General features: G+C 41.7%; 90 protein-coding genes. 52 read left to right on the top strand and 38 right to left on the bottom strand.

From position 1 onward, the window contains the following. Positions 1-233: 233 nt before the first annotated feature. The 7 genes from BFP75_RS18070 to BFP75_RS18040 form a co-directional block, all read right to left on the bottom strand. The gene (locus BFP75_RS18070; RefSeq protein WP_099546743.1) at positions 234-842 is read right to left on the bottom strand and encodes a low molecular weight phosphatase family protein; all 609 of its coding nucleotides are present in this window, start codon (positions 840-842) and stop codon (positions 234-236) included. Positions 843-918: 76 nt separating this feature from the next. Continuing rightward, the gene (locus BFP75_RS18065; protein ID WP_165776633.1) at positions 919-1,725 is read right to left on the bottom strand and encodes a DUF4198 domain-containing protein; all 807 of its coding nucleotides are present in this window, start codon (positions 1,723-1,725) and stop codon (positions 919-921) included. A gap of 68 nt (positions 1,726-1,793) precedes the next feature. Next, positions 1,794-2,180, bottom strand: a complete 387-nt coding sequence (locus BFP75_RS18060; RefSeq protein WP_099546741.1) for a DUF4345 domain-containing protein — start codon at positions 2,178-2,180, stop codon at positions 1,794-1,796. Further along, the gene (locus BFP75_RS18055) at positions 2,161-3,435 is read right to left on the bottom strand and encodes an MFS transporter (RefSeq protein WP_099546740.1); all 1,275 of its coding nucleotides are present in this window, start codon (positions 3,433-3,435) and stop codon (positions 2,161-2,163) included. The genes BFP75_RS18060 and BFP75_RS18055 overlap by 20 nt, the downstream gene beginning before the upstream one ends. After that, positions 3,435-3,917, bottom strand: coding sequence for a GyrI-like domain-containing protein (locus BFP75_RS18050; protein WP_206073572.1), 483 nt, complete (start codon positions 3,915-3,917; stop codon positions 3,435-3,437). Before BFP75_RS18050 ends, BFP75_RS18055 begins: the two co-directional genes overlap by 1 nt. A 16-nt stretch (positions 3,918-3,933) precedes the next feature. Next, positions 3,934-4,470 carry a DinB family protein gene (locus tag BFP75_RS18045; RefSeq protein ID WP_099546739.1) on the bottom strand — a complete coding sequence of 179 codons (537 nt, stop codon included), beginning with the start codon at positions 4,468-4,470 and terminating at the stop codon, positions 3,934-3,936. Positions 4,471-4,473: 3 nt separating this feature from the next. Next, entirely contained in the window at positions 4,474-5,217 is a 744-nt protein-coding gene (locus tag BFP75_RS18040) for a CDP-alcohol phosphatidyltransferase family protein (protein ID WP_099546738.1), read from the bottom strand. A gap of 104 nt (positions 5,218-5,321) precedes the next feature. Between BFP75_RS18040 and BFP75_RS18035 the strand changes: the two genes are divergently transcribed. The 11 genes from BFP75_RS18035 (at position 5,322) to BFP75_RS17990 (ending at position 18,821) form a co-directional block, all read left to right on the top strand. Further along, positions 5,322-6,494 (top strand): DUF4105 domain-containing protein, encoded by a 1,173-nt coding sequence (locus BFP75_RS18035; protein WP_099546737.1) that lies wholly within the window; start codon positions 5,322-5,324, stop codon positions 6,492-6,494. 45 nt (positions 6,495-6,539) lie between these two features. Continuing rightward, a complete protein-coding gene (locus tag BFP75_RS18030) occupies positions 6,540-8,405 on the top strand; it encodes an ABC-F family ATP-binding cassette domain-containing protein (protein ID WP_099546736.1) in 1,866 nt (621 codons plus the stop codon). Between the two features lie 212 nt (positions 8,406-8,617). Then, a complete protein-coding gene (locus BFP75_RS18025) occupies positions 8,618-8,854 on the top strand; it encodes a hypothetical protein (protein ID WP_099546735.1) in 237 nt (78 codons plus the stop codon). Between the two features lie 164 nt (positions 8,855-9,018). Beyond that, the gene (locus BFP75_RS18020; RefSeq protein ID WP_099546734.1) at positions 9,019-9,513 is read left to right on the top strand and encodes a hypothetical protein; all 495 of its coding nucleotides are present in this window, start codon (positions 9,019-9,021) and stop codon (positions 9,511-9,513) included. Positions 9,514-9,531: 18 nt separating this feature from the next. Further along, the gene (locus BFP75_RS21960; protein ID WP_165776632.1) at positions 9,532-9,672 is read left to right on the top strand and encodes a hypothetical protein; all 141 of its coding nucleotides are present in this window, start codon (positions 9,532-9,534) and stop codon (positions 9,670-9,672) included. Positions 9,673-9,729: 57 nt separating this feature from the next. Beyond that, on the top strand, positions 9,730-10,305 hold the full coding sequence (locus BFP75_RS18015) for a cob(I)yrinic acid a,c-diamide adenosyltransferase (RefSeq protein ID WP_099546733.1): 576 nt from the start codon (positions 9,730-9,732) through the stop codon (positions 10,303-10,305). Positions 10,306-10,442: 137 nt separating this feature from the next. Beyond that, positions 10,443-10,667 (top strand): DUF2795 domain-containing protein, encoded by a 225-nt coding sequence (locus tag BFP75_RS18010; protein WP_027064442.1) that lies wholly within the window; start codon positions 10,443-10,445, stop codon positions 10,665-10,667. Positions 10,668-10,883: 216 nt separating this feature from the next. After that, positions 10,884-14,246, top strand: a complete 3,363-nt coding sequence (gene secA / locus BFP75_RS18005) for a preprotein translocase subunit SecA (RefSeq protein WP_099546732.1) — start codon at positions 10,884-10,886, stop codon at positions 14,244-14,246. 143 nt (positions 14,247-14,389) lie between these two features. Further along, a complete protein-coding gene (locus BFP75_RS18000; RefSeq protein WP_099546731.1) occupies positions 14,390-15,784 on the top strand; it encodes a Gfo/Idh/MocA family oxidoreductase in 1,395 nt (464 codons plus the stop codon). Positions 15,785-15,890: 106 nt separating this feature from the next. After that, positions 15,891-17,105, top strand: coding sequence for a sensor histidine kinase (locus BFP75_RS17995; RefSeq protein ID WP_099546730.1), 1,215 nt, complete (start codon positions 15,891-15,893; stop codon positions 17,103-17,105). Positions 17,106-17,234: 129 nt separating this feature from the next. After that, complete coding sequence (locus BFP75_RS17990; protein ID WP_099546729.1) at positions 17,235-18,821, top strand: amidohydrolase family protein; 1,587 nt, start codon at positions 17,235-17,237, stop codon at positions 18,819-18,821. Between the two features lie 213 nt (positions 18,822-19,034). Here BFP75_RS17990 and BFP75_RS17985 read toward each other — a convergent pair whose 3' ends face one another. The 3 genes from BFP75_RS17985 to BFP75_RS17975 form a co-directional block, all read right to left on the bottom strand. After that, entirely contained in the window at positions 19,035-19,292 is a 258-nt protein-coding gene (locus BFP75_RS17985) for a hypothetical protein (protein ID WP_099546728.1), read from the bottom strand. A 225-nt stretch (positions 19,293-19,517) separates the two neighbouring features. Then, complete coding sequence (locus tag BFP75_RS17980) at positions 19,518-22,016, bottom strand: ABC transporter permease (RefSeq protein ID WP_099546748.1); 2,499 nt, start codon at positions 22,014-22,016, stop codon at positions 19,518-19,520. A 47-nt stretch (positions 22,017-22,063) separates the two neighbouring features. Beyond that, positions 22,064-22,753: an ABC transporter ATP-binding protein gene (locus tag BFP75_RS17975; protein ID WP_099546747.1), complete on the bottom strand. Its 690-nt coding sequence runs from the start codon at positions 22,751-22,753 to the stop codon at positions 22,064-22,066. 61 nt (positions 22,754-22,814) lie between these two features. Here BFP75_RS17975 and BFP75_RS17970 point away from each other — a divergent pair, with 61 nt between their 5' ends. Continuing rightward, positions 22,815-23,537 carry an arylesterase gene (locus BFP75_RS17970; RefSeq protein ID WP_099546727.1) on the top strand — a complete coding sequence of 241 codons (723 nt, stop codon included), beginning with the start codon at positions 22,815-22,817 and terminating at the stop codon, positions 23,535-23,537. Here BFP75_RS17970 and BFP75_RS17965 read toward each other — a convergent pair. The 3 genes from BFP75_RS17965 to BFP75_RS17955 all read right to left on the bottom strand — a co-directional run bounded on the left by BFP75_RS17965 (position 23,534) and on the right by BFP75_RS17955 (position 25,206). Beyond that, positions 23,534-23,770 carry a hypothetical protein gene (locus BFP75_RS17965; RefSeq protein WP_099546726.1) on the bottom strand — a complete coding sequence of 79 codons (237 nt, stop codon included), beginning with the start codon at positions 23,768-23,770 and terminating at the stop codon, positions 23,534-23,536. The genes BFP75_RS17970 and BFP75_RS17965 overlap by 4 nt on opposite strands. A gap of 336 nt (positions 23,771-24,106) precedes the next feature. After that, complete coding sequence (locus BFP75_RS17960; RefSeq protein ID WP_099546725.1) at positions 24,107-24,343, bottom strand: hypothetical protein; 237 nt, start codon at positions 24,341-24,343, stop codon at positions 24,107-24,109. A gap of 182 nt (positions 24,344-24,525) precedes the next feature. Then, the gene (locus BFP75_RS17955) at positions 24,526-25,206 is read right to left on the bottom strand and encodes a peptidoglycan DD-metalloendopeptidase family protein (RefSeq protein WP_099546724.1); all 681 of its coding nucleotides are present in this window, start codon (positions 25,204-25,206) and stop codon (positions 24,526-24,528) included. Between the two features lie 101 nt (positions 25,207-25,307). Here BFP75_RS17955 and msrA point away from each other — a divergent pair, with 101 nt between their 5' ends. From msrA to BFP75_RS17940, 3 genes are all read left to right on the top strand, one after another. Next, positions 25,308-26,006 carry a peptide-methionine (S)-S-oxide reductase MsrA gene (gene msrA, locus BFP75_RS17950; protein WP_099546723.1) on the top strand — a complete coding sequence of 233 codons (699 nt, stop codon included), beginning with the start codon at positions 25,308-25,310 and terminating at the stop codon, positions 26,004-26,006. Positions 26,007-26,079: 73 nt separating this feature from the next. After that, positions 26,080-27,459: a DUF1080 domain-containing protein gene (locus BFP75_RS17945; protein WP_099546722.1), complete on the top strand. Its 1,380-nt coding sequence runs from the start codon at positions 26,080-26,082 to the stop codon at positions 27,457-27,459. A gap of 3 nt (positions 27,460-27,462) precedes the next feature. Next, positions 27,463-28,791 (top strand): Gfo/Idh/MocA family oxidoreductase, encoded by a 1,329-nt coding sequence (locus BFP75_RS17940; protein ID WP_099546721.1) that lies wholly within the window; start codon positions 27,463-27,465, stop codon positions 28,789-28,791. Positions 28,792-28,814: 23 nt separating this feature from the next. On the opposite strand, the gene BFP75_RS17935 is transcribed toward BFP75_RS17940, so the two are convergent. Genes BFP75_RS17935 through BFP75_RS17925 form a run of 3 tightly spaced genes read right to left on the bottom strand, consistent with a single transcriptional unit; the run spans position 28,815 to position 31,333 of the window. Then, positions 28,815-30,245: a hypothetical protein gene (locus tag BFP75_RS17935; RefSeq protein WP_099546720.1), complete on the bottom strand. Its 1,431-nt coding sequence runs from the start codon at positions 30,243-30,245 to the stop codon at positions 28,815-28,817. After that, the gene (locus BFP75_RS17930; RefSeq protein WP_099546719.1) at positions 30,217-30,804 is read right to left on the bottom strand and encodes a hypothetical protein; all 588 of its coding nucleotides are present in this window, start codon (positions 30,802-30,804) and stop codon (positions 30,217-30,219) included. The genes BFP75_RS17935 and BFP75_RS17930 overlap by 29 nt, the downstream gene beginning before the upstream one ends. Beyond that, positions 30,788-31,333, bottom strand: coding sequence for an RNA polymerase sigma factor (locus BFP75_RS17925; RefSeq protein ID WP_099546718.1), 546 nt, complete (start codon positions 31,331-31,333; stop codon positions 30,788-30,790). The genes BFP75_RS17930 and BFP75_RS17925 overlap by 17 nt, the downstream gene beginning before the upstream one ends. A 106-nt stretch (positions 31,334-31,439) precedes the next feature. Between BFP75_RS17925 and BFP75_RS17920 the strand changes: the two genes are divergently transcribed. The 5 genes from BFP75_RS17920 (at position 31,440) to BFP75_RS17900 (ending at position 35,861) form a co-directional block, all read left to right on the top strand. Continuing rightward, positions 31,440-32,348, top strand: coding sequence for an aldose epimerase family protein (locus BFP75_RS17920; protein WP_099546717.1), 909 nt, complete (start codon positions 31,440-31,442; stop codon positions 32,346-32,348). 24 nt (positions 32,349-32,372) lie between these two features. Beyond that, positions 32,373-32,933, top strand: coding sequence for a DUF2911 domain-containing protein (locus tag BFP75_RS17915; RefSeq protein WP_099546746.1), 561 nt, complete (start codon positions 32,373-32,375; stop codon positions 32,931-32,933). Between the two features lie 30 nt (positions 32,934-32,963). After that, positions 32,964-33,974 (top strand): methylmalonyl Co-A mutase-associated GTPase MeaB, encoded by a 1,011-nt coding sequence (gene meaB / locus BFP75_RS17910; RefSeq protein ID WP_240531825.1) that lies wholly within the window; start codon positions 32,964-32,966, stop codon positions 33,972-33,974. Between the two features lie 65 nt (positions 33,975-34,039). Then, positions 34,040-34,999, top strand: coding sequence for a glycosyltransferase family 2 protein (locus BFP75_RS17905; protein ID WP_099546715.1), 960 nt, complete (start codon positions 34,040-34,042; stop codon positions 34,997-34,999). Beyond that, the gene (locus BFP75_RS17900) at positions 34,983-35,861 is read left to right on the top strand and encodes a lysylphosphatidylglycerol synthase transmembrane domain-containing protein (protein ID WP_099546714.1); all 879 of its coding nucleotides are present in this window, start codon (positions 34,983-34,985) and stop codon (positions 35,859-35,861) included. Before BFP75_RS17905 ends, BFP75_RS17900 begins: the two co-directional genes overlap by 17 nt. A 114-nt stretch (positions 35,862-35,975) precedes the next feature. Here BFP75_RS17900 and BFP75_RS17895 read toward each other — a convergent pair whose 3' ends face one another. From BFP75_RS17895 to mazG, 10 genes are all read right to left on the bottom strand, one after another. Then, positions 35,976-37,298: a M20 family metallopeptidase gene (locus tag BFP75_RS17895; protein WP_099546713.1), complete on the bottom strand. Its 1,323-nt coding sequence runs from the start codon at positions 37,296-37,298 to the stop codon at positions 35,976-35,978. A gap of 110 nt (positions 37,299-37,408) precedes the next feature. Further along, positions 37,409-38,161 (bottom strand): LytR/AlgR family response regulator transcription factor, encoded by a 753-nt coding sequence (locus BFP75_RS17890; RefSeq protein ID WP_099546712.1) that lies wholly within the window; start codon positions 38,159-38,161, stop codon positions 37,409-37,411. Further along, on the bottom strand, positions 38,158-39,228 hold the full coding sequence (locus BFP75_RS17885) for a sensor histidine kinase (RefSeq protein ID WP_099546711.1): 1,071 nt from the start codon (positions 39,226-39,228) through the stop codon (positions 38,158-38,160). The genes BFP75_RS17890 and BFP75_RS17885 overlap by 4 nt, the downstream gene beginning before the upstream one ends. Before the next feature lie 10 nt (positions 39,229-39,238). After that, the gene (locus BFP75_RS17880; RefSeq protein WP_099546710.1) at positions 39,239-40,168 is read right to left on the bottom strand and encodes a hypothetical protein; all 930 of its coding nucleotides are present in this window, start codon (positions 40,166-40,168) and stop codon (positions 39,239-39,241) included. Then, on the bottom strand, positions 40,165-40,587 hold the full coding sequence (locus BFP75_RS17875) for an ABA4-like family protein (RefSeq protein WP_099546709.1): 423 nt from the start codon (positions 40,585-40,587) through the stop codon (positions 40,165-40,167). The genes BFP75_RS17880 and BFP75_RS17875 overlap by 4 nt, the downstream gene beginning before the upstream one ends. A gap of 169 nt (positions 40,588-40,756) precedes the next feature. Then, positions 40,757-42,421: an ArnT family glycosyltransferase gene (locus BFP75_RS17870; RefSeq protein ID WP_099546708.1), complete on the bottom strand. Its 1,665-nt coding sequence runs from the start codon at positions 42,419-42,421 to the stop codon at positions 40,757-40,759. Beyond that, on the bottom strand, positions 42,418-42,987 hold the full coding sequence (locus BFP75_RS17865; protein WP_099546707.1) for a phosphatase PAP2 family protein: 570 nt from the start codon (positions 42,985-42,987) through the stop codon (positions 42,418-42,420). Before BFP75_RS17865 ends, BFP75_RS17870 begins: the two co-directional genes overlap by 4 nt. A gap of 1 nt (position 42,988) precedes the next feature. After that, positions 42,989-43,216, bottom strand: coding sequence for a hypothetical protein (locus tag BFP75_RS17860; RefSeq protein WP_099546706.1), 228 nt, complete (start codon positions 43,214-43,216; stop codon positions 42,989-42,991). 43 nt (positions 43,217-43,259) lie between these two features. Next, the gene (locus BFP75_RS17855; protein WP_099546705.1) at positions 43,260-44,630 is read right to left on the bottom strand and encodes an MATE family efflux transporter; all 1,371 of its coding nucleotides are present in this window, start codon (positions 44,628-44,630) and stop codon (positions 43,260-43,262) included. A gap of 58 nt (positions 44,631-44,688) precedes the next feature. Then, a complete protein-coding gene (gene mazG, locus BFP75_RS17850; RefSeq protein ID WP_099546704.1) occupies positions 44,689-45,465 on the bottom strand; it encodes a nucleoside triphosphate pyrophosphohydrolase in 777 nt (258 codons plus the stop codon). Positions 45,466-45,581: 116 nt separating this feature from the next. Here mazG and BFP75_RS17845 point away from each other — a divergent pair, with 116 nt between their 5' ends. The 11 genes from BFP75_RS17845 to BFP75_RS21955 all read left to right on the top strand — a co-directional run bounded on the left by BFP75_RS17845 (position 45,582) and on the right by BFP75_RS21955 (position 56,322). After that, complete coding sequence (locus BFP75_RS17845) at positions 45,582-46,412, top strand: sugar phosphate isomerase/epimerase family protein (protein WP_099546703.1); 831 nt, start codon at positions 45,582-45,584, stop codon at positions 46,410-46,412. After that, entirely contained in the window at positions 46,413-48,065 is a 1,653-nt protein-coding gene (locus BFP75_RS17840; protein WP_099546702.1) for an N-acyl-D-amino-acid deacylase family protein, read from the top strand. 34 nt (positions 48,066-48,099) lie between these two features. Next, positions 48,100-48,984 carry an SMP-30/gluconolactonase/LRE family protein gene (locus BFP75_RS17835; RefSeq protein WP_099546701.1) on the top strand — a complete coding sequence of 295 codons (885 nt, stop codon included), beginning with the start codon at positions 48,100-48,102 and terminating at the stop codon, positions 48,982-48,984. A 12-nt stretch (positions 48,985-48,996) separates the two neighbouring features. Further along, entirely contained in the window at positions 48,997-49,605 is a 609-nt protein-coding gene (locus tag BFP75_RS17830) for a hypothetical protein (protein ID WP_317044544.1), read from the top strand. Between the two features lie 157 nt (positions 49,606-49,762). Next, the gene (locus tag BFP75_RS17825) at positions 49,763-50,485 is read left to right on the top strand and encodes an MIP/aquaporin family protein (protein WP_099546700.1); all 723 of its coding nucleotides are present in this window, start codon (positions 49,763-49,765) and stop codon (positions 50,483-50,485) included. 10 nt (positions 50,486-50,495) lie between these two features. Next, positions 50,496-51,356, top strand: a complete 861-nt coding sequence (locus tag BFP75_RS17820; RefSeq protein WP_099546699.1) for an alpha/beta hydrolase — start codon at positions 50,496-50,498, stop codon at positions 51,354-51,356. Positions 51,357-51,481: 125 nt separating this feature from the next. Further along, positions 51,482-52,462, top strand: a complete 981-nt coding sequence (locus BFP75_RS17815) for a DNA cytosine methyltransferase (protein WP_099546698.1) — start codon at positions 51,482-51,484, stop codon at positions 52,460-52,462. Then, a complete protein-coding gene (locus tag BFP75_RS17810) occupies positions 52,462-53,214 on the top strand; it encodes a hypothetical protein (protein WP_099546697.1) in 753 nt (250 codons plus the stop codon). The genes BFP75_RS17815 and BFP75_RS17810 overlap by 1 nt, the downstream gene beginning before the upstream one ends. A gap of 98 nt (positions 53,215-53,312) precedes the next feature. Then, entirely contained in the window at positions 53,313-53,981 is a 669-nt protein-coding gene (locus BFP75_RS17805; RefSeq protein WP_099546696.1) for a GDSL-type esterase/lipase family protein, read from the top strand. A gap of 9 nt (positions 53,982-53,990) precedes the next feature. Beyond that, entirely contained in the window at positions 53,991-55,607 is a 1,617-nt protein-coding gene (locus BFP75_RS17800) for a family 20 glycosylhydrolase (RefSeq protein ID WP_099546695.1), read from the top strand. A 550-nt stretch (positions 55,608-56,157) separates the two neighbouring features. Further along, positions 56,158-56,322 carry a hypothetical protein gene (locus BFP75_RS21955; RefSeq protein ID WP_165776631.1) on the top strand — a complete coding sequence of 55 codons (165 nt, stop codon included), beginning with the start codon at positions 56,158-56,160 and terminating at the stop codon, positions 56,320-56,322. Between the two features lie 130 nt (positions 56,323-56,452). Here the strand turns inward: BFP75_RS21955 and BFP75_RS17790 are convergent, their stop codons facing one another. The 3 genes from BFP75_RS17790 to ruvX all read right to left on the bottom strand — a co-directional run bounded on the left by BFP75_RS17790 (position 56,453) and on the right by ruvX (position 57,968). Continuing rightward, positions 56,453-56,902, bottom strand: a complete 450-nt coding sequence (locus tag BFP75_RS17790) for a DUF5606 domain-containing protein (protein WP_099546693.1) — start codon at positions 56,900-56,902, stop codon at positions 56,453-56,455. A 64-nt stretch (positions 56,903-56,966) separates the two neighbouring features. Continuing rightward, entirely contained in the window at positions 56,967-57,557 is a 591-nt protein-coding gene (def, locus tag BFP75_RS17785; protein ID WP_099546692.1) for a peptide deformylase, read from the bottom strand. Then, complete coding sequence (gene ruvX, locus BFP75_RS17780; RefSeq protein WP_099546691.1) at positions 57,558-57,968, bottom strand: Holliday junction resolvase RuvX; 411 nt, start codon at positions 57,966-57,968, stop codon at positions 57,558-57,560. 100 nt (positions 57,969-58,068) lie between these two features. Between ruvX and BFP75_RS17775 the strand changes: the two genes are divergently transcribed. Next, positions 58,069-58,884 (top strand): 2,3,4,5-tetrahydropyridine-2,6-dicarboxylate N-succinyltransferase, encoded by an 816-nt coding sequence (locus BFP75_RS17775; protein WP_099546690.1) that lies wholly within the window; start codon positions 58,069-58,071, stop codon positions 58,882-58,884. 280 nt (positions 58,885-59,164) lie between these two features. Further along, complete coding sequence (locus tag BFP75_RS17770; protein ID WP_099546689.1) at positions 59,165-59,959, top strand: glycosyltransferase family 2 protein; 795 nt, start codon at positions 59,165-59,167, stop codon at positions 59,957-59,959. Here the strand turns inward: BFP75_RS17770 and BFP75_RS17765 are convergent. Further along, complete coding sequence (locus BFP75_RS17765; RefSeq protein WP_099546688.1) at positions 59,941-60,771, bottom strand: glycosyltransferase family 2 protein; 831 nt, start codon at positions 60,769-60,771, stop codon at positions 59,941-59,943. The genes BFP75_RS17770 and BFP75_RS17765 overlap by 19 nt on opposite strands. 57 nt (positions 60,772-60,828) lie before the next feature. Between BFP75_RS17765 and BFP75_RS17760 the strand changes: the two genes are divergently transcribed. From BFP75_RS17760 to BFP75_RS17735, 6 genes are all read left to right on the top strand, one after another. Next, entirely contained in the window at positions 60,829-61,911 is a 1,083-nt protein-coding gene (locus BFP75_RS17760) for a hypothetical protein (RefSeq protein WP_099546687.1), read from the top strand. A gap of 3 nt (positions 61,912-61,914) precedes the next feature. Then, on the top strand, positions 61,915-62,478 hold the full coding sequence (locus tag BFP75_RS17755; protein WP_099546686.1) for an L-threonylcarbamoyladenylate synthase: 564 nt from the start codon (positions 61,915-61,917) through the stop codon (positions 62,476-62,478). Positions 62,479-62,494: 16 nt separating this feature from the next. Further along, the gene (locus BFP75_RS17750) at positions 62,495-63,913 is read left to right on the top strand and encodes a CCA tRNA nucleotidyltransferase (protein WP_099546685.1); all 1,419 of its coding nucleotides are present in this window, start codon (positions 62,495-62,497) and stop codon (positions 63,911-63,913) included. A gap of 100 nt (positions 63,914-64,013) precedes the next feature. Then, positions 64,014-65,048 (top strand): COX15/CtaA family protein, encoded by a 1,035-nt coding sequence (locus BFP75_RS17745; RefSeq protein ID WP_099546684.1) that lies wholly within the window; start codon positions 64,014-64,016, stop codon positions 65,046-65,048. Between the two features lie 26 nt (positions 65,049-65,074). Beyond that, a complete protein-coding gene (locus BFP75_RS17740) occupies positions 65,075-65,572 on the top strand; it encodes an IS1096 element passenger TnpR family protein (protein WP_099546683.1) in 498 nt (165 codons plus the stop codon). Positions 65,573-65,636: 64 nt separating this feature from the next. Further along, a complete protein-coding gene (locus BFP75_RS17735; protein ID WP_099546682.1) occupies positions 65,637-66,695 on the top strand; it encodes a nucleoid-associated protein in 1,059 nt (352 codons plus the stop codon). A gap of 120 nt (positions 66,696-66,815) precedes the next feature. Here the strand turns inward: BFP75_RS17735 and BFP75_RS17730 are convergent, their stop codons facing one another. Next, a complete protein-coding gene (locus tag BFP75_RS17730) occupies positions 66,816-67,895 on the bottom strand; it encodes a hypothetical protein (protein ID WP_099546681.1) in 1,080 nt (359 codons plus the stop codon). Positions 67,896-68,109: 214 nt separating this feature from the next. Here BFP75_RS17730 and BFP75_RS17725 point away from each other — a divergent pair, with 214 nt between their 5' ends. The 8 genes from BFP75_RS17725 to BFP75_RS17690 all read left to right on the top strand — a co-directional run bounded on the left by BFP75_RS17725 (position 68,110) and on the right by BFP75_RS17690 (position 92,807). Then, positions 68,110-80,550: a T9SS type B sorting domain-containing protein gene (locus BFP75_RS17725; RefSeq protein WP_099546680.1), complete on the top strand. Its 12,441-nt coding sequence runs from the start codon at positions 68,110-68,112 to the stop codon at positions 80,548-80,550. Between the two features lie 184 nt (positions 80,551-80,734). Further along, positions 80,735-83,851, top strand: a complete 3,117-nt coding sequence (locus BFP75_RS17720; RefSeq protein ID WP_123803503.1) for a PA14 domain-containing protein — start codon at positions 80,735-80,737, stop codon at positions 83,849-83,851. A gap of 69 nt (positions 83,852-83,920) precedes the next feature. Continuing rightward, a complete protein-coding gene (locus BFP75_RS17715; RefSeq protein WP_099546678.1) occupies positions 83,921-84,823 on the top strand; it encodes an ABC transporter ATP-binding protein in 903 nt (300 codons plus the stop codon). Positions 84,824-84,832: 9 nt separating this feature from the next. Further along, complete coding sequence (locus BFP75_RS17710; RefSeq protein ID WP_099546677.1) at positions 84,833-85,666, top strand: ABC transporter permease; 834 nt, start codon at positions 84,833-84,835, stop codon at positions 85,664-85,666. A 136-nt stretch (positions 85,667-85,802) separates the two neighbouring features. Beyond that, on the top strand, positions 85,803-87,530 hold the full coding sequence (locus BFP75_RS17705) for a T9SS type B sorting domain-containing protein (protein WP_165776630.1): 1,728 nt from the start codon (positions 85,803-85,805) through the stop codon (positions 87,528-87,530). Between the two features lie 5 nt (positions 87,531-87,535). Next, the gene (locus BFP75_RS17700) at positions 87,536-88,966 is read left to right on the top strand and encodes a T9SS type B sorting domain-containing protein (RefSeq protein WP_099546675.1); all 1,431 of its coding nucleotides are present in this window, start codon (positions 87,536-87,538) and stop codon (positions 88,964-88,966) included. Positions 88,967-89,157: 191 nt separating this feature from the next. Next, positions 89,158-91,149 (top strand): excinuclease ABC subunit UvrB, encoded by a 1,992-nt coding sequence (uvrB, locus tag BFP75_RS17695; protein WP_099546674.1) that lies wholly within the window; start codon positions 89,158-89,160, stop codon positions 91,147-91,149. A gap of 227 nt (positions 91,150-91,376) precedes the next feature. Beyond that, positions 91,377-92,807, top strand: a complete 1,431-nt coding sequence (locus BFP75_RS17690) for a M20/M25/M40 family metallo-hydrolase (protein ID WP_165776629.1) — start codon at positions 91,377-91,379, stop codon at positions 92,805-92,807. A 176-nt stretch (positions 92,808-92,983) separates the two neighbouring features. Here BFP75_RS17690 and BFP75_RS17685 read toward each other — a convergent pair whose 3' ends face one another. Next, on the bottom strand, positions 92,984-93,409 hold the full coding sequence (locus tag BFP75_RS17685; RefSeq protein WP_099546745.1) for an Hsp20/alpha crystallin family protein: 426 nt from the start codon (positions 93,407-93,409) through the stop codon (positions 92,984-92,986). Between the two features lie 162 nt (positions 93,410-93,571). On the opposite strand from BFP75_RS17685, the gene BFP75_RS17680 reads away from it, so the two are divergent. Further along, a complete protein-coding gene (locus BFP75_RS17680) occupies positions 93,572-94,879 on the top strand; it encodes a DUF2254 domain-containing protein (RefSeq protein WP_206073571.1) in 1,308 nt (435 codons plus the stop codon). On the opposite strand, the gene BFP75_RS17675 is transcribed toward BFP75_RS17680, so the two are convergent. Continuing rightward, positions 94,876-95,277 carry a hypothetical protein gene (locus BFP75_RS17675; protein WP_099546671.1) on the bottom strand — a complete coding sequence of 134 codons (402 nt, stop codon included), beginning with the start codon at positions 95,275-95,277 and terminating at the stop codon, positions 94,876-94,878. The two genes, BFP75_RS17680 and BFP75_RS17675, sit on opposite strands and share 4 nt — an antisense overlap. A 183-nt stretch (positions 95,278-95,460) precedes the next feature. On the opposite strand from BFP75_RS17675, the gene BFP75_RS17670 reads away from it, so the two are divergent. Continuing rightward, positions 95,461-95,823, top strand: a complete 363-nt coding sequence (locus BFP75_RS17670) for a DUF1456 family protein (RefSeq protein ID WP_099546670.1) — start codon at positions 95,461-95,463, stop codon at positions 95,821-95,823. 40 nt (positions 95,824-95,863) lie between these two features. Here BFP75_RS17670 and BFP75_RS17665 read toward each other — a convergent pair whose 3' ends face one another. From BFP75_RS17665 to BFP75_RS17655, 3 genes are all read right to left on the bottom strand, one after another. Continuing rightward, a complete protein-coding gene (locus BFP75_RS17665) occupies positions 95,864-96,199 on the bottom strand; it encodes a hypothetical protein (protein WP_099546669.1) in 336 nt (111 codons plus the stop codon). Between the two features lie 414 nt (positions 96,200-96,613). Then, a complete protein-coding gene (gene sucC / locus BFP75_RS17660) occupies positions 96,614-97,807 on the bottom strand; it encodes an ADP-forming succinate--CoA ligase subunit beta (protein WP_099546668.1) in 1,194 nt (397 codons plus the stop codon). Positions 97,808-97,917: 110 nt separating this feature from the next. Continuing rightward, positions 97,918-98,556 (bottom strand): LON peptidase substrate-binding domain-containing protein, encoded by a 639-nt coding sequence (locus tag BFP75_RS17655; RefSeq protein WP_099546667.1) that lies wholly within the window; start codon positions 98,554-98,556, stop codon positions 97,918-97,920. Between the two features lie 124 nt (positions 98,557-98,680). Here BFP75_RS17655 and lysA point away from each other — a divergent pair, with 124 nt between their 5' ends. Together lysA and BFP75_RS17645 are read left to right on the top strand one after the other, a co-directional pair. Then, positions 98,681-100,018, top strand: coding sequence for a diaminopimelate decarboxylase (gene lysA, locus BFP75_RS17650; RefSeq protein WP_262497622.1), 1,338 nt, complete (start codon positions 98,681-98,683; stop codon positions 100,016-100,018). A gap of 56 nt (positions 100,019-100,074) precedes the next feature. Beyond that, a complete protein-coding gene (locus tag BFP75_RS17645) occupies positions 100,075-100,605 on the top strand; it encodes a thioredoxin family protein (RefSeq protein WP_099546666.1) in 531 nt (176 codons plus the stop codon). A 4-nt stretch (positions 100,606-100,609) separates the two neighbouring features. Here BFP75_RS17645 and BFP75_RS17640 read toward each other — a convergent pair whose 3' ends face one another. After that, entirely contained in the window at positions 100,610-101,695 is a 1,086-nt protein-coding gene (locus tag BFP75_RS17640; protein WP_099546665.1) for a DUF819 domain-containing protein, read from the bottom strand. Between the two features lie 159 nt (positions 101,696-101,854). Here BFP75_RS17640 and BFP75_RS17635 point away from each other — a divergent pair, with 159 nt between their 5' ends. After that, positions 101,855-104,419: a M1 family metallopeptidase gene (locus BFP75_RS17635; RefSeq protein ID WP_099546664.1), complete on the top strand. Its 2,565-nt coding sequence runs from the start codon at positions 101,855-101,857 to the stop codon at positions 104,417-104,419. A gap of 39 nt (positions 104,420-104,458) precedes the next feature. On the opposite strand, the gene BFP75_RS17630 is transcribed toward BFP75_RS17635, so the two are convergent. Continuing rightward, positions 104,459-105,643 carry a hypothetical protein gene (locus tag BFP75_RS17630; RefSeq protein WP_099546663.1) on the bottom strand — a complete coding sequence of 395 codons (1,185 nt, stop codon included), beginning with the start codon at positions 105,641-105,643 and terminating at the stop codon, positions 104,459-104,461. Between the last annotated feature and the right edge of the window lie 250 nt (positions 105,644-105,893).

The following is a 105,893-nucleotide window of genomic DNA, read 5'->3' as shown; positions in this document are numbered from 1 at the left end:
GCCATGGGTACCGTAACGTTAAAGCCACGACTAGGTGAAGGAAGGTATGCGACTATTGATTCTTCTATCATATCTTTGTCAAGAATAAAGTACATAAAGGGTTGTTTTGGTTTGACTTATGTTTCACAACACAAATCTCTGCAACCCTGTCTTTCGATCCAAAAAAAGTTTAAACCACTTCAATTCTTATTTCTGTTATTCAATAATAAAAAAAGAAAAACTTGGTAAAACATTTAAACAATCTTCGAAAAAACATAGTACAATTGGGATGCTATTTCCAAACTCCGCTCTCTATATTTTTGAGTTTGTAGCTCGGTACCATCATAATCCTTTGGGTCGTCAAAGGTCATGGGTATGCGCTTTTCGGCACCGGGAATAAAGGGACAATTTTCATCTGCATGCCCACAGGTCATAACGGCCGCGAAATTGGATTCAGGATTAAAGGCCGCATCATAAGTCTTTGAAAATCCAACAATGGGCGAGCTATTGGCTCCATATTTGATGGCATACACCGGGTTTTCACCCTCTAATATTTTGTTTATTCTAAATCCAGAACCTTCCAAAGTATCGACAACCTTTGGAAACAAAGCAGTTGCCTCCGTACCTCCTGAATAGCTATATACCTTGGGGATATCAAAATAAGCCGCCATGGCTTGGGCCCAAATTTGGGACAAATGACTTCTCCTTGAATTATGGGTGCACACAAAGTTCAAGTTGATAGGTTCGCCCTCATCCCTTTTTTCCTGAATATATTCAATTAACGACTGTAAAATGGCCAAACGCCCTGCATCGGGCATGTATCCCCTAAGTTCCTTTATGTGACTTTTTAATTCCTTGAACATAACCACTGCTTAAAATTTAAGGACAATAGTACGAAGCCGTCGTCAAGAAAATAACATCGGAATAAAAACCTAACAATTATTTAATCTCAAAGGTCAAGGTAGCCCAATTGGATTCATAATCCACGACATCACCTTCCTTCTTTTCCATATGAATTGTGGCCACGTACCACTTTCCTTTTGATGTGGGCAGAATACTAACCATTCCATTCGCATTTGACTTTACGGAATTTTCGTTGGCATGGGCATCCTGGCCAGGCATGGAAGTACTGAAATGAACCGTATGGTTGGCCAAAGGTTTACCGTTTCGCAGCAATTTAAAGGCGACCCTATCCCCTAAAGTAATTTCAAAAGGATTGTTCAATGGAACGAACTCAATAGGATAGCCCAAAGGCTTCATAAAGTCGATGGAGGTATTCTCACCTACCTGTAGCAGAGCCTTTACGTGTTTTGAATACCGTTCCTTTGCGCCATTATTTGAAATTCCTGCTTGTTTTCTGTCGGCTATGGTACTTTCCAGGCCTTCATGTTCCAAATATTCATTGAAATCCTTGGCGTTCATTTCCAATATCCTGGGCAAAGTGGAGATCCCGGCTACATAGGTGCCTGATTCGCCCGTAGTATATTTAAGATAGGTGCTATTGTTTTCACCGTAATAATCACTGTCCGATGGTGCAAATTGGTATCCTGGACCAATGATTTTGGCGTTTACGATACGATCTCTGGTAATTTCATTTTCGCTTTTGTCAAAAGTACCGTTGAACAGATACAACAAACCCGATGTATTGGGCTTCAAAAAATGGGAATCGGTCTTTAAAAAAAGTTCATGGGAAGAACAAAGTAGCACAACAGCGAGTAGGGAAAATATTCGGAATGCGATTTTCATAATATAATATTTTGGACGTTTCATGATTTACGAAGTTATGACATTAAGGGTTTTATTTTAAAGCCGATTTATGATTTATATGCTTTTAAATTGTACAGACCCCAAACCATAAAAAGCAGTTCTAAGACCATGGCAATGAAAAAAGCCAAGGAAAACCCATCAATACATAGGCCTAAAAACCTTCCAAAAGCGATTCCACCCATAAAAAATACATTGTTGAGCGTTGCGGGCTTCCACAAAGTTGGCCGGAAGGCTCCCAACAGCCAATAGGTGCCCAGTCCCAGATAAATTCCCAAAATAGCCCTGAAGATATTCCTCAAGGCCAATGCTTCTACCTCAAAACCCAATGCCAGAGGCATGACATACGACGGGTGCAGACCGTACGCGAATCCTGCCACTATGACGATTGTTCCGGATAGCAACAATTGTAGGTTCCTAGGAAATTTTCTTTCCATCCCTTCTATATAATTTATAGTACCTGTAGGCCGCCAGAGCCCCTATAAAAGAAAAGCCGGCAATCATATAAAATACATGTTGATGCCCTTTCAACCCTGGACTCCAATCCAGCAATACCCCCATAACAGCTCCGGCAAAAATATCAGGGGTATAGCCAATGACCGATATAAGTCCCACTGCGGTCCCCGTCAATACCAAGGGTATCCTGCCACTTTCCATAACCGCAAAGTACAGGGCCCGAGCCGCATAAATCCCGGAGGTGACGATTAAAATGGAAAAAAGAAACAAGAAGACCGATGTGTCCACCACAAACCCCAAGGCGAATAGCATGGCGCCAAGAAAGGACACAACAAAACTCACAAATAGCCAAAAACTTGGTAGCGAACGGTCTGCGATTATTCCGATGCAGACCCCTACCACGGGTCTCACATAAAACAAAAAGGCTCCGGTTTTGGCTGCATCCACTTCATCGTACAACATGATCTTACTGGCATACAAGGAAAAGATATCCGTAAGTTTATAGCCAACATAGGCACAGAGTATGATGACCATCAATAGCAAAACCGATGGTAGTTTAAGCACCTGACCAATTTGTGCTATTGATATTTTCTCCAGAACGATTTCCTTTTCCAAGCTCTTTGGCAATTTCATAAAAAACCAGACCAAAAAACCCACTATTGCGACTATAGCGGACGAAACCAAGATTACCTTTCGAAACGCGAACCGACTTTCGCCAAGGTCGGCCACCTCCAAATTATCGGCCATAAACCAAGAAAAAACCACGACTCCCAAAGTGCCAAAGAACGCTCCTACAAGTCCTCTTCCCCCGTCCAGGAACCCATATGCCTTTCCTTGGGAATTTCTTCCTCCCCAAACCCTCGTGGCCTTTATCATGGGGGACCAAAAAAGGAAAATAGTAGTAAAGCCCCAATATCCATATAGTATCTGTAAATAATGAAACTCAGGAAAGGTGGCAAAGTAAAATCCCCCAATGGCTGTCGTCCAAAGACCCATGGCAATCAATTTTTGTGGCGGGTATTTATCTGCCAAGGGCCCGCCAAAAAAATAGGAGACCAAGGCAACCACCCCATAGACCGAAAAGCAGAGACCCAATTCCGTATTGTTAAGTTCAAACACCTTTAATATCGTAGGCCGGAAAACTCGCTGTAGGACAAAGGGCAAAATAAAGACACTTTCTCCGGCTAAAATAAGTAAGGCCAAGTAATACCAAGGTGCTCTTTTTTCGGTATCCATTACTTTTCTTGAATTGGAATCCAAATCTCCTCTTCGGAATTGGGATCGTTATTTTTATACTTTTCACCAAGTACCTCAAGATGGGGTCGACGGTCCAGCCGATATGTAGAAGTTGGCAACCACTCGCTAAAGATGTATTGGAATATGCCGGGGTCATTGCTTGCCCCTTTGTATTCAAAAACCGCATATTTTCCCGCGGGCAAATCAAAAGAATGCATTCCCTGGGGGATATGAGATACCTCCGATACTTCCACGGCAGCCCATTTTTCAAATGGCATGGTTGGATCAAATTGCCTGAAAAAGTCTTTGGGATAGTTTTGAAGTGAGATAAAATCAGTTGAAATCCTATGGGAAATCGTGGGAACACCGGCCCGGAATCCTTCCCAAAGTTTCCTAGTCTTGTTGTTGGAAATACTCATGTAGCAGTACACACCAATCAATTTTCTCGCCTTTATTACTTCAATTATTGGTGTGATCTTCAAAATTTTTGAATTGGATTTAGTTTATCTTACCCCTTTGGGATTTTAATACGCTTGCGGTCACGAGCAATTGTCCCATATGACGCTGGCTATGCTCCGCCGCATGAAAAAGGAGCCCCAAAACCGTTGAGGGTAGTTTCTTTCTTCCAACGAATCTTGGCTCCATTAGAATATCTTCAGAAAGGCCCTTAAAATAAGCCAACGCCCCTTCCACCTGATCTTTAAAACCTAACTTCAATCCCTCTAGTGTCAATCCTTCCTTGGGCACACCTTCGTTTCTTAGATATTCGAACTGGGCGTTTGTAAGTGAATCTCCTTTGGCATACGTAATCATTCTATCTAGTACACCTGTCATGTGTTGTGTATGAAACCCAACCGATGCCCTACCCTCCAAATGTTCCCAAACCAATTTTTCAGGAAAATCCCTCAAATAATCATGGATCTCCTTATTGGATTGCAACAAAGCGTGTGCGGCCGGTTGCAGAAGTGAAGGAATTCCTTCCACGGACCCTCGCAACCAATACTCGATAGTATCGCATTTTTCTGTTTTCCCCATGTATTACCCAGAGAATTTTTCCTGCACTAAGGAGCTGAGAATATAAAACAGGATGATGAATGGAATGGCCAGAAATTTCATGGTGATAATCATGACCAAGCTTATAATCAAGAAAATATAACGCAATGCATTGTCCTTAAAACTCCAATTTTTAAACTTCAGCGCAAACAATGTGAGGTTACAATTGAGCAAATAGGCACTTAACAGGGTAAGCAGGACCAAAAACCAAGGGTTCAAAATAATGGCGTTGACCGTGTCGCTCCCATTGTAAAAAAGAATAAGGGGCAAGGAAATGATGAGTAATGCGTTTGCTGGTGTTGGCAGGCCGATGAAGGATGATACCTGGTTTTCATCCAAATTGAAATTGGCCAAACGATAGGCGGACGCCATGGTAATGACAAATCCGAAAAAGGGAAAAAAGGAAATCACATCAACCCCTGATTCCCCAAAAAATGGCGCTCCGTTTATATTCCATCCACCACTCTGCGACATTGCCAACAACTGAAACATGACGACGCCGGGCACCAGTCCACTGGTAATTACATCGGCCAGGGAATCCAATTGAAGTCCAAAGTCACTTTTTACATTCAACAACCGGGCGGCAAGGCCATCAAAAAAATCAAAGAAAATGCCCAATGCCACAAATAGGGCTGCCATTTCCAACTTGTTCAATACGGCAAAAACTGTGGCCACACAGCCACAAAAGACATTCAATAAGGTAATAAAATTGGGAAGGTGTTTTTGCATGAATGAAAGGAATCAATATTTAGTTCTATACCTCGATTTCGAGTAAAAATAAGATAAATTGGTTATTATTCGCATCTTTGTGCAAGCATCTACTCTTTTCAACTATGTTTCAAAGAAGCGTACCAATATTTCTGGTTTTGTTTTTTGGTTTTGTGGGATTCTCCCAAAAAAACCAGATTTCACCGGTATCCAAAATCAGTCTGTTGACCGTGGGAACAGGGGAAGAACTTGCCGCCAAATTTGGTCATAGCGCCATCCGTTTTCAGGATGCTACTTTGGGAATCGATGAAGTTTACGGCTATGGGACCTATGATTTTGAGGACCCCAACTTTTATTTGAACTTCATACGGGGAAAATTGGCCTATACTATTTCTAGAATGCCGTTCAACTACTTTAAGAGAAGCTATGAAATTGAAAAACGTTGGGTTAGGGAACAGGAACTGGATTTGAACCTAGATCAAAGAACGGCCATTGTGGTCTTTCTGGAAAACAATCTCCTACCGGAAAACAGAAAGTACCAGTATGATTTTCTATTCGATAACTGTGCGACCAAAATACCGTTGGTCTTTGAAAAAACACTGGGCCCTTCCTTGAAGTTCGACTATTCCCAACTAAAGGAGTCGTATACCTTTAGGGAATTGATTCACCAGAATTTAGAGCTCAACTCATGGTCGAATTTTGGCATCGACTTGGCACTTGGCGCGGTCATAGATAGAAATGCCACCCCTTATGAACTTATGTTCCTACCACTGTATGTATATGAACAAATGAAACATACCACGCTGGAAGGAACGCCCATAGTGAAGAAGGAGTCGGTTTTGGTCGATATCCCCCCACAGTCCTATTCCACCCCATTCTTAGTTTCTCCCATTTTCTGGCTCTCTACGCTGTTATTGCTTGTTGGCTATGTAACTATTAAAGACTATCGAAATAGAAAAAGAACCAAGTGGCTCGATTTATTTTTATTTTTAAGTACCGGTTTGGCCGGTACTCTTATCGTATTCCTTTGGTTTTTTACGGACCATGACGCCACCAAAACGAATTTTAATCTGTTATGGGCCTTTGCACCGAACCTTTTCGTGGCCTTTCTTTTGATTAAAAACTCGGTACCCAACTGGATTCGGCCCTATATCTATGTATTGTTGGGATTGCTGGTCCTTACTTTTATATTGTGGTTGATAAAATTTCAGGTTTTTTCCATACTCGTAATATTTATTCTGCTGAGTTTGGCGCTTAGATATCTATTTTTGTTAGATCATTTGAAGAAAACGGAATAATTCCTGCCCCCTAACTACTAACCCCTAACTCATAGATATTATAGAATGAACCTACTTACCGTTGAAAATATTTCTAAATCCTATGGGGAGCTGGTGCTCTTCCAAGATTTGTCCTTTGGTATCAACAAAGACCAAAAAATAGCACTTATCGCCAAAAACGGTACGGGAAAAACATCGATACTTAATATTCTATCCGGGGATGACCAACCTGATTCCGGACAGGTGAACTACCGTAAAAGTATACGGGCTTCTTTTTTGGACCAGGAACCCAATTTAAATCCCAATTTAACGGTTGAGGAGACCATATTCGCTTCGGACAATGAAATTCTAAAGGTAATCGCCAGTTATGAAAAAGCACTGAACAATCCAGAGGACACGGACGCCTATCAAAAGGCATTTGAAGCCATGGACCGTTTTGAGGCTTGGGACTTTGAAACCCAATACAAACAGATTCTTTTTAAGTTAAAATTGGAAGACCTTAACGCAAAGGTGGGCAAATTATCCGGAGGACAAAAAAAACGATTGGCCTTGGCCAATGCCATGATAAACAAACCGGATCTCCTCATACTGGATGAACCTACCAACCATTTGGACCTGGAAATGATTGAATGGTTGGAGGCCTATTTTGCTAAAGAAAATTTCACCTTGTTCATGGTTACGCACGACCGCTATTTTTTGGAAAGGGTCTGTAATGAGATTCTGGAACTGGAAAATGGCAAACTCTACTCGTATAAAGGCAATTACTCCTATTATTTAGAAAAAAAAGAAGCGCGAATAGAACAAGAATCGGTTGAACAGCATAAAACGGAAATCCTCTACAAAAAAGAACTTTCCTGGATGCGCAGACAACCCAAGGCCAGAACGACCAAATCAAAGTCCAGAATAGATGACTTCCATACTATTAAGGAAAAAGCGAGCCAATGCAGAAAGGACCATGAGGTTCAATTGGAACTTAATATGGAAAGGATGGGCAATAAGATCATCGAAATCCATAAAGTCTCCAAGTCCTTTCCTGGCAAGATGATACTTGACAAGTTCGACTATTCCTTTACGAAAGGGGAACGTGTGGGCATTATTGGGAAGAACGGCACGGGCAAATCTACCTTTTTAAATATTCTGACCGGAAAGGACGTACCCGATAGCGGCAAGGTAATTATAGGCGACACTATTAAATTCGGTTATTACACCCAAAAAGGGATTCAAATCAAGGACGGCCAAAAGGTCATTGACGTAATAAGGGAATTTGGGGATTATATTCCGCTGATGAAAGGAAGACAAATCTCGGCCCAGCAATTATTGGAGCGATTTCTTTTTGATAGAAAAAAACAATACGACTTTGTTGAAAAATTAAGCGGTGGGGAACGCAAACGGCTTTATCTATGTACGGTTTTGATTCAGAACCCAAACTTTCTCATACTGGACGAACCTACAAACGATTTAGACATCGTGACCCTAAATGTACTGGAAAGCTTCTTGTTGGATTTCCCCGGATGTCTTATCGTGGTGTCCCATGACCGTTATTTTATGGATAAAATCGTAGACCACCTTTTTGTGTTCAAGGGCGAAGGCGTCGTTGAGGATTTCCCCGGAAATTATTCGGATTACAGGGCCTATGAAGACAGCAAGGTGATTGAGCAGCGCGAACAAAAGGAAAAATTGGAACCTGAGAAAAACACGTGGAAAGAACCCGAAAAAAACAAACTTTCCTACTTGGAACAAAAGGAGTACAAAAACTTGGAAAATGAAATAAAACAATTGGAATCCAAAAAAGTGGCACTACAGGAAAAGTTTACGGATACTTCCTTAACGGGAGAGGAAATAGAAGCACTTTCCATTGAACTTGGAGAAATTTCGAATACCATAGAAAAAAAAACGGAACGTTGGTTTGAACTTGCGGACCAAATGGGATGATAAACCCCAAAAAAATTATATTCCATAAAGGAACCTCTCGACGAACAACACCTTTTTTCGATAACCTGTTTTTTGTGTAAGGTACGTTTGTCGAGCGAATTTTACACTTAATCCGGATCATTACCGGATAACGAGAAACCACTGTTTTTCAACGAATGGGAACCCCCTGAAATACGCTTGCGATAGTTATAATAGTGTAACGAAAGCAAGTCATGAAAACAATAGCGACCATCATCTTCATCTTCTTCATAGGGACCGCGGCCAGCGCACAAGACAGGAACGAGACCGTTAAGGTCGAGACGATAGAGATGGGCATCGTTACCGAAACGGCTTACTCAAAAAAAATCGAAAATAAGCGGGAAGTGGCCCGTTTGTACAGGTTCAAGAATTCAAGGATCAAAAAGGAACTTTCCTTCGCGACCAAAAGGAACAGCCCCAAAATGGCATAAAACACTCATATTATCCCCTCGGTGACCCTACCTGCCGAAAGGCAGGTTTGGGGCTACCCCATTCCCAAAAATAAATCACGATATAGTCAAAACCCCAACCTGGTTGGTCGTTATCGGAAAAATAAAAGGTATTAGTACATTTGGGGAATTTTGAAAGCCCTTAAGTGTTTCAGTTTCTTTCGTATTTAAAATTTCTCATTGGCTCCACCAATCAACACGGGGTACATTCGCCATTTGTATACAATTTGTTGACCAAGGGTCTATATAGCGAAAAGAAACAGGGTGTGAGTGTTAAGGAGCATGTGCTAACTACGGCAATTTCTTATTTTAATTATAAAAGTATTGCATTTGTCTGTGCAGACGACTATATTATAAATCGGATAGTTGCTATTTTTGGCCATTTGGAATTTGACACGCTGCCACTGGATGTAATTTTTGTTGAAGAAAATGGTAAGGTATTTACCTCCATTTCCAAAGAAAGTTACCATAACGATACGATGCTAATGATAAGCGGAATTTACAAAAACAAACAGCGAAAAGTAGCATGGCAAAACATTAAGGAACTGCCAGAAGTAACTGTCACCATAGATTTGTTCCATTGCGGACTGGTCTTTTTTAGACGTGAACAGGCCAAGGAACACTTTAAAATTAGAATTTAACACACTCAATGGCCTATTATGGATAATTCAATTTACATAGTCTTAGGGGTTGTTTTCGCCATTTATCTGGTAATCACCATTACCAACAAAAGAAAAAACAAGGAACGAAAGTCCCGTAAGTTCATGGGGGATTACAAGCGTAAAAGAAAAGAGGATTAAAGCTATTCCCTTGCCCTATTTAAACATTATTAAAATAGTAACAACATACTGTCAAAAATGAAAATCTACACCAAAACAGGAGATAACGGCACCACATCGCTCTTTGGCGGCACGAGGGTTCCCAAACATCACATTAGAATAGATAGTTACGGAACCGTGGACGAATTGAATTCTTGGCTTGGGCTGATTGCGGGACAGGAAATACCTGAGAAATATAAAGACGAGCTACAGACAATCCAGAAAAAACTCTTTACCGTTGGAGCCATTTTGGCAACAGAACCGCAAAAGGCAACACTCAAAAATGGACAAGAACGTCTGAATATTGAACGAATTGGCAGTGATGACATTGTATCCCTTGAAATGTCCATGGATAGCATGGACGAAGAGTTGCCACAAATGACACATTTTATATTACCAGGTGGACATCCCGCAGTGTCATACTGTCATATTGCGAGAACGGTATGTAGAAGGGCAGAAAGAAAAACGACCATTCTATACGAGAACGAACCCTTTGACACGAACGTTCTTACCTATTTAAACCGACTCTCAGATTATCTTTTTGTGTTGGCACGAAAGTTGTCAATGGATTTGGGAGTTAAGGAAATAAAATGGATTCCCGAGAAAAGGGACTAATAAATTCACATTTTATGCGTTATCAATTTATCAATGCAAAAAATATGTTGATAACTCGGTCTAAATAATCACAATTTATCTTGGCCGTTTCCAATTAAAATTTATTTTTGCAAAAATTTTAAAATCAAACAATTACCATGTATTGGACATTAGAATTAGCATCTTATTTAAGCGATGCACCTTGGCCGGCAAGTAAAGATGAGTTAATAGATTACTCTATCAGAACCGGTGCTCCCTTGGAGGTTGTGGAGAATTTACAGTCCATGGAGGAAGAAGGTGGTGAAATCTATGAATCTATCGAAGAGATTTGGCCAGATTATCCAACTGAAGAAGATTACCTCTGGAACGAGGACGAATATTAATATTCCCATATCACAATAACTACTTAAAAGTCTCCTTGGAGGCTTTTTTTTTATGTAATTTTGGCAGTCTAAAAAAGAAAACCAGTGTTTTTTCATACTGGAACAGCTTTTGAACAAGTGAATTGTCGAATTAATTGTCCATAACGGCAAATGGATCGTAAACGGCACAGGTAATCCTGTTGAAATTGTTTACAAATCAAATTACAAACACAGACTATGAGTATTATAAATTCTATACTGAAGGCTTTTGTAGGTGACAAATCCAAGAAAGATGTAAAGGAGCTTCAGCCTTTGGTAGACCAGATAAAGTCCTTTGAAAGCGAATTCGAGAAATTAAGCCATGATGAACTAAGGAACAAAACGATAAGTTTTAAGCAGACCATTAAGGATTCCTACCAAGATATTACGGATAAAATCAAGGAACTTGAGAAAGAAGTTCAGGAATCCAACGATATCGACAAAAACGAGGAAATCTATGCGGAAATTGACAAGTTAAAGGAAGATGCCTATAAAATATCCGAAGACGCCCTAAACACTATTTTACCAGAGGCGTTCGCGGTCGTCAAGGAAACGGCCAAACGCTTCGCGGCAAATGAAACGATAACGGTTACAGCTACGGAGAACGACCGAAAATTATCCGGTGAAAAAGAATATGTATCCCTGGACGGCGACAATGCCGTTTGGAAAAATTCTTGGAACGCCGCTGGAAAACAGGTCACTTGGGACATGGTACACTATGACGTTCAGTTGATTGGGGGAATCGCCCTTCACCAAGGAAAAATTGCGGAAATGCAAACAGGTGAAGGAAAGACCTTAGTAGCTACCCTTCCCCTCTATTTGAACGCACTTACAGGTAATGGTGCCCACTTGGTGACCGTAAACGACTATCTGGCTAAAAGGGATAGTGCCTGGATGGCCCCAATTTTCGAATTTCATGGACTTTCGGTAGATTGTATCGACCATCACAGGCCAAACTCGGACGGAAGAAGGGCGGCGTACAATGCGGATATTACTTACGGAACCAATAACGAGTTCGGTTTTGATTACTTAAGGGACAATATGGCCCATACCCCTAAGGACCTGGTGCAGCGTCTGCATAACTACGCCATAGTAGATGAGGTGGATTCTGTTTTAGTGGATGATGCCAGAACGCCCTTGATTATATCTGGACCGGTACCTGAAGGTGACAGACATGAATTTAATGAGTTGAAGCCCAAGGTCAGCGAAATTGTTCAAAAACAAAGACAACACTTGACCGGGGTCTTGGCAGAAGCCAAAAAATTAATTGCGGAGGGCAATACAAAGGATGGTGGTTTTCTATTGCTGCGTGTGTATAGGGGCCTACCAAAAAATAAGGCTCTTATTAAATTCTTGAGTGAGGAGGGTGTAAAACAACTGCTCCAAAAAACGGAGAATTTTTACATGCAGGACAACAACCGTGAAATGCCCAAGGTGGATGAAGACCTGCTTTTCGTTATCGATGAAAAAAACAACCAGATAGAGCTTACGGATAAAGGTGTCGATTATATATCAGGGGAACAAAACAGGGATTTCTTTGTAATGCCCGACATTGGGGCCGAAATTGCCAAAATTGAACAACAAAACCTTGATATTGAGGAGGAGGCGGAATTGAAGGAGGAACTTTTCAAGGATTTTACCGTCAAGAGCGAACGTATCCATACCATGAGCCAGTTGTTAAAAGCCTATACACTATTTGAAAAGGATGTGGAATATGTGGTAATTGACAATAAGGTGATGATCGTGGATGAACAGACCGGTCGTATTATGGACGGTCGTAGATATTCCGATGGTCTTCATCAGGCCATTGAAGCCAAGGAGAATGTAAAGATTGAAGCCTTGACACAAACCTTTGCCACCGTTACCCTACAGAACTATTTTAGGATGTACAGCAAACTGGCCGGTATGACAGGTACCGCCATAACGGAGGCAGGCGAGTTCTGGGAAATCTACAAACTGGACGTCGTTGAGATACCTACCAACAGACCTATTGCAAGGGACGATAGAAACGACTTGATTTATAAAACGAAGCGCGAAAAGTACAATGCCATCATTGACGAGGTAACCAAATTAAGTCAGGCCGGAAGACCCGTGCTCATTGGTACTACATCGGTAGAAATATCAGAATTACTTTCAAAATTACTGAGCGTACGTAAGGTTCCGCATAACGTGTTGAACGCCAAATTGCACAAGAAGGAAGCGGATGTTGTTGCAGATGCGGGTAATCCCGGAGTTGTGACCATTGCCACCAACATGGCGGGCCGTGGTACGGATATTAAACTAACCCCCGAAGTAAAAAAAGCGGGCGGTTTGGCCATAATTGGCACGGAACGACACGATTCAAGGCGTGTGGACAGGCAGTTACGAGGACGTTCCGGGCGACAAGGGGACCCAGGAAGCTCTCAATTCTATGTATCCCTGGAAGATAACCTTATGCGACTTTTCGGTTCGGATAGGGTCGCCAAGATGATGGATAAAATGGGCTTGGAGGAAGGTGAGGTCATCCAACACAGCATGATGACCAAATCCATTGAACGAGCGCAGAAAAAAGTCGAGGAGAACAACTTTGGGGTGCGTAAGCGACTTTTGGAGTATGATGATGTAATGAACGCCCAACGAGAAGTTGTTTACAAAAGAAGGCGCCATGCCTTACAGGGGGAACGACTCAAAGTGGATATTGCCAATATGGTTTACGATACCTGTGAGGTAATTGTGGAGGGTAACAAAGCTGCCAACGATTATAAAAACTTTGAGTTTGAATTGATCAAATATTTCTCCATGACCTCACCGGTGAGCGAGGAGGAATTTGGCAAACTCAGTACCCAGGAAATAACCGGTAGGGTATACAAGGCAGGTTACGACCATTATAAGGAAAAAATGGAACGCAATGCGGCCACCGCACTACCCGTAATCAAAAAGGTTTACGAGGACAATGCAAATAATTTTGAGCGTATCGTAGTACCCTTTACGGATGGTATTAAAACGTTGAATGTAGTCACCAACCTGCAAGAAGCGTATGAAAGTAATGGGAAGCAACTGGTGACGGATTTTGAAAAAAATATTTCCTTGGCCATCATCGATGACTCCTGGAAAACGCATCTACGCAAAATGGATGAATTAAAACAGTCCGTTCAATTGGCCGTTCATGAACAGAAAGATCCTTTGTTGATTTATAAGTTCGAAGCTTTTGAACTATTTAAACAAATGATTGAAAAGGTAAATAAGGAAATTGTTTCCTTCCTATTTAAAGGGGAACTACCTTCCGGAAATCCCAATGATATTAGGGAGGCCAGAAACGCTCCACAACGCAAGGAAAAAATACAGACTTCAAAGGAAGAAATCCCCAACAGTGACGAACTGGCAGCACAGAATAGGGCTGCAGGACAGACACAAAGACAACGACCATCGGTTACGGAAACTATTGTAAGGGAGCAACCCAAAATTGGTAGAAATGAAAAAGTGACCATTAAAAATGTAATGTCGGGCGAAAGTAAAACCGTGAAATATAAACAGGCAGAACCACTTATTTCCAAAGGGGAATGGGTTCTGATAAACGATTAAATCTTGATTAACCTTAAAAAAGGTGCTCAAATGGGCGCCTTTTTTGTTTCCTTGTTTTTTCCTTTGCCGCAAATATTGAACCCTTACATATGAGTCCTTTATAAATTTTAAATATCTTTAAAAGGATCGTTTGAATTTATACCATGAAAAATACAAGAAGGGAATTTATTTTCTCCATTAGCATGTTGGCGGCAAGCAGTGCGTTCCCGGCACACGCATTTGCCTTTAACAAATCAAAAAAACTCAAAGTTGCCCTTGTAGGTACAGGTATCAGGGGTATTACATTTTGGGGGAAACGTTTGTTGGACGAGTATTCTGACATTTTGGAATTTGTAGGCCTAAGTGATATCAATCCAAGCCGATTGGAATATGGCAAGCAATATATAGGAGCTACCTGCCCTACTTTTGCTTCCTTTGAGGAAATGGTTTCAAAAACAAAACCAGACCTTGTAATCGTAACCACGAAAGATTCAACCCACCATGAATTTATCATCAAAGGTCTAGAAATGGGCTGTGATGTCCTTACTGAAAAGCCCTTGACCATTGACGAGGTAAAATGCCAGCAAATACTCGATGCCGAAAAAGCCTCAAACAAAAACCTAATTGTTGGGTTTAATTATAGATGGAGTCCCTATGCCACGAAAATCAAGGAATTGATTGCAAATAAGACGATTGGAGACTTAGTCTCGGTCGACTTTAATTGGTACCTAAATACCTATCACGGTGCTTCGTATTTTAGAAGATGGCATGGTGAAATGGAGAGTAGTGGATCACTTTGGGTCCATAAGGCCACCCATCATTTTGATTTGCTCAATTGGTGGATCGACTCTGAACCCAATGAAGTCTTTGCCTATGGCGACTTGGAGTTTTACGGAAAAAATGGCCATTTTAGGGGAAAGAACTGTAGAACCTGCGACCATAAAACCGAATGTGCCTTTTATTGGGACATCAACAAGGATGAATTTTCCAAAAAATTATATGCGGACCATGAACACGAGGACGGATACATACGGGACAACTGCCTTTTTAGGGAAGACATCAATATTTACGATAAAATGTCCGCCCAAGTAAAATACACGGACAATACGATACTGAATTATTCCTTGACCACCTATTCCCCGTTTGAGGGATGGCGGGTTGCCTTCAACGGAACCGAAGGCAGAATAGAGGCCTGGTTGGATATTCCGTACTTTGAGAATACATCTATCGAGGAAGCTGAAAAACACGCCAACGAAATGGCACAGAACGGCGAGGAAATCGTTGCGAAGAAATCCATTGTAATTCATAAATTATGGCAAGAGTTTGAAACCGTCCAAGTGGATATGGAAGAAAGCGGTCATGGCGGTGGTGATAAACGCCTTCAAGATAAAATATTCGTTAACCCTAAAGTACCGGACCCCTACGGAAGAACTGCCGGCATAAGGGATGGAGCCATGTCCATACTAATTGGAATAGCGGCGCGGAAGAGTATTCAATCCGGTACCCCTATAAAAATATCCGAATTAACGGATTTAAGGCCACAGATAAGAAGATCATAAGTTTCGCATTATTTTCTTGGAGAAAACAAAATATCTTAGCATTGTGTTAAAAACATACCTAGATTTACAAAGGAAACTTTGTTTACCAATTTTTTAAGTTGATAGTATGCCAGATTCTCATATAGAACAAGAATACCTCAGGGAAAAAACAAAACTAGTTTTAAAGGTAAATTACATTACCAGTATTCTAGCCATGGTATTCGGGCTTGTTTGTCTGTTCTTATTGAATATTAAAGTGATTATTCCACACGTCCTTATTATTTATGGAATTGCCAATCTTGTAAATACGTATCTCTATCGGTCCACAAAAAATATTAGCATTACGTACTACATTTCCTCCTTGTTGGCTTTGGCCAGTGCATTGATAGTGACCCTTTACAGTGGAGGCATCAATAGTTCCTTTATTTTTATGTTGGCCTTGGTAGTCTTTGCTGGGTATGTGAATACACGAAAACACGGAAGGTTTTTTTTGTACTTAACATTTGCCATCATCATTTTTATTTTCTCGCAAAGCTTTCCTGAACTAAGTTTTACGGAGAACCTTGTTCCCATTGAATACAGAAGTATTTTTAGCCTATTTTCCGTGTCGTTTTCCCTCTTTTTATTGGGCAGCATCTTTGGAAAGGATTTATTGAAGTCGCACAACGCCCTCTATAAGTCCAAAAAGGAACTCACACGACAAATGAATGAAAAAGAATTGCTTTTAAAGGAGGTACACCACAGGGTCAAGAACAATCTTCAAACGGTATCCAGTTTGTTGAGCCTTCAGACCCGTAATGTGGAGGAAACCAGAATGAAGAATCTCTTGAAAAGCACGCAGAACCGTGTAATTTCGATGGCCATGGTACATGAAATGCTCTATATGCGAAAAGATATTAGTCAAATCGAATATAAATCTTATGTACAGGAACTTAGCGAATATTTGATCCGATCCATAAAGGGTTTGGACAGTAAAGTGCAACTAAAAATCGATATTCCTGAAATTAAATTGGGAATCGATACGGCCATTCCATTAGGTCTTTTGATAAACGAAGCCGTCACCAACGCACTCAAATATGGTTTTGCCGATGATCAGGAAGGTGAGATCTACATTGCTTTAAAAAAGGAAATCGATAAACACTATGTACTGAACATTGGTGATAATGGCGTAGGTTTTCCCGATACCATAAACTATAAGAATTCAAAATCCTTGGGGCTCAAATTGATTCACAACCTTACCAGACAACTTAAGGGGTCCATACAGAAGGATACAAGCAAAAAAGGGACCAATTATATTATCAAATTTCAGGAAATAAAACAGCAATTGTCACCGGTAGCATAGATTCCACTACCAAATCTGTGTACTTCAAAATATTATTTGAAACAGCATGTTGGGTATCCTGATCTCCCCCAATATTTCCTATATTTAGAAAGCTATTATAACGCAAAGCTTTCACCAACCTAAAACCAGATGAAAAAAGTATTCTTCCCAATTTTCCTATTAGTCCTTTGTATAAACATTTCATTTTCGCAATCCTTGGAGGGTGATGGTCCCTATCCACAGTTAATAATTCGCGGGGTCATGTTGATCAATGGAAATGGGGCACCTCCTCAAGGACCCATTGACATAGTCGTAGAAAACAATATTATAAAGGAAATTCAGGTTGTTGGGTATCCCGGGGTAAAGATTAAAGAATCTGATAGGCCACAATTGAAACCTGGTGGCAAGGAATTGGACTGTACCGGAATGTACCTCATGCCCGGGCTTATAGATATGCACGGACATATAGGTGGAAAAGCCCAAGGTGCAGAACCTGATTATGTATTCAAACTATGGATGGCACATGGAATCACCACGGTACGGGAACCGAGCGGGAGGGGCGTTGACTTCACCATGGACCTTAAGAAAAAAAGCGAAAAGAATGAAATCATTGCCCCGCGTATTATGGCCTATACGGCTTTTGGGCAAACCAGCAAATCATTCAATCCACTCAATGACATTCCTATCTCCACTCCAGAACAAGCAAGGGAATGGGTTAGGGCCAATGCCAAAAAAGGTGCGGACGGCATAAAATTCTTTGGGGCAGAACCAGAGATTATGGAAGCGGCCTTGGACGAAAATAAAAAATTGGGGCTGGGTTCCGCTTGCCATCATGCCCAATTGAGTGTTGCAAGATGGAACGTACTGCACTCTGCGCGTGCCGGTCTAACATCCATGGAACACTGGTACGGACTACCAGAAGCCTTATTCGACAGTAGAACTGTACAGGATTACCCTTTGGACTACAACTACCAAAATGAGCAACATCGCTTTGAAAATGCGGGCAACCTATGGTCACAGGCTGCGGAGCCGTACTCAGAACATTGGAACAGTGTAATGAACGAACTATTGGAACTTGATTTTACCTTGGATCCAACTTTCAATATCTACGAGGCAAGTAGGGATTTACATAAGGCCAGAAGAGCAGAATGGCACGAGGATTATACACTTCCTACCCTCTGGGAGTTTTATCAGCCCAGTAAAATATCGCACGGTTCTTATTGGCACGATTGGGGTACCGAACAGGAAGTGGCCTGGAAGAAAAACTACAAGTTATGGATGACCTTCGTAAACGAATACAAAAACAGGGCTGGTAGGGTCACCACAGGTTCCGATTCCGGTTTTATTTTTCAATTGTACGGTTTCGCCTATATACGAGAATTGGAATTGTTGAGGGAAGCAGGATTCCATCCTTTGGAAATTATCAGGTCCGCTACTTTGAACGGAGCCGAGGCCCTTGGAATGGATGACAAAATAGGCAGTGTGGCCATAGGAAAATTGGCCGACTTCGCCATTGTAGCCGAAAATCCACTTCAGAACTTAAAAGTACTTTACGGAACAGGTGCCATCAAACTTACCGAAGACAATGACGTAGTTCGTGTTGGTGGTGTAAAATATACCATCAAAGATGGGATAATCTATGATTCTAAGGCATTATTGGCCGATGTAAAACGACAAGTGGATGAAGCCAAGGCCAAGGGTAATTATACGATAAAACAACCTGGTATCAAGCAGTAACAGCATTATTGGGACAATCCTAAAGGGCCCGTGTTAACTTTTGCTTTGGTCCACGGGTATTTTAATTGGTTTTAAGTCTCCTTTTGATTTTGGAAAAATAACCAAATAGGTAGCAATCAATAATCCTGCAATAAGTGTGATAGATAGTAACATAGCGTTAAGGTTTAAGTGTATGGCACGCAAAAGTGCCTTTTGTGTTTAGTAGGTCAAATTTTATGCCAATTTAGGGGTATCGTTCTTTGTTGTGAAAAATAGCGCGCTTTTAACCCTGGAATTCTTGTGGCGATATAACCTTGCAATTCCAGTTTGTCCTTCTTTCCCTAAAACATCCATATTATCGGTTTGAACGGTGCTGTCTATTAAGATGACACTTTCTTGAAGTGCGGCTACCTTTACGTTGCCTTTACCATCTTGAGCCAAGGAAATTCCTCCGAAAAAAAGAACCAGGGATAGGGTTAAAATAGCTTTCATAACATTGATTTGGGTTATATAAAGCTAACTTGGCAAGTAAATTAATATCGGTATATCTCGCTGAAATACACCATTTTTCGGCCTTTGGATTTTTGTTGGACAAAGTGTAAAAAAAGCTCGGTAAACGGATTGTTGGTCTGGTTCAGCTTACCGATGAATGAAGCACTTTAACGACCATTTTCTTGGAAAAAAACATTAGCCAGGACTAAATCCAACGAAAAACACTTAGCTATTTTCCTTCCGTAGCACTTGAAGTGGCGGACTTTTTAATACCGAAATATTATTGCTAAGCCCTATCATTAAAACCAGCAACGTAATGCCAGGAAGTACCACTAAAAATGGAATCCAAGACGGTACAAAGGGTGTTTCGAAAATAAAATATGCCAGGAACTGACTCCCGATCAAGGATAACAATACCCCGATACCACTTCCCAAAATACCCAAGTACAGGTATTCCAGTGCCGTGATTTTAAGAATCTGGTTGCTCTTTGCACCAATGGTCCTTAAAAGTACGCTTTCCCGAATCCGTTGGTATTTGCTATTTCGTACAGAACCTATAAGCACAATAATTCCGGTAAGGATGCTGAAGAAAGCCATAAAACTTATCACCCAGGATATTTTGTCCAATATACTTTCTACGAGGGTAATCACCTGCCGTAAGTCCAAAATGGAAACATTGGGAAATTTCTTTACCAATTCTCGCTGTAAGTTGGCCGATGCGGACTTGTCCGGGGCATTGGTGGTCAATACATGAAACTGTGGTGCATTTTCCAAGATACCTGTTGGGAAAACAATGGAAAAATTGAGCTGCATCCTACCCCAGTCCACTTCGCGGATACTCCCTACGACCGTCTCCATCAGCATGCCCTGTACATTAAATAGCAACGTATCGCCTACCACCACTTGGGCATCCCTCGCCACATTGTCCGCCAAGGAAATGGGAACAGGCCCATTTTTTGGCACCTTCATATCAAAACGCCCTGAAACCAATTTTTCGGACCCTATCAATGAATCCCTATAGGTGACCCTAAACTCATGATTGAGTATCCATTTATTGATGCTTGTGGTCGTATCCAAACGAATTTCATTAACGCTACGGTCCTTAATCTGTTCCATACGCATGGTAACGATCGGTATATTATCCAATATGGGCAGCCCTTTTGGGGTTACCGTATTTATAATATCCTGCTTTTGGTTCGTCTGCACGTCGAACATAATGATATTGGGACTCTTTTCATTGGACTCCACAACGGCCTTGGCCAATAAAAAGTCCTTGGTAAAGTACAGGGTGCTGATCAAAAAGGTCCCAATTCCAATGGCCAAGATTAAAACGGCGGTTTGGTTATTGGGCCGAAATAAATTCAATAGGCTTTGCCTTGAGGTAAAACTCCAGGATTTTGGAAAATACTTTTTAACCAATCGCATGAAAAAGATGGAAACTCCTCCCAAGATGGAGAAGGTAACCAAGATACCCACAACAAACCCCAATGCATATTTAAGGTTATCCAAGAGCCACAAAGCGAACAAAAAGACAAACAGTACAATGGCTAAAACGACCCATATCTGGGACTTTCTTGATTTCCCCCCAGAGTTCTCCTGAACCCTCAGAACTTGCAAAGGGGATACGAACCATGTGTTGAGCAAAGGGGAAAGTGCAAATAGAACGGACATCAAAATCCCTAGAATCAAACCAACGGCAATGGCAGTATACGATGTAGAAATTTCGACTTCAAAGGGCAAAAACTCCTGTAATATTATAGGAAAGGTCTGCTGGAGCAATAGCCCAATGACCGTGCCTATGAATCCACCCAACAATCCCATTCCAGAAATTTGCAAGAGATATATCAAAAAAGTCTGTTTTCTAGTGGCCCCCAAACATTTGAGAACGGCCACGGCCTTCAATTTTTCCTTGATATAGATATGAACGGAACTTGCGATTCCCACACAACCCAAAAGCAGGGCAATGAATGCAACCAAGTTTAAAAATCTACCTACATTGTTATATCTTCTTCCCAATCGGTCACTGGTAGAAGTATGGGTATCCAAATCGGCATTTTGTTCATCCAAGATAGGGTCCACTTCCTTATCAAGTTGTTCCAGGTCCGCATCCGGGGATTTAAAATAATAGGCATATTCCAACCGACTTCCCTTTTGCAATAATCCGCTAGGCTCCATATACTCGGAAGGAACGATAATAGGGGGTGCTACCGATGTTCCAATGCCGGTACTTCCAGGTGCGGTTATCAGGGATCCAACTATCGGGAAGGTAATGCTCCCCAATTTTACACTGTCCCCCACTTTTAAATCGAACTGGATCATGGCCGTAGCATCCACCAAGGCACCGCCTTTTTCCTGATACTCAAAGGCCGCGGTGGCCGGTTCCGTTTCCAATTCCCCATAAAAAGGAAAATTCCCTTCCACGCCCCTAACTTGTACCAATTTCGTTTGGCCGTTTTTTACAAAGGCGGCCATGGAAGCAAATTTCACCTCCTTGGCTCCTGCCCCACCCAAAGAGTCCATGATTTGAAGTACACGTTCATTGGCAGGCTCATTACTGTCAATTAGAAAATCGGCCCCCATTAAAGCCTTGGACTGCCCTCCAATATTCTTCTGAAGGTTTTCACTGAAAGATTGAATGGATACAACGGCCGCAATGCCCAGAATAATACTTCCCATAAAAAGGACGAGTCGTCTTCCACTGGCCTTGCCATCACGCCAAGCCATTTTAAGCAACCATTTAAATGGGGTTTTGGTAGATGTTTCTAAACCGTTCAAGCTATGGTTTTGGTTTGATTGGAAATAATTTTACCGCCTTTTAAGCGAATAATTTTTTGGGTTAGCTGGGCTAAATCCAAATCATGGGTGACGATAACCAAGGTCGTTCCCATTTCCTTGTTCAGCTCGAACAAGAGTTGAATGACCTTTTCACCGGTCTCCTCGTCCAGGTTACCCGTGGGCTCGTCTGCAAATAAAATATCAGGGGTTGTTGAAAAAGCCCTCGCCAAGGCGACCCGCTGTTGTTCCCCACCCGATAACTGTGAAGGATAATGATCGTACCTGCTACCCAGACCTACCTTGTCAAGCAAATCCTTGGCCATATTTTGGGCGTTGGGATTACCTTGCAATTCCAAAGGAACACTAACGTTTTCCATAGCTGTCAATGTAGGTAATAATTGAAAATCCTGAAAAATAAACCCTACCTTTTGGTTTCGTAACAACGCCAATTCGTCCTCGTTCAAGTGGCTAAGTTCTACTCCACAGAGTTCAATACTTCCTTCATCTACGTGGTCCAAACCCGCGCATAATCCTAAAAGTGTCGTTTTACCACTTCCCGAGGGGCCAACAATCGAAAAAGTTTCACCTGCTTCAATGTCGAATGAAATATCGTCCAAAACAGTTAAATCCTTGGAACCACTTTTATAGGTTTTCCTTAGATTCCGTACGTTTAATATCTTTGCCATAAATCGTTTGGTACAAGCTAACAAAGTAAACAAATGATTTCTACTTTTAGAAGAAACCATGATGTACAAAGTATTAAAGTTTAGTTATTTTTTGGTCTTTTTAGCCCTATTTGCCTGCGGTGAAGGTAAAAAACAGGACAAAACTTCTGGGGAAGGTAAGGACGAATCCACGGATACCATTGAGCAAGTGGAAACCACCGACGAAAAGGTCATCCTGTTTTTTGGGAATAGTCTTACCGCCGCCTATGGATTGGAAACTGAGCAGGGATTCCCCAATTTGATCCAGCAGCGAATAGACTCCTTGGGGTTGAACTATACCGTAATCAACTCCGGACTGAGCGGAGAAACGACCTCTGGAGGTCTCAATAGGTTGGATTGGGTGTTAAACCAAGATGTGGACATCTTTGTATTGGAACTGGGTGCCAACGATGGCCTTCGGGGTATTCCTTTGGATAAATCCAGGGAAAACCTTCAGAAAATTATCGATGCCGTCCAAGAAAAAAACCCGGAAACTACCATTATTCTTGCCGGTATGCAGATTCCCCCCAATATGGGATTGGAGTATACGGCAGAGTTTAGGGGTATGTATTCAGACCTTGCGGAAGAGAACGATATTTTACTGATTCCCTTTCTATTGGAAGGGGTAGCGGGCGAACCGGAACTAAATCTGGAAGATGGAATACACCCAACGGCGGAAGGCCAAAAAATAGTAGCCGAAAATGTTTGGGATATTCTAGGACCCACAGTCCTGATGGAAAAAACAGAAGGACCATCACGGGATTAGGCCAATTTTTCATCTTGCTCCGCTACACTAAAGGACAGGGCTCTCTTTACCCTTGAATGCTTAAGTACAAAAATACCTGTTACAGCAGGGAGCTTTTCACCCAAATTAGTTTGGTCCATGGGTTCAGTAATGGGCATTGAAATGGTTCTCACTTTCATTTCAGATACCGGTTGCTGAGCTTGGGCAAAAGCGCCCGTGCAGATAACAAGCATAAAAAAAAGAATGGTTTTCATTAGTAGGTAGATTTGGTCTGTATATAACTCACAGATTGCCGATATTAAATTCGGGATTCGATGAAGTGCTCAGTTTCATCGATAAAAATCAAACTTTTCGATGAACTGCTTCGGTTAATAAGTAATTTCCTACATTAATTTATTGATTTCATCGATGCTTTTGTGTATTTCATCGATAAAATGATAATATTCCTACACAAACATGGTCAAATAAATCCTTAAAATGGATTAAGAGTGTTATAAGGACCTTGATAGTATTTACTTTGAAAAGCTGAAGGGGTAGCCCCAAACCTGCCTTTCGGCAGGTAGGGTCACCGAGGGGATAATATGAGTAGGTTATACCATTTTGGGGCTGTTCCTTTTGGTCGCGAAGGAAAGTTCCTTTTTGACTCTAGAGTTCTTGAACCTGTACAAACGGGCCACTTCCCGCTTACTTTCTATTTTTTTTGAGGGAGCCGTTTCGGTAACGATGCCCATCTCTATCGTCTCGACCTTAACGGTCTCGTTCCTGTCCTGTGCGCTGGCCGCGGTCCCTATGAAGAAGATGAAGAAGATGGTCGCTATTGTTTTCATGACTTGCTTTCGTTACACTATTATAACTATCGCAAGCGTATTTCAGGGGGTTCCCATTCGTTGAAAAACAGTGGTTTCTCGTTATCCGGTAATGATCTGGATTAAGTGTAAAATTCGCTCGATGAACGGGTTCCTAGGTAAAAACAGCTTACCGAAAAAAAGGTGTTGTTTGTCGAACAAAACTAATGGATTTTCAGAAGCAAATTGGGATCCGGACAGTTTATATTATAAAAATCCAAGTGCTGCTTGGAACAAACACCGGGATAATCGCCCATGTTCCCTTGTAAATCCTTAATAATTTGAAAGTGTAGATGCGGGGCATAGTTTACGTTAATATCCGGAGTGCCCAAGGTAGCAAGTTCGCTTCCGGCACTAAATTCCATTCCAACGGATAGTCCCTTTAAGGATTCAAGACTCAAATGACCGTAAAGGGTATAAAATATCAAATCATTAAATTGGTGTTCCATAATTATGGTAGGGCCATAATCCCCTATTACATTATTGTTCTTGTAACTATGGATTTTTCCATCCAAAGGAACCATTACCTTGGTTCCGGCAGGGGCCCAATAATCGATTCCTAAATGGATATTCCTTTGCAGGTCACTACTATTGAAACTACCTTTATCGTCGTATAAATTTCTTTGTTCCAGATAGCCCCCATAAGCAACAACACCATCCTCTTCCCTTAAAACAGAATCTATATAGGATTGACAGGCTATCGGGTTGGTAATGTCAAAATCCTTCAAATGGGGATTCTCAACGGATAGATCCAGTGGAACATAACTTGATACAGGAAAGGTGTGCTCCAAAATAGGGATTGTCCCTTCGGAACATGAAAAAAGTAATTGCTCGAAAGTGTTCATCGGATAAAAATAAGTTGAGAATCCATATCCTTAACATATTTTAACCTTTTTTGAGGTAAGTCCTTTGTATTTTTCCTACTAACTGGATAAAACCCATTATAATGAAGAACATACAACTAATTGTTTTAGGCTTTGCCTTTCTGTTAGCTACAAGCTGTCAATCCAAAACCAAACAGCATACGATTTCCGAAAATGCTTCGGAAAAAGAAGCAACTCCTGAAAAAATTGAAAAATTAAGCCGGCAAGACCTAAGCAAATATGAAACAGCCTATTTTGCAAGTGGCTGCTTTTGGTGCGTGGAAGCCATATTTGAAAGTGTTAGAGGGGTACAGGAAGTAATATCTGGCTATGCCGGGGGAACGGAAAAAAATCCAACCTATGAAATGGTGGGCAGTGGACAGAGTTCACATGCAGAGGCCGTGGAAGTATATTATGACCCTAAAGTCATATCCTTTGTGGAATTGGTCCAAGTTTTTTTTGGTTCCCACGATCCCACCACGCTAAACCGCCAAGGTCCAGATCGGGGAACGCAATATCGCTCCATTGCCTTTTATAAAAATGACGAGGAAAAGAAGATTATAGAAAGTTATATCCGGGCATTAAAGGAACAAAATGTTTATAGCGGAGCAACGATTACCACGGAAGTGACCGCCTTTACCAAGTTCTATGAGGCGGAGGACTACCATCAAGATTACGAAAGAAAGAACCCTAATAATTCCTATATTAGAAATGTATCCATTCCTAGGTTGAATAGGTTTAAGGCCAATTTTGGGGAATATTTAAAAGAAGAAGCTCATTAAATCAATACCACAAAAATCATTATCTTCAAGCGTCCAAAATGGACGCTTTTTTTATTTAACCAATTGATAGAGCATGATAAAACACAAATTAAGCCTTACGGCACTTGTCTTAGGAGCACTTCTAATTTTAGCCTGCAAACAAGAACCAGTTGATGACACTCCATGGGTATCCCTTTTTGATGGGGAATCTTTAAACGGATGGACTCAAAAAGGAGGAAAGGCCAATTACACCGTTCGTGATAATAGTATTGTGGGGAGTACCGTACATGACACCCCCAACTCTTTTATGACCACGGACAAAACTTACGGTGATTTTATCATGGAGCTGGATTATAAGGTAGACTCTACCATGAATTCTGGAATTCAGATACGTAGTAACAGTTTTCCACATTATATGGATGGAAGGGTCCATGGCTATCAAATTGAAATAGATCCTTCGGACAGGGCTTGGAGTGCCGGAATATATGACGAGGCCAGACGAGGATGGTTGAACCCTTTGACCGGAAATCCCGAAGCACAAAAAGCATTTAAACAAAATGATTGGAACCATTATAGAATTGAGGCCATTGGGGATACCCTTAAAACATGGATCAATGGAGTTCCTGCCGCTCACCTCATCGATGATAAAACCTCTGAAGGTTTTATTGCGCTACAGGTACACAGTATTGGTGATGACCAAAAGGAAGGCACTGAAATTATTTGGAAGAACATCAAAATCCTTACGGATAGTCTTTCCAAATATTCCAAAAATACCCCAATCGAACCAATAATTACCAAAAACGCCTTAGGCGTTGACGAGGAAAAAAATGGCTGGCAAATGCTATGGGACGGAAAAACCACAGATGGATGGCGAGGTGCCCGTTTGGATGAATTCCCCGATAAGGGCTGGGAAATAGAAAACGGTGTCTTGACCGTTCTTTCCTCCGGGGGTGAAGAATCCGCGGCAGGCGGGGATATCGTTACCAAGGAAACCTATGGTGATTTTGAATTAAAGGTGGACTTTAAACTTACCGAAGGAGCAAATAGTGGCATTAAATATTACGTGGATACTGATATCAACAAAGGTCCGGGCTCCTCCATTGGTCTCGAATACCAAATATTGGACGATGAACGCCATCCCGATGCCAAACTGGGCAAGCATGAAGGCAGTAGAACGGTTTCCTCACTATATGACCTCATCAAGGCCAGTGAGGATAAACCCATCAATCCAATCGGGGAATGGAATACCGCCCACATTATTTCCAAGGATGGACACGTGGAGCATTGGTTGAACGGTATGAAAGTGTTGGAATATGAACGGGGAAGCGATGAATACAAAAAATTGGTATCCGAAAGCAAGTATGTGACATGGCCCAACTTTGGGGAAGCCGAAAAAGGCCACATCCTTCTGCAGGACCACGGAGACAGGGTCTCCTTTAAAAATATCAAGATAAAACCAACCACTAAAGAATAGGCAATGACAACAAGAAGAAATTTTATAAAGAAAACCACAGCAGGAACTGCGGCAGTTACTTTAGGCGGGATGATATTACCTTCCTCTTCCTTTGGCAATATTTTAGGAGCGAACGATAAAATTAACTGTGCCGTCATTGGGGTTCGCAGCAGGGCAAAGGCACACGTGAAGGCCATACATGCAGACCCCAATGCAACTATTCTTTATAGCTGTGATGTGGATGATGTTATTCTGGAAGAACATAATGTGTGGTGCCAAGAGAATATAGGGTATGTTCCTAAAGTGGAAAAAGATTTTAGGAAAATCCTCGAGGACAAAAAGGTCGATGCCGTTTTTATCGCTACCCCAGAACATTGGCACGCGCCCATGGCCATTTTGGCCCTGCAAGCCGGTAAACATGTCTACGTGGAAAAACCTTGTAGCCATAACCCCCACGAAAATGAACTACTAACGGCGGCACAACGCAAATATGGCAAAAAAGTACAAATGGGGAACCAGCAACGCTCGGCCATCACCTCCATTAGTGCCATTAAAGATATTAGGGAAGGCATTATTGGGGATGTGTATAAAGGTGAGGCCTACTACTCCAACAACCGTGGTAGCATAGGTAACGGAAAAGTTATCGAGGTTCCCAAAACGCTGGATTGGGAACTGTGGCAGGGACCCGCTTTACGGGAGAAGTACAAGGACAATGTCCACCCCTATAACTGGCATTGGTTCCGGAATTGGGGAACGGGTGAAATCCACAATAATGGAACCCATGAAATTGATATCTGTAGGTGGGCACTTGGGGTTGACTTACCCAATAGCGTAACCTCCTTCGGTGGTAAATATACTTATGACGATGATTGGGAATTTGTAGACAACCAACAGGTCACCTATACTTTTGACAATGATAAATTTATCACTTGGACAGGGCATAGCCGTGGCATAATGAAACCGGAAAGACCGGGCAGGGGAATTACCATTTATGGAAGCAAAGGCTCCATAATGCTGGACCGTAACTTTTATCAATTGTACGACCTGCAAGGAAATTTATTGAAAGAGGAAAAAGAAGGTGGAGCCAGTGAAACGACCAACACCCGGGGGGAAGGCCAATTGGATGTGAACCATGTCGCCAATTTCTTCAACGCCATACGGCAGGACGAAAGTCTACATTCAGATATTCAGGATGCCAGTATTACGACGATGTTATGCCATTTGGGCAATATGGCCCAAGATGCGGGAGAGACCTTAAAAATCGATACGGCAACAGGCAAGGTATTGAACAATGAAATGGCCATGAAATTCTGGAAAAGGGAGTATACGCAGGGCTGGGAACCTAAATTGTAAAAAGAAGGGAAGGGCAAGGATGTTTATTGGATGGTTACTTCGCTATAATCCGAGGTAATGACAATGGAACGATTGCTATTGTCCGATAGATGATATCCTTTTAAAATTTTGGTGTTTCCATTTTTGGTCTCCTTGAGGTTTAAACTTTTGGGCAAAGCCAATTCAGAGGCTGTTCCCTTTATATAAATAGATGTGGCAGAACTTGGTAGCTTGGAATGAAGTTCTGCGTTCTTTAAGGAAATATCCATTTCTTCAAAACCGTCATCTATAGAAATAATCTTTAGGGGGCCGAAATCATTTTTTATAAAGGCCTTCTTCAATAATCTATGAATGGTGACGTCTGAAGAATTGGCCTGTAGGTTCAAATTTAGCACCTCGCTTAGTTCCACGCCCCTTGAATAATTGGTTTTGAGCTGTCCAAAGTTCCAATTTTGGACACTTACAGGTGAGTAAGAGACTGAAACAATGGTCTCGTTCCCATCAATAGTTGCGGCCCAAAGGCTTGAATGCGACAAGGTCGCATTCAAATTCTTGGTACTTTCGGCCAATTTAACCTCCCCATGCCGCACGTTCATTTTTATCTTGGTGGATTTTGGCATTTTAATCTTGATGGTTTTTTTGATTTTATAGTTCTTGTTTTCCCCATCGGTAGAGAAATAAAATATATTGGGGCCTTCATGTTTCTCCCTAAGCTCCATCATTTCCCGTCTCACTTCTCTTTGGGCCTCCCTTGCTTCTTGCATGGCTTCCTGGCTTTCCATTCTTTTCTCCATCATTTCCTCGCGCCTTTTCTTCATTTCCTCCCTTCTTTTATCCTGCTCCTCTAAACGCTTCTCCATTTCCTTACCCCGTTCCTCCATACGTTTGGCCCATTCCTCCAATCGCTTTTGATGCTTCTCATCAAAACTATTTTTAAATTCCTCCTGCCATTTTTTCATGTACTTTTCACCATCCTTTTGATAGGCCTTGTAGTCAAACTTAAAGCCATCGGTTAACGGTAACGGGGGCAATTCGACGATTTCAGGGAAAGGAGCGATCTCCGGTATTTCCACGACGAACGGGGCAATTTCAGGAAGCTCAATATCCAGATCACCAAATTCGAACTCAAAACTTTGGGGGCCGAAAAGTCCAAAATTATTGGAACCTGAAGTAATCTCGATCCTTGAGCTGTTTCCTAAAATTTTTATGGGGTCATTCTCAAAATACTCCTTGGCTTCCTCTTTTCCTGCTCCCTCAAGATCTACTGTGGCTGTTATTTCAACGGTGCTTTTGTTCCAAGTTTCGAACTCAATATCGGTATAACTGGTATTGATATCCAAAATGGCATCCTTGTCCACATTGAACGTTTCCTGATAAGTCTTACTTTCCTTTTGACCAAAAGCAGCCCATGAAGTAATTAAAAATCCTAAGGCAATGATGAGTTGCTTAGATACTATTTTCTGTGATCTGTTCATTTTTTGATGATTTTAATTGATTTAACTTCTTTTTTAATTTTTGCAATAATTGTAATCTCAACTGCAGGTTTTCTATCAAGGCCGATATGGTCTGATCGTTTGGACCCAGTTCGTTCAGTTCGCCGTTAAGCCTTTCATATTCTGAATTGAGCTCCGCCAGTCGCTCCATAAAACTATCCACAAGCTCTTTGTTGGCCTCGGAAATATCCAATTGTGATAGCTCCATGTTTATATTCGCCACGTAATAATTCTCCACCTTTTTTAAATCTGGGGAAAGGTCGCCAAACGAAAAATTTTTATTTTCCCCATCGGGCTCACCCTTATCGACAATAGTGGCCGGCATATCCGCCTTTGTATCAAATTGCAAATAGGCCATTAGCCCCACCCCCACTAAAAGAATAATGGAAGCGGCAATTTTCCATGTATTACATTTAGATGAACGCGTTTCAGGCAGTGCTTCCCCCAATTTGGACAAAAAGCGATCTTCGTGACCTTGCTTCAATATAAAATTTTGTTCCTCACGTTCCTTGTCGAACATTTTTTTAAGATCCTGTGCCATAACCCTTTATTTTTAAAAACTCCTTTAATTGACCTTTACCACGTAAAAGTCTTGTCCTGCATGCGGTTTCAGATATCTGCAATACCTCGGAAATTTCTTGGTGGTCAAACCCCTCTATCAAATACATCATCACCACATATTTGTATTTATTGGGCAACTGCCCTATGGCCTCCTTGACTTCATCCAAGTCAATATGCCCGTCAACCTTCCAATCATCGTCCTCATCTACCGGTTTCATGTACGTTTCATCCAAGGAGATGGTATGTTCTTTTTTAGACTTCAAAAAATCGATGCATTTGTTCACGACGATCCTCTTCAACCAAGCTCCAAAAGTGACCTCTCCCTTATACTGATGCATCTTCTGAAACGCTTTGATGAACGCTTCCTGCAACACATCTTCAGCATCATCCGCATTTTTTAAAAAACGCATGGCCACACAGTACATCCCATCACAATATTGCCTGTACAATTTTAACTGTGCAGAACGGTCATTGGCCTTACATTTTTCTAAAATGTCAGCTTGAAACATGGGTCGGTTTGATGTTTGTTTTAGTGCTTGTTATTTTAAGGACGAAAGAAAAAAAGGGATGTTGCAAAAAACTGCTATTTTTACGAATCTTTTTTAAATATTTCACTTGAAACAAGTTACGATATCCAATGAATTTATGACCCTGATGGTCCTTGATTATGGTGCCATTATTCAAAAACTACTGGTAAAGGGAAAGGATGGCAACTATACCAACGTTGTGGTAGGTTATAACCACCCAAGTAGATACAGATTGGACGAAAATTGCTTGGGTGCCTGTATTGGAAGGTACGCCGGACGTATTTCCAATGGCAGTTTTGTTTTGGACCGGGAAAAATTTTTATTGTACCATGAGGACGGAGTCCATCTACACGGTGGAAAAGAAGGTTTTCATCAAAAATACTGGAATATTGAGGAAGTGTCCTACGGAGATGACCCTATGGTTAAACTATCCTACCGAAGCAAACATCTGGAGGAAGGGTATCCTGGCAACCTCACAGTGAACGTAACCTATAGATTGGTCAACAACGCCCTTCAAATTATACACGAGGCGATTACCGACCGTAGCACCGTGGTAAATCTGACGAACCATTCCTATTTTAAATTGGACGACAGCCCATTCATTGATGCATATGAACTGCAGCTTAATTGTCCTTACCTACTGGAAACGGATGATAATCTATTGCCTACCGGCAATATCATACCGGTACGAAAAACGAATTATGACTTTCTCTTACCCAAGGAAATAGGAGTTCAAAGGTTGGACACGCCTTTCATTAAGGATATGGGGAATGAAAAAGTAGCGGAGTTACATTCGGCCAAATCAGGTATTACCATGTCCGTGTTTACCAATCAGCCCGCATTGGTGGTCTATACCCCCTTGGACTTTCCAGGAATTTGTTTTGAAACCCAGAATTACCCGGACGCCCCCAACCAACCGGACTTCCCCAACAGTGTTTTAAGACCCGGTGAAACCTATAACAACATTACCATCTTTAAATTTGATTTAGTACCTTAGAACGAACTAAACCCAATGTATCCCATGAAACTATTGAAAAGACTCATAGTAGTACTTTTGGTACTATTTGGTTTGTTTTACTTTGTGGGCCTTCCCTACTTGCGAAAACAAACCAAGAAACATAGTCCCGAAAAGACCAGTACCTATGTTCTTCAAGGCGCGGAACTCGAAGTCCATTACTCAAGTCCGTCGAAAAAAGGAAGGGAGATTTTTGGGCAATTGGTACCCTATGACAAAGTGTGGCGAACGGGAGCCAATGAACCCACTACTTTTACAACTTCAGATGCGATCAAAATAATCGATAAGCCCCTACCTGCAGGAACCTATTCCCTTTGGACCATCCCCAATAAAGAAAGTTGGAAGGTAATTTTCAATAAGGAAGTTCCGGATTGGGGGGTCAGTTTATTTGGAGGTGGCACCCAAACAACCCGGGAAGCCAGTGAGGACTTGATCACTGTAGAGGTGCCATCAAGGAACGTTCAGGAACCTATTGAAAACTTTTCTATCGATTTTATCAATGAAGACCAACTATACCTAAGCCTATCCTGGGACAAAACAATTATAAACGTCCCCATTAACAAATAAAGAACCCATAAACCCAAAGTCATAGGAGCATTGGAAAACAGCCTTGATACGACCCCCGGTGCGGACTTCATAGATATCTTGTTCCAAAAAGTTCTCGAAAACGATAGAACCGCCCTGGCAAAGGCCATAACCCTCATTGAAAGTACCAAGAAAGAACATCAATCCTTGGCGGATAAACTACTGGAAAAGTGCCTTGGGAATCAAAAAGAATCGGTTCGAATTGGTATTACGGGCGTACCCGGTGTAGGGAAAAGTACCTTTATTGAAAATTTTGGAAATTTCTTGCTAAAGAGGGGCAATAAGGTTGCGGTCCTCACGGTAGATCCCTCGAGCAATGAAACCAAAGGGAGTATTTTGGGAGATAAGGTACGCATGGAAACCCTGTCGAAGGAAAAAAATGCCTTCATACGTCCTTCCCCAACCAGCGGCTCATTGGGAGGAGTTGCGAGAAAAACAAGGGAAACCATCATACTCGTGGAAGCAGCAGGCTACAATATCATTTTGATAGAAACCGTTGGGGTTGGGCAGAACGAAACGACGGTACGGGATATGACCGACTTCTTCCTTTTGTTAAAATTGCCGGGCGCAGGCGATGAGCTCCAGGGAATCAAAAGGGGGGTCATGGAAATGGCCGATGCCATTGCCATCAATAAGGCCGATGGACTGAACATACAAACCGCCGAAACCGCCAAATTGGAATTCAGCAGGGCCCTACACCTATTTTCGGCCAAGGAAAACGGATGGATTCCGCAGGTAATGACCTGTTCCGCATTGGAGAACACAGGTTTGGAACCTATATGGTCCTGTATTGAAAAATTTGTGGAACACACCAAGGAAAATGGTCATTTTAGCAATACGAGGAAACTACAGAGCAAAAAGTGGCTCCGGCAGCATTTGAACCACATCCTGCTACAAGATTTTTATGGTAATCCAAACCTTTCCAAAGCACTATCCCTTTTGGAGGAACAGGTTATGAAAAACGAAATTACCCCCTTTACAGCTGCGGAAAGTTTACTAAGGGACTACAGAAAAACCTATTGAAAAAATCCTTTTTATCATTATTGGGATAAAAACTTAACTTTGCCACATAATCCTAAAGCAGCTTAATGGATATTGTTACTCCTTCCCTACTCTCCGTTGTAGTGCCTCTTTACAATGAGGAAGAAAATGTTGTTTTATTGACCCAAAAAATCCATGAGAGCCTTAACGGTTATGATTATCAGATTATCTATGTTGACGATTTTTCTACGGACAACACAAAAAGAGTTGTAAAGGGAATGGAGGACACTAAGGTCCATCTGATCGAACTAAAGAAAAACTACGGTCAGAGTTTGGCCTTGGCCGCCGGTATAGACTATGCAGAAGGAGAATATATAATCACCATGGATGGGGATTTGCAGAACGACCCAAGTGACATTCCACAAATGCTTTCCTTTGCGCTAGACGGCGAATATGACTTGGTTACTGGTATTCGACAGAAACGAAAGGATTCCCTGGTAAAGAAAATTCCTTCCAAAATTGCCAATTACCTGGTGAGAAGGGTAACCAAATTGGATATTAAGGACAACGGTTGCGCCCTAAAGGTCTTTACCAAGGATATTGCAAAGGATTTGAATCTATATGGTGAAATGCATCGGTTTATAACCCTATTGGCACATTTGGAAGGCGCTCAGATCAAACAGGTACCTGTAAAACATCACGCGCGTCATTCCGGGGTTTCCAAGTACGGCCTGGAACGGGTTTTCAAAGTGGTGGCCGACATGATGTTATTGTTGTTCATTCGGAAATATTTTCAAAGACCCATTCACCTATTCGGTATTTTCGGATTTCTTTTGATCATCCTAGGTGTCCTGATAAATATTTACTTATTGATCGTAAAGTTTGGATTGGGAGAGGACATTGGGAACAGGCCTTTATTGACTTTTGGAATGATGTTTATTTTGGGCGGTATTCAATTGTTTACCATAGGCATCGTGATGGAATTGTTGATACGCACCTATTACGAGTCGCAACAAAAAAGACCGTACCGAATCAAAAAAGTGAGCATAGGTGGCCAATCCGCGTAAGACCCTTATCACCGCTCTTAAGTTGTTGATAAGCGTTGCGCTTGTTTACTTCATATTTACCAAAATCGATTTCGCGGAAGTGGTGGACACGTTGAAAAAAGGCAATCCGCTGTATTTAACTGCTGCGATACTTTTGTTTTTAATGTCCAAAGTAATCGCCTCCTTTCGGCTAAACGCCTATTTCCACAAGCTTGGAATCCCCCTATCCCAAAAAAGTAATTTAAAACTTTATTTACTGGGGATGTTCTACAATCTTTTCCTTCCCGGCGGGATTGGAGGCGATGCCTACAAGGGCTACTTAATCAAAAAAACTTTCGAGGTGCCCACTAAACGCGTTGTTAGTGTTTTGGTGCTGGACAGACTCAGTGGCCTGCTGTTGCTTTTTGTTTATGCCTGTTTTCTTCTGTTGGCATTGAAAAACCAGGTTCTGGAACCTTATTGGTGGGTGTTTTTGATTTTAATACCACTGTCTGTTGGTGTTTTCTATTATTTGAACAAGAAATTCTTCAATTATGTACTACCTATTTTTTGGAAGTCCATAGGATATTCCGCTATGGTACAATTTGCCCAGCTGTTCTGTGTGCTCTGTATCATGAGGGCACTTTCCATAGAAACAAATATCATTGCCTATCTCGTAATATTTCTGGTTTCTTCGATTGTATCCGTTGTTCCTTTGACCATTGGAGGTTTGGGTAGTAGGGAAGTTACCTTTTTCTATGGTGCCGCTTTTCTGAACTTAGAAGAAAGTACCTCCGTGGGGATTAGTGTTGTTTTCTTTTTGATTACTGCGTTGGTGTCGCTCACAGGAATATTTTTTCATTTTAGGAAGATAAAATTGGAAACTACCGCTATACCGGAGTAAAAAATAATTTAGAAACCTCGAACTTTTTTACAAAAGTACCATTAAAAAAAGTCCTTGATAATTACAGCTTGATAGGCTTTAAAAATACAAGGACCTCAAATCTTTCCAGATTAATTAGTTTTTTAATCGCTCTACAATCATTGAGGAAAAATAGTTTACTCCTGTTTCAATACATTCCTCATCTACCATGAAGTTAGGCGTATGTGGCATGGCAATAATACCTTTCTCAAAGTTAGAACCGCCCAAGAAAAAATAAACACCTGGTGTATGTTTTTGAAAAAATGTAAAATCGTCTCCAAAGCTACCCGGAGCTACCCCATACATGGGTAGTACATTTTGTTTTCCATAAACCCTTGAGATAGTGTTCATGCTTTCCTTGGCCAAAAACTCATCATTCATGGGCGATTTATTCTCGCCAAGAACATATGAAAATTCTGCTGATAGTAAGTCATTTGAAAATTTGGAATGCTTTATCTCCTTTCTAATGGATTCTAAATATGCGTTCAATTCATCCAAATTACTGGCATCCACAATAGCACCTATTTTTAAATAGGTCTCGGTTTCGTCAATGTAAAAATCACTTCTAACCGCTACATAGTTTTTGTAAAGGGAATTTAGACTGTTTACGCCAAGTTCTGGACTTAAAATATTTCTGTCGTCCCAAAATCCACTTTTAGAATCATATGTCTGTAGCCCTGATAGCAATTCTTTGGTGTAATTGATTTTTTCGTCCTTCTGGTCCGCATTTTTATAAGCTACCTCAATTTTTGTTCGATGCGCATAGATATTGTTTGGTTTGGTCAAAATAGTTCCTGAAGGCGAAGGAGAAAGGTGTAGCCCATAAATTTCGTCAGGTTCAATCATATCGAACAACCCATCGTTAATCATAGCTTTTGCTCCCGTAAATTTTTCTTCCGCAGGTTGAAAAATAAAATAGACCGTACCCGTAAGATTTTGCTTTAAACTTGAAAGAACATCTGCTATTCCAAGTCCGATTGTGGTGTGCACATCGTGTCCGCAGATATGCCGTATCCCATCGTTGTTCGATTTAAAATCGAAAACATCAGGTATATCGGTAGCTATAGCATCTATATCTGCACGCCAAGCGATATGCTTACCTGGCTTTCCGGTATTCAAAATTCCTACTACGCCATAACCGCCTATGCCCTTTTTGACTTCAAGACCTAAGGATTCCAGATATGAAGCTACCTTCATAGAAGTTCTTTTCTCTTGTTCGGACAATTCAGGATGCTTATGAAAATCCCTTCTAATCTTTACTAGATTGTCAAAAATTTCATTGGTTCTACTTTGTACTTTTATATGAATTTCGAGTGCATTTTCATTTACAATAGTAAACTCCTTTAATGTGTTCTGACCAAAAATTAGGCATCCCATAACCAGGGCTAATAAACTAATAGTGAGTTTTTGTGACTTCATGATATATTGCTTTTAAATGATTATAGGTGCAATATCATTTTTCCTATCGTTTAGGGGAAGTCCTATTTTTTGAACTATCGTAATGCCTGGTTAAACTGTTAGTATTTGTCTTACGTATTCAACCAATCCTTAAAATCACTTGTTTTTGGACGGCTAACAATAAATTCTTGGTCGCGTGAATTGGTAATGGAGAGTTTCACCCGGTGGTTGAAATAGGAATCTATTTTTTCAATGGAATTTTTGGCCACAATTTGCCCACGGTTTATTCTGAAGAATATATTGGGGTCCAATGAATCGAAAAGTTCATCTATGGTTTCATTTATAATAAAACGTTTGCCCAAAGTCACGCCAAATGTAACGCTGTCCTCGGAATAACAGTAAAGTAGTTCCGATACTTTGACCTGAAGAAATCCACTACCCTCTTTGACCAATATGCCTTCCCTTGAAGAAGTTGTTTGAAAACTATCAATAAGCTGTTTCAAAATGGAGGGATCGATGGAATTCGATTTATTGGACTTTTTAAATTTATCAAGTGCCTTCTTCAAATCATCATGCTGAATTGGCTTTAGCAGATAATCCACGCTATTCACCTTAAATGCCTGTATGGCATATTGATCAAAGGCTGTTGTAAAAATAATCGGTGCTTGGATATCGATTTTCTGAAAAATCTCAAAACTTAAGCCATCGGCCAATTGGATGTCCATAAATACCAAATCCGGCAAATCATTATCTTGAAACCACCGTACGCTATCTTCCACTGTGTCGATTACTACCAAAAGTTCGTATTCAAAATCACATGACCTTAACATACGCTGCAATTGATTTGCCGCTCTGGCTTCATCTTCAATAATCAGTATTTTCATGGATAATCTTTTTGATGTGACACTTTTACCAAGGGAAGGGTTACCCTAAATCGATTTCCGTCATTATTAATTTCAAGGGATTCACCGGAAATCAACCTATACCGCTTTTCTATATTAGCGAGTCCGACCTTTGTTGATGGTAATTGTGTGGATTTTGGTTGAATCCTATTATCCACCGTCAATCTATTCTCTTTGACAACAACATTTATTAGTAAGGGTTTCGCTTTGGATATGACGTTATGCTTAATCGCATTTTCCAGCAATAACTGAAGGCTCATGGGTACTATCATAGCTTCAAGTGAAGTTTCAGGAATATCCCAATTCAATTTCAAATTAGTACCGAAGCGCTCTGATTGTATGTGAATATAGGCTTTGGCAAACTTTAGCTCCTCCCTAAGTGAAATGAGATTTGTATTACCAGCTTCTAACAAAAAGCGATACATATCGGATAGTTTGTCCACAAACTCCTTTGCATCTTCTTTTGAATTTTGGTCAATGATATCGCGTAAGGTATTCAGGGTATTAAAGAAAAAGTGCGGTTGAGCCTGATTTCTCAATGCGTCAAGCTGTGCCTGTACAATCGCCTGTTTGGATTTCTCCTCCTGTCTGATGGATTTTTTTAGCCTTATGTTGTAGTAAATAGCTTCATATATGGCCATTGTCATAATGGTAATCAAGATAATGGGCAGAAGCATTTTTATTCTAGACACCTTATCGCCATAATGAAAACCCGGTATCAAGGATAATAACGTACCGCCTATAAAATCGACCAGAACCACCGTGCAGGTAATTGCAAGGAAAAACAAAACGATTCGCTTAACATCCTCATGGAATGCAGGGTATTTCCGTCGTAAATAAATCATTACTCCTCTATTAATTACCCAGTCGATTATGGTAAAAAGTAGCGAAACAACCCAACTTATAACCGCTTCGGTGAGAGAAACCAACTCCAAGGCACTACTGAAAAGATATGTGGTAACAGCACTAAGAATCAAAATACCAACAATGGAAAACCAGAAGTCGTCAAATCCTAAATATTTAATACGCTTTTCTTTGTTAAGTATCACTGTACGCTTATTAAGATGCTATGAAAGGAATACCCTGTTTCGCTTGGTAAAAAATATAGCCAATCAAAAATGAGAATACCAAGGCAAATAAGGTAACAAGCATAAGTTGTTTTCTTTGTGAAAATTTCCATTTATAACCAAGCCATACGGCGAATAACGGAATTATCTGAATACTATGCAATGCGAAGAAATGGGCAACCCTTAAATCCCCACCCTTTGTACTCCAATTGACTAGAGGTAGCCCAGCCTCCCCATCGGGTATGGCCACATTATGCCCCATCTGACTGATCATCTGTCCGCCAACCCAGCTCCCAAAAAGAACAATTAACCAACCTAGCAATATGGCCCATTGTTGCGGTTTCGTTGTCTTTAATTTTAAGCGTATCGTATCTATAATAAATAAGACCATCGTGAGTACGTTAATACCAACAAAGACACCCATTAACATAAATAGTATAGCATCAAAATTAGTTGCTATATTATAATGACTTTGTACGCCCCTAGAACCTTGGTACAGGATGATGAGAAACTCCAATAATAAGGACCACATAGTAATATGGTTGATAAGATTCTTTTTCCTTTCGGAGTATGGATATTTGGTAATCAAATATCCCACGGTTAGTAAGTAGAGTGATATGGAAATAGAAAATTTTAATGGCTTTAACCAAACACTAACTCCCATTAAGGTTCGTTCATCAATGAAAAGACCAATTAAGCATCCTATTCCCATTATTGCGATTACCATGGCTACCCAGAATAATATCGGACTTTCTTTTTTGACTTTCGTAAATAGTTTTCCGATTGTTTGTTGAAAGCCACCCCAAGGCGTTACTTCATAATTTGAGGCGTGACTATTTTCAATTAATGTTTGTGTGTAAAGGTCCATATTATTTTCGTTTTCATTATTTGCTGTTAATCCTGAATAATTTTCGTAATTCATCCCACATGGTTTTTTATGGTTTTAATAGTCCAGAACAAAAGGAAACCTAAAGGCCCAAACATAAAAGTGAAGAAAAGACAAGGTGCCATAAGAGCCTTATGAATTCCGAATTCCTTGTTCTTATCTATCATCCACATACCCACTAGAAGATCAAATGCGAGATAATGAATCCAACCAGCCAGAACGGCATTTTCCTCAGTAAATAAATTCATTACAGATCCAAGACTCCCAAAGTCCATAAGTCCAGTATCCATCATGGATTGGATGATGTAAAAAATATATACTGCAGAAAGCACTAAAGGGATTACCTTGAAATCGATCAAGTATCTGGTCAATTTCCACTTCGGCAAGAATATCATCAATAGCCACATGGGCATAACGATGAAGTTTGCGAGCGAGAACATAGTAGTTGGTGTCATTTTAAAGTTTTTTGGATATAATGATGTCCCAAAAATGTAGACAAACCATCACTTTAAAAATGACTTTATGTTGAACCGTCGCTTAACAGTCTTGAAACGTCAAGAACGGTTTAAAATGGAATGATTTTAGTTTTAACTCGTAAGAGTAAGTAGAATGAACATTAATCCCTTAGGGTTGTTTCAGATGTACCAAGTACATTTTATTCACCACGTTGTTTCGGGAATTGGGATTGAGAAACTTTCCTTGAAGACGTGTTATTCTGAATTGCTCCACGGTTAACTGTCTATCCCAGTCCAAGGGAGATTCCCTTATTTTTTCCAATTCTTCTGAATTGACATACACCCAAATATCCTTTTTGTTCCCTATTTCCGTAAGTGTACTTATTTGAACCGGATATTTATTATAAAAATCCAGTGCCCAGGTATGGTCATCTCCAATCTTATATACTTTATCCACCGGAATGTTGTTATCCGCTATCAACTCTGACATATTGGACCCACCCTGATATTTTAGGAGGTTGGGATAAAAATGTAGATTCAAAACTGCATTTAAGAGCAACGAGGCGCAGACGGATACCGTTATCAAACGCACATAAGTATTTTCCGTTTTCAAGGTGAAAAAGACGATTACCAAACCGCCTACACAAAGGAGAATGGGTATTAGCACTCCATCGAACTTAAAGACAAAAAAACAGATCAGGGCAGAGGCCATAAATACTACGCACAAAATAAAGTATTGTACCCACAGGAGGATCTTTGTCATTTTCTGTTTATCAAACCGATGTAAATCGTACATATAGGAGGCGGTAAGTACAGAAAACAAGGGAATGGTCACATTTAGGTAATGGGGCAATTTAAACTGGGCGAAGCTTATCAAAATAAAAACCAATGTTATTCCTCCCAAGGTCAAAAATTCATATTTTGGATTGTGCTTGAATTTTAATTTGAAAAAGGTTTTGGTACGACACCAAAAAGCAGTCAATGCCAAGATGGTCCAAGGAAGAAACACCCATAAGAACGTGTGGAAGAAGAAAAAATAATCACTACTGTTTTTGCCTATGCCCTCCCCGCTCATACGCTCAAAACTCTGTTCCCAAAAAATAAAAAAGATACCGCTGCGGTTTCCTCTCCCCCGTATTATTTTTTCGGGATGTAGGTCGAATTGTAGGTAATATGCATACAACATGGGCGCGATGGTCAGCCCAAAAATCACCAACCCCAAAAATACTTTCCAACTTAGAAATCGGTGCCACTTTCGGGTATATGCAAGGTGACATAAAATAGGTAACCCAATAACCACTAAGGCAATTTGGCCCTTTGTAGAAAAGGCCATTCCCGCACCAAAGCCTCCTAATAAAACGGACAGTAAAGTTCCTTTTTCTATGTACACTGCCAATTGCCAAATGGCGAAAACAGTGAATCCGGTCAATACGGCATCGGTACGTACATCGATGGCTCCCAAAACAATGGTCTGGGCGGTCATGAAAATAAGCGCTGCCAATTTACCTGTATGAACGTTATAGAGTAATTTTCCTAGTCCGTAACAGCTATAGGCGCCCAAGAGGGTTGCCAAAATACCGGGAATCCGGTATGCCCAATCGTGAATACCAAAAATCTTATAGGAAAGCGCAGCCAGCCAGTAATGCATATGCGGCTTGTCCAAGTACTCGTTGGGGCCCTTAAACAAGTTGATGAAATCGTTCTCATTGACCATGCGCATGGCCATGACGGCGAATTGGGCGGAATCGTTCTCAAAAAGGGTCACAAAGCTTCCGGCGATATAAACCAAAACAATGAGAACCACTAAAAACCAATACCTTAGGTTGGATATCATAAAGAGAATTTCCGATGTGCAAATATAAATAACTTTGCAAACAACCATCCCAAGAAACTTCCGATCAGGGCACCGGTCATTACATCCAAAGGAAAATGCACACCAATATACACTCTACTATAGGCCACCAAAAAGGCCCAGAAAACAAGAGCCAAACCTATATACCTGATTTGGGAACGCAACATATAACCAAAGAAAATGGCCAAGGCAAATGAATTGGAGGCGTGCGCCGAATAGTATCCGTATTTTCCTCCGCAATAGCTCTTTACCAAACGCATGAGGGAACTCACTTCCGGATCATGGCAGGGCCGTAACCTGGCCACACCGTATTTAAAAAAGTTGCTCAGTTGGTCGGATACCGTAATCAGCAACCCGACCGATATCACCAACACCAACGTTCCTTTAAAACCAAATTTTGTATAGGAAAGAATTAAAAGGAAAAGATAAAGGGGAATGGCACTGAATTTATTGGAAATAAACTGCCAAAAGGTATCCCATGAGGGGCTGCCCAAACCATTTAAGTAGATAAATATATCCTTATCAAACTGAAGTAGCTGATCAAGCATTCTATTCTTCGTATCTGGAAACTTCCCTGTCATAAAAGGCCGAAGCGGCCTCGATTAGGTTTTCGGCTTCGGACTCCAACTCTGTTTCATCTTCCTTTGAAAATTCCTCCAACCATTCCACCTCATCGTCCTCAAGGTTAATGATGAACCTCGGATAATCGGTATGGATAACATATATGGCGTTAGGATAATCCGTATTGTCGCCTAATATAAACTTGGGTAATTCCATGGTTATGCTATTACTTGATTATGATACATGTGTGTTTACAAAGTTATGCAGTGCGAATCAATTTATGGGTCAAATAATTAAACCGAATATACAACATAATCGCAGACGCCGTAAGTCCGGTCAAAAGCCCCACCCAAATCCCCACGCTCTCCAAGGAGGTATGCAAACCCAGGTAATAGGAAATGGGAAACCCGATCAACCAATACGCCACAAACGTAATGAAGGTAGGAATCTTAACATCCTGTAAACCTCGCAAAGCTCCTAAAACGACTACCTGAATACCATCCGATATCTGAAAGAAGGCCGCGACCAATAACAGCTGGGAAGCCAAGATGATCACTTCAGTATTGTCCGTGAAATTAAGCAGGCCATCCACGTCCAAGTAAAGGGTAGGAAACCAATCCCGCCCCACCAGGAACAAAGCGGCAAATACAATCTCCAAGAGGAAGGTCAGAAAAAATATAGATTGGGCAATCCTTCGTAATTCCCTGTAATCCTTAAGACCCTTCTGATTGCCCACACGTATCATGGCGGCAACACCAAGACCCATGCCGAACATAAAGGTCATACTGCTCAAGTTTAAGGCAATCTGATTGGCAGCTTGTGGATTCTTCCCCAGTACCCCACTTAGCCAAATAGCGGCTGTAAAAATGGCTACCTCAAAAAACATTTGTAAAGCCGATGGAAATCCCAGGGAAACTATTTTTTTAATAACACGCCTTTCTATATTTCTAAAATTGAAACCGGTAACATAGTCGTGAAACTTTTTCTTGTTCTTAAGAAGCATCCATAAATAAAAAACCATGACCACCCTTGCAATCAATGTACCCCATGCCGCACCTACGATACCCAGTTTGGGAAATTCGAAGGAACCAAAAATCAACAAATAATTGAGCGTAATGTTAACCACATTGGCTATGACCGTGGCATACATGGGATACCTTGTCTGGGACAATCCTTCCGAAAACTGCTTAAATGCCTGAAAAACAATAAGAGGCACCAATGAAAAGGCTACCAAATCCAAATAGGGCATGGCCAGTTCAACTACCTCTTTGGGCTGTTTCATTAAATACATTAACGGCTTTGCCAAAAGGATGAGAAAAAATAAAGAGAATCCCAAAATGGTACAGAGTACCAGTCCGTGTTTTAATGCACTCTTGGCATTTTCTTTATTCCCGGCCCCATCAGCCTCCGCGACCAACGGTGTAATGGCGGTTGAAAACCCGATTCCCAGTGACATGGCAATGAACACAAAACTATTACCTAAGGATACGGCGGCCAGTTCCGCAGTGCCCAGTTGGCCCACCATAATATTATCGGCAAACTGAACAAAGGTATGTCCCAACATCCCCAAAATTACGGGCACGGAGAGCTTTATGTTGTATGCGAATTCTTTGGTGTAATTGGTGAACACGAGCGGAAATTTAGAAGCTCAAAGATACTTTTATATAAATAATTTTACGGGATTTACCCTAATCCATTTCCTTGGCCTTGTTCCAATAGATATCCATCTCTGCCAAGCTCATATCTTTCAGGGAATTTCCCGTTTTTTCCGCCTCCTCTTCCAAAAATTGAAATCGTTTGGAAAATTTTTTATTGGTTCGTTCCAGGGCATTCTCCGGATTTATTCCCAAAAACCGGGCATAATTGATCATGGAGAAAAGTACATCGCCAAATTCCGATTCTATCCGATCTTTGTTTCCTTGCGAAACTTCCTCATGAAGCTCTCCCAATTCTTCCTGTAGTTTTTCAAACACCTGTTCCGGTTGCTCCCAATCAAACCCTACTCCGGCTACCTTATCCTGAATCCTATTGGCCTTTACCATCGCGGGCAGACTTCTTGGAACGCCCTGTAAAACGCTTTTCTTACCTTCTTTTAGCTTTATTTTCTCCCAATTTTGTTTTACCTCTTCCTCATTCTCCACGGTTACATCCCCATAAATATGCGGATGCCTGTTGATCAGCTTCTCACAAATACCATTAGCTACATCGGCAATATCAAAACTCCCCTTTTCCGATCCTATGTTGGCATAGAAAACAATATGTAACAGCAAATCGCCAAGCTCGCCCTTTATTTCATTCAAATTATCATCCAGGATGGCATCGCCCAATTCATAGGTTTCCTCAATAGTCAAATGTCTGAGGCTCTCCATGGTCTGCTTCCTGTCCCATGGGCATTGTTCACGTAGCTCTTCCATAATGGTTAGCAAACGATCAAGTGCCTTTAATTGTTCTTCCCTAGTATTCATTCCATTCGTTTTCGCAAAAGTACGAATCTCTCCACATAGGGGATGTTGTTAATTTTATTACCTTAGGAGACTACGATGATTACATCGGAATTCAAATTAAACCACTAACCAGATTAATGAAAAGAAGAAATTTTTTAGTCCGTTCGTCACTATTTTCCGCTGGTACCATGCTTTTGCCATCCTTTAGTTTTGCCTTTGAAACCAATCAAAGATTCGGGGTACAACTATATAGTTTTAGGGACGAAATGGCCAAGGACCCCTTGGGAACCCTTGAGCAAATAGCCGCTATTGGGATCAAGGAAATTGAGTCGGCCAAGAGTAGTAAAGGACATTATTATGGCTTAACACCAAAAAGCATGAAACAGGCCTGCGAGGATTTGGGCATGACATTGGTAAGCGGGCATGTTCGTTTGGACAAGGATTTTGAAAGGACCATGGAGGAGGCCGTTGCATCCGGTCAGGACTACCTGATATGCTCGTCCATGCCTTCTGATGGGCAAACCTTGGATAATTACAAAAAGGTAGCGGAGGAATTCAACAAAGCCGGGGAAGCCTGTCAAAAATTGGGCATCAAATTTGGCTACCACAACCATGAATATGAATTTGAATCGGATCAGGGCCAAGTGCTGTACGATGTGCTCATGGACCATACCGAACCGGAATTGGTATACATGGAGCTCGATTTGGGCTGGGTGATCGTAGCCGGCAAGGATCCCTTGGACTATTTCAAAAAATATCCCGGGCGGTTCCCACTTTGGCATCTAAAGGATATGGATATGAAACATAAGGAAAGTACGGAGTTTGGCAAAGGGGGATTGGACATCAAAGCAATGATGAATAATAGGGTAACCTCCGGTGTCAAACATATCTTGATAGAACAAGAGGAATATGCCAGTACCCCTTTGGAAAGCATGCAGCACAATATGGATTTTCTAAACAACCTCTAAATGACAAGACCCTTCCTTCTCCTAGTATCGGTTTTACTGGCACTCTGTACGGCCTGTGAACATCAGGAAAAAACAACCTATGATGTCGTAATACGGAATGGACAGATTTTGGATGGCTCCGGTAAGACATCCTTTACCGGTGACATCGCCATCAATGCCGATACCATTGCGGCCATAGGCTCCCTTGAAAATGCAGTGGGCAAAGCTGAAATCGACGCTACCGGGCTTTCGGTCGCGCCGGGCTTCATCAACATGTTAAGTTGGGCGAACGTGGCCTTATTGGAAGACGGACGTTCCCAAGGAGACATACGACAAGGGGTGACCTTGGAGGTGCTTGGCGAGGGTTCATCCATGGGACCTTTGAGCGAGGAAATGAAAAAAGACATGAAGGAAGGCCAGGGCGATATCCAATACGATATCCCGTGGACATCCCTTGGGGAATATTTAAACTATTTGGAAGAAAAGGGAATATCCACCAATGTGGCTTCCTTTGTTGGGAATGCTACCTTACGGGAATATACCATCGGCATAGAAAAAAGACCTCCTACGCCCGAAGAAATGGAAACCATGAAAAAGCTCCTGCGCCAAGGAATGGAAGAAGGTGCCGTGGGGCTCTCCACCTCCTTGATTTATGTTCCTAGCGGACATGCACAAACCGATGAAATCATTGAATTGGCCAAGGTTGTTTCGGAATATAATGGTATGTACATCTCCCACATCAGGGATGAGGAAGGTGGACTATTGGAAGCGGTAGATGAATTGATTACCATATCACGAGAAGCAAAGCTCCCTGCGGAAATTTATCACTTTAAGGCATCGGGAAATGCGAATTGGCATTTGTTGGACAGTGCGATCACCATGGTTAACACCGCTAGGGAAAACGGCCTGGCCATTACTACGGATATGTACATGTACAACGCCAGTTCTACGGGACTCAACGTGGTTTTGCCCGCGTGGGCCAAGGAAGGGGGTCACAAGTCCACCATTGCGTTGATGGAAAATCCGATCACCCGAAAAAAAATGATGGACGAGATCGACTTTCACGTGCCACCCGAAAACATTCTATTGGTCGGTTTTAGAAATAAGGAACTTCGTAATCTTATTGGAAAGACATTAGCAGAGGTTGCGCAAGAACGCCAAAAATCGGCCAACGAAACCTTGGTAGATCTTATCTATGAGGACGACAGTCGGATTCAAGTGGTCTATTTCTCCATGTCCGAAGAAAACGTGAAAAAGAAATTGAAACTTCCCTACATGAGTATTTGTTCCGATGCAGGTTCTTATACCAATGAAGGCGTATTTCTCGAGCAAAGTACACACCCACGGGCCTATGGTTCCTTTGCCCGATTATTAGGCCATTTCGTACGCGACGAAAAAGTAATTCCTTTGGAAGAGGCTATTTATAAGTTGACGACCCTGCCCGCCACCAATTTAAAATTGAAAAAAAGAGGTGCTTTAAAAGAAGGTTATTTCGCCGATGTTGTCGTGTTCGACCCCAATACCATCAAAGCGAACGCTACTTTTGAAGAACCCCACCAATATGCTACGGGGATGATGCACGTATTCGTCAACGGCGGACACGTACTGAAGGATGGGGAACATACAGGTACCTTTTCGGGAAGGTTCGTAAAAGGTCCGGGAGCCACTAAGTAAACTTAAAACAAATAAAATAATTATTGACTAATCGATGAAAACCATAAATGTACTTTTTGCTTTACTTCTTTTGAACTCCTGCGCTAACGCCCAAGATATTGTAGAATCGGGTGCTTCACTTACTTTGGTATCTGAAGAATTCAAATTTACCGAGGGTCCGGCTGTTGATGACGAGGGAAATATTTTTTTTACGGATCAGCCCAATGACCGTATCGTGAAATGGGACGCCAAGACCAATACGGTTTCCGATTGGATGCACCCCAGTGGAAGGTCTAACGGACTCTATTTTGATCACCAAGGAAATTTGATATCCTGTGCAGATGAAAAAAACCAATTATGGAAAATTGATCCGGAAAAGAATATTACGGTACTTGTAGAAAAATTTGAAGGGAAATTTCTGGGAGGACCCAATGATGTATGGGTAGACCCAAAAGGGGGAATGTATATAACGGACCCTCTGTACAAAAGGGATTGGTGGAAAGATAGAACTCCAGAGGTAGAGAAAAGACGTGTATACTATCTAGCGCCTGGAAGTAATACACTGACTATAGTAGAGGAAGACTTGGTTATGCCCAATGGAATCATAGGGACCAAAAATGGCAAAAAATTGTTTATCGCCGATCCGGGCGATAAAAAAACGTATGTCTTTAAAATCAATAAAGACGGAAGCCTTTCTGAGCGTAGGCTATTCTGTGAGATGGGGTCGGACGGTATGACCTTGGACAAAAAGGGCAACCTATATCTAACCGGCAATGGGGTAACCGTATTCAACAAAGATGGCAAACAAATAAAACATATTAAGGTCCCCGAAAACTGGACTGCCAATGTCACTTTTGGAGGCCCTGAAAGGGACATACTCTTTATTACGGCCATGGACGCCGTTTACACCTTAAAAATGAACGTAAAAGGCATTAATTAAAGCAAAATCAAAATGACCTGGAAAAATCTATTCGACAAGCAGGAATGTGAGGAAACCATAGCACGTGTCAATAAGCTCACCCCGGAAACCCTACCCCAGTGGGGCAAAATGAACGTGTCCCAAATGTTGGCGCACTGTAATGTTGCCTATGAAACTACGTATACGGACAAACACCCGAAACCCAAAGGATTCAAAAAGTTCCTAATCAAGTTGCTAGCAAAGAATGCCGTTGTGGGCCCAAAACCGTATAAAAAAAACGGTCCCACTTCCCCGGTTTTTAAAATAAGCGATGAGCGGGATTTCGCAAACGAAAAGGACCTGCTAATCGGATATCTCAAAAAGACCCAAGAGTTGGGAGCCAATCATTTTGACGGTAAGGAATCCTTTGCTTTTGGAACCTTGACCAAACGGAATGGAATACCCTTTTTTCAAAACATCTGGACCATCACTTGCGGCAGTTTGGCGTGTAGAACATATAGTAATTTTAATCCCTCTAACCAAATTTGTATTTTGAGGCACGAAAAATCGTATCGAGAACCGCATGTCCAAAAAAAAACTGCTTCTCGATACTTGCCCGAAAGGAGGGCGGGCAAATTTTTCTCAATTCAATCTAAAAATTAACTCGAAGTGACGATTTTTATAAAAATGTACTATGAATTTTTAAAGTAACCTACCTCGGGGCAAGCTCACGAGGAATTCTTTGAAAACGAACTTTTAATTTCGAGGCAAGCCTCGGGGTATTAAACCCTTTGGCGGTGCCAATAAAAACCAACCCATTATGACAGCGTATATTTTTGAATTTATTGGAACCGGAATGCTTATTCTTATTGGCAATGGAGTCGTGGCAAACCTGGTTTTAAAAGGCACCAAAGGTGCCGATAGTGGCTGGGTAGGCATCTCCCTGGCTTGGGGAATTGCCGTCTTCATTGGGGTATTTATCTCGGCGGATGTGAGCGGGGCCCATTTGAATCCCGCAGTGACCATTGGCCTTGCCGCTGCCGGAAAATTCTCTTGGACTTTGGTACCCGGTTATATTATTGCACAAATTTTTGGGGCCATGGTCGGCAATTTTTTGGTGTGGCTGACCTATAAAAAACAATATGACCAAACCGAAGACCCTGGTGCTATTTTAGCGACTTTTAGTACCGCTCCCGCCATACGAAGCTATGGTTGGAATGTAGTTTCGGAAGCGATTGGAACCTTCGCCCTCGTTTTTGGGGTCTTCTATATTGCTGGTGGTGCACTGGCCAATGAGCCTATTTCCTTAGGTTCATTGGACGCCCTTCCCGTAGCCCTTTTGGTTATGGGTATCGGGTTTGGATTGGGCGGTCCCACGGGCTATGCCATCAATCCGGCCCGTGACTTGGGACCCAGGATCATGCACGCTATTTTACCCTTAAAAAACAAAGGGGACAGCGATTGGAGCTATGCTTGGGTCCCTGTTGTAGGACCCGTTATTGGTGCTCTTGTGGCGGCGGGCGTGTTTTTATTACTAAATTAAAATTGAAAAAATGAAAATCATATTTAAAGCTTTATTCCTTTGTTTCTCTAGCGGCCTTTTTGCGCAGCAAATTATTGAAGTGCCCCACGAAACCACCACGACCGTTCAATGGGAAGGGAACGAAAAGGAATATTTTTCCGAAATCTGGCAAACCCAAGTAGTCACAAACGTGTCTACCCCTACCATGGAGGTATTTGCTCCGGAAAATCCCAACGGAACCAGCGTTATCGTAGCTCCAGGTGGAGGATTGTATGCCTTGAGTATCAATAGCGAAGGAAACGATGTCGCAAGATGGCTTGCCGAAAGAGGCATTACGGCCTTTCTATTGAAATACCGATTAGTTCCCACCGGGGAGGATGGGGTACAGGAAATTAGTATGGAGGGAGCCACCAATCCCCAACGGATCATGCAACGGGTTGCACCAGTTCTTCCCTTGTCAATACAGGACGGACTGTCCGCCATTGAATACGTGCGGACCAATGCCCAGAAATATAAGCTAGACCCCCATAAAATTGGTTTTATGGGCTTTTCCGCCGGAGGTGCCGTAACCATGGGCGTGGCGTACAACTACAACGAAAAAAATAAACCCGATTTTTTGGTTTCGGTCTATCCCTGGACCACGGCCCAACCCGTTCAGGAAGTGCCACAAGACGCTCCACCCATGCTGGTCATCTGTGCCACGGACGACCCCTTGGGACTCGCCGCGGGAAGTATTGAACTCTATTCCTCCTGGCTCAAGAAAAACAAGACCGTAGGGCTGCATATGTATTCCAAGGGCGGACACGGATTTGGCATGAAACAACAAAAACTCCCTTCCGATGATTGGATCCAGCGTTTTTATGATTGGTGGGAGGTGGAGATTGGTGAATAATGGAAAAGCTCATAAACAAGTCCATTATTTTTAAAAGCGTAAGGTCATCTTTGATTAACATTCCTTTGTTGATTAAAAAAAACTATAGGAGATAAACTTTGATATCATATTTTTAACTTTACCCTATGTATAGAGAAAGACTAAGATTTATTGACCTTTTTTGTGGAATAGGAGGTTTTCGAGTTGCATTTGAGGAGGCCTGTGATGAAAACGAAATTAAAGCGGAATGCGTATTCTCATCTGATATAGATCAGTTTGCACAAGAAAGTTATGAATCTAACTTTGGAGAAAGGCCAGCGGGAGATATAACTAAAATTGACGAAAAGGATATCCCCGACCATGATATACTTTTTGCAGGTTTCCCTTGTCAGCCATTTAGTATTATAGGCCGAATGAAAGGACTAAATGACACCAGAGGAACCTTGTTTTTTGATATTGCCCGAATTCTAAAGGAAAAAGAACCAAAAGCTTTCGTACTAGAAAATGTAAAACAGCTTGTGGGCCATGATAAAGGAAAAACTCTCAAAGTAATTATAAAATCACTTCAAGACCTTGGATATCATGTTCAATACAGTGTTTTAAATGCATTGGATTTCGGCCTTCCTCAAAAACGTGAGAGAGTTGTAATTGTTGGACACAAGGAGCCCATTCTCTTTACTTTTCCTAGCCCTGAGAAGCCATATAAATCTCTGAACAAAATTTTAGAGAAAAAGGTAGATAAAAAATATTTCGCTTCTGATTACATAAGAAGTAAAAGAAAGGAAAGGCACACCTCATCATATTACCCATCAATTTGGCACGAAAACAAATCAGGTAATATTTGTTCCTATCCTTATTCATGCGCATTACGTTCAGGAGCCTCTCACAACTATCTTTTAGTTAATGGGGAAAGAAGATTAACTCCTCGTGAAATGTTTAGATTACAAGGTTTTCCTGATTGGTACAAAATCGTTGTTAGCGATGCTCAAGCCAAAAAACAGGCTGGAAATGCCGTCCCTGTAAACATGATAAGAGCCGTTTGTCAAAAGTTGTTACCATATATTGCTACTACTATGGATCAAACATTAGTTTTGAGAGAATACGAGCTAAAATATAATGCAAGTTAATGGCTAAAAGAAAATATCCCAAATTAAGGACTGTTAGCAAATCCATTTCAGCTTATCCTCTTAATAAATTCAATTCTGAATTTCCTTACATACTTGGGCAAGAAATAGTTTATCTTCTGGCAAGTAAGGGAAGAGCTGATTTACAAGGAAATGAATGGGAACAAATTTTCGCTCTGTGCTTAGGTGCTGAATGGAAACCTTCAAACGTTGGTTTAGATGATGTTGTGATGGGAAATACTGCTTGGGGGGCTAAGACAGTAAAATCTGGACTAAAAGATTTCAAAGATTTAAAACAAGTAAGGCTTATTTCAGGTAGAAACTCACCTGTCTACTCATATGGGGTAACAATTGATACATCTGCTGACCCTAACGAAATTGGCGAACAAGTGTTAGAAATATGGAATGAAAGAGTTTCTGCAGTTAGAGAAAAATACAAGCATTTACGAACCGTGGTGTTGGTTAAGTCAAATGACCTTTCCCAAGTTGCTGTATTTGAATTTGATACAATTCGTTTTGATGCCGAACTATTTAACTTTGAATGGAACAAAAGAGGGAATTTGGAAGGCTTTTTAAAAGGAACACGTCACAAGCAATTCGTATGGCAACCTCACGGCTCACAGTTCACTGTTATAGAAAAAGTTCCAGAAGAAACATTGATTTTGAAAATTAAACAACCCGAAACTCTTGATAAGGAAAAAATCCTGCAAGCAATCGGATTCGACAAATCATGGGTTACGATTGAAAGGAAATGACAGATTATAAAGTGGCAAACCTAAATGTATTCTTCTTTGTCTTGCTAACCATATACTAATTGTCATTTCTTTTTAGGACACTAACAGTAAAAACCAAAATGCACCAAACCAAAATAACAACGCTCCTCGCCCTCCTTTTCCTGAGCACTACATTTTGGCTTTCCGCCCAAGAAAAACCTGCCTTTGCGGAGGAAGTAAAGGCGTTGACCCAAAAAAACGATTCCCTTTGGGACCAAAACAGGGAAACCATTGTTTTTACGGGCAGTTCCAGCATACGAAAATGGGACAATTTGCAAGCGGCCTTTCCAGAGCATCAGGTCTTAAATGCCGGTTTTGGCGGTTCCCAGGCGTCGGACTTGCTCTATTATTTGGATACCTTGGTACTACGGTACAATCCCTCCAAAGTTTTTATTTACGAAGGAGACAATGATATTTCGGCAAAAAAAAGACCTAGGGAAATTATCGGTACTACGAAGACCATTATCGCCAAACTCAAAGCTCAGAACCCAGACGTGAAAATTGTACTCATTTCTGCCAAACCAAGTATTAGCCGCTGGAACTTGAGAGGAAAATACAGAAGGCTCAACAGAAAGTTTAAAAGGCTCAGCAAAAAAGACGAAGCCTTACTTTTCGTGGATGTTTGGAATCCCATGCTAAATGGCAAAGAAGTCAAAAAGGATATCTTTGTATCAGACGGCCTTCACATGAACCAAGAAGGTTATGATATTTGGTTCAATGCCATGCAAAATTTAGTAAATAACCCCTAAACCAAAACAATGATAAAAACGTTTTTTATTAGAAGTCTTTTTTTCCTGGCCTTGGGAATGGTCATTTTGGCCTGCCAAAACGAGCCGGAAAAACCACGCATCAAAATGCCCGAAACGGATCTGGCCGCCGTGAGCCTCATTCCAAAACCGGTAAAGACCATCGCCACCAATTCGGCCTTCGCGTTGGACCAGTTCACGGCCATTTACACGTCAAAAAATGCCACGGGTTTTGACAAGGTTGGCGAGTTTTTGGCGGAAAAAATAAAGGAGCATATCGACTTGGACGTACCCGTGAACGGGGAAAATGCCAACACGGTGGAACGGATCATTTACATCAACCAATCGGATAGCTTGGAACTGAACGCACCCGAGGCATATCAACTGTATATCAATCAGGATTCCATCATTATCAATGCCAATACTGCGGAAGGTGCGTTTCGAGGAATACAGACCCTTCGCCAATTGGTGCCCAATACGAGTAACGATACCTTGGCGGCACAAAAAATTTGGCCCATTCCATCGGGGAAAATAACGGACAATCCCAATTTTGGATATCGCGGTGCCATGTTGGACGTAGCCCGACATTTCTTTAGCGTGGAGGACGTTAAAAAATATATCGACCTGTTGGCCTATTACAAAATCAATATGATGCACCTACACCTCACGGACGATCAAGGCTGGCGCATAGAGATAAATTCCTGGCCAAAACTCACGGAAATTGGCGGTAGTACGGAAGTGGGCGGTGAATCCGGAGGTTTCTATACCCAGGAAGAGTACAAGGAAATTATACGTTATGCACAGGAGCGTTATATGACCATAATCCCTGAAGTGGATATGCCCGGGCACACGAATTCGGCCTCGGTTTCCTATCCCATCCTAAATGGAAATGGAAAGACTCCAAAGTTGTATACGGGCATGCAAGTGGGCTTTAGCACCTTTGATACCCGAAAGGATACGGTCTATGCCTTTATTGACGATGTGGTTCGAGAAATATCCGCCATGACCCCTGGCCCCTATTTCCACATGGGTGGTGACGAAAGCCATGTGACAAAGAAAAACGACTATATCCATTTTGTGAACAAGGTTGAAAAAATTGTACAAAAACATGGCAAGCGCATGATAGGCTGGGATGAAATCGCCAATGCCGATATCGATTCCAACGCCATTGCCCAATGGTGGGCCAGTGAAGAAAATGCAAAGAAAGCAGTAGCAAAAAATATGAAAGTCATCGTGTCTCCTGCGAATAAGGCCTATCTGGATATGAAATACGATACTTTGACCGACCTAGGTCTTCACTGGGCGGCCTATATTCCAGTTGATACGGCCTATCAATGGACGCCGGAAGATTACGGTATTCCCAAAGAAAACATATTGGGAACCGAAGCACCTCTTTGGTCAGAAACCATCAGCAATATAGAAGAATTGGAATATCTGGCTTTTCCACGTGTCATAGGGTATTCTGAACTGGCTTGGAGCCTTCCTGAAAATCGGGATTGGGAAGATTATAAAGTCCGTTTGGGTGACCAAGCCCCATTTTTGGAACGGAACAATGTGAACTACTACCCATCCCCGTTAATCGATTGGAAAAAAAGTAAGTTCACCTACGAGACCATTGAAAAGGATTAAGGGATTTTTAATTCATATAAAAAAGGGAGTTGGAATTTTAGCGTAACGAAATCCCGACCCTCCCCGTTTCGCTAAAGCGAAACACCCCTCCCTGACCAGGGAGGGGAGCTTTTTTTGAGTAAAGCAGATGATCACAACTAACTTTAGAAAAGGAAATTTTAAAACTTAAAATTGAACGTGTGGTTTCCTTTCCAGAAGAATACATCGAGAAAGCTCGGGACGGAACCTGTTCCGTAAAACGGAACGGCCGAGTTTCGAGATGGGTTTTACAAAGTAAAAATTCCTGCTGGAAAGTCTCCTTTCTTTTGCTTCGTTTTCTTTGGAGACACAAAGAAAATGAAGGGAAAAACTACTGAACCCAATCACAACCCTCTCCGTTCCGCTAAAGCGAACCACCCCTCCCTAATCAGGGAGGGGAGCTAATTTGGGTGTTAAAAAATACGAGGTAACATAAAATGATATTTAGAATAAGCCGGCCTATTTTGGGATGCGTAGTAAATCCAAAAGAACTTGGAATTGGCCAAAAGGAAATCGCCCAAAAAGTATTCCCATGCAATCGGAAACGGCCTGGGCGATGCGGGTCAAGGACTGCTTGGATTTCAAGTATCCGAAAATCAGCCTAGCCTTTATGGATACTTTTTCGGCGATGGAAAAAGTATCGGAAACAAAAAAACCGACCCTCCCCGTTCCGCTAAAGCGAAACAACCCTCCCTGACCAGGGTGGGGAGCTTTTTTTGGCGTACAATCAGCATTCTTTGAATATTGAAAAGCATTCTTTGATTTCGAATTCCCATGAAAAAAGGCCCTGAATCAGGGCCTTTTTTATATTTATCTTACAAATATGTTTACTCCTTTTCCTCCTTTTCTTCAGCTTCCTCTTTTTCTTCAGACTCTTTTTGCGCTTCTTTGGAGAAATCGGCCAAATCGTTTGCTACCAAAATATTGTACCACTGAATAATCTTCTTGATATCACTGGTATACACCCTATCCTCATCATAATTTGGCAATACCTCGAAAAAATATTCCTCCAGCTTTATCTTTTCATCCTTATGGCTAACCGAGGTTTTTTCACCTTTTTCCTTTTCCTGGATTTTTATAAAAACCTCTCGTAAAGGCAGTTCCTCGTCTAGGGTGTAAATGGCTATTTCAGAAAGTACACTGACATTGCTGCGCAAACCTACACTGATTTTCCTTCCGTCCAACAGGGACTCGGCCACAAAGCCTGTCCTTGTCTGTGTAATCAATTTATACAATCCAGGTTTACCGGCAACCGACAAAATTTTCTCCAAACCCATATGCACTATTTTTTATTTTTTGATTGGGCAAAGATGCCACTTTTCTTATGATTAAAAAATCTCTTTATCTTGCTTTTTTTACGTTGGGGAAACGCATTCTATAATCCACGCTGATCTTTCCCTTAGATATATTGGCCAATCTGCCCTTTAACAATCGTTTCTTTAAGGAGGATAGCTTATCCGTAAACAGAATACCTTCAATGTGGTCATACTCATGCTGAATGACCCTGGCCAATAGCCCGTCGTAGGTTTCCACATGTTCCTTGAAATTCTCATCAACATAAGTAATCCGTATGCGCTCCTTTCTATTGACGTCCTCTCGAACATCGGGGATACTAAGGCAGCCTTCATTAAAAGGCCAATCGGTACCACTCTCTTCCTCAATGTGGGCATTAATAAATACCTTTTTGAAGCCGTTTAGCAGCTTTTGTTCGTCTGGGGAAAGATCCTCATCGTCAGAAAATGGCGTCGTATCCACCACGAACAAACGAATGGGCAAACCTATTTGGGGGGCGGCCAAACCTACCCCACTGGCATTGTACATGGTCTCCCACATATTGGAAATAAGTTCCTTTAGTTTCGGGTAATCTTGGTCTATTTCCTCTCCTACTTTTCTCAAGACCGGGTCTCCATAGGCTACAATTGGTAATATCATTTATAATCGCTTTAAGTAATCCTGTAAAATGAGCGTGGCGCTGATTTCATCAATCAAACCCTTGTTCCTGCGCTGCTTTTTTTTCAACCCACTATCCAACATACTCTGAAACGCAATTTTTGAGGTAAACCGCTCATCCTGTCGTTCAATTTTTACATCTGGAAAGGCTTCGAATAGCTTTGTCAAAAATGGTTTGATGTACACCTCAGATTCCGATGGCTGGTTGTTCATTTGTTTGGGCTCTCCTACAACTAGTACATCAACCATCTCGTCCTTAAGATATTGGGTCAAAAATGGTATGATATCCTTTGTTGCAAGCGTGGTAAGCCCAGACGCAATAATTCGCAGCTCATCGGTTACGGCAACACCCGTTCTTTTTTGCCCATAGTCCAACGCAAGAATCCTTCCCAATTTTAATTTTTGGCAAAAATAAAGGATAATTTGTTATATGAGGATGAACCGATAGCTAATTCCTGGCTATCCACTTATATTTGACAAAATTTTAATACAGATGAAAGAATTACGGGATACCATAGAAAAAGCATGGGAAAATAGGGAACTCTTGAAAGAAATGGACACGCAGAGTGCCATTAGGGAAGTCATTGACCTAATCGACGCCGGAAAATTACGCTGCGCCGAACCTACCGGCGATGACTGGCAAATAAACGAATGGGTCAAAAAGGCCGTAGTACTTTATTTCCCCATCCAAAAGATGGAAACTTTGGAAGCTGGAATTTTTGAATATCACGATAAAATGCCCCTTAAACGAGGCTATAAGGAAAAAGGAATACGAGTGGTTCCCAATGCCGTTGCAAGACACGGTGCATATATCTCCCCTGGCACAATTTTAATGCCCAGTTACGTGAATATTGGCGCTTACGTAGACGAAGGAACGATGGTGGATACGTGGGCAACGGTAGGCAGTTGTGCGCAAATAGGTAAAAATGTACACCTAAGTGGTGGAGTTGGTATTGGAGGGGTTTTGGAACCTTTGCAGGCATCCCCTGTAATCATAGAGGACAATGCCTTTATTGGATCTAGGTGTATTGTGGTTGAAGGGGTTCGGGTTGGCAAGGAAGCTGTTCTGGGTGCTAATGTTGTACTTACGGCCTCTACTAAAATAATCGATGTAACTGGGGAAAAGCCCTTGGAGAACAAGGGATTTGTACCGCCTCGGTCCGTGGTGATTCCAGGCAGTTATACCAAAAAATTCCCGGCAGGGGAATATCAGGTTCCCTGCGCCTTAATCATTGGCAGACGTAAGGAAAGTACCAACAAAAAGACTTCCTTGAACGATGCCCTAAGGGAGTATGATGTAGCGGTGTAAGGCATTCTGGATGTGATTACGGAGGCTGAAATTTTCGAATTCATAATTTCGGAAATCTCGGCCTTTTCATTTGTCAGACATTTAAAATTGGGGGAGATTTTTGAAGGATTCCGTTTAATTGCTCATTATTACGCAACCCAAAACAGCTTTTATCATCTCCTTTTAATAAAAGGCCTATGAAGCATTTTGTAAGAATTTTACCCAGGATTACAATTTTTGCCTTTTTTTTTTGTTATACCTTTGTTAGCCCAATGCTATCGACCCTACTTATTCGGTAATTATGATGAATAATAGAGAAAAAATTTCAGCCTTGATCATCACCTTCAATGAAATAGGATACATTGAAAAGTGTTTGGAATCCGTTTCCTTTGCTGACGAAATCATTGTGGTGGATTCCTTTAGTACGGATGGTACCTATGAATATCTTTTAAATCATCCCAAGGCGAAGGTCATTCAAAACCCCTTTGAAAACTTTACGGCACAAAAATCATTTGCTTTAAAACAGGCAACTAATGATTGGGTCTTATTTTTGGATGCCGATGAAGTTGTACCCGCTCCCTTGAAGCGTGAAATTTTGGAGACAGTTTCCAAGGAAAGCGAAATAGTAGCCTATTGGTTTTACAGACAGTTCATGTTCCAAAATGAGAAATTGAGGTTCAGCGGATGGCAGACCGACAAGAATTACCGACTCTTTAGAAAAAGCAAAGCTAAATTTTCAGATAGAAGAATCGTTCATGAAACCTTGGACGTTGAAGGAACTTCTGGTATACTGACAGAAAAGCTTATCCATTATTGCTATAAAAATTACGAGGACTACAAGTCCAAAATGTTGAATTATGGTAGATTAAAGGCCATTGAATGTTTTTATCGCGAACGAAAATTCAATTATGCGGCCATGTATTTAAAAACCGGTTGGAAATTCTTTAACCATTACATCCTAAGGCTTGGATTTTTAGACGGTAAAAAAGGATATGCAATATGCTACCTGAACGCTCTTGGCGTATTGGAAAGGTTCCGGGAACTAAAACGTTTGGAACAAAAAAACGAATTGGCCTACTACTTGGTAATGCCATAAAAGGTCCAAACCCTCTTTTCCTTTTTCGTTTTTCTTCTTATTCCTACATTCTTTGCTATCGATTCAGGGGTCTTATATCCCCGTTTATGGTCTAGATGAACGCAGACGGCACTGTATCTCAATTGTTTGGACTTGATACCAAAGTTAAAAAGTCGTTCCCCCAACTCCCTATCCTGTCCCCCATATTGCATTCGCTCGTCGAAGCCATTTACATTCAATATATCATGCTTCCACCCAGATGAATTATGACCGTTCCAACTGGCATTCGTTGGAGTGACCCAATTCAACACCTGGGAAATAAGGCCACTGGCCGTTAATTTGTTGTTTTTAAAGGTCTTGGGGATACCCTTTTCCTTGAGCCAATGGATATCAAAACATCGTTGGTTTTCTATATCCTCCAAACTTATCAATTTGGAGATGTTCATTGGAAGCATATAATATCCGCCAGAAATAAAATAACCAGGCTCCTTGTTAATGTAGTGTACGTGCACAAAATCTTCCCTAGGAATGCAGTCACCGTCTGTCATTATAATGTATTCCGTGCGACAAGCTACCACCGCTTTATTGAGGATTCTCGACTTTTGAAAACCATCGTCTTCCTGCCATATATGGACAATAGGGAAGAAAACCTCTTTGGCCATTTCGTCCAACAATTCCTTTGTTGCAGGTTTGGAACCGTCATCGGCAATGACCACCTCAAAGTTTTTAAACGTTTGCTGATTGAAACCCCACAATACCTTCTTAAGCCATTCCTCGGCATTGTAGGTACTTACTATTACGCTTATTTTTAAGTCCTCTGCTGTATTGGTCATAGTTTGGCAAAAATATAAAAGTCTTCCTGTATCTTTGAAAATTAATAGAAGATAAACATGCTCAAAAAGAAAATAGCCCTGATAGAGCTAACCTCCTATCATGAAGAATGTTTATATAGCCAAATTAGATTTCTAAAGGATGCTAACTACGATGTGCATTTAATCATACATCCGAAATTCAAAAAAAACATCGAACTATATGGAATAGATTCCTGTAAAATAAAATTTCTGGACCCCAGAGGCGCATCAACGATTATGAAAAGGATCTACAATTGGTTCTTGACTTATAAGTACATCGTTAGAAATGCTTTCGATATAATTATTTTTAATACGGCAAGCAGCAATAAGGAAACCATTGCACTCATAAGACTTCTGCCAAAAAAAATAAAATGTCTGGGGAGTATTCATAACCTAAAAAAATTGAACGGTAGCTTTTCCCAAAGAATGATCAGCAAACGAATGCAAGATTATTACGTTTTAAATGACTTTTTGGTGAATTCCATGGAGCTAGACGACAAAACTATTCGCCTTTTCCCGTATTATCCTATTTATTTTCCGGAGTACCAAAGTACATACGCGTCGGATAAAAAAAAGGAAATTTGGATATGTATTCCTGGCGAGCTCAACTACAAAAGGAGAAACTACGATATAGTATTGCAAGCTCTTTCCAAACTTGAAATAAACCAATCCAACTTAAAAATTATCATTTTGGGAAAAATGAACCCGAAAAGTACCGATGTACCCTATTTTGAAAAACAAGTTAAGGAACTGAAGTTAGAACCTTACATAATGACATTTGATCACTTTATTGAAAATGATTTGTTTCAAGATTACATCCAAGCTTCGGATTACATCATGGCGCCGGTTTCCAATACGGAGCAAAACTATTTGAAATACAAGATAACAGGGGCCTATAATTTGGCATTTGCCTACAAAAAACCATTAATAACCCCCAAAGAAATGAATGTAATGCCAGATTTAAATGAAAACTCATACTTCTATGAAGATTCAGATAGCTTGGCAATGCTTTTTAAAAGTATTGTGGATAAGACCCTAGAAACAAAAAATATTTACACACATGAGAAGTGGCAATATTCATATCAATTAAAAAAATATTTGAATTTAATCGAACAGGCTTAAAGAATGGATTTCACCCTTGAAATAAACCAAGCCACTGAAGTGCTTCAAAATGGGGGACTCATCCTCTACCCCACGGATACTGTTTGGGCCATTGGTTGCGATGCGACCAACGAAAGGGCCGTAAAAAAGGTACTAGACCTAAAACGAATCGATTCCAAAGGACTCATCTGTCTTGTTTCCAATGATGCCATGTTGGAAAGGCATGTGGAACAGGTTCCTGATTTGGCATATGACATCATGGACTTGGCCTCGAGACCGACCACCATAGTTTATGACAACCCCAAAGGAATTGCTTCCAATGTGATGGCCAAGGACAACACCTTGGCCATTAGAGTCGCTTCGGATAAGTTTTGTCAATATCTCATTGGCAAGTATAAAAAACCCATTGTAGCGACATCGGCCAATCTTGCGGGCCAAAAGACACCAATCAATTTCAAAGAAATTGACGCGGCCATTTTATCAGGTGTGGACTATGTGGTAAATTTGAAGCCTGAAAATCAGAATGCAGTTCCAACTTCAATAATCAAACTGGGCATGGATGGACTGGTGAAAGTGATTAGGGAATAATGCCGGTGAAAATCTAATGGACTATAAAAAGGCCTTGAGCCAACCCATTTTCGAAATTATTGGTGAGACCGCAGACGAACTAAATCTGGACACCTACGTCATTGGAGGTTTTGTTAGGGACTACCTTTTAAATAGAAAGACGCCAAAAGATATCGATGTTGTCGCCGTAGGAAGTGGCATAGCACTGGCTACGGAGCTAGCTTCCAAACTTCCAAAAAAACCACAGGTTTCCGTTTTTAAAAATTTTGGCACCGCCATGGTGAAATATGGCGAACTGGAACTTGAATTCGTAGGAGCAAGAAAGGAAAGTTATCATAGGGACAGTAGGAAACCGGTTGTGGAGGACGGCACCCTGGAAGAGGATCAAAAGCGAAGGGATTTCACCATCAACGCTTTGGCCATTTCGCTGAACAAAACCGATTATGGTACACTTATAGACCCCTTTAATGGGCTCGAGGACTTGGAAAACAAACTGATACGGACTCCATTGGATCCGGACATTACCTATTCCGATGACCCTTTGAGAATGATGCGGGCCATACGCTTTGCGACTCAACTGGATTTTAGGATTGAAGCTACATCCTTGGAAGCCATCACCCGAAACAAGGAACGGATCAAGATAATATCCAAGGAACGCATCGTAGAGGAACTGAACAAAATTATGCTTTGCCCAATACCATCAAAGGGCTTTTCCCTCCTTCATACAACCGGCCTGCTGGAAATCATCATGCCCGAATTGACGGCGTTACAGGGCATCGAAGAAATAGAAGGACAAAGACACAAGGATAACTTTTGGCATACTTTGGAGGTCGTAGACAATATTTCCATGGAAACCGATGACCTTTGGTTGCGTTGGGCAGCGCTGCTCCATGATATTGGAAAGGCCCCTACCAAACGTTTTCACAAAAAAATTGGATGGACCTTCCATGGCCATGAATTCCTAGGTTCCAAAATGGTGTACAAGCTATTTAAAAGGCTTCGGATGCCATTGAACGACAAAATGAAATTCGTACAAAAATTGGTCATGATGAGCTCACGCCCCATTATTCTGGCGGAGGAACATGTGACGGATTCCGCCGTGCGAAGATTGGTTTTCGATGCCGGTGAGCATGTAGAGGACCTTATGACCTTGTGCGAAGCGGATATCACCACAAAAAACCCAAAAAAGCAGCGAAAGTATAGGAACAATTTTAAACTGGTGCGGGAAAAAATAAAGGAAGTTGAGGAACGGGATCGTATCCGAAACTTCCAACCTCCGGTTTCGGGGGAAGAAATCATGACGACCTTTGACCTTAAACCCTCAAAAGAAATTGGAATAATAAAGGAGGCCATTAAAGAGGCCATTTTGGAAGGGGAAATACCAAACGAATATGAAGCTGCCAAAGCCTTTATGATCAAAAAGGGAAAATCCATTGGATTGAATTTAGCCGATTAAATCGCAAAGTAACCGAAAGTACTTAATAACAGTTCGCGTTATTTACCAAAATACCCAATGTCTTTTCCAAAAGAGTGGTAATTTTGATAAAAGAATTCAAATGAAAGCCTCTTTCAGAAAACTTGCGAAATTGACCTTGATATTGGTGTATTTGGTCATTGTAGCCGGTGCGGTCGTACGTATGACCGGAAGCGGTATGGGATGTCCGGATTGGCCAAAATGTTTTGGTTACTACATACCCCCTACTGAAGCCTCTGAACTTGAATGGCAACCGGAACGTTCCTATGAAAAAAGTCAGGTAATCATAAAAGATGAAACCCTACGGGTAGCCGCCAGGGATTTTACCTCAGCAAATTCATTTAATGAAGAAAATTGGAACTTGTATACAAAACATGATTATGCCATTTTTAACCCTTGGCATACTTGGATAGAATATATCAACAGACTTTTGGGCGCCTTGGCAGGTCTGGCGACCCTGGTGTTGGCATTTAGTTCCATCACCTATTGGAAAAAGCAAAAAAGAGTTACAATCCTCTCATGGCTGGTAGTATTTGGCATGGGATTTCAGGCCTGGTTGGGGGCTACTGTGGTCTATTCCGTCTTGGAACCTGTAAAAATAACCTTGCATATGCTGATGGCCTTGCTCATTGTGGCAATGCTGCTATATATCATTTTTAGGGTAAACAATGAGGACAAGAGAATCATTTTTGACAAAACAACCCTTGTTTTAGCTTGTTTTGCGTTGATTTTGACCATCGTTCAAATAATTCTTGGCACACAAGTAAGGCAGTTCGTGGACCATCAAATTGAGATGGTGGGAGATAACGCCAAGGGATTTTGGTTGGAAGACCCAACCTTGGTGTTTTATGTACATCGTAGCTTTTCCATCATCGTAATACTCGTTAATGCCTTCTTGGCCTATAGAATCTTTTCTATGAATTTGGGCCATATGAAAATTGTCTGGATTCTTTTTCTTTTGGTGGTCGAGGCGTTCTCTGGAATGGCCATGTATTATTTGGATTTTCCCTTTGCAAGTCAACCGCTGCATCTCGTGGTAGCCTCCATTTTGTTCGGGGTACAGTTCTATTTGGTTTTAGATGCTTTAAAGCCTAAATCAAGTCCCAATTCTTTGTAACTTTGCCCTCCCACAAAAATTAAGGAATGGTCTATAAAATTAGAATAATACTAGATGCTGAAGAAGATATCTTCAGGGATCTGGAAATCGAAGCCCACAATACTTTAGAGGAATTTCATAATGCCCTGACCCAGGCTTTTGGTTTTTTGGGGAACGAAATGGCCTCTTTCTATACCTGCGACGAAAATTGGAAACAGGACGAAGAAATTGCCTTGTTCGATATGAGCGAAACTGGCTCCGATGTACGTCTGATGAACGAAACTTTTTTGGAAGATGTACTGACCGAGGATAGCCCAAAAATGATCTATGTATACGACTTTTTGAATATGTGGACCTTTTTTGTGGAGTTGGCAGATATTGTGGAAAAAGTAGATGGACATCCCTACCCCAATGTATTGTTCAGCTTTGGGGAACTACCGGAATCTCCTCCTGAAAGAAAGTTCGAATCCGAAAATAGTGCCTTCGATTTTGACGATACCTTTGAAAACTATGACGACCTGGATTTTGATGAAAATTGGAATTAGTTAGTTGTTAGTTGAAGTAAATAACATTTTACCCCAAAGCAATCCATTTAAACCATAAATTTTCATGATCAACTTATATGCCACCCAGATCGAACACATTTCCATCCATAGGGTAGGAAATAAAAATAAAGGTGAAGGAATTTTCTTGTCAGCTGAACCTTTTGCACTGAACGATGAAACTACAGGACTTCTAAAAGAATACTTTTTTAAACCGTTCCGGGAAAAAGAGGAGAACTATTTTAAACTTTCCAATGAAGTGGATGTGGAATTCAACGAATTGTACAAATTGGCCAATACCGTTTTCGATGACCCGTCAAACTCACATTCGGCCTCAAAAAAAATCGCCACCTTATTATTTGAACAGTCCAACCATCCCCATATTAAAAGTGGTGAGGTGTATGTAGCCTATTTGACCGGGGTTCATTTGGACAATGAAAAAATAGATGCCATTGGCATTTTCAAAAGCGAGTTGAAACATGACTTCCTCCAGTTTAAGGAGAATGAAAACAATTTGGACATTATCGTTCAGCAGGGTATCAACATCAATAAATTGGACAAGGGTTGTTTAATTCTCAATGTCAATAAGGAAGGTGGTTACAAGGTATTATCAGTGGATAGCAATAAATACGACACCAAATATTGGCTCGAAAATTTCCTAAGTGTAGAGCCCCTTTCCGATGACAATTTCAAAACAAAGAACTATCTAAAATTCTGTCAGAACTTTGCGAAAGACGTGGTATTGCCCGCCGAGGACAAGCAGCAGGAAGTCCTGTTCATGAATCGTGCAGTAAACCATTTTGCGAAAAACGACACCTTTGAGGAAACCAATTTCCTAAACGAGGTAATGGAAAACCCAGACTTGATTCCAGAATTCAAACACTATAAGGTAGAGAAAGGTCCAAAATACAGCATTGAGGATGTTTCCAGTTTCGATATTGCGAACAAGGCTGTTTCTGATGCCCGAAGAAAAATTAAAAACGTCATCAATCTTGACACCAACATCCAGATCAAACTGGACTTTATAAATCCGGAGTCTGCAGAAAAATTTGTGGAAAAAGGTTGGGACGAAGAACGCCAAATGTATTATTATCTAGTATATTTTAACAAGGAACAGAAGAGTTGATGGTTGATGGTTGATGGTTGATGGTTGTAAATATAAACATCTTAAATTCATATAGCTACATGCCTTCCGCCAAACTTTTTTGGTATCCTTACCTAAAAACTAACAACTACGAACTAATAACTATATTTTAATATTCTGCTCAATGATCTGTTTCATACTAACATCCTCATAATTACGACGTACAAAATTGAGGGCGAGGTCCAGTACTTCGCCCATGGTTTTGCATTTACCGAAATTGGCATCGGAAGTTAAGGTCCCTATTTGTTCTTTTAAAAGTGTGATATTTTCATCTGTTGAAATGGTATCTTCCTTACAGATGGCTCTTAGTTTTTTGATTCGGTTTCCAGAACTCAATATGCGTTTAGCCACCATGGAACGCTCCTCCAATTTGTATTGGTCAACGGAATTCCTAAGAAGTTTTTGTCGTACCATTTCCACCATTTGATAATTTTCCTTAAAGAATTGGGGTCGGTATACTTTTAACTTTCCTTCAAAACATTGTTGGTCAAAATCTATGGCGCGAATCTTATAGACCACATGATCAAAATCATGGGTGGGTACGATCACATAATTGTAGGAGCGCATGTCCCCTAAAAGCCGAATCATACATCGCTCGTTGAATTTTACAAATTCCTTCGCCAATTGGGCCTTTTCCGGTTCGGAACACTTGGGCAGCATGTTCTTAATGAACTCGTCACCGGGGATCCCGGCTATATGCTCCTCGATCAAGGTATCCTTATACACCAAAAAATTGAGGTTGTATGGGGATAGCATATGCTCCAATTCCAGCCCGTAGATACGTGAGGCATCGGTACGTTTTATATAGAAATAGGTAAAATTATCATTCAGGATATTCCTGATTTTGATGCGAAAAGGTTTGGAATTCCCAAAAGTGCAAAAGTCTACGGCGTCTACATTGAGATATTGATGGATGTTATTGCTACCATCGGAATGAAGTATCGAATATACCTTTTTAAGGCTGTCGTCTATTTCCTTTCTATCAAATTCTGAATAATACACCCTGATCCAAAGGGTATCCTCATCATTGTTGTCATACACCACCACTGACCCTGAAAACCGGAGTAAATCATCATAGAAAATTGGAATTTCACTTTTACGATTATAATGTTTAAGGTAACCATCCAAGGCCTCGCTTACGGGATAGGCGGGCTTTTTTTTTGACATTAATTTTTCTTCCATGGTACTTCAATTCAATATTAAAGATACAACAATCGAAGCACTAAGTTAAACGACTCCTTTTATCGATAAACAGTTGAACTCATTGGGTTTACTAATAATCATACTACGCTTAAGCTTGTGGATACCACAAAAAGTATTGCATTGGCAACAATACATTGCGCAAAACCTGTGAATGGGGTTTTTTTGAGGATTATAACTCACTTTTTTTATAAAAATGCAAAGAATACTACTTGTTTTATTACTTGTCATAGGGGTAACAGGCAACGCCCAATTGAGCGACCTACACTACTTACCACCATTAAAACAAGGACAAAACAACCAAGGTATACAGGAACAGGCCATTTATCTCTCAACCCCTGAACCTACTACATTTACCGTTAATGCCTACAGGGGCACGAACCCAACTCCTATAGCTACTTTCAATATTTCAAACGTTAGTCCTGCCACTTGGACTTTGGCTGACGGAGACAATAACATAACCTTGGTGAACAATGCCAATACAGGTGTGGTTTTAACTAACAGCGGGTTACGTTTTGAATCCCCTAGCGGAAATCGTTTTTATGTAAACTATCGTGGAAATTCATCTGCCCAGGCTGCTTCATTAACGGCTAAAGGTAGGCAAGCAATAGGTACCCGTTTCAAATGGGGCGGTGTACCAAACTTAGGGGGTAGACACCCTTCAAAATCCAATACCCTGGGTATTATGGCTACAGAAGATAACACCACCGTGCGGCTCTTTGGCTATGACCCCAATTGTACTTTTCGTATAGGAAATAATGCTAATGCCATTACCGCAGATACATACACAATAGTCTTAAATGCCAACGAATCCTTTGTATTTGAAAACTATGTTGGAAATGTCAACCCGCCTTCACTCGCACAACAACAAGGATGGTTGGGCGCTTCTATAGAATCTGATAAGGATATCGTCATCAGTAATGGATCCATAAATTTTGGCCGTCAGGTAGGGCAAGCGAATCGCGATGCCGGTATCGATCAGCCCGTTCCCGAAAACCGTTTGGGAAAGGATTACGTGTTTGTCCGGGGTAACGGTAATACAAATGGGTGGACGGAGTTTCCCCTCCTTATTGCTACGGAGGACAATACGCAAATCTTTGTCAATGGTAACGCAGCACCTATCGCAACGTTGAACAATGGAGACTTTATTGAAATTCCAAGTAATAATTTTTCATCGAACACGGTGGGAGCCAATATGTTCGTACAGGCCTCCAAAAACGTATATGCCTATCAATGTATGGCAGGAGCCAGCCAAGTATACACCCAAGGATTGAACTTCGTAGCTCCGGTGAACTGTTTGCTGCCTGATGTTATGGACAACATTCCTGACATTAGGGATATGGCCGGTGAGACCGTTACTGGAGGTATGACCATTATAGCAGCGGTAAATACCCCAGATGCGAATATTCAGGTAACGGATGGCAATGGTCCTGTAACCCTACCTCCATCCAATCCGGTTGCCGGGTCTACCGAATGGAAAACTTTTTATGTTCCCAATTTGAACGGTAACGTGAGTGTGCAATCCACTGGACCAATGGCCGTTGGGTTTTTTGGCTTTAATGGTGCCAGAGGGGTAGCAGGTTATTTTTCAGGCTTCGATACAGTGCCAGAGGTTACCCTAGAAATTAGGGGAGGAACAGGTTGTTTTGTTGGTTCTGAAATCTTTGAAGCTACCAGTAATTTTGATGCCTACCAATGGTATGAAGACGGACTGCCTATTCCAGGAGCAAATGGTCCTAGCTATGCTCCAATGGGAGCTGGAGATTTCTTCGTAAGGGGTACCAAAGGTCCCTGTACCTATGATAGTAATACCATCCAGGCACTTTATTGCGATCCAGATGTGGTCCTTACCAAAACAGTGGACAATGATGAAATTATGGAAGGGGAAACGGCCATCTTTACCGTACGGGTTAGAAATAATGGCGTGGGACCGCTAACGAACCTTCAAATTACGGACAATATTCCCGCCGGACTCACCTTGGAAAATGCCTTTACGATTCATGGGACATGGAGTGGCAACACTTGGAACATTGGCACCTTGAACGGTGGACAAGTCGCACAATTGGAACTTACGGTACGTGCCGATGAAATTGACACACTACCCCTTCTTGGCCTTATCAATACCGTTACCAACACCCAAGATCAAACGGACACCAATACCACACCTGACAGCCCTACCGCCCTTATTACAGTACACAACGACTCCGATAATGACGGTGTAAAAGATATTACGGATCTTGATGACGACAATGATGGTATTTATGACGAGGACGAATGTGATACCCTGGCCTTCAACATTGCCAATGGTAATGGCCACACAAGCCCATTGGTTAGTGTAGACAACTATTTGGTGCTGGATGTTTTCAGCGTGGACAATTCATTCAATTTGAACGTGAATGGGATTGACGTAGCCGGTGAAATACAATTCCAACTTGGGGCCGCCGGTAATTTTGCCCGTTTTATGGATGGAACAACCTATGGGCAATCCGGGAATCCAAATATTTGGACAGTTAACGGCACCAATGGCAATGCAACCATACGGATTATCATAGATCAGGCAGGACAATTTCAGATTTTCGGGGCTAGAAGCTCCAACGGACCGCTGGAACCTATGGTACTGGATACGCCACCGGCACCCGTTTCCTGGAACCCTTCCGGAAGCAATACATTCAACGTTGGTCAACAGGTAGTTGGACCTACCAATATGAGAGGTGTCGTTTTGACCGCCGGTTGTGACACAGATAGTGATGGAATTCCCGATCAATTGGATTTGGATAGTGATGGCGATGGCTGTAGCGATGCCAATGAATTTTATAAGGATGGAAATGCCGATGGTGGCGATGGTGGCGAATATGGCACGGGAGTTCCGGTCGTAAACCCGTCAAATGGTACGGTAAATGCAGCGTCCTATGTTCAGGTTTTCGCTCCAGAAATTTTACTGGGCAACACTTCTGAAAACTTGGGCGGTGCTTCTTTGACAGGACAGTCCATCAATCTTGGCCAATCGTTCCAATACGTACTCCGTTTTCAAAATACAGGCGATGACGATGCCACCAACTATTCCATACGAAATATACTTCCTGCCAATGTTGCCTTGGATGGCATCAATACTTCGGATGCTCCTGGGGTCACCTCCAATCACGACCCGGTGACCAATGAAATTGTATTTCAGGTGCCCGATAATCTAGTGGAAGTAGGAGACCCGGAATACACTATTCGAATTATGGTGACCCTATCGGGTAACTGTTCAGATTTTATAGATGCCTGCTCGGGAACCTTGGTCAATGAAGCCTATTCTACCTACCAAGGTACTTTGAATCCCGCCACCTTTACGGATGAGGGAGGAGCCAATTCAACCTCCTCTTGTGACGTCCCTCCACAAGTTGCTACCAATGACATTTTGAGCGATTTGGCAAATTGTAACGTGGCACGTACCGTTCAGCTATGTGGTGATTTTGCCATCTTAACTGCAGGTACTGGGTTCGCTACCTATACATGGGCAATCGATGCCAATGGCAACGGACAAATAGATGCTGGGGAACCTACTATCAATGACGGTGATCCGGACAATAACCCAAGCACCCTTTTGGTAACCGATATAGGAAACTACATTGTTGAAAAATCCGGTGCTTCAGGTTGTGTGGACTTGGTAGAACTGATTACCGTGGAACGTTTTGGGACTACCCAGACCAACCCCATAATAGACTATTTTAATATGGTCAACGCGGATCCCAATCCGGATAACGATATCCAAGGGGAAATCGTAACCTGTTCCGTTGATGGGGACCTGCTTCCTAAAATATTTTTATGTGGCGAAAATGACGAAGCTACCCTGCAATTGGGAATCTCCGATGCCCAAAGCATCGTTTGGCAGAAATTGGACGAGGGCAGTTGTTCTTCAACCGGTGACGACTGTGCCAATAAGAACGGAACCTGTACTTGGACGGATATGGCCGTACAGGACAACTTTACTGTTACCGATAGTGGTGAGTACCGAGTCGTTATCAACTATTTGAACGGATGCTTTAGTCGCTTTTATTTTAATGTTTTCAAAAACACATTGGACCTTGATTATACTGCAGAAGATATTCTTTGCAGTACTCCAGGAAATATACGTATTACCAATGTTGGATCGGGATATGGCTTTCAATTGGTGGATGCCTCGAATGATTCCGTCGTAGTTCCTTTTTCGGCCAACAATGGACCAAGTTTTGACCTAACTAACAGTGGTTCCTATTATGTAGAGGTAACACAGTTAGATGCTATGACCGGAAATCCATTGGACGGTGCCTGTATATTCACTACCGAGGACATAGGTATTTTGGAACGTGACTTTCAGGTGAACATTACTACGGTTGCGGCAGAATGTGGGGAACCCGGTGCCATTAACATCCAAGCCTTGAACGTACTACCCAATTATAGCTATGAACTTCGATTGGACGATGGAAGTAACGGTGGCTTGGGAACTTTCATAGACAGTCAGTTGATTTCTCCCGATAACACCTATTCATTTACTAGTGTAAATGCAGGTAATTATATCGTTATTACCACTACGGACGATGGTTGCACGGATACCCAGAACATCACGGTACCGGAAATACCCGAACTTACCTTGACCGCGGTTACCACGGACAACATTACCTGTAACCCTGGTGTAATTACGCTTACCCCAAACGGTGGTCAACCCAGTCCCGACTATTTTATGGCCATATGGAGCAAGGATGGTACGGATCTGTACCCAAGTCCGCCAAATATGCTGAATATTCTAGTGACGGACCTTTATACGGCCAACAACTTTACTTTTTCGGATGCTTCGGATGCGGGGATCTATGAATTCATCGTATTTGATGACAGCGGCTGTTATGCCATTTCCAATTCTGTAGAAATCGAATTTTTGGGTACTCCGTCCTTATCGGCGTCCCACACGGATATCATTTGTTCGGATTCGTCAACTTCCACCTTGACCGTTTCGGCCACAGGAGGAACGGCACCCTATCAATACAGTTTGGATGGCGTAACCTTCCAAACACAAAATACATTTGTTAACCTATCAGCCGGCTTCTATATTATTTCGGTCATGGATTCAAGCGGCACCCCAACGTCTAGGTGTATTGAAACCTTGGAATATGAAATCGACCAACCCTTCCGTTTGACCGCCTCGGCGGCCATTGTAGAGGATGCTTCGTGCAACCCAAGCGGTGCCTTGGTCAAGATTTTAAACGCCAGTGGCGGGGAGGCACCTTATGAATATAGTTTCGATGGCGGCAGCAATTTTGGGGCATTGAACGAGCGAAACCTATTGCCCGGCACCTATCAATTGGTCGTACGTGACAATTTAGGCTGTAGCTATGATATGGACCTAACGGTACCGGCACCGGCGGCGGACCCCAACCTTTCCTATACAGTGGATTATGATTGTGATGGATTGGGAACCATAACAATCAATACATCGAACACGACCGATTTTGACTATACCTACACCCTAAACGGAACTTTGAACACCCCCGCGGATAGCAATGTTTTTGCTAGTGTAGCGGCGGGTACACAGACCGTTACCGTTGATTATTCAAGCAGTAGTACACCCGATCAGACGACCTTGTTCTTTGAAAACTTCGGGGCAGGGCCTAGCACCCAGATCGGTGAAATTGGTCCGGATTATTGCTTTGAGCCACAAAACGGTTCCTTGACCCCATGTAACCGAGGACCTGCAGGAATATTGGTAAACGGTGAATATACGGTTACGAATTTTGTGACCAATCCTTTGACTACTTTGACCAGTCCGCAAGATCACACAGGTTTGACCGATGGGCGCTTCTTGGCCATTGACATCTCTACCTTCTCCGATACGGGTAGCCCCGTACTGAATTCCATTCTTTGGGCCAAAAGGGATATCGAAGTATTGCCCAATGAGGAAATTACCTTGAATTTCTGGGCCTACAACCTCATGAACTTGGGTGGCGCGGGCAACAACCCAGAGGTATTGATAGAAATATTGGACAATACCGGTACGGTCATCCATAGCGAAGTAGTTCCTGAAATTCCAAAAAATACCAATAATACGGACTGGCACGAACGTACCATTACCTTCAACCCAGGCGCCAATACCGATATTGATATCGTCTTCAGGAACAATGTGAACAGTAATGATGGTAACGACCTTATTTTGGATGACATTACAGCTTTCCAAGTACCTTCCGTTTGTCCTACCAGTCAAGATTTGACCGTAGTCGTAGAGGCAAACCAGGCTTTTGAAGCGCAGCTATTGGCTACTACCGATCCTACCTGTAACGGTTCGGCGGATGGATTCATACGTTTTGAAGTGGACAACTTTACCAGCGGAATAGGTTTCGAATATTCATTTGACGGTACAACCTGGACAAGTTCCTTGACTTCCCCCGTAACCACTACCCCATCTTTATCGGATGGAAATTACACGGTGCAAGTTCGAAAATTGGACGATACGGCCTGTTCCGTTTCCTTCCCGATTATTATGACGGAACCATCGGCCATTGTACCTTCTTTAAGCCAAATTTCGGATTATACCTGCTTTAATACAGGGGCTACGTTGGAGGCTTCGGCATCGGGTGGAAACCCAAGTTACGAGTACCAATTGGAGAACACCGCAGGAACAGTGATAGCTCCTTATCAAACCAATACACAATTTACCAATGTGCCAGATGGAGATTATCTAGTTCGGGTTCGGGATACGAATGCCTGCGAAGTGTTATTGACAGTGACAAGTGCAATAACTGTAACCCCTCCTGCGGCCATCCTGTTTACAACCACGCCAACAGCTTGCTATTCCGGTACTAACGACGGTTCTATTTTAGTGGATGTTACGGCAGGGAATGGTGATTATGAATTCAGGATCAACGGTGGACCATGGATTACGCCAACGCCAGCTTCAGCAACTTCTTATACCTTCTCCGGACTATCCGCGGGTAGTTATGACATTGAGGTGATGGACCAATTGGGTTGCCCAACGACTCCCAACACCCAAACGGTGGTCATCAGTCCGCAGTTGGAGCTTGATGTGGATATCACACCACTTAGTGCATGTGGCGACGGGTTGATTACAGCCAATGCCACAGGTGGAAACGGTACGCTATTATATGCCTTCGTACCGGCAAATACCAGTCCGGCAGGATTGTACAGTGCTGTGAACACCCTAACGGTTACGGAGGCCATGGCCATTGCAAACCCAGCAGGGTATGACGTATACATTCAGGACAACAATGGTGCTCCGGCCATATGTACGACAGTTCAGGAAGATATCATTTTCACCCCGGTCGCTACAATATCGGTTAGTGCCGTTCCAACGGATCCAGAATGTTTCAATGGATTGGGAGCGATAGATATAAACATAACGGGTGGTACAGGCCCTTACACCTATACCTTAATGGACCTAACACCTGCTGACGGAATCGACTATGGCAGAAACAGTTCTAATATTTCTGCACTTTCATTAACCTACAGTGGCATTGGAACGGGTGATTATCAGGTCACTATTAATGACACTAATGGTTGTACGGTGGTCTCTTCTATGGTAACTATCAACAATGCCGTGGAAATTACCGCAGATATTATACCGATATTACCCGCGGCCTGTAACGACCCCGATCCGTTGGAATACGGATTTGAGTTCGATAATGTAGTTACTCCCACAGGAACGGTAGAATATAGTGCCGATGGTGGAACTTCATGGCAGGCCTCCAATGAATTGCGAGGCTATGCTTCCGGTACGGAGGTTTTCCCTTCCATTAGGGTTACCCTGGCAAGTGGAACAGTTTGTCAAATGGATTTTGACCGTTATATTATTCCATTCCCGCTAGATGATTTGGATATCACCTTATCAGCCATCATTATAGGATGTAACGACTTACAGGTAACCGTTGAGGGCAGCGAAGGAAATCCAATTCCTGGTTATGAATATACCTTTACGGATGACCCGGCAAACTTCAATACATTTGCGGCCAATCCGGCCGTATGGACGGCACCCTTACCTAGTGGTACCGCCCATACCTTTGCAAACATCGACCCAGTAACACCACAATACCCCGGAGTACCTTTACTGGTTCCTGGTAGGACCTATGTGTTCTACGTACGGGACGGAGCAGGTTGTATCAGGCAAAGTAACGTGAACGTAAACGAGATTCCGGGCATCAATCTGCCCATTGATGTCACCACGGACATACAACCCAGTTGTGATAGTGCCGCAAATGGCAGCATCACTTTTAACTTGAATCCAACGACATCCTATCCAAACATGCGATGGGAAATATTTGAACTCGGTAATACTACACCTATTGAAACCAGTGGTGGTATTGTACCTTATAACAGCACAATAACCACTACCGTACCACTTGCCGAAGGTGAATATTATATCGATGTCATCCAAGTGGACGCAAGCAATGTGGATGCCTGTAGGGGCGCGAGTGAGAACGCTTACGTGCCGGAATTGGCACCGTTGTCAGCGACAGCTACAGCCACTAGGGATATTTCTTGTAACCTACCCGGACTCATTTCGATTACCGGAATCACCGGAGGCGGTGGGGCTCCCTACTCCTACGATATTACCGGTCCGGCCGGGTTTACGGCCTTGACGGGCACGTTGGACAATCCAGTGGAAATTCCTGTGAATTCCCCAGCTGGGAATTATACGGTAACCTTATTTGACCAATACGGCTGTTCCTTTGTTACCAATACGGTTACTTTAAGTTTGACGCCCAACCCAACACTTAGTGTTACCCAAGACAACTGCGTTTCGCCAATTACGGTGAACGCCGTTGGAACTTCAGCTGCTGGTAACCTTCGCTATGCGATGGTGCCCAATGGCAATCCGGCACCCACGACCTTTGAAAATAACGGAGGTGTGTTTACCAATGTGATACCGGGTGCCTATGACGTATATGTTATGGACGGAAACGGATGTATGAACGTAGAGAGTAATTTCACGGTAAATCCGGTGTTATCGGCAGATGCAACCTTAACTAAATTGTTGGATTGTACCGCGATACCAGATGCCATAATCGGTATTGAAATTTTGAACGGTTCTGGTAGCTATGAGTATAGCATCAGCAATACGGCCGGTGCCCCTGCAGTACCTCAAGGTTCGGTTCCTGGAACTACCTTTGATTATCAAGCTCCTATGCCAGGGGATTATACAATTACCATTTACGATACGACCACACCTAATAGCGCGAGCTGCAATAGAACCTTTACCATCAGTGTTCCTAACAGGGTCGTACCGGTAATCAATCCGTCGATCATTGCAAACGATGTGAGCTGTTTTGGTGCGAGTGATGGCAGCATTACCATTAGCACTTCGAATGGTGCGGCAGCGCCTTACAGTTTTGAAATTACGGCTATGGATGGCGCTGCAGAAAGTATTTTACCATCGAGTACGACGGGCAATTCGGCAACCTTCACGGGTCTAGCACCAGCCACTGCAAGCGGTTATGTGGTTACTGTGACGGGTAATCCTGCCACGAACAACTGTTCCGTGGATAGTGTGGTCATCCCAATTGGGGAACCGGCGACCATAGCAGTACCTGCGCCTAGTGTGGTGGAATTCGGTTGTACTAGCGGCAATTCTGTTGACAATGCTTCCATATCCATTAGTGGAGTATCTGGTGGTAGCAGCAACTACGTACGCTACGAATTTATAGAAGAGGACGACCCAAATACGGTTGCCGTTGAGGTCCCAGTAACGGTTCAGTCCGGAACAAGCCCTTCCTATATTGAAACCGATATTGCCGGAGGTGTGTATACAATCAATGTATATGATGATCAAGGATGTGTAGGAACTAGTACGGCTACCATAGCACCGTTCGATTTGATGGGCATACCGACCGTTCATGTGGACAGTCCTATTAGTTGTACGAATGCCGGAGAGGACATTTCAATAGATATCATTAGCAGCGTGACAAGCTTCGCGACCGACCCGGCCAACTATCAATTCAGGCAGTTGCCTTCCAGCGCCTATCAGGCAAGTAATGCATTCCTTGATTTGGCCTCTGGTACGTATACTTTCGGCGTATTAAATGTCAATACGGGCTGTGAGGTTATGGTATCCCATACCGTTGCGGCACCCAATACTTTTGACATTACTATCGCCAATATAAGCAATGTGGTTTGCTTTGGAGATGATGGAAGCATAGACCTCAACGTGGCCGATGCCACATATACGGGAAATTATAGTTGGGAAGTTTTCAATACGGATGGAAGCCCAACAACTAGAACGGACGATGCAGGTACCCTTACAGGTTCCGGTACTGTTTCGGGGATTCTGGTAGCTGCTGGAAACTATATAGTGAGAGTGACCCAAGATGCATTTCCAGAATGTTTCCAAGAAAGGTCGTTTACGATCAATACGCCAACTGCGCCGATAACATTGAATCCGATTGTCCTGACCGATGTAGGTTGTTCCAACGATCAAGGTGCCGCGGCCATAACGCCTGCCGGCGGACAAGGTCCGTATACCATAACGCTTACGCCTGCTTTGGGTACTCCGGTGTCCCAGAACAACGTATTTAGTCATGTATTCCAAGGACTGAGCGCAGGAAATTATACGGTCACTGTGACCGATGCATTGGGTTGTAACCAGCTAACTGGTACCAATAGCTTTAGTCTGGTAGTACCTGATCCAATAACCGGTAGCACGTCAAGTACGGCCTTGGTCTGTGAAGGCGACACAAATGCCTCTATTATGGTAACCTTGAGCCCAAGAAACGTTACGACCAATTATCGTTATGTACTAAATAATTATGCAGATGCGGCGAGAACTACCTTGTTGAGTACTTCGGTTTCGCAAACGAATCCAACGTTCAACAATTTGGGCGCTGGTTTCTATAGTGTATTGGTAACCGATAATATGGGATGTACCGCTACCTTCAATGAAGACATCATTGAACCTACGGACGTAGAGGCACTATTGGTCACAAACCAGCCCATGACCTGCCAGAACGGTGCGGAACTTTTATTGGTAGCTTCGGGCGGAACGGCTCCCTATCAGTGGAGTATCGATGGCGTTTCCTTCAACCCAATGAACGAGACCATTACTTCAGATACGCATTTGTTCTCCAATGTATCCGCTGGAAATTATCGGTATTACATTATGGACAGTAACAGTTGTATATCCATCCTATCCAATTCCGTGGGCGTGGAAGATGTTCCTCCGTTAACTGTAAACGTTGACCCATCCGCAGCATTCATTAATTGTAGCGGTGAGGCTACCGCCTTGATTATGGCCGATGCCGATGGCGGACTAGGAAATTATCAATTTGCCCTTTTCAGGGATGCAGCCACCACCGATGAGGTAAGGCCTAACCAGAACAACGGTACTTTTGCAGACCTTCCTATGGGAACCTACTACGTAAGGGTACAAAGTGGGGATTGTGAGATCGTATCCCAAGGGGTACAAATCGATGAACCCGCTCCTCTTGTGGTAACTCCTAATATAACGGATATTAGTTGTGCAGATGCCAATGATGGCGCCATTACCTTGGATGTTCAAGGGGGAACGGGTAATTATCAATTTGCTATTTCACCCAACCTGAACCAATTTGACGATCAAAACACTTTTGATGAACTGGAAGAAGGTTCGTATTCGGTGATTGTACAGGATGATAATGGCTGTTTTGAAGTTATCCAATTTGAACTGATCGCTCCTGAACCTCTCCAAATGGAAGCTACCAGTACGCCAGAAGTATGTGCTGGAGATGAAGACGGTACAATTGAAATAACGGCAACCGGAGGTACGGCACCTTATAGTACGGCCCTTAATTCCAATGAGGATGCGGATTTCGTACAAGACCGTCTGCTCTTTGAAAACTTGGCAGGAGGTACGTATATCGTCTTTGTAAGGGATGCCAATGGATGTACAACCAACCAGACCATAACTGTTGAGAACGGTGCCAACCTCAATGCCACGGCAGAGATTATATACGAATGTTCCGGGGATACTCCGGATAACCGAATCGAGTTGGTATTGGAAGACCCAAGTGTGGCCGGGGATGTTCTGTATGCTTTGGACTCCATGGACCCCAATGATTATATGTTAGAACCTGATTTTGCCAATTTGGCCCCTGGAAACCATTATATCCTATTGGTTCATGCAAATGGTTGTACCAATACCATTGAATTTGAAGTGCAGAGTTTTGAACCCTTGGAGCTGACCTTGGAACAGAACAATCTTAATGAGATTACTGCGGTCGCCTCTGGCGGAAGTGGTGATTACACCTTCTATTTTGGCGATAGGAACAACGGGCAGGACAATACCATATTCATTACCCGTACGGATACCTATACGGTAACAGTAGTTGATGCCTACGGATGTGAGGCGTTAGCCACCATTTACATGGAGTTCATTGATATCGAAATACCCAACTTCTTTACTCCTGACGGAGATGGGGAAAATGATACATGGATTCCCAAAAATATCGAACAATATCCTGATATCTTCATCAAGATCTTTGATAGGTACGGTCGCGAGGTATATATCTTGGCAGGTGATAATGGCTGGGACGGACTTTATCAGGATACCGATTTACCAACAGGTGACTACTGGTATATTCTTAAATTGAACGGTGAAGAAGATAAAAGAGAGTTTATAGGGCATTTTACCCTATATCGTTAACCGCACTTTACCTTTTTTGAAGAGCCCGTGCAATTGTGTCACGGGCTCTTTATTACCAAAAGGCCTTTTTCATTGACTTGATCGATGAAATACCACAAGAAATGGCCTATTCACAACAAACTCTTGCCTTCCCTACACATTCCTTTTTTATTTGCAGTTCAATGGTTTACTAAAAATAAAGAACGTGTACCCTTCAAAGAAGATACTTTTATTAGTACTTTTTTTAGTTGTAGGATATTCACATGCCCAATTGAGCGACCTACATTATTTACCACCTTTACGGCAAGGACAGAATAATGGGGCCATTCAACAACAGGCCGTTTACCTTTCAACACCGGAAACTACAGCGTTTACCGTAAATGTATATCGGGGTACGAATCCCGTTCCCATTAATTCGTTTAGTATTTCCAATGTGGCACCTGCTATCTATAACCTTCCCAATGGTGATAATGATATCACTTTGGTGACCAATAACAGTACCGGAGTGGTATTGACCAATAGCGGACTTCGATTTGAGTCTACCGGTGGGCAAAATTTTTATGTAAACTATCGGGGTCGGTCTGGTTCCCAAGCGGCCTCCTTGACCTCGAAGGGTCGGGTAGCTATGGGAACCAATTTTAAGTGGGGCGGTGTACCCAATCTGGGCAGCCATGTTTCCAAATCGAACACCTTGGGGATTATGGCCACTGAAGATAATACAACCATTACCCTTTCGGGTTATGACCCCAACTGTGAATTTCGGGTGGGCAACAATAGAGCCGGAATTACGGCAAACTCCCACACGATTACCTTGGATGCAAATGAGTCCTTCGTCTATGAAACCTATATCGGAAACTCTCCTACCTTGGCACATGAAAGGGGATGGATCGGAGCTTCCATCGTTGCCGATAAGGATATCGTCATTAGCAACGGCTCCCTGAATTATGGTAGACAAGTAGGCAATAGTAACAGGGATGCGGGTATAGACCAACCCGTACCCGAAAACCGATTGGGCAAGGAATATATTTTTGTTCGGGGAAATGGTAATAGTAACGGATGGACGGAGTTTCCATTGATCATTGCAACGGAGAACAACACCCAAGTATTCGTCAATGGGTCCCCTACACCAATCGCTACGTTGAATGAGGGTGATTTTATAGAAGTACCGAGTAGCAACTATTCTTCAAACTCCGTAGGGGCGAACATGTATATAGAAACCTCAAAAGATGTCTATGCTTACCAATGTGTTGGTGGCTCAACAGCAGCGTATACCCAAGGCCTGAATTTTGTGGCCCCGGTAAATTGTCTTCTGCCCGATACGATGGACAACATTCCCAGCATTACGGATGCGGCGGGAGTGGCAATTACGGGCGGAGTGACCATCATTGCCGCTACGACCACGCCGGATGCCAACATCACAGTAACCGATGGTGGAGGTGTTGTAACACTTCCTGCCTCCTCACCTGTTGCCGGCACTACAGATTGGAAAACCTTTTACCTTCCCAGTCTAACGGGTAATGTTAGCGTACAATCCACCGGACCCATAGCCGTTGGTTTTTTTGGTTTCAATGGAGCAAGGGGTCTGGCCGGATATTATTCGGGATTTGATACGGTCCCGAATATCGATCTACAAATTACGGGCAACAGTTGCCTTCCAGGTGCCATATTGGAAATTGCATCGGGCGAAGTCTTTGATGCCTACCAATGGTATAGCGATGGGGCTTTGATTCCTGGTGCCACGTCATCGTCTTATACGGCAACCACGGCGGGAGATTATTACTTAAGGGTCACCAGAGGTCCTTGTAGTTATGACTCGAATTCCATAGCGGTTTATTATTGTAACCCCGATATTGTGCTCAATAAAACTGCGGATGTTACGACCATATCGGAAGGGAATAATGTAACCTTTACCATAACGGTCGAAAATCTGGGTATTGACCCGGCTACCAATCTTGTTGTTTCAGACCCTATACCATCCGGACTTTCCATTCTTTCGACCACTGCATCGCAAGGCAGTTGGACAGCTCCCAATTGGAACGTTGGCACTTTGAACAGTGGTCAGTTGGAAACGATGACCATTACAGTGGTAGCGCATGCAAACAATTCGATTGTTCCTGCGGTCTCGGTCACCAATTCGGTCACCAACAGTCAGGATCAAACCGATAACAATATCACTTCGGACAATCCAAACGTATCCGTCATTATCCATAACGATTTTGACGATGATGGCATTGTCGATATTTCGGATGAAGACGATGACAACGATGGAATTTATGACGCTACGGAACTCAATAGTTGCTCAGGAGGCTTGGATTATGAATTTTACAATGTGTCGCCAGCAGGCAATACGGTAGATAATATTCCTACTTCTGGGGCACTTGCAACCGGAGTGGCAACCAACATCGATGTATCCGGTCTGGCGGCCACCCATACGCCTGGGGATGGCGAAACGTATTCGGTTCGGTATACCGGTTATATTGAAATCGCCACGGGCGGCAGCTATACCTTTTTTACAAATTCAGATGATGGTTCAAAGCTGTTTATTGATGCCCTTGAAGTGGTTGACAATGACGGCCTTCATGCCATGAACGAGGAATCCGGAACTATTTCGCTTGCGGCTGGATTTCATTGGCTGGAAATCGTGTTTTTCGAACGCACTGGGGGTGATAATCTCATCGTGCAATATCAAGGTCCATCCATAGCAAAACAGAACATTCCCTTTTCAATATTATACCCTTCCTCCTGTGGAAGCGATGCCGATGCTTTCCCGGACCATCTTGATCTTGATGCGGACAATGACAGCTGCTCCGACTCCAATGAGGCCTATAACGACTCCAATGCCGATGGCGGCGATGACATGGTCTACGGTTCTGGGGTACCTGCCGTAAACCCTGACGGAACAGTTATTGCCGCGGCCTACCCTACCCCTGCCGATGTGGATACCAATGGTACATTTGAATTTCAGGAAACAGGGGCAGTGCCTGTCATAAGCGTTGAGCCCTTGGATTCCAAAACCTTTGTAAATACCAACGACACCTTTTCAATAACAGATAACGGTGACACCCACCAATGGCAGGTAAGCACTGATGGGGGCACCACCTTTATGGATATTAGCGATGGACCCGATTATAGCGGAACAACAACAAACACCCTGACCGTCATAACCCCGGAAGTAGACAAGAACGGATATCAGTACCGGGTCCTCATTACCAGCGACACCTTTGTATGCGGAAATACGGTCTCTGCCCCTGCAACACTAACAGTAGGCCCAAGGACCATCATCACCAATCGAAGAATAACCATTAGGGTCAACAAGAATTAGGCTTTTATTGTAACAAATCTTATACTGGCTCGTCAAGTAAGTACAATCAATCAAAAAACACTACTTGCTTTGAGCACTATACTTACTGTTAACAATCTTACCAAGAAATTTGGTTATTTGACCGCCGTAAAAGATTTGTCCTTTTCAATTGAAAAAGGCAATGTTTATGGTATTCTAGGCCCCAACGGAAGTGGAAAATCCACCACTTTGGGTATTGTCCTAAACGTAGTGAACAAAACGAGCGGCGATTTTTATTGGTTTGATGGTAACACTTCTACTCATGAGGCCTTGAAAAAAGTAGGGGCGATAATCGAACGGCCCAATTTCTATCCGTACATGACGGCCGTCCAAAACCTGAAATTGGTATGTAAGATTAAAGAGGTTGACACGGGCAAAATTGATGAAAAGCTTGAATTGGTAGGCCTTTTAGATCGGAGGAACAGTAAGTTCAGTACCTATTCCTTAGGTATGAAACAACGTTTGGCCATTGCCTCTGCCCTACTCAATGATCCTGAAATTTTAATCTTGGACGAACCTACAAATGGTTTAGATCCCCAAGGTATTCACCAAATCCGGGAAATCATAAAAAAAATAGCCTCTGAAGGAACCACCATTCTTCTGGCTTCCCATTTATTGGACGAGGTCGAAAAAGTCTGCAGCCATGTGATCATACTCAGAAAAGGGGAAAAGTTATATTCTGGCCTGGTCGATGGCATGATGGCCACTTATGGGTTCTTTGAACTAAAATCGGACAACATGGAAAAACTGGCCGTAGCATTAGAATTCCACAAAAAATTCGGTGAAATAAAGCATGAGAATGGCTTGATAACGGCCTTTTTAAAAGAGGAAATGGATGCAAAATCCCTAAATGAAGCACTCTACAAAGAAGGGATTGTGCTATCGCACCTTGTAAAAAGAAAGGAAAGCCTTGAGGAGCAATTCCTGACCTTGACCAAAAATCAATCAAACTAAGCCAAAAACATGATACGACTTTTGCAGATAGAATTCATAAAACTTTGGAACAATAGGGCCAGCAAGGTGTTGATTATTTCCTATTTTTTCATTCTAACCTCTATAGCGCTAGTTGCCGCAATAAAGTTTGATATTGGTCCGGTTAAATTCCATTTGGCCGAAATTGGCATCTTCAATTTTCCCTATATATGGCATTTCAACACTTTTGTTACAGCCTTTTTCAAGCTATTTTTGGCCATTGTCATTGTCTCCATGATGTCCAACGAATACAGTAATAAGACTATTAAACAGAATTTGATCGACGGACTTTCAAAGAAAGAGTTCATACTATCCAAATTCTTAACTGTAGTTTCATTTTCCGCCGCCTCTACGCTCTTTGTGTTCATTGTTTCCTTGATTTTGGGACTTGTTTATTCTGATTATGACGAACTGTCCATCATATTTTCAGATTTGGAATTTTTGGCCGCCTTCTTTTTTAAACTGATGGGCTTCTTCTCATTCTGTCTTTTTCTGGGAATCCTAGTAAAACGTTCTGCCTTTGCGTTGGGGTTTTTGATTTTGTGGCAAATTTTTGAAGGTATTGCCGCAGGTCTCATGCAATGGAAACTATTTGGGCGGGAAACTGCAGAGGTCATCATGCGCTTTTTCCCCTTGCAATCCATGTTTAATCTTATCAAGGAGCCCTTTACCCGGCTGGAAGCCGTTCAGACGGTAGCAGATCAAGTTGGTGAGCATATCAATCTTAATTACCACGTTCACTGGTGGGAATTTTTAATTGTTATCACTTGGACCGCAATTTTCATTTATTCGTCCTTTATATTGCTAAAAAAACGTGATCTATAAAATAGGTAGAACATCGATGTTTTACCCTATTTAACATGTTTTCAGGCCTTAAAATTTTCAATTTGTAGTATATTGTATTGTTTGCAAACAAGCTATGAAAATGAAAAAGGGTTCATCAATATGTAACGTATTGGCTATGCCGATATTTATAATGTTGATGTTATTTTCTAATTCCAGTATTTTGGCGCAGGAGTGTCCGGCATTGGTAGGCCCGCTTAACGGAGAAAATCAGGTCGCCACAACAGCATCCATATCTTGGAAGACTATTGAGGGTGTACCCGGGTATATCATTTCCCTAGGGACTACCCAAGGAGGCAGGGACATTTTGGACGAACTAAACGTTGGATCGTCCAATCGATATACCCCTCCCACTGGTTTACCCGAGAATACACAAGTCTTTGTCACCATAACCCTGTTCTTCTTCAACCAAGCCAATATTACGTGCGAAAGCCAAAGTTTTACAACTGCTGCACTATCCGAAGCACCTGGTTGTACTTTCCTTTCCAATCCTACGAACAATGCTATAGATGTAAATACCGCCACTAATATTTCTTGGGCCTATGCTCCTGGTGCCACTGGGTATCTCTTCACGATGGGAACGACACCAAATGGAAACGAGCTTGTTCCAACTACCGATCTTGGAAATACTCTTAGCTATAACCCAACTAGCGACCTACCTACAGAGACAACTATTTATGTAACCATAGCACCTTACAATAGGATTGATGCGGCATTGGATTGCACTACATTTGTTTTTACGACAGCCCGCGAGGCAGTCTTGCCTGTTTGCACCAATCTAATTACTCCATTTAACGGCGAAAGAAATGTACCCTTAAGTCCTATCTTGGAATGGAATGAAGTACCCAATGCGACTGGGTATCGAGTCTCTATAGGTACTAATCCATTTGAGACCGATATATTGAACAATGCCGCATTTTTCAGGACGTCCACAATGGTTATCGATTTTGAGCCCAACCGAACTTTTTTTATCAAAATAGTACCTTTCAATGATGCGGGTGAAGCGATTGGTTGCTCCCAGGAAACTTTTTCTACCTTACTGGGGTGTGGGCCCTACTTTCACCCTATAACAAATGAATTGATTGTTTTAAACCCTGAGATTACTTTTCCGGATACGATAGGAATTTGCCGAAACGACAGCGATACTATTGTATCAGCTACCGATGAGGCCGACGGATATCGATGGTATAGAATAGATTTAAACGGAAACGAAGACCTGATTTCAATCGAGAGGGACGTTTCAATTGATCAAGCCGGCGATTATATCCATGAAATATATAATGTAATTGATGGTTCTTCCGGTGCGATTGAATGTTCAACGTCAAAAATATTTAGGGTAGAAGAATCCTCTATTGCAACCATTGAAAACGTTCGGGTAACGGAGGTGTTTGATGGTTTGAATTTTGAGGTCATAGTGGAAGGTAATGGAAACTATGAATTTGCCCTGGATAATCCAGAAGGTGCCTATCAAGCTTCCAATAACTTCAGCGGAATTACCCCTGGAACCCATACTGTTTATGTTCGGGATATAAACGGCTGTGGCGTAACCGAGAAAACAATACAACAAGATTTGACCGTTGAAGGCTTTCCAAAATTCTTCACACCAAATGGGGATGGAACCAATGATTTTTGGCAGTATAGGGTCAAAACCAAACCGGGTGATGACCGCCTAATGAGTATATATATTTACAACAGATACGGCAACCTTCTGGCACAATTACATCCTGATTCATTGGGCTGGGATGGTAGGTTGAACGGCAAAGCTCTTCCTGAATCCAATTATTGGTTTAAGGCTCAGTTTGAAGGCAACAAAGAGGTAAAAGGCTATTTTATATTAAAAAGGTAGATTTTATGGGCGTAAAACCTACATTTTTACTTTTAGCATTGTGGTTTTTTTGCCAGATGCATGTCAATGCCCAACAATGCCCTACCCTAATTTCCCCATTGGATGGAGATATAGACGTTCCCGTTGACAATCTAATCCAATGGACGGCGGTCGATGGTATCATAGGGTACTTGGTATCATTAGGAACCACTCCCGGAGGTGGAGAAATTATAAACAGAAGATCCTCCGGGCTCAATAATTTTTATCAACCTGAAGTGGGCCTACCATCTAACACCGTAATTTATGTTACCATAAGTTTATTTCTTCCGGATGCTCCCATAAGAGTTTGCCCGTTAAGAGTATTTACTACAGAAAGGGTTACGGATCCACCCCAATGCACGAGACTATTCAACCCACAAAATAATGAAACAGAAGTTAGGGTGAATACAAACCTTCAATGGGAATATGCTCCTGGTGCAACGGACTACAGAATTTCCGTTGGCACCTCTCCTGGCAATTACGATATGGTCAATAATGAATTGACTGGAAATAGACTGGTATACGGTTTTAGGGATGACCTTGAATTGGATCAGGAATATTATGTTTTAATCGTTCCTTTAAATGAAAATGGCGCGGCCACGGGATGTATAGAGGAAAGTTTCACCACGGGGACACCCACGGTAAGTTGTCAGGATTCGGATTTTCCTACTATTTCCATTCCTGATAAAATAGCACTTTGTGAAAATGAGGATTTTGGCCTTATAACAGCTCCCGATCGTGCTAGGGGATATCGTTGGATTTTTATCGATTCGGATGGGTCCGAAACTATAGTTTCAGAAACATCGCAACTCAGATACGAGCAAGTAGGGGATTACCGCTTGGAATTGTATAATACCCTAAATCAATTTGGGGCAACCATAGAATGTCCCGTTTCGAAAAATTTTGAGGTCGTCTATTCGCAACCTCCTATAATTTCGAACGTGTTGATTACCCGGCAAAATTCTGGATTGACCTTGGATATTAGAACGGAAGGTGCCGGAAATTTCGAGTATTCACTGGATGGTACGGATTCCACTTTTCAAAATAGTCCGGTCTTCATGAATGTTGAACCTGGGGAAAGAACCGTCTACGTTAGGGATATTAATGGCTGCGGAATTGCGGAAAGATCTATAGAAAAAGAATTGTCACCACAGGATTTTCCTGCCTTTTTCACACCTAATGGGGACGGAACCAACGATTTTTGGCAGTATAGGCAATCAGAGAATTCTGATGAAATACCTTATGAGGTGATTCATATTTTTGATCGCTTCGGTAATTTTCTGGCACAGATCGACCCAAAATCCACAGGCTGGAACGGCACATTCAATGGGAGGCAAATGCCCGCTTCGGATTATTGGTTCAGGGCAATTTCATTTACAAATAAAGAGATAAGAGGGCACTTCACGCTCAAACGTTGATTGGATATCTTAACTATTACTCAACTCCAAAAAATCTTTTTTTTGATAAGAAATGTGTCCGCAACATTAACAATAGCCGTAGTCTTTCGTACTTTTATACTATGAAATGAGCCATAAAAAATCTTAAAGCCTGCCTAGATGATTTTTGGCATATTACATCTGACCTTTTAAAGAACGATAAATAGCAGCAGATGAAATTCAATGTAGTATCGGAATTCAGTCCCACTGGAGATCAGCCCAATGCAATAAAACAACTTTCCAACGGGATCAGGCAAGGTGAAAAGTATCAGACCCTGTTGGGTGTAACCGGTTCAGGTAAGACGTTTACTATTGCGAATGTCATTGAGGAAGTTCAAAGGCCCACATTGGTGTTGGCCCACAACAAAACCTTGGCGGCACAGCTATATTCCGAGTTCAAGCAATTTTTTCCAAAAAATGCCATAGAGTATTTCGTATCCTATTATGATTACTACCAACCGGAAGCCTACATTCCAAACAGTGGCGTTTACATTGAAAAGGACCTATCCATTAACGAGGACATTGAAAAGTTGAGACTCAGTGCTACCTCTTCCCTCTTGTCGGGAAGAAGGGACGTATTGGTAGTTGCCTCAGTTTCATGCCTATATGGAATTGGAAACCCCATCGAATTCCAAAAAAATGTCATATCGATTCAAAAGGACCAGGTTATCTCCAGAACCAAGTTTCTGCACCAATTGGTGCAAAGCCTATATTCCCGGACCACGGCAGATTTTAGAAACGGGAACTTTAGGGTCAAAGGGGATGTAGTGGATGTTTTCCCTAGTTATGCAGACCATGCCTTTAGAATTCATTTTTTTGGGGACGAAATCGAGGAGATAGAAGCCTTTGACCCGTTTAACAATAATGTTCTGGAAGTCTATGAAAACCTGAACATTTACCCTGCGAATATGTTCGTAACTTCCCAGGATGTCCTTCAAAACGCCATTCATAAAATTCAGGATGATTTGGTAAAGCAAATCGAGTATTTCAGGGAAATAGGAAAACCTCTTGAGGCCAAAAGATTGGAGGAGCGCACCAATTTTGATTTAGAAATGATCAGGGAATTGGGATACTGTTCCGGTATAGAAAACTATTCGAGATATCTGGATGGTCGGGAACCAGGAACCAGACCTTTCTGCCTGTTGGATTATTTTCCCAATGACTATTTAATGGTCATCGATGAAAGCCATGTGACCGTACCGCAGGTTCATGCTATGTACGGAGGCGATCGCTCCAGAAAAGTAAATTTGGTCGACTACGGTTTCCGTTTACCTGCAGCTATGGACAATAGGCCCTTAAAATTTGAAGAATTTGAAGCGCTACAAAACCAGGTCATTTATGTAAGTGCCACCCCTGCAGATTACGAACTGCAATTGAGCCAAGGAGTGTACGTGGAACAGGTCATACGGCCAACAGGTTTGCTCGACCCCATAATAGAAGTACGTCCCAGTCTAAACCAAATAGATGATTTGGTGGAGGAAATACACCAACGTGTGGAGAAGGATGAAAGGATATTGGTCACGACCTTGACGAAGAGAATGGCAGAGGAACTTGCCAAGTATCTTGACCGTATTAGTGTACGGTGCAGATACATCCATAGTGATGTGGATACTTTGGAACGCGTGGAGATCATGCAGGACCTTCGAAAGGGTATTTTTGATGTGCTGATAGGTGTCAATTTACTTAGGGAAGGATTAGACCTACCCGAGGTTTCCTTGGTGGCAATTTTGGATGCCGACAAAGAGGGCTTTTTGCGAAATAATAGGTCGCTGACCCAAACCGTTGGTAGGGCAGCCAGAAACCTGAATGGAAAGGCAATTATGTATGCCGATAAGATTACGGATAGCATGCAAAGGACCATAGACGAAACAAATTACAGGCGCGAAAAACAGATTAATTACAATACAGAAAATAATATTACACCCACCGCCCTGAACAAAAACTTGGACAGTGTACTTTCTAAAAATTCGGTCTCCACCTATCATTATCAAAAGGAGGAATTGAGGGCGGCCGAACCCGACATGGAATACCTTACAAAAGATCAATTGGACAAGCTTATCAGGGAAAAAAGAAAGGCTATGGAGAGGGCGGCCAAGGAGTTGGATTTTATGCAGGCGGCCAAACTCAGGGATGAAATAAAGGCACTTCAGAAACAGGAAACCTAAAATTTATCCTAGAAATCGCCTTTTTTTATTTATCTAAATCGATAATTCATATAATTACAAATAATATGCTGAATAATAATATCATACAACTATTTTTAGACGAAACTAAAACTATTTATTCCCGATGATTTAAAATGAAAAAGTGGTTTTTTATAGCGATTTGGACCTGTTTATCCCTCCAACAAAAAAGTTGGTCACAAATAATTTCGGCCGAAAAAATTGAAGCAATGACCGATGAAAAATTTGTTGAATCGGCTTTCAATTTACGACAATTTTTAACACTTCCAAACGATGGCAATTACCCAGAACAAATAGCTACAAACTTAGCTTGGTGTGATAGTGTTTTTTCTTCATTAAAGTTTAAAACTCAAACTATCAAAACGGATGGCGCCCCCCTCCTATTCGCCGAAAAAGTTTATCACAAAAATAGAAAGTCCGTCTTGTTCTATTTGCAGATCGATGGTCAACCTGTCGATACCACAAAGTGGTTTCAACCCAACCCGTTTATCCCGGTTTTGAAGGAAAAAAAAGGTAGTAATTGGGAGGTAATCGACTTCAATAAATTGAACGTAACCATTGATCCAGATTGGCGCATTTTTGCACGTTCCTCATCCGACTCCAAAGGTCCGGCCATGACCCTAATTTCAGCATTGCAAATTCTTCAATCGAAAAAAATAAAACCTGAATATAACATCAAGGTCATAATGGATTTTCAGGAAGAATTGGGATCACCGGACCTACCAAAAGCGGTTACAAAAAATAGGGAACTGCTGGATGCTGAAATGTTGTTCATCATGGATGGCACACGTCATTTATCCAACTTACCAACTTTGACCTATGGTGCAAGGGGCATTGCTACTGCCACTATAAAAATTTTCGGCCCAAAATACGGATTGCATAGCGGCCAGTATGGAAACTTCGCACCCAATCCCGTCTTTGAGGCATCCCGACTCATTGCCAGTATGAAGGATGAACACGGCAAGGTTACGATACCTGGATTTTATAACGGCGTTCAACTTACGGAAAGCGACAAGAGAAGTTTGGCCGCGATACCGGAAAATCTTGACAGTACCTTGGTAAACCTAGGTATTGCCGTACAGGATGAAGTAGCGCCCACCTATCAAGAAGCTTTGCAATATCCATCCTTGAATATCAGGGGTATAAAGTCGGCATGGGTGGAAAAAGAAGTTCGGACCATCATTCCATCCGAAGTAATCATTGAAATCGATATGCGCCTGGTTCCAGAGACTCCAGGAGAACGACAGGTAGAACTTTTAAAGAAACATATTGAAAATTTTGGGTATCACCTCGTGGGTTCCGTACCCTCAAATGAGGAACGGGCAACCTATTCTAAACTGGCATCTTTCAATTATCGTTTGGGCTCGCAACCGTTCCGAACTGATATGGATAGTGCCATTGGCCTGTTTCTAAATAGCGCCCTGAACAAGGTTTTTGGTAACAACATCGTAAATATGCGCACCACGGGCGGCTCACAACCCATGGCCCCATTTATAAAAACCTTGGAAATACCTGCAGTATCCATCCGTATTCCGAATCCTGACAATGCCATCCACGGACCCAACGAGAATTTACGTTTGGGGAATTTCAAGGAAGGTATTATGAGTTGTTTGGCCATTCTTACCGAAAAACTCAAGTAAATACTATTCAGGAAAGTAAACAAACTACCCCAGAAGTTCAGATTTACATGTAAAACCTTAGCAATGCACACCCATAAATGAGGTCAATAAAAAAGTGCCCTGATCGCTCAGGACACTTTTAAACTAACCAACTCAACCAAACATCATGAAACCCGCTTAAGGATTACATAATACCTTTATGACAATTCTATCATGCGCTTAGGCTTGGGCAATGCCTCTTCCTTCTTAGGCAACGTAAACTTTAAGATACCGTTTTCATAGGAAGCATCTATCTTTTCCTCGTTAACGGATTCTGGAAGTGTAAACGACCTTTTGAAAGAAGAATATCCAAACTCCCTTCGTGTGTAATTTTCTTCCTTGGTTTCGTTCTCCGTCTTCACCTCTGAGGAAATTGTCAAAAGACTGTCGTCGATCTCAATATTGAAATCCTCCTTTTTCCTACCAGGTACGGCCAACTCCAGTTCAAAACCTGTTTCATGCTCTTTAATGTTCACCGCAGGCACAGCGCTATTGAAATTTTCCATGCCGCCAAACCAATCAGGTTTGAAAATTTCATTCATCAAAGAAGGAAATAACACGTCATTTCTTTTAATTAAACTCATAACTATATATTTTTTAAGGTTAAACTTTGTTTCGCCTAACAAAAGACAAATCCCATACCACATCAATATATATGTCAATATGTCTTTTTTTAATTACTATTGTATGCCAATATGTCGTTTATTTCTTTTAGAGTCCTTTTAAAATGTTTTATAAATAAAGATTTGACATCGTACCCTATAGATTTATGGCAACGTAATCCAATGAACCGTATCAAGAATATCTTTTTTAGGGTGAGAAGCAAAATAGCCTTCTATCCAACCATTATTTCAACAGCCGGAATATTGGTCGCATTTGTATTAATGTATTTGGAACAACAACACATCTCCGAATATCTAATGGATATTGCCCCCGTACTGGTAATTGACAACACGGAAACCGCCAGAACGCTATTAAGTACCTTGATTGGTGGACTGATTTCCCTGATGGTTTTCAGTTTTTCAATGGTTATGATTTTACTGAACCAAGCTTCCAGCAATTTCTCCCCAAGGGTATTACCCGGGATAATCTCCGATGAAAAGCACCAAATAGTATTGGGACTCTACCTTGCGGTTATTCTTTATAACATATTCATTCTAGTATCCATAGAACCCACAAATTATTCCTATCAGACACCGGGATTTTCCGTATTGATAGCGATTATACTTACGGTCATATGCTTAGCTTCCTTTATCTATTTCATTCATAATATATCCCAATCGATACAGGTAGGCACAATTTTATATTCCATTCACTCAAAAACCAAGGAAAGGCTCTTAAAGATAATGAGAGAGGAGACAAAAAAATCATTGGAGTTTCCAGAAGCAAACAATTGGACATATCTATTATTGGATACAACAGGATATTTCCAGGGAATTTTAAAGGATGACCTATTGGATATCTGTATTGAAAATGAACTGAAAATCGCATTGGTGATCCGTAAGGGGCAATTTATCATGAGAGATCAAGAAGGCATTCTTGTGAACAAACCAACTTCGGAAGAAATTAAAGGCAAGATTCTAAAGACGTTGATCATTTCAAAAGAAGAACTTACAGGCGAAAATTATATATATGGGTTTAGACAGATTTCCGAGATTGGGATTAAAGCCATGTCTCCAGGCATCAACGACCCCGGAACGGCCCTGAACAGCATAGACTACCTGACCGAATTATTCACGTATCTAATGCAAACCAATGGGTATGAGTATTTAACCGATGTTGAAGGAAATAACCAAGTACGTATAATAAGAAACACCTTTGCAGAAGTTCTGTACAACGTCCTTGCCACATATAGGCCCTATTGCTCCCACGATATAATGGTGACAGGCAAACTGTTGAATATGTTAACATCGTTAGGGGAAAGAAACTTAAATTCGGAACAAAGTGACGCCATTCGTCTGGAAACGGATAATTTGAAAGGGGATATGGAAAAATTGATAAAAAACCAACGTGACCTTGACCAATTAAGGGAAGGATTTCATTCTTGGTCCTAGTTATAATGGGCCTTGAAAATATTGATGATGATTTCAGGAGGCACTATTTTGTTGGGGTACTCGTGCATTATGGACAGTACTTGTTCAATAGCCGATGGTGGCAATCCCATTCGTAGACCAATATCGTGCAGACGCTCTATTTCCTTAAGATTGTTTTCATTATCAATGTTCATCAATAAAATAAGCCTATTGAATTGAACCAACCTATCTGCTTGGGATTTTGGAATAATATGTTCCACTTCCATTTCAAAAAGGGCATCGAACTCCTTTTTGCTTATATCAAGATTTTGGGCCACATTAAAAAGAAAATCATATTCAGATTGCTTTAAGGTATTATCTATCCTTGCAAACGCAATCATTTCAGAAAGAATACTCAGCTTTTCCTTTAAGGTGTTCACAACACTTTCCTTTATTCATTTATTTCTTATGGAGATAACATCAAAACTGGCAGAATAGTATAGTTTATAGCATGAAAAACAGATATTTAACACTACCGGCCATCATTTCCACAATGCCTCCTAAATTCTTCCAACTACTATATATAAAGAATTTTAATGATACCTTGCATCAAATTTTTAAATATGACCAATAACGATGTACTTAAAAAATTAAGGGTTGCCCTTAAGCTTAGGGATGATGAAATAGTGGAAATACTTGCACTGGTAGACTTTAAAATTACAAAAAGTGAATTGGGCGCCTTTTTTAGGAAGGAGGACCATCCTAACTACATGGAATGTGGCGACCAAATTTTACGGAATTTTCTCAATGGACTGGTAATACATCTTAGGGGAACCAGGGAGAACCCTAAAAATCCAGGGGAGGTCCTTTTGGGAAAGGAGTCCACCAAGAAATTTGACCAATCCAAGAGTTTTAAAAAAAAGCAGTTGAAAAACGTAGATCCCAACTTAAGCCACGGAAAATACAAGAACAAAAAAAAATCCTGATTCCAATAGAACCAGGATTTTTAATTTCATTTCTAAACACTTAAGAAGCTATCCTAACAGGAACAGTATATAGCTTACCTTCCTCCACATTGGAAATATCCACCTTTTGGTAGTTCAATCTCCCTTTCACAAATCTTTCCAAATTAACGGAATCCGTGTCAACCGACAGCACAACGATTTCTCCATCACTGTTCAACGTGAACCGTACTTGCGCTGTTAAGTCGGACTCCATATCGGAAAAGGAATTGTCCTCCAACATTTTGGTAATTTGACCTGAAAGACTTTTTGACGGTTCAACACCTTCTGTGTCGTTGGCCAAAACATTCCCTGTTGCGAATAGCAATGCTGCTACAAAAACTAAACTTAATTTTCTCATGACTTGTTGTTTTTGACTTCCATTTCTGAAAGTCGATTAATAATTGATTGATGATGATTTATTAAAAAGACGCCTCAAAAATGAGAATGTTACAACAAAACTTTGTTTTAACATTTTTTTAGTCAAAATCATCCGTTATGAACACACGTCAAAGTTACAATGAAAAGTTTGCGGTAAACGGGTTCACCAAAGTCTTAACCTAAATTTCAATTGGTTAATACAGGCGTAATCCACATCCCGGTACATACCTATGGAACGGGATACATTTTCTTCAAAGGATTTTGGAAGGCCTTCAAATACTATTGGCCCATCCACCTATATGTTGTAACATTCGCAATATGTAGCTGATATGGATAAAAAAAGGCAATGTTACTAAAACATTGCCTTTTTCTTTAATCGTGTGATATGTTGTACTTATCTCAGCACTTCCTCTACCTTATCGGCAGCTTCCTTGAACTGTACGGCAGAATGAACCGCCAGACCGGAATTGTCAATAATTTCCTTGGCCAACTCCGCATTGGTTCCTTGCAAACGCACAATAATTGGCACTTTTATACTATCACCCATATTTTTATAAGCATCCACGACGCCTTGGGCAACCCTATCGCATCGAACGATTCCACCAAAAATATTTATTAAAATGGCCTTTACGTTCGGGTCTTTTAAAATAATCCTAAAAGCTTCTTCCACCCTTTTTGCATCGGCAGTACCTCCAACATCCAAAAAGTTTGCAGGCTCTCCACCGGCCATCTTGATCAAATCCATGGTAGCCATTGCCAAACCGGCACCGTTTACCATACATCCAACATTACCATCCAAATCCACGTAGTTAAGACCTACGGCCCTAGCTTCGACCTCTATTGGGTTTTCCTCACGTAAATCCCGCATTTCGGCATATTGCTTCCTTCTGTATAAAGCATTGTCGTCGATGGAAACCTTGGCATCCACGGCCATAATCTTATCATCCGATGTCTTCAAAACCGGATTGATTTCGAACATGCTGGAGTCGCTCTGCACATAGGCTTTATATAAGGCCGATACAAATTTGGTCATCTCCTTAAAGGCGGTTCCGGAAAGGCCCAAGTTGAAGGCTATCTTTCTGGCTTGAAAACCAAGGAGTCCCGTTGCAGGGTCAATCTCTTCCGTAAAGATCAGATGGGGAGTCTTTTCCGCTACTTCCTCTATATCCATTCCACCCTCTGTAGAGTACATAATCATGTTTCTACCTGTACTTCTGTTTAACAAGACCGACATGTAAAACTCACTGGTTTCACTGTCTCCCGGATAGTAAACGTCCTCAGCTACCAAAACTTGGTGTACCTTTTTACCTTCGGCCGAAGTCTGTGGGGTAACCAGATTCATGCCAATAATCTGTCCGGCAAGTTCCTCTACCTCCTTTAGGTTTTTGGCCAATTTGACACCACCACCTTTTCCACGACCACCGGCGTGAACCTGCGCTTTGATTACGTGCCAACCTGTTCCCGTTTCCGCTGTCAATTGTTTCGCCGCGTCAACCGCTTCCTTGGCACTATGCGCAACGATTCCTCTTTGTATGCGAACGCCAAAACTTGATAATATCTCTTTTCCTTGATACTCGTGAAGGTTCATATTAGGGTAGTTTTATTTGTTGGGCAAAAATAGGAAAGACAGGGTAATAATTGAAAATTAAACTAGATTAATTGAATATAGCACTCCTTATATCTCCAAACAACACTACATCAGGTTTCCATATTTTTGAAATCCAACGGGTCAAAATTCTTAAAATGGCCATTGAGTTCTATAATTTTTCTGGTTCTTTCCACTTGCGAAAGTACATTGATAGTAGTCACCAAATGGTTATGAATAAATGCAAGCCGCTCTTTCTCCTTGGGTATTTTCAACAGTTCAAATTCCTGTTCGTAGGATAAGCCTATTTTATGGGCCAAAACGAAACTATTGTACTTTGCCAAGTCAACGGGTGTATTTGGAAGTTCCATAATTGTATAGAGTTCCTGGATTTTTTTCACAACTTCGGCCTTATACCGGGAAGGGCAGATATAGTCGTACTCCAATAATTCCACATGGCCTCCAGGGTACAACTTTTCCCCCATTTGAGGTTCGAATAGAATGACCTTGAATACTTGTCTTGCAACACACACTACATCCATCTCCCCTCCTTGGTAGGTATTTACCACTTCTACAAGTTGCACCTCCGTTCCATACTCCAATCTATTATTGAAGAAAACCGGAATGCCAAACGTAATGGCCTCTTCCCTACAATCCTGAATCAATTGCTTGTATCTGGGCTCAAATATGTGTAAGGGTACGGTCTCCCCAGGAAAGAACACTGATTTTAAGGGAAAAAGTGGCAGCTTCATGTGTATAGGTCTTTGAGGCGATTAACTATGGGGAATTTTCATTTCATATTTCCAATTGGGAAAACAGGAATGCACTCTAAATTACGAAGCTAGTATAAAGAATACAAGAAATGGATGTTTTTTGATGTTATATTTGTCACATTTTGTTGTATTATTTAATTTTACATGTAATTATTTGTGGGTATCCCACGATACCACTAGCTTTGCCAAAAATCATATCGCTATGAACAATGCGGATTTACTAAAAATCGCCAAAACCTACGGAGACCCCGTTTATGTGTATAATTCCGAAAAAATAAGTTCCCAGTTCAATCGTCTTACCAAGGCCTTTGGAACCGTAAAGAATTTGAAATTGAATTATGCGGCAAAAGCACTTTCCAATATTACCATTCTAAAATTGATGAACAGTTTGGGCAGTGGCCTGGATACCGTTTCCATCCAGGAAGTCCAGTTAGGTCTATTGGCAGGTTTCAAACCGGAGTCCATTATATTCACCCCAAATGGAGTTTCGTTAGAAGAAATTGAGGAAGCTGCCAAATTAGGTGTTAGGATAAACATCGACAATCTCTCCATTCTGGAGCAATTTGGAAGCAAGCATCCTGACATCCCGGTTTGTATTCGAATAAATCCGCACGTAATGGCGGGGGGCAATTCTAAAATATCCGTAGGACATATTGATTCAAAATTTGGTATCAGCATTCACCAAATACCACATTTATTGCGCATTGTTGAGCTCACAAAAATGAACATCAACGGTATCCATATGCACACGGGAAGTGACATTTTGGATATTGATGTCTTTCTATATGCTTCTGAAATACTTTTTGAAACGGCCAAGAATTTTAAAAATTTAGACTTCATAGATTTTGGAAGCGGTTTTAAAGTACCTTATAAAAAAGGGGACATTGAGACCAATGTGGAGGAACTCGGTAAAAAGTTGGGCACCAGATTTAACGCCTTTTGTAAGGAATACGGGAAGGAATTGACCTTGGCATTTGAACCAGGGAAATTTTTGGTCAGTGAGGCCGGATTCTTTTTGGCAAAAGTAAACGTGGTAAAACAAACCACCTCCACGGTTTTCGCAAGTGTGGATACAGGCTTTAACCATTTGATTAGGCCCATGCTCTATGGTGCCACCCATTCCATTGAAAACATTTCCAATCCGGAAGGAAGGGAGCGCTATTATTCCGTAGTTGGCTATATCTGCGAAACTGATACGTTTGCCAGTAATAGAAGGATCAATGAAATATCTGAAGGGGATATCCTATGTTTTAAAAATGCCGGGGCCTATTGCTTTACTATGGCCAGTAATTATAATTCAAGATTTAGGCCACCGGAGGTTTTATGGCATAAGGGAAAGGCCATTTTGATACGGGAACGGGAAACCTTTGACGATTTGATTAAAAATCAGTTAGATGTAAAAGACCTATTTGAAGTAAGGCAAACGGAAAAAGTAAAATAAAGACCCAAAAAAAACGTTAGCTTTGGTATAATTGTTGGACTAACTCCATTTAAAACATGAGTACTAACGTCGTTTTGCTTATCAAAAACCTTTTTCTAGTATCCTTTTTATTTATTTCATTAGGGGTCACGGCTCAAGAAGTCAAATGGCTTACTTGGAACGAAGCGGCAGAGTTGGCCGCCACGGATAAAAATCCCAAGAAAGTGTTTATTGATGTCTACACAGATTGGTGCGGATGGTGCAAAAAAATGGACAAGGATACCTTTCAAAATCCGGAAGTAGCTGCCTACATGACAGAAAACTTCTATATGGTAAAGCTTGACGGCGAAGGTAAGGACCCTATCGATTTTAAGGGAAAAACCTACAAATTTGTGCCTTCGGGAAGAAATGGCTATCACGAATTGGCCGCCGCCTTGATGCAGGGAAGATTAAGTTATCCTACGACTATATTTCTGGACCAAGAATTTAATATGCTTTCTCCCGTACCAGGCTACCAAAAACCGGAGCCATTTCTGAACATTGCCAAATACTTTGGCGATGATATCTATAAAGAAAAGGATTGGAAGACCTATTCAGGGGCAAAGTAAAGGGTTATAACACGGAAACCACAAAAAAACCAAGATAGGTTCCTAGGGCGCTCCCCAAAGTGCCCACTAAAATGGCCGGCAAAATCAATTCATTACGGCCAAAAGTTTCCGCTAAGGCAATGGCCGAGGCACCACCACCCACATTGGCTTGACTGGCAATGGCCACCATGTCCCAATCCCGGAAGAAAAGTCCTCCCAAGATTATAATAATCACTCCGTGAAAGGCTACTGCAACCAAAGTGAAGCCCAAAAGGGCCAACCCTACTTGCCTAAGCTCGAGCACTGCACCAATCTCACAATAAGCACCAATAACGGCCAAAAAGAGAAATACCGTATATAACCCCAAGGTATGGGTCCCATTTAGCTTTTTAATAAAGGAAAACTGCGCCAGGACAATTCCCAAGGTTGAAATGACCAAAATACTTGGTACTTTGGGCCACCAAGACTGAATCGTTTCAGAAAGAAACAAGGCCGCCAGACCAATGGCCAAAACCAGTGCCAGCGATGAAATATCCATTTTTTCCTCGTGCTGGTCACTTATCTCGCCACCTGAGGTACTCAGGTTTTTGTCTTTGATCCATCCCCTTAATAATTTGGGCATGGCAATCGTGGCCACGATCCATACGGCGGTCACCACATTATCAACAGCTATGGTGCCGGCGTACAATAGTCCTTTCTCCTGAAAGCCATAAATCAAGGCCACGGCATTAAAATTTACACTGCCCCCTGTATATGTACCCGTCAACATGCCCGCCACTACCTTGGCATCCTCCCCCAATACCCTTTCTGGACCCATAAGGTGCCACGCCATAAAGATTCCTAATACCGTGGCCAATGAACCTAATAAATAAAGGGCCAACATGGGAATTCCGGCTTTTTTTATTTCACGAAGATTTGCGCCCAACAAAAGATAGAAGATAGATAATGGGGCCAAATAGGTAAAGATTCCATCATATAAAGGTATACTATTGGATGCCGATGGAATAAGGTTCAAATTGGCCAGAACAGCTGTGAAAAGTATGACCAAAAGTGCCGCACCAAGAGGCTTGCCCCATGCCGTCCTAGCTGCCCATATTGATAGTAGCACCATTAAGCAAAGTACAGCTAGTACGTATATAGGTTGGTTTGTAAAGCTCATTGCGCACAAGATACTAAAAAGTATACGGCAAATACCTCTTCTTGAAGCAATGCCATAAATGACTTGTACCATCTTATTATAATCGCTACTTTTCTACATAAAACCAAACCTATGCGCCATACCCTTTTGCTTTTTGTAGTTCTCATATTTGCCTGTAAACGGACGAACAAAGCTAATGACCAGATAGAACAGGGTGTATCCATTCAATTGGCCAAGAAGAGGACGAACACCATTAATGATGTGACATACGATCTCCATTTTACCATTCCTAATGATACCAAAACACCCATTACCGCTCACGAAAACCTGACTTTTGAATTTGTGGGGAACGATACGCTTTATTTGGATTTCAAGGAAGAAACGGACCATTTAAAGAAAATTTTGGTCAACGGTACTCAAATAATAATCAATCACAAAAACGAACATATCGCAATTCCCGCTATTCATTTAACTGAGGGCAAAAACACCATAGCAATCGATTTTTTGGCGGGAGAACTTTCCCTAAACAGAAATGAGGACTATTTATACACACTCTTGGTTCCAGACCGTGCACGAACATTATTCCCTTGTTTTGACCAACCCAATTTAAAAGCGACATATACCCTAAAAATTTCTGCCCCTGAAACATGGAAATTACTCTGTGCCGCTCCAGAACTCGATCAAATTACTTCCAATGGGTTTACAGAACATCAGTTTGGGGAGTCGGACAAAATGAGCACCTATCTTTTTTCCTTCGTGGCCGGAAAATTCGAGTCCAAAGAAATGGAAATAGCCAACTTCCCAATGAAGATGCTATATCGGGAAACCGATGAAGAAAAAATCAAGTACAGCATAGATTCCATTTTTCAATTGCACCATAACTCAAAAAAATTCCTAGAGAACTATACCGACTTTCCATTCCCCTTTCAAAAACTTGATTTTGCCACGATTCCGGGCTTTCAATATGGTGGCATGGAACATGTGGGGGCCATCCAATACAAGGAAAGTTCGCTTTTTCTGGACGCCAGTGCCACGGAAAACAGGAAACTGGGCAGGGCCAAACTAATCGCCCATGAAACTTCCCATATGTGGTTTGGGGATTTGGTTACGATGGACTGGTTCAATGACGTTTGGATGAAGGAGGTGTTTGCAAATTTTATGGCGGACAAAATCGTGAATCCCGCATTTCCTTCCATAAACCATGAACTGTCATTTGCGGTGGGTCACTATCCAAGCGCTTACGGCGAAGACCGCACAAAAGGTACGAATCCCATTAGGCAGGAATTGGAAAACCTAAATAATGCAGGTTCCCTGTATGGGAGTATCATTTATAACAAAGCCCCTATCATGATGCGCCAATTGGAAGCGCTCTTGGGCAAGGAAACCTTTCAAAAAGGTATTCAGGAATACATTAAAACCTATCAAAACTCAAACGCTAATTGGAACGATCTCGTGAAAATTTTGGACAATCTAACGGATATGGACCTTCTGGAATGGAGCGATGTCTGGGTGAACCGGTCGGGAAGACCCATTTTCAAGGATAGCATATCATATACTCCCAATGGTAGCATCTCATCTTTGGAATTAAGACAAATGGCAGAAGATGGATCGGACCATATTTGGCCCCAGATTTTTGAGATATCCTTAATCTACGCCGATACCATTCAAAGATTTCCTTTGGAGTTTACCGGAAACACCGTAAAAGTAACCGAAGCCATCGGACTTCCAAAACCCTTGGCGGTCTTTTATAATTGGGATGGTATGGGATATGGCGTATTTCCTATACATCCAGAAGTTTTTGAGACCATAACGATTATAGACGATGAAGTCGCTAGAGGTTCCTTGTACATAAATGCCTATGAAACTACTTTGAACGGGACTATGGAACCTTTGGAACTACTTAGTTTTTATGAAAACCGATTGTATCTGGAAGAGAATGAATTGTTATCGAATTTGTTATCAGGTTATTTGAGGTCCTTATTCTGGAAATACCTAACGGTAGAAGAACGGCGCTTGGAGCAATCCAAATTCACCGATAATTTGTGGTCCCAGCTGCAAAAGGACCTTTCCCCGAACAATAAAAAAACCTTGTTCTCAACCTTTCAGATGGTGGCCTACACGGGAGCTTCCATCCAACAGTTGTACGATATTTGGTCCAAAAAAATCGAGATATCCAATCTTCGACTGAATAAGGATGACTTTACCGAAATGGCCTTGCACCTGGCCCTTTACGAACATCCTAAATCGGCCGAAATTTTAGAGCAAGCCAAAAATGCCCTTGACAATCCGGACAAATTGGAACGCTTCAACTTCCTGCTACCCTCCGTTTCCCAGGATGCATCGGTCAAAAGCAGCTTTATGGAATCCCTAAAATATGAAAAGAACCGTTCAAAGGAAGCGTGGACCGCATCGGCATTGAATAATATTAATCATCCCCTGCACCAAGAATTTGCCTTGAAACACATTAGGGCCAGTTTAGACCTTTTGGATGAAATACAAAAAACAGGCGATATTTTCTTTCCAAAACGCTGGCTCAGTAATTCCATAGGCAACCATACCAGCCCGGAAGCCTATCAAATCATGCAGGACTATTTAAAGGAAAACCCTGAATTAAACCCTTCCCTTAAAAACAAGTTATGGCAAGCCGCCGATGACCTTCGAAGGGTGCAACTCCTGGGAAAAAACGTCAAGCTTTAAATCCCTGGGATAGTTTTTGTTAAAAGTAACATTTGATGATTAATCAACCTTTATGGTTGAAACTGCCCACCTAACGGCAGAATTATTTTTCTCATCAGCTTTTACAATTACAAAAAATTCCGTGCCTGATGAGTTAAAAAATCCAAAATATCCATTTGATGCAAAGAGGATGTTGTTGCCATTATTATCAATACCCAAAAATTTTGGCAATTCAACCTCTCCTTCAAAATTGAAAAAATCTTCTGAGTATTTTCTAACAATACTACCAGGTTTATAATCCCAATCCCATAACCCTTCGTCTACAATGGCATATATTACATTTGCGTCTGCATGGGAATCCATAGTAGTAATACGTTTTCCTTGCTCACCTAATAATTTTCCGCTATAGGTCATGTCATTCGTTTGATTCTCTGAAGCGTTAAATACATTCCTGGCTCTAGAAAACAATTTATCCCCAGATTCCGATATCCAAATATTACCGCTAAATTCAAAATCACCGTGATATGGAGAATCGTAAAGATAATGTGCAGTGCCTCCAGATATGTCATACTTTTCAAAATCGGATGGAGTAATGCCATTATCCGCACCATAAATATAGTTTCCGCTAGGATGTAACTTGGCCCTAGTCCCTGCATAAATCGAATTTCCTGTGTTTTGTGTCTCATTTCCAGTGGACAAATCAATACACCTGATACGTTCATGCTGATCTATACGTGGAAAAGCATATGCCCAATTGTTTGGTCCCAAAACAATATCAAATACGTCCGTTGTGACACTGTAAATTTGGATCAATTCCATTGATGATAAATTTATATAGGAAATATATCCATCATGACCAACTACGGCTAAATTACCATCTTGACTAATAGATACACAAGTAGGCGGTAAGTTCAAATCCAATGATTGAATTACTTGAGAAACTGGATTAATATTAAGAATTTGGTTTGGAAATTCTGAAACCGCAATTATTTTGTCATTATTTCGATCATATTCGGCATCCACAATTTGACCATTGTCCAATATCCATTTCTCCTCTTTATATGACTTTACACTTGTTGGAACCTCTAAAATATTATCCTTATTGTTTTTAAAATTAAACGATGATTCATATACATCTGTACCCAACATCGCCCTATCCACTTCAGAAGTTATCAAAACGGAGTCACCCACCGCTAAAGACCCAAAACCGGGTGTAATTAAGAGATAACTGTTATCATTTTCCACAGTCCATTCAAAATCAGTGCCCCCAGTATTTTTTAAGTATATCTGCTTTGAATTTTCTAAATAATCAATTGACTTAGGTACTTAATCAATAACGATAGAAGTAGTAAATTCGGGGAAACAAACATCAAGAACATGGAGCAAAGATTCAAGAGCATGTCCCTTTTCGACTTTATGGAGAAATTCCCGGACACGGACAGCTGCCTGTCGCATCTGGCCTGGCTAAAGTGGGACGGGGGCTACAGGTGCCCCA

It is taken from the genome of Maribacter sp. 4G9 (assembly GCF_002742265.1).
Taxonomy (GTDB): Bacteria; Bacteroidota; Bacteroidia; order Flavobacteriales; family Flavobacteriaceae; genus Maribacter.
Note: the sequence above shows the minus strand (reverse complement) of the source record. Positions and strands in the feature narration are given on the sequence as shown.

Bases quoted from the DNA above. Each gene is read 5' to 3' on its own strand.
- BFP75_RS18070 (WP_099546743.1), bottom strand. From the start codon at position 842: ATGTTCAAGGAATTAAAAAGTCACATAAAGGAACTTAGGGGATACATG.
- BFP75_RS18065 (WP_165776633.1), bottom strand. From the start codon at position 1,725: ATGAAAATCGCATTCCGAATATTTTCCCTACTCGCTGTTGTGCTACTT.
- BFP75_RS18060 (WP_099546741.1), bottom strand. From the start codon at position 2,180: ATGGAAAGAAAATTTCCTAGGAACCTACAATTGTTGCTATCCGGAACA.
- BFP75_RS18055 (WP_099546740.1), bottom strand. From the start codon at position 3,435: ATGGATACCGAAAAAAGAGCACCTTGGTATTACTTGGCCTTACTTATT.
- BFP75_RS18045 (WP_099546739.1), bottom strand. From the start codon at position 4,470: ATGGGGAAAACAGAAAAATGCGATACTATCGAGTATTGGTTGCGAGGG.
- BFP75_RS18040 (WP_099546738.1), bottom strand. From the start codon at position 5,217: ATGCAAAAACACCTTCCCAATTTTATTACCTTATTGAATGTCTTTTGT.
- BFP75_RS18035 (WP_099546737.1), top strand. From the start codon at position 5,322: ATGTTTCAAAGAAGCGTACCAATATTTCTGGTTTTGTTTTTTGGTTTT.
- BFP75_RS18030 (WP_099546736.1), top strand. From the start codon at position 6,540: ATGAACCTACTTACCGTTGAAAATATTTCTAAATCCTATGGGGAGCTG.
- BFP75_RS18025 (WP_099546735.1), top strand. From the start codon at position 8,618: ATGAAAACAATAGCGACCATCATCTTCATCTTCTTCATAGGGACCGCG.
- BFP75_RS21960 (WP_165776632.1), top strand. From the start codon at position 9,532: ATGGATAATTCAATTTACATAGTCTTAGGGGTTGTTTTCGCCATTTAT.
- BFP75_RS18015 (WP_099546733.1), top strand. From the start codon at position 9,730: ATGAAAATCTACACCAAAACAGGAGATAACGGCACCACATCGCTCTTT.
- BFP75_RS18010 (WP_027064442.1), top strand. From the start codon at position 10,443: ATGTATTGGACATTAGAATTAGCATCTTATTTAAGCGATGCACCTTGG.
- secA (WP_099546732.1), top strand. From the start codon at position 10,884: ATGAGTATTATAAATTCTATACTGAAGGCTTTTGTAGGTGACAAATCC.
- BFP75_RS18000 (WP_099546731.1), top strand. From the start codon at position 14,390: ATGAAAAATACAAGAAGGGAATTTATTTTCTCCATTAGCATGTTGGCG.
- BFP75_RS17995 (WP_099546730.1), top strand. From the start codon at position 15,891: ATGCCAGATTCTCATATAGAACAAGAATACCTCAGGGAAAAAACAAAA.
- BFP75_RS17990 (WP_099546729.1), top strand. From the start codon at position 17,235: ATGAAAAAAGTATTCTTCCCAATTTTCCTATTAGTCCTTTGTATAAAC.
- BFP75_RS17985 (WP_099546728.1), bottom strand. From the start codon at position 19,292: ATGAAAGCTATTTTAACCCTATCCCTGGTTCTTTTTTTCGGAGGAATT.
- BFP75_RS17980 (WP_099546748.1), bottom strand. From the start codon at position 22,016: ATGGCTTGGCGTGATGGCAAGGCCAGTGGAAGACGACTCGTCCTTTTT.
- BFP75_RS17975 (WP_099546747.1), bottom strand. From the start codon at position 22,753: ATGGCAAAGATATTAAACGTACGGAATCTAAGGAAAACCTATAAAAGT.
- BFP75_RS17970 (WP_099546727.1), top strand. From the start codon at position 22,815: ATGTACAAAGTATTAAAGTTTAGTTATTTTTTGGTCTTTTTAGCCCTA.
- BFP75_RS17965 (WP_099546726.1), bottom strand. From the start codon at position 23,770: ATGAAAACCATTCTTTTTTTTATGCTTGTTATCTGCACGGGCGCTTTT.
- BFP75_RS17960 (WP_099546725.1), bottom strand. From the start codon at position 24,343: ATGAAAACAATAGCGACCATCTTCTTCATCTTCTTCATAGGGACCGCG.
- BFP75_RS17955 (WP_099546724.1), bottom strand. From the start codon at position 25,206: ATGAACACTTTCGAGCAATTACTTTTTTCATGTTCCGAAGGGACAATC.
- msrA (WP_099546723.1), top strand. From the start codon at position 25,308: ATGAAGAACATACAACTAATTGTTTTAGGCTTTGCCTTTCTGTTAGCT.
- BFP75_RS17945 (WP_099546722.1), top strand. From the start codon at position 26,080: ATGATAAAACACAAATTAAGCCTTACGGCACTTGTCTTAGGAGCACTT.
- BFP75_RS17940 (WP_099546721.1), top strand. From the start codon at position 27,463: ATGACAACAAGAAGAAATTTTATAAAGAAAACCACAGCAGGAACTGCG.
- BFP75_RS17935 (WP_099546720.1), bottom strand. From the start codon at position 30,245: ATGAACAGATCACAGAAAATAGTATCTAAGCAACTCATCATTGCCTTA.
- BFP75_RS17930 (WP_099546719.1), bottom strand. From the start codon at position 30,804: ATGGCACAGGATCTTAAAAAAATGTTCGACAAGGAACGTGAGGAACAA.
- BFP75_RS17925 (WP_099546718.1), bottom strand. From the start codon at position 31,333: ATGTTTCAAGCTGACATTTTAGAAAAATGTAAGGCCAATGACCGTTCT.
- BFP75_RS17915 (WP_099546746.1), top strand. From the start codon at position 32,373: ATGAAACTATTGAAAAGACTCATAGTAGTACTTTTGGTACTATTTGGT.
- BFP75_RS17905 (WP_099546715.1), top strand. From the start codon at position 34,040: ATGGATATTGTTACTCCTTCCCTACTCTCCGTTGTAGTGCCTCTTTAC.
- BFP75_RS17895 (WP_099546713.1), bottom strand. From the start codon at position 37,298: ATGAAGTCACAAAAACTCACTATTAGTTTATTAGCCCTGGTTATGGGA.
- BFP75_RS17890 (WP_099546712.1), bottom strand. From the start codon at position 38,161: ATGAAAATACTGATTATTGAAGATGAAGCCAGAGCGGCAAATCAATTG.
- BFP75_RS17880 (WP_099546710.1), bottom strand. From the start codon at position 40,168: ATGAATTACGAAAATTATTCAGGATTAACAGCAAATAATGAAAACGAA.
- BFP75_RS17875 (WP_099546709.1), bottom strand. From the start codon at position 40,587: ATGACACCAACTACTATGTTCTCGCTCGCAAACTTCATCGTTATGCCC.
- BFP75_RS17870 (WP_099546708.1), bottom strand. From the start codon at position 42,421: ATGATATCCAACCTAAGGTATTGGTTTTTAGTGGTTCTCATTGTTTTG.
- BFP75_RS17865 (WP_099546707.1), bottom strand. From the start codon at position 42,987: ATGCTTGATCAGCTACTTCAGTTTGATAAGGATATATTTATCTACTTA.
- BFP75_RS17860 (WP_099546706.1), bottom strand. From the start codon at position 43,216: ATGGAATTACCCAAGTTTATATTAGGCGACAATACGGATTATCCTAAC.
- mazG (WP_099546704.1), bottom strand. From the start codon at position 45,465: ATGAATACTAGGGAAGAACAATTAAAGGCACTTGATCGTTTGCTAACC.
- BFP75_RS17845 (WP_099546703.1), top strand. From the start codon at position 45,582: ATGAAAAGAAGAAATTTTTTAGTCCGTTCGTCACTATTTTCCGCTGGT.
- BFP75_RS17840 (WP_099546702.1), top strand. From the start codon at position 46,413: ATGACAAGACCCTTCCTTCTCCTAGTATCGGTTTTACTGGCACTCTGT.
- BFP75_RS17835 (WP_099546701.1), top strand. From the start codon at position 48,100: ATGAAAACCATAAATGTACTTTTTGCTTTACTTCTTTTGAACTCCTGC.
- BFP75_RS17830 (WP_317044544.1), top strand. From the start codon at position 48,997: ATGACCTGGAAAAATCTATTCGACAAGCAGGAATGTGAGGAAACCATA.
- BFP75_RS17825 (WP_099546700.1), top strand. From the start codon at position 49,763: ATGACAGCGTATATTTTTGAATTTATTGGAACCGGAATGCTTATTCTT.
- BFP75_RS17820 (WP_099546699.1), top strand. From the start codon at position 50,496: ATGAAAATCATATTTAAAGCTTTATTCCTTTGTTTCTCTAGCGGCCTT.
- BFP75_RS17815 (WP_099546698.1), top strand. From the start codon at position 51,482: ATGTATAGAGAAAGACTAAGATTTATTGACCTTTTTTGTGGAATAGGA.
- BFP75_RS17810 (WP_099546697.1), top strand. From the start codon at position 52,462: ATGGCTAAAAGAAAATATCCCAAATTAAGGACTGTTAGCAAATCCATT.
- BFP75_RS17805 (WP_099546696.1), top strand. From the start codon at position 53,313: ATGCACCAAACCAAAATAACAACGCTCCTCGCCCTCCTTTTCCTGAGC.
- BFP75_RS17800 (WP_099546695.1), top strand. From the start codon at position 53,991: ATGATAAAAACGTTTTTTATTAGAAGTCTTTTTTTCCTGGCCTTGGGA.
- BFP75_RS21955 (WP_165776631.1), top strand. From the start codon at position 56,158: ATGCAATCGGAAACGGCCTGGGCGATGCGGGTCAAGGACTGCTTGGAT.
- BFP75_RS17790 (WP_099546693.1), bottom strand. From the start codon at position 56,902: ATGGGTTTGGAGAAAATTTTGTCGGTTGCCGGTAAACCTGGATTGTAT.
- def (WP_099546692.1), bottom strand. From the start codon at position 57,557: ATGATATTACCAATTGTAGCCTATGGAGACCCGGTCTTGAGAAAAGTA.
- BFP75_RS17775 (WP_099546690.1), top strand. From the start codon at position 58,069: ATGAAAGAATTACGGGATACCATAGAAAAAGCATGGGAAAATAGGGAA.
- BFP75_RS17770 (WP_099546689.1), top strand. From the start codon at position 59,165: ATGATGAATAATAGAGAAAAAATTTCAGCCTTGATCATCACCTTCAAT.
- BFP75_RS17765 (WP_099546688.1), bottom strand. From the start codon at position 60,771: ATGACCAATACAGCAGAGGACTTAAAAATAAGCGTAATAGTAAGTACC.
- BFP75_RS17760 (WP_099546687.1), top strand. From the start codon at position 60,829: ATGCTCAAAAAGAAAATAGCCCTGATAGAGCTAACCTCCTATCATGAA.
- BFP75_RS17755 (WP_099546686.1), top strand. From the start codon at position 61,915: ATGGATTTCACCCTTGAAATAAACCAAGCCACTGAAGTGCTTCAAAAT.
- BFP75_RS17750 (WP_099546685.1), top strand. From the start codon at position 62,495: ATGGACTATAAAAAGGCCTTGAGCCAACCCATTTTCGAAATTATTGGT.
- BFP75_RS17745 (WP_099546684.1), top strand. From the start codon at position 64,014: ATGAAAGCCTCTTTCAGAAAACTTGCGAAATTGACCTTGATATTGGTG.
- BFP75_RS17740 (WP_099546683.1), top strand. From the start codon at position 65,075: ATGGTCTATAAAATTAGAATAATACTAGATGCTGAAGAAGATATCTTC.
- BFP75_RS17735 (WP_099546682.1), top strand. From the start codon at position 65,637: ATGATCAACTTATATGCCACCCAGATCGAACACATTTCCATCCATAGG.
- BFP75_RS17730 (WP_099546681.1), bottom strand. From the start codon at position 67,895: ATGGAAGAAAAATTAATGTCAAAAAAAAAGCCCGCCTATCCCGTAAGC.
- BFP75_RS17725 (WP_099546680.1), top strand. From the start codon at position 68,110: ATGCAAAGAATACTACTTGTTTTATTACTTGTCATAGGGGTAACAGGC.
- BFP75_RS17710 (WP_099546677.1), top strand. From the start codon at position 84,833: ATGATACGACTTTTGCAGATAGAATTCATAAAACTTTGGAACAATAGG.
- BFP75_RS17705 (WP_165776630.1), top strand. From the start codon at position 85,803: ATGCCGATATTTATAATGTTGATGTTATTTTCTAATTCCAGTATTTTG.
- BFP75_RS17700 (WP_099546675.1), top strand. From the start codon at position 87,536: ATGGGCGTAAAACCTACATTTTTACTTTTAGCATTGTGGTTTTTTTGC.
- uvrB (WP_099546674.1), top strand. From the start codon at position 89,158: ATGAAATTCAATGTAGTATCGGAATTCAGTCCCACTGGAGATCAGCCC.
- BFP75_RS17690 (WP_165776629.1), top strand. From the start codon at position 91,377: ATGACCGATGAAAAATTTGTTGAATCGGCTTTCAATTTACGACAATTT.
- BFP75_RS17685 (WP_099546745.1), bottom strand. From the start codon at position 93,409: ATGAGTTTAATTAAAAGAAATGACGTGTTATTTCCTTCTTTGATGAAT.
- BFP75_RS17670 (WP_099546670.1), top strand. From the start codon at position 95,461: ATGACCAATAACGATGTACTTAAAAAATTAAGGGTTGCCCTTAAGCTT.
- BFP75_RS17665 (WP_099546669.1), bottom strand. From the start codon at position 96,199: ATGAGAAAATTAAGTTTAGTTTTTGTAGCAGCATTGCTATTCGCAACA.
- sucC (WP_099546668.1), bottom strand. From the start codon at position 97,807: ATGAACCTTCACGAGTATCAAGGAAAAGAGATATTATCAAGTTTTGGC.
- BFP75_RS17655 (WP_099546667.1), bottom strand. From the start codon at position 98,556: ATGAAGCTGCCACTTTTTCCCTTAAAATCAGTGTTCTTTCCTGGGGAG.
- lysA (WP_262497622.1), top strand. From the start codon at position 98,681: ATGTTATATTTGTCACATTTTGTTGTATTATTTAATTTTACATGTAAT.
- BFP75_RS17645 (WP_099546666.1), top strand. From the start codon at position 100,075: ATGAGTACTAACGTCGTTTTGCTTATCAAAAACCTTTTTCTAGTATCC.
- BFP75_RS17640 (WP_099546665.1), bottom strand. From the start codon at position 101,695: ATGGTGCTACTATCAATATGGGCAGCTAGGACGGCATGGGGCAAGCCT.
- BFP75_RS17635 (WP_099546664.1), top strand. From the start codon at position 101,855: ATGCGCCATACCCTTTTGCTTTTTGTAGTTCTCATATTTGCCTGTAAA.